Source organism: Nostoc flagelliforme FACHB-838, assembly GCF_014698065.1.
Lineage (GTDB): Bacteria > Cyanobacteriota > Cyanobacteriia > Cyanobacteriales > Nostocaceae > Nostoc > Nostoc flagelliforme_B.
In genome coordinates this window covers 1-115,343 of record NZ_JACJSI010000004.1, presented here as the reverse complement: position 1 = coordinate 115,343, position 115,343 = coordinate 1, and the positions used below count along the sequence as shown (strand labels likewise).

At 41.1% G+C, this 115,343-nt stretch carries 108 protein-coding genes and 1 tRNA gene (1 of these 109 running past the window's edge); 60 read left to right on the top strand and 49 right to left on the bottom strand.

Annotation, left to right across the window (positions count from 1 at the left end; genetic code table 11):
• The 5 genes from H6G97_RS03465 to H6G97_RS03445 form a co-directional block, all read right to left on the bottom strand.
• On the bottom strand, positions 1-81 hold the 5' portion of the coding sequence (locus H6G97_RS03465) for a hypothetical protein (protein WP_190939313.1). Its footprint begins 57 nt before the window's first position; 81 of the gene's 138 nt are visible here — the first part of the coding sequence; its start codon is at positions 79-81; its stop codon lies beyond the left edge, outside the window.
• Positions 82-398: 317 nt separating this feature from the next.
• A complete protein-coding gene (locus H6G97_RS03460) occupies positions 399-962 on the bottom strand; it encodes a 3'-5' exonuclease (protein WP_190939312.1) in 564 nt (187 codons plus the stop codon).
• A gap of 48 nt (positions 963-1,010) precedes the next feature.
• Positions 1,011-1,445: a hypothetical protein gene (locus H6G97_RS03455; protein WP_190939371.1), complete on the bottom strand. Its 435-nt coding sequence runs from the start codon at positions 1,443-1,445 to the stop codon at positions 1,011-1,013.
• 71 nt (positions 1,446-1,516) lie between these two features.
• Entirely contained in the window at positions 1,517-2,779 is a 1,263-nt protein-coding gene (locus tag H6G97_RS03450; RefSeq protein WP_190939311.1) for a sensor histidine kinase, read from the bottom strand.
• 236 nt (positions 2,780-3,015) lie between these two features.
• Entirely contained in the window at positions 3,016-4,926 is a 1,911-nt protein-coding gene (locus H6G97_RS03445) for an ATP-binding protein (protein ID WP_190939310.1), read from the bottom strand.
• Positions 4,927-5,201: 275 nt separating this feature from the next.
• Between H6G97_RS03445 and petN the strand changes: the two genes are divergently transcribed.
• The 3 genes from petN (at position 5,202) to H6G97_RS03430 (ending at position 8,734) form a co-directional block, all read left to right on the top strand.
• Positions 5,202-5,291, top strand: coding sequence for a cytochrome b6-f complex subunit PetN (gene petN, locus H6G97_RS03440; protein WP_012408302.1), 90 nt, complete (start codon positions 5,202-5,204; stop codon positions 5,289-5,291).
• 22 nt (positions 5,292-5,313) lie between these two features.
• Positions 5,314-5,460, top strand: coding sequence for a hypothetical protein (locus H6G97_RS03435; RefSeq protein ID WP_190939375.1), 147 nt, complete (start codon positions 5,314-5,316; stop codon positions 5,458-5,460).
• A 154-nt stretch (positions 5,461-5,614) separates the two neighbouring features.
• Positions 5,615-8,734 (top strand): GAF domain-containing sensor histidine kinase, encoded by a 3,120-nt coding sequence (locus tag H6G97_RS03430; RefSeq protein ID WP_190939309.1) that lies wholly within the window; start codon positions 5,615-5,617, stop codon positions 8,732-8,734.
• A 217-nt stretch (positions 8,735-8,951) separates the two neighbouring features.
• On the opposite strand, the gene H6G97_RS03425 is transcribed toward H6G97_RS03430, so the two are convergent.
• Positions 8,952-9,251, bottom strand: a complete 300-nt coding sequence (locus tag H6G97_RS03425; RefSeq protein ID WP_190939308.1) for a type II toxin-antitoxin system RelE/ParE family toxin — start codon at positions 9,249-9,251, stop codon at positions 8,952-8,954.
• Positions 9,248-9,502, bottom strand: a complete 255-nt coding sequence (locus H6G97_RS03420) for a type II toxin-antitoxin system ParD family antitoxin (protein WP_190939307.1) — start codon at positions 9,500-9,502, stop codon at positions 9,248-9,250. The genes H6G97_RS03425 and H6G97_RS03420 overlap by 4 nt, the downstream gene beginning before the upstream one ends.
• A gap of 104 nt (positions 9,503-9,606) precedes the next feature.
• Here H6G97_RS03420 and H6G97_RS03415 point away from each other — a divergent pair, with 104 nt between their 5' ends.
• The 6 genes from H6G97_RS03415 (at position 9,607) to H6G97_RS03390 (ending at position 13,001) form a co-directional block, all read left to right on the top strand.
• Entirely contained in the window at positions 9,607-9,810 is a 204-nt protein-coding gene (locus H6G97_RS03415; RefSeq protein WP_190939306.1) for a hypothetical protein, read from the top strand.
• A 153-nt stretch (positions 9,811-9,963) separates the two neighbouring features.
• A complete protein-coding gene (locus H6G97_RS03410; RefSeq protein ID WP_190939305.1) occupies positions 9,964-10,290 on the top strand; it encodes a hypothetical protein in 327 nt (108 codons plus the stop codon).
• Between the two features lie 6 nt (positions 10,291-10,296).
• Entirely contained in the window at positions 10,297-10,746 is a 450-nt protein-coding gene (locus H6G97_RS03405) for a type II toxin-antitoxin system VapC family toxin (RefSeq protein WP_190939304.1), read from the top strand.
• Complete coding sequence (locus tag H6G97_RS03400; RefSeq protein ID WP_190939303.1) at positions 10,731-10,934, top strand: hypothetical protein; 204 nt, start codon at positions 10,731-10,733, stop codon at positions 10,932-10,934. Before H6G97_RS03405 ends, H6G97_RS03400 begins: the two co-directional genes overlap by 16 nt.
• A gap of 250 nt (positions 10,935-11,184) precedes the next feature.
• Complete coding sequence (locus H6G97_RS03395) at positions 11,185-12,330, top strand: hypothetical protein (RefSeq protein WP_242054794.1); 1,146 nt, start codon at positions 11,185-11,187, stop codon at positions 12,328-12,330.
• A gap of 128 nt (positions 12,331-12,458) precedes the next feature.
• Positions 12,459-13,001, top strand: a complete 543-nt coding sequence (locus tag H6G97_RS03390; RefSeq protein ID WP_190939302.1) for a hypothetical protein — start codon at positions 12,459-12,461, stop codon at positions 12,999-13,001.
• Positions 13,002-13,120: 119 nt separating this feature from the next.
• Here the strand turns inward: H6G97_RS03390 and H6G97_RS03385 are convergent, their stop codons facing one another.
• The 3 genes from H6G97_RS03385 to H6G97_RS03375 form a co-directional block, all read right to left on the bottom strand.
• The gene (locus tag H6G97_RS03385; protein ID WP_190939301.1) at positions 13,121-14,527 is read right to left on the bottom strand and encodes an NAD(P)(+) transhydrogenase (Re/Si-specific) subunit beta; all 1,407 of its coding nucleotides are present in this window, start codon (positions 14,525-14,527) and stop codon (positions 13,121-13,123) included.
• The gene (locus H6G97_RS03380) at positions 14,524-14,817 is read right to left on the bottom strand and encodes an NAD(P) transhydrogenase subunit alpha part 2 (protein WP_069071329.1); all 294 of its coding nucleotides are present in this window, start codon (positions 14,815-14,817) and stop codon (positions 14,524-14,526) included. The genes H6G97_RS03385 and H6G97_RS03380 overlap by 4 nt, the downstream gene beginning before the upstream one ends.
• Positions 14,818-14,900: 83 nt before the next feature.
• Complete coding sequence (locus tag H6G97_RS03375; RefSeq protein WP_190939300.1) at positions 14,901-16,073, bottom strand: Re/Si-specific NAD(P)(+) transhydrogenase subunit alpha; 1,173 nt, start codon at positions 16,071-16,073, stop codon at positions 14,901-14,903.
• Positions 16,074-16,837: 764 nt separating this feature from the next.
• Between H6G97_RS03375 and H6G97_RS03370 the strand changes: the two genes are divergently transcribed.
• The 10 genes from H6G97_RS03370 to H6G97_RS03325 all read left to right on the top strand — a co-directional run bounded on the left by H6G97_RS03370 (position 16,838) and on the right by H6G97_RS03325 (position 25,601).
• The gene (locus tag H6G97_RS03370; protein ID WP_190939299.1) at positions 16,838-17,350 is read left to right on the top strand and encodes a DUF2808 domain-containing protein; all 513 of its coding nucleotides are present in this window, start codon (positions 16,838-16,840) and stop codon (positions 17,348-17,350) included.
• Positions 17,351-17,504: 154 nt separating this feature from the next.
• Entirely contained in the window at positions 17,505-17,639 is a 135-nt protein-coding gene (gene rpmH / locus H6G97_RS03365) for a 50S ribosomal protein L34 (RefSeq protein ID WP_099102484.1), read from the top strand.
• 17 nt (positions 17,640-17,656) lie between these two features.
• A complete protein-coding gene (rnpA, locus tag H6G97_RS03360) occupies positions 17,657-18,079 on the top strand; it encodes a ribonuclease P protein component (RefSeq protein ID WP_190939298.1) in 423 nt (140 codons plus the stop codon).
• A complete protein-coding gene (locus tag H6G97_RS03355) occupies positions 18,066-18,458 on the top strand; it encodes a PH domain-containing protein (protein WP_190939297.1) in 393 nt (130 codons plus the stop codon). The genes rnpA and H6G97_RS03355 overlap by 14 nt, the downstream gene beginning before the upstream one ends.
• Before the next feature lie 253 nt (positions 18,459-18,711).
• Positions 18,712-19,863 carry a membrane protein insertase YidC gene (yidC, locus tag H6G97_RS03350; RefSeq protein WP_190939296.1) on the top strand — a complete coding sequence of 384 codons (1,152 nt, stop codon included), beginning with the start codon at positions 18,712-18,714 and terminating at the stop codon, positions 19,861-19,863.
• Positions 19,860-20,387 (top strand): Jag family protein, encoded by a 528-nt coding sequence (locus tag H6G97_RS03345; RefSeq protein ID WP_190939295.1) that lies wholly within the window; start codon positions 19,860-19,862, stop codon positions 20,385-20,387. The genes yidC and H6G97_RS03345 overlap by 4 nt, the downstream gene beginning before the upstream one ends.
• Before the next feature lie 181 nt (positions 20,388-20,568).
• Positions 20,569-21,087 carry a YceD family protein gene (locus H6G97_RS03340; protein WP_190939294.1) on the top strand — a complete coding sequence of 173 codons (519 nt, stop codon included), beginning with the start codon at positions 20,569-20,571 and terminating at the stop codon, positions 21,085-21,087.
• Positions 21,088-21,400: 313 nt separating this feature from the next.
• Positions 21,401-22,912 carry an AAA family ATPase gene (locus H6G97_RS03335; protein WP_190939293.1) on the top strand — a complete coding sequence of 504 codons (1,512 nt, stop codon included), beginning with the start codon at positions 21,401-21,403 and terminating at the stop codon, positions 22,910-22,912.
• A gap of 470 nt (positions 22,913-23,382) precedes the next feature.
• Positions 23,383-23,928: an SH3 domain-containing protein gene (locus tag H6G97_RS03330; RefSeq protein WP_190939369.1), complete on the top strand. Its 546-nt coding sequence runs from the start codon at positions 23,383-23,385 to the stop codon at positions 23,926-23,928.
• Between the two features lie 260 nt (positions 23,929-24,188).
• Entirely contained in the window at positions 24,189-25,601 is a 1,413-nt protein-coding gene (locus tag H6G97_RS03325; RefSeq protein WP_190939292.1) for a peptidoglycan-binding protein, read from the top strand.
• Here the strand turns inward: H6G97_RS03325 and sbcC are convergent.
• Complete coding sequence (sbcC, locus tag H6G97_RS03320) at positions 25,598-28,624, bottom strand: exonuclease subunit SbcC (RefSeq protein WP_190939291.1); 3,027 nt, start codon at positions 28,622-28,624, stop codon at positions 25,598-25,600. The two genes, H6G97_RS03325 and sbcC, sit on opposite strands and share 4 nt — an antisense overlap.
• 355 nt (positions 28,625-28,979) lie before the next feature.
• Positions 28,980-29,174, bottom strand: a complete 195-nt coding sequence (locus H6G97_RS03315; protein ID WP_190939290.1) for a hypothetical protein — start codon at positions 29,172-29,174, stop codon at positions 28,980-28,982.
• Positions 29,175-29,336: 162 nt separating this feature from the next.
• Here H6G97_RS03315 and H6G97_RS03310 point away from each other — a divergent pair, with 162 nt between their 5' ends.
• The 3 genes from H6G97_RS03310 (at position 29,337) to H6G97_RS03300 (ending at position 34,461) form a co-directional block, all read left to right on the top strand.
• On the top strand, positions 29,337-31,616 hold the full coding sequence (locus H6G97_RS03310) for an NACHT domain-containing protein (RefSeq protein WP_190939289.1): 2,280 nt from the start codon (positions 29,337-29,339) through the stop codon (positions 31,614-31,616).
• 414 nt (positions 31,617-32,030) lie between these two features.
• A complete protein-coding gene (locus tag H6G97_RS03305) occupies positions 32,031-32,744 on the top strand; it encodes a conjugal transfer protein TrbI (RefSeq protein ID WP_190939288.1) in 714 nt (237 codons plus the stop codon).
• Positions 32,745-33,219: 475 nt separating this feature from the next.
• Complete coding sequence (locus tag H6G97_RS03300) at positions 33,220-34,461, top strand: S-layer homology domain-containing protein (RefSeq protein ID WP_190939287.1); 1,242 nt, start codon at positions 33,220-33,222, stop codon at positions 34,459-34,461.
• A gap of 47 nt (positions 34,462-34,508) precedes the next feature.
• Here H6G97_RS03300 and H6G97_RS03295 read toward each other — a convergent pair whose 3' ends face one another.
• A complete protein-coding gene (locus H6G97_RS03295; RefSeq protein ID WP_190939286.1) occupies positions 34,509-35,858 on the bottom strand; it encodes a sensor histidine kinase in 1,350 nt (449 codons plus the stop codon).
• Between the two features lie 285 nt (positions 35,859-36,143).
• Between H6G97_RS03295 and H6G97_RS03290 the strand changes: the two genes are divergently transcribed.
• Positions 36,144-36,461, top strand: a complete 318-nt coding sequence (locus H6G97_RS03290) for a DUF3155 domain-containing protein (protein WP_190939368.1) — start codon at positions 36,144-36,146, stop codon at positions 36,459-36,461.
• A gap of 450 nt (positions 36,462-36,911) precedes the next feature.
• On the opposite strand, the gene H6G97_RS03285 is transcribed toward H6G97_RS03290, so the two are convergent.
• Both H6G97_RS03285 and H6G97_RS03280 read right to left on the bottom strand, forming a co-directional pair.
• The gene (locus H6G97_RS03285) at positions 36,912-37,442 is read right to left on the bottom strand and encodes a cofactor assembly of complex C subunit B (protein ID WP_190939285.1); all 531 of its coding nucleotides are present in this window, start codon (positions 37,440-37,442) and stop codon (positions 36,912-36,914) included.
• Positions 37,443-37,494: 52 nt separating this feature from the next.
• Entirely contained in the window at positions 37,495-37,842 is a 348-nt protein-coding gene (locus H6G97_RS03280) for a PadR family transcriptional regulator (protein WP_190939284.1), read from the bottom strand.
• A gap of 801 nt (positions 37,843-38,643) precedes the next feature.
• Between H6G97_RS03280 and H6G97_RS03275 the strand changes: the two genes are divergently transcribed.
• The 5 genes from H6G97_RS03275 (at position 38,644) to rpsN (ending at position 42,953) form a co-directional block, all read left to right on the top strand.
• Complete coding sequence (locus tag H6G97_RS03275) at positions 38,644-39,219, top strand: DUF3611 family protein (protein ID WP_190939283.1); 576 nt, start codon at positions 38,644-38,646, stop codon at positions 39,217-39,219.
• A gap of 147 nt (positions 39,220-39,366) precedes the next feature.
• Positions 39,367-40,647: a serine--tRNA ligase gene (gene serS, locus H6G97_RS03270; protein ID WP_190939282.1), complete on the top strand. Its 1,281-nt coding sequence runs from the start codon at positions 39,367-39,369 to the stop codon at positions 40,645-40,647.
• A 152-nt stretch (positions 40,648-40,799) separates the two neighbouring features.
• Positions 40,800-41,900, top strand: a complete 1,101-nt coding sequence (rseP, locus tag H6G97_RS03265; RefSeq protein ID WP_190939281.1) for an RIP metalloprotease RseP — start codon at positions 40,800-40,802, stop codon at positions 41,898-41,900.
• On the top strand, positions 41,876-42,574 hold the full coding sequence (nth, locus tag H6G97_RS03260) for an endonuclease III (protein WP_190939280.1): 699 nt from the start codon (positions 41,876-41,878) through the stop codon (positions 42,572-42,574). Before rseP ends, nth begins: the two co-directional genes overlap by 25 nt.
• Positions 42,575-42,650: 76 nt before the next feature.
• Entirely contained in the window at positions 42,651-42,953 is a 303-nt protein-coding gene (gene rpsN, locus H6G97_RS03255; protein ID WP_190939279.1) for a 30S ribosomal protein S14, read from the top strand.
• 55 nt (positions 42,954-43,008) lie between these two features.
• On the opposite strand, the gene H6G97_RS03250 is transcribed toward rpsN, so the two are convergent.
• Positions 43,009-43,338: a hypothetical protein gene (locus H6G97_RS03250; protein WP_012410384.1), complete on the bottom strand. Its 330-nt coding sequence runs from the start codon at positions 43,336-43,338 to the stop codon at positions 43,009-43,011.
• 107 nt (positions 43,339-43,445) lie between these two features.
• Between H6G97_RS03250 and aat the strand changes: the two genes are divergently transcribed.
• The 11 genes from aat to psbM all read left to right on the top strand — a co-directional run bounded on the left by aat (position 43,446) and on the right by psbM (position 47,732).
• Entirely contained in the window at positions 43,446-44,021 is a 576-nt protein-coding gene (gene aat, locus H6G97_RS03245) for a leucyl/phenylalanyl-tRNA--protein transferase (RefSeq protein ID WP_190939278.1), read from the top strand.
• An 84-nt stretch (positions 44,022-44,105) separates the two neighbouring features.
• Entirely contained in the window at positions 44,106-44,279 is a 174-nt protein-coding gene (locus H6G97_RS03240) for a hypothetical protein (RefSeq protein WP_190939277.1), read from the top strand.
• Between the two features lie 36 nt (positions 44,280-44,315).
• Positions 44,316-44,540, top strand: a complete 225-nt coding sequence (locus H6G97_RS03235) for a type II toxin-antitoxin system HicA family toxin (protein ID WP_190939276.1) — start codon at positions 44,316-44,318, stop codon at positions 44,538-44,540.
• Complete coding sequence (locus H6G97_RS03230; RefSeq protein ID WP_190939275.1) at positions 44,537-44,755, top strand: type II toxin-antitoxin system HicB family antitoxin; 219 nt, start codon at positions 44,537-44,539, stop codon at positions 44,753-44,755. Before H6G97_RS03235 ends, H6G97_RS03230 begins: the two co-directional genes overlap by 4 nt.
• Positions 44,756-44,835: 80 nt before the next feature.
• Positions 44,836-45,060 (top strand): DUF433 domain-containing protein, encoded by a 225-nt coding sequence (locus H6G97_RS03225; RefSeq protein WP_190939274.1) that lies wholly within the window; start codon positions 44,836-44,838, stop codon positions 45,058-45,060.
• Entirely contained in the window at positions 45,057-45,239 is a 183-nt protein-coding gene (locus H6G97_RS52180; RefSeq protein ID WP_242054793.1) for a DUF5615 family PIN-like protein, read from the top strand. Before H6G97_RS03225 ends, H6G97_RS52180 begins: the two co-directional genes overlap by 4 nt.
• Entirely contained in the window at positions 45,226-45,396 is a 171-nt protein-coding gene (locus H6G97_RS52175) for a DUF5615 family PIN-like protein (protein ID WP_242054792.1), read from the top strand. The genes H6G97_RS52180 and H6G97_RS52175 overlap by 14 nt, the downstream gene beginning before the upstream one ends.
• Positions 45,397-45,602: 206 nt before the next feature.
• Complete coding sequence (gene tgt / locus H6G97_RS03215) at positions 45,603-46,751, top strand: tRNA guanosine(34) transglycosylase Tgt (protein ID WP_190939273.1); 1,149 nt, start codon at positions 45,603-45,605, stop codon at positions 46,749-46,751.
• 85 nt (positions 46,752-46,836) lie between these two features.
• Positions 46,837-46,974 carry a photosystem II reaction center protein K gene (locus tag H6G97_RS03210; protein WP_006195022.1) on the top strand — a complete coding sequence of 46 codons (138 nt, stop codon included), beginning with the start codon at positions 46,837-46,839 and terminating at the stop codon, positions 46,972-46,974.
• A 184-nt stretch (positions 46,975-47,158) separates the two neighbouring features.
• A complete protein-coding gene (locus tag H6G97_RS03205; RefSeq protein WP_190939272.1) occupies positions 47,159-47,455 on the top strand; it encodes a 2Fe-2S iron-sulfur cluster-binding protein in 297 nt (98 codons plus the stop codon).
• Positions 47,456-47,615: 160 nt separating this feature from the next.
• Positions 47,616-47,732, top strand: a complete 117-nt coding sequence (psbM, locus tag H6G97_RS03200; protein WP_100901506.1) for a photosystem II reaction center protein PsbM — start codon at positions 47,616-47,618, stop codon at positions 47,730-47,732.
• A gap of 80 nt (positions 47,733-47,812) precedes the next feature.
• On the opposite strand, the gene H6G97_RS03195 is transcribed toward psbM, so the two are convergent.
• The 7 genes from H6G97_RS03195 to psbZ all read right to left on the bottom strand — a co-directional run bounded on the left by H6G97_RS03195 (position 47,813) and on the right by psbZ (position 54,681).
• On the bottom strand, positions 47,813-48,664 hold the full coding sequence (locus tag H6G97_RS03195; RefSeq protein WP_190939271.1) for a universal stress protein: 852 nt from the start codon (positions 48,662-48,664) through the stop codon (positions 47,813-47,815).
• A gap of 522 nt (positions 48,665-49,186) precedes the next feature.
• A complete protein-coding gene (locus H6G97_RS03190; RefSeq protein WP_190939270.1) occupies positions 49,187-50,758 on the bottom strand; it encodes an alkaline phosphatase D family protein in 1,572 nt (523 codons plus the stop codon).
• A gap of 420 nt (positions 50,759-51,178) precedes the next feature.
• Positions 51,179-52,444 (bottom strand): glutamate-5-semialdehyde dehydrogenase, encoded by a 1,266-nt coding sequence (locus tag H6G97_RS03185; RefSeq protein ID WP_190939269.1) that lies wholly within the window; start codon positions 52,442-52,444, stop codon positions 51,179-51,181.
• 4 nt (positions 52,445-52,448) lie between these two features.
• The gene (locus tag H6G97_RS03180) at positions 52,449-52,856 is read right to left on the bottom strand and encodes a hypothetical protein (RefSeq protein ID WP_100901502.1); all 408 of its coding nucleotides are present in this window, start codon (positions 52,854-52,856) and stop codon (positions 52,449-52,451) included.
• A gap of 668 nt (positions 52,857-53,524) precedes the next feature.
• Positions 53,525-53,596: transfer RNA gene (locus tag H6G97_RS03175), tRNA-Gly, on the bottom strand.
• 129 nt (positions 53,597-53,725) lie between these two features.
• Positions 53,726-54,304 (bottom strand): 6,7-dimethyl-8-ribityllumazine synthase, encoded by a 579-nt coding sequence (gene ribH / locus H6G97_RS03170; RefSeq protein ID WP_094346524.1) that lies wholly within the window; start codon positions 54,302-54,304, stop codon positions 53,726-53,728.
• 188 nt (positions 54,305-54,492) lie between these two features.
• Complete coding sequence (gene psbZ, locus H6G97_RS03165) at positions 54,493-54,681, bottom strand: photosystem II reaction center protein PsbZ (RefSeq protein WP_190939268.1); 189 nt, start codon at positions 54,679-54,681, stop codon at positions 54,493-54,495.
• A 220-nt stretch (positions 54,682-54,901) separates the two neighbouring features.
• On the opposite strand from psbZ, the gene H6G97_RS03160 reads away from it, so the two are divergent.
• Both H6G97_RS03160 and H6G97_RS03155 read left to right on the top strand, forming a co-directional pair.
• Positions 54,902-55,126 carry a hypothetical protein gene (locus H6G97_RS03160; RefSeq protein ID WP_190939267.1) on the top strand — a complete coding sequence of 75 codons (225 nt, stop codon included), beginning with the start codon at positions 54,902-54,904 and terminating at the stop codon, positions 55,124-55,126.
• Between the two features lie 124 nt (positions 55,127-55,250).
• Positions 55,251-57,977, top strand: coding sequence for a CBS domain-containing protein (locus H6G97_RS03155; protein ID WP_190939367.1), 2,727 nt, complete (start codon positions 55,251-55,253; stop codon positions 57,975-57,977).
• Positions 57,978-57,989: 12 nt separating this feature from the next.
• Here H6G97_RS03155 and H6G97_RS03150 read toward each other — a convergent pair whose 3' ends face one another.
• Positions 57,990-58,775: a Uma2 family endonuclease gene (locus H6G97_RS03150; protein WP_190939266.1), complete on the bottom strand. Its 786-nt coding sequence runs from the start codon at positions 58,773-58,775 to the stop codon at positions 57,990-57,992.
• A gap of 493 nt (positions 58,776-59,268) precedes the next feature.
• Between H6G97_RS03150 and abc-f the strand changes: the two genes are divergently transcribed.
• From abc-f to H6G97_RS03125, 5 genes are all read left to right on the top strand, one after another.
• Positions 59,269-60,894, top strand: coding sequence for a ribosomal protection-like ABC-F family protein (gene abc-f / locus H6G97_RS03145; protein ID WP_190939265.1), 1,626 nt, complete (start codon positions 59,269-59,271; stop codon positions 60,892-60,894).
• 151 nt (positions 60,895-61,045) lie between these two features.
• On the top strand, positions 61,046-61,372 hold the full coding sequence (locus H6G97_RS03140; RefSeq protein ID WP_190939264.1) for a DUF6825 family protein: 327 nt from the start codon (positions 61,046-61,048) through the stop codon (positions 61,370-61,372).
• 150 nt (positions 61,373-61,522) lie between these two features.
• Positions 61,523-63,208: an ABC1 kinase family protein gene (locus H6G97_RS03135; protein ID WP_190939263.1), complete on the top strand. Its 1,686-nt coding sequence runs from the start codon at positions 61,523-61,525 to the stop codon at positions 63,206-63,208.
• Between the two features lie 18 nt (positions 63,209-63,226).
• On the top strand, positions 63,227-63,964 hold the full coding sequence (locus H6G97_RS03130) for a Stp1/IreP family PP2C-type Ser/Thr phosphatase (protein WP_190939262.1): 738 nt from the start codon (positions 63,227-63,229) through the stop codon (positions 63,962-63,964).
• Positions 63,965-64,599: 635 nt separating this feature from the next.
• On the top strand, positions 64,600-64,797 hold the full coding sequence (locus tag H6G97_RS03125; RefSeq protein WP_190939261.1) for an NblA/ycf18 family protein: 198 nt from the start codon (positions 64,600-64,602) through the stop codon (positions 64,795-64,797).
• Between the two features lie 474 nt (positions 64,798-65,271).
• Here the strand turns inward: H6G97_RS03125 and H6G97_RS03120 are convergent, their stop codons facing one another.
• On the bottom strand, positions 65,272-66,825 hold the full coding sequence (locus tag H6G97_RS03120) for a serine/threonine-protein kinase (protein WP_190939260.1): 1,554 nt from the start codon (positions 66,823-66,825) through the stop codon (positions 65,272-65,274).
• A gap of 1,254 nt (positions 66,826-68,079) precedes the next feature.
• On the opposite strand from H6G97_RS03120, the gene H6G97_RS03115 reads away from it, so the two are divergent.
• Entirely contained in the window at positions 68,080-69,339 is a 1,260-nt protein-coding gene (locus tag H6G97_RS03115; protein WP_190939259.1) for a glycosyltransferase, read from the top strand.
• A 48-nt stretch (positions 69,340-69,387) separates the two neighbouring features.
• On the opposite strand, the gene H6G97_RS03110 is transcribed toward H6G97_RS03115, so the two are convergent.
• The 3 genes from H6G97_RS03110 to H6G97_RS03100 form a co-directional block, all read right to left on the bottom strand.
• The gene (locus H6G97_RS03110; protein ID WP_190939258.1) at positions 69,388-70,401 is read right to left on the bottom strand and encodes a glycosyltransferase family 2 protein; all 1,014 of its coding nucleotides are present in this window, start codon (positions 70,399-70,401) and stop codon (positions 69,388-69,390) included.
• A 336-nt stretch (positions 70,402-70,737) separates the two neighbouring features.
• On the bottom strand, positions 70,738-71,178 hold the full coding sequence (locus tag H6G97_RS03105; RefSeq protein WP_190939257.1) for a hypothetical protein: 441 nt from the start codon (positions 71,176-71,178) through the stop codon (positions 70,738-70,740).
• Between the two features lie 128 nt (positions 71,179-71,306).
• Positions 71,307-72,569 (bottom strand): anhydro-N-acetylmuramic acid kinase, encoded by a 1,263-nt coding sequence (locus tag H6G97_RS03100; RefSeq protein WP_190939256.1) that lies wholly within the window; start codon positions 72,567-72,569, stop codon positions 71,307-71,309.
• A gap of 156 nt (positions 72,570-72,725) precedes the next feature.
• Between H6G97_RS03100 and H6G97_RS03095 the strand changes: the two genes are divergently transcribed.
• Positions 72,726-74,144 carry a folate/biopterin family MFS transporter gene (locus H6G97_RS03095; RefSeq protein ID WP_190939255.1) on the top strand — a complete coding sequence of 473 codons (1,419 nt, stop codon included), beginning with the start codon at positions 72,726-72,728 and terminating at the stop codon, positions 74,142-74,144.
• Between the two features lie 44 nt (positions 74,145-74,188).
• Complete coding sequence (locus H6G97_RS03090; protein WP_190939254.1) at positions 74,189-75,688, top strand: carotenoid oxygenase family protein; 1,500 nt, start codon at positions 74,189-74,191, stop codon at positions 75,686-75,688.
• 4 nt (positions 75,689-75,692) lie between these two features.
• Here H6G97_RS03090 and H6G97_RS03085 read toward each other — a convergent pair whose 3' ends face one another.
• The 4 genes from H6G97_RS03085 to kdpA all read right to left on the bottom strand — a co-directional run bounded on the left by H6G97_RS03085 (position 75,693) and on the right by kdpA (position 80,954).
• Positions 75,693-75,860, bottom strand: a complete 168-nt coding sequence (locus H6G97_RS03085) for an adenine nucleotide alpha hydrolase family protein (RefSeq protein WP_199349236.1) — start codon at positions 75,858-75,860, stop codon at positions 75,693-75,695.
• Between the two features lie 14 nt (positions 75,861-75,874).
• A complete protein-coding gene (kdpC, locus tag H6G97_RS03080) occupies positions 75,875-76,477 on the bottom strand; it encodes a K(+)-transporting ATPase subunit C (protein WP_190939253.1) in 603 nt (200 codons plus the stop codon).
• A gap of 340 nt (positions 76,478-76,817) precedes the next feature.
• Positions 76,818-78,923: a potassium-transporting ATPase subunit KdpB gene (gene kdpB / locus H6G97_RS03075; protein WP_190939252.1), complete on the bottom strand. Its 2,106-nt coding sequence runs from the start codon at positions 78,921-78,923 to the stop codon at positions 76,818-76,820.
• Between the two features lie 345 nt (positions 78,924-79,268).
• Entirely contained in the window at positions 79,269-80,954 is a 1,686-nt protein-coding gene (kdpA, locus tag H6G97_RS03070; protein ID WP_190939251.1) for a potassium-transporting ATPase subunit KdpA, read from the bottom strand.
• A 950-nt stretch (positions 80,955-81,904) separates the two neighbouring features.
• Here kdpA and H6G97_RS03065 point away from each other — a divergent pair.
• A complete protein-coding gene (locus tag H6G97_RS03065; protein ID WP_242054791.1) occupies positions 81,905-82,126 on the top strand; it encodes a hypothetical protein in 222 nt (73 codons plus the stop codon).
• An 80-nt stretch (positions 82,127-82,206) separates the two neighbouring features.
• Here H6G97_RS03065 and H6G97_RS03060 read toward each other — a convergent pair whose 3' ends face one another.
• The 5 genes from H6G97_RS03060 to lepB form a co-directional block, all read right to left on the bottom strand.
• Positions 82,207-83,535, bottom strand: a complete 1,329-nt coding sequence (locus tag H6G97_RS03060) for a hybrid sensor histidine kinase/response regulator (protein ID WP_190939250.1) — start codon at positions 83,533-83,535, stop codon at positions 82,207-82,209.
• 267 nt (positions 83,536-83,802) lie between these two features.
• Positions 83,803-85,638: a GGDEF/EAL domain-containing response regulator gene (locus H6G97_RS03055; RefSeq protein ID WP_190939249.1), complete on the bottom strand. Its 1,836-nt coding sequence runs from the start codon at positions 85,636-85,638 to the stop codon at positions 83,803-83,805.
• Entirely contained in the window at positions 85,635-89,282 is a 3,648-nt protein-coding gene (locus H6G97_RS03050) for an ATP-binding protein (RefSeq protein WP_190939248.1), read from the bottom strand. Before H6G97_RS03050 ends, H6G97_RS03055 begins: the two co-directional genes overlap by 4 nt.
• 510 nt (positions 89,283-89,792) lie before the next feature.
• Positions 89,793-90,578, bottom strand: coding sequence for an MOSC domain-containing protein (locus H6G97_RS03045; RefSeq protein ID WP_190939366.1), 786 nt, complete (start codon positions 90,576-90,578; stop codon positions 89,793-89,795).
• 189 nt (positions 90,579-90,767) lie between these two features.
• The gene (gene lepB / locus H6G97_RS03040) at positions 90,768-91,409 is read right to left on the bottom strand and encodes a signal peptidase I (protein ID WP_190939247.1); all 642 of its coding nucleotides are present in this window, start codon (positions 91,407-91,409) and stop codon (positions 90,768-90,770) included.
• A 418-nt stretch (positions 91,410-91,827) separates the two neighbouring features.
• On the opposite strand from lepB, the gene H6G97_RS03035 reads away from it, so the two are divergent.
• Both H6G97_RS03035 and H6G97_RS03030 read left to right on the top strand, forming a co-directional pair.
• Entirely contained in the window at positions 91,828-93,147 is a 1,320-nt protein-coding gene (locus tag H6G97_RS03035) for a dihydroorotase (protein ID WP_190939246.1), read from the top strand.
• 689 nt (positions 93,148-93,836) lie between these two features.
• A complete protein-coding gene (locus H6G97_RS03030; protein WP_190939245.1) occupies positions 93,837-95,012 on the top strand; it encodes a patatin-like phospholipase family protein in 1,176 nt (391 codons plus the stop codon).
• A 707-nt stretch (positions 95,013-95,719) separates the two neighbouring features.
• On the opposite strand, the gene H6G97_RS03025 is transcribed toward H6G97_RS03030, so the two are convergent.
• The 3 genes from H6G97_RS03025 to H6G97_RS03015 all read right to left on the bottom strand — a co-directional run bounded on the left by H6G97_RS03025 (position 95,720) and on the right by H6G97_RS03015 (position 97,866).
• Complete coding sequence (locus tag H6G97_RS03025) at positions 95,720-95,986, bottom strand: hypothetical protein (protein WP_190939244.1); 267 nt, start codon at positions 95,984-95,986, stop codon at positions 95,720-95,722.
• Complete coding sequence (gene tsaE / locus H6G97_RS03020; protein ID WP_190939243.1) at positions 95,973-96,428, bottom strand: tRNA (adenosine(37)-N6)-threonylcarbamoyltransferase complex ATPase subunit type 1 TsaE; 456 nt, start codon at positions 96,426-96,428, stop codon at positions 95,973-95,975. Before tsaE ends, H6G97_RS03025 begins: the two co-directional genes overlap by 14 nt.
• Positions 96,429-96,495: 67 nt before the next feature.
• Entirely contained in the window at positions 96,496-97,866 is a 1,371-nt protein-coding gene (locus H6G97_RS03015; RefSeq protein WP_190939242.1) for a gluconeogenesis factor YvcK family protein, read from the bottom strand.
• A gap of 174 nt (positions 97,867-98,040) precedes the next feature.
• On the opposite strand from H6G97_RS03015, the gene ruvC reads away from it, so the two are divergent.
• From ruvC to H6G97_RS03000, 3 genes are all read left to right on the top strand, one after another.
• The gene (gene ruvC / locus H6G97_RS03010; RefSeq protein WP_190939241.1) at positions 98,041-98,532 is read left to right on the top strand and encodes a crossover junction endodeoxyribonuclease RuvC; all 492 of its coding nucleotides are present in this window, start codon (positions 98,041-98,043) and stop codon (positions 98,530-98,532) included.
• A 322-nt stretch (positions 98,533-98,854) separates the two neighbouring features.
• Entirely contained in the window at positions 98,855-99,019 is a 165-nt protein-coding gene (locus H6G97_RS03005; RefSeq protein WP_190939240.1) for an AAA family ATPase, read from the top strand.
• 304 nt (positions 99,020-99,323) lie between these two features.
• Positions 99,324-99,701 (top strand): hypothetical protein, encoded by a 378-nt coding sequence (locus H6G97_RS03000; RefSeq protein ID WP_190939239.1) that lies wholly within the window; start codon positions 99,324-99,326, stop codon positions 99,699-99,701.
• Positions 99,702-100,064: 363 nt separating this feature from the next.
• Here the strand turns inward: H6G97_RS03000 and H6G97_RS02995 are convergent, their stop codons facing one another.
• Together H6G97_RS02995 and H6G97_RS02990 are read right to left on the bottom strand one after the other, a co-directional pair.
• Entirely contained in the window at positions 100,065-101,513 is a 1,449-nt protein-coding gene (locus H6G97_RS02995) for an AAA-like domain-containing protein (RefSeq protein WP_190939238.1), read from the bottom strand.
• 680 nt (positions 101,514-102,193) lie between these two features.
• Positions 102,194-102,589, bottom strand: coding sequence for a hypothetical protein (locus H6G97_RS02990; protein WP_190939237.1), 396 nt, complete (start codon positions 102,587-102,589; stop codon positions 102,194-102,196).
• A 434-nt stretch (positions 102,590-103,023) separates the two neighbouring features.
• Here H6G97_RS02990 and H6G97_RS02985 point away from each other — a divergent pair, with 434 nt between their 5' ends.
• Together H6G97_RS02985 and H6G97_RS02980 are read left to right on the top strand one after the other, a co-directional pair.
• Positions 103,024-103,623 (top strand): Coq4 family protein, encoded by a 600-nt coding sequence (locus H6G97_RS02985; protein ID WP_190939236.1) that lies wholly within the window; start codon positions 103,024-103,026, stop codon positions 103,621-103,623.
• Between the two features lie 500 nt (positions 103,624-104,123).
• Positions 104,124-106,910 (top strand): zinc-dependent metalloprotease, encoded by a 2,787-nt coding sequence (locus H6G97_RS02980; RefSeq protein WP_190939235.1) that lies wholly within the window; start codon positions 104,124-104,126, stop codon positions 106,908-106,910.
• A 29-nt stretch (positions 106,911-106,939) separates the two neighbouring features.
• On the opposite strand, the gene H6G97_RS02975 is transcribed toward H6G97_RS02980, so the two are convergent.
• The 3 genes from H6G97_RS02975 to H6G97_RS02965 form a co-directional block, all read right to left on the bottom strand.
• Positions 106,940-107,839, bottom strand: coding sequence for an alpha/beta fold hydrolase (locus H6G97_RS02975; protein WP_190939234.1), 900 nt, complete (start codon positions 107,837-107,839; stop codon positions 106,940-106,942).
• A 118-nt stretch (positions 107,840-107,957) separates the two neighbouring features.
• Positions 107,958-108,467, bottom strand: coding sequence for a HugZ family pyridoxamine 5'-phosphate oxidase (locus H6G97_RS02970; protein WP_190939233.1), 510 nt, complete (start codon positions 108,465-108,467; stop codon positions 107,958-107,960).
• Positions 108,468-108,717: 250 nt separating this feature from the next.
• Positions 108,718-109,374, bottom strand: a complete 657-nt coding sequence (locus H6G97_RS02965) for a DUF3386 domain-containing protein (RefSeq protein ID WP_190939232.1) — start codon at positions 109,372-109,374, stop codon at positions 108,718-108,720.
• 100 nt (positions 109,375-109,474) lie between these two features.
• Between H6G97_RS02965 and H6G97_RS02960 the strand changes: the two genes are divergently transcribed.
• Positions 109,475-110,146, top strand: coding sequence for a LuxR C-terminal-related transcriptional regulator (locus H6G97_RS02960; protein ID WP_190939231.1), 672 nt, complete (start codon positions 109,475-109,477; stop codon positions 110,144-110,146).
• Positions 110,147-110,527: 381 nt separating this feature from the next.
• Positions 110,528-111,235 carry a hypothetical protein gene (locus tag H6G97_RS02955; protein WP_190939230.1) on the top strand — a complete coding sequence of 236 codons (708 nt, stop codon included), beginning with the start codon at positions 110,528-110,530 and terminating at the stop codon, positions 111,233-111,235.
• 250 nt (positions 111,236-111,485) lie between these two features.
• Here H6G97_RS02955 and H6G97_RS02950 read toward each other — a convergent pair whose 3' ends face one another.
• Entirely contained in the window at positions 111,486-111,938 is a 453-nt protein-coding gene (locus H6G97_RS02950; protein WP_190939229.1) for a hypothetical protein, read from the bottom strand.
• A 375-nt stretch (positions 111,939-112,313) separates the two neighbouring features.
• On the opposite strand from H6G97_RS02950, the gene cobS reads away from it, so the two are divergent.
• Complete coding sequence (gene cobS, locus H6G97_RS02945; protein WP_190939228.1) at positions 112,314-113,090, top strand: adenosylcobinamide-GDP ribazoletransferase; 777 nt, start codon at positions 112,314-112,316, stop codon at positions 113,088-113,090.
• A 100-nt stretch (positions 113,091-113,190) separates the two neighbouring features.
• Here cobS and H6G97_RS02940 read toward each other — a convergent pair whose 3' ends face one another.
• The 3 genes from H6G97_RS02940 to H6G97_RS02930 all read right to left on the bottom strand — a co-directional run bounded on the left by H6G97_RS02940 (position 113,191) and on the right by H6G97_RS02930 (position 114,988).
• Positions 113,191-113,646: a PPC domain-containing protein gene (locus tag H6G97_RS02940; protein ID WP_190939227.1), complete on the bottom strand. Its 456-nt coding sequence runs from the start codon at positions 113,644-113,646 to the stop codon at positions 113,191-113,193.
• An 86-nt stretch (positions 113,647-113,732) separates the two neighbouring features.
• Entirely contained in the window at positions 113,733-114,410 is a 678-nt protein-coding gene (locus H6G97_RS02935; protein ID WP_190939226.1) for a ComF family protein, read from the bottom strand.
• Positions 114,411-114,496: 86 nt separating this feature from the next.
• Positions 114,497-114,988, bottom strand: a complete 492-nt coding sequence (locus H6G97_RS02930) for a GNAT family N-acetyltransferase (protein ID WP_190939225.1) — start codon at positions 114,986-114,988, stop codon at positions 114,497-114,499.
• Between the last annotated feature and the right edge of the window lie 355 nt (positions 114,989-115,343).

Here is a 115,343-nt window from a genome sequence, read left to right as displayed (position 1 = left end):
TGCTATTAAGAGTACTACTGATATCAAATAGGCGTTGGTCAGCATCATTAGGGCTTCATCAGAAAAAATATAGGTGGTCATTGCTTCACCTTTTGAATTTTGTGCTGCTAGTACTTTCTATTTCTCCACACCCCGACAGGTGTATTTCGTTGAAAAAGTGCTAGCCATTGCATCTTAACAAAACTTTAGCTCTTTCAGAACCCCACTCAAACTTTTTCTTTCTGAAGATACGATGAACCTTGTGAAAAAGGATATCGGGCACGGGTAATGGGGGTAGTATATCTTTCCCTTTTTTCCCCACTATCCTCTCTTCCCTTCCCCAACCCCAGTAAAAGAAACGTTGATTGGCTTGATGTGAAGTTTTTTATCAGGCTACGCGACTACAAATTTTCTATTATTCAGCTTAGTTTTTTAGTTTTAATCTGTTTGTAGATAGTGGCAATGTTACGGGCATCATCAATACCACGGTGGTGTGTACCTTTTAATTCTATTCCCAACTCCGTGAGAGCCTGTGCCATGCCAAATTTTTTAGACACGCCAAGATATTCTGAAAATTCTTCTTTGATATTTATGTGTTCTGAAATAAAAGGATAAGAAAAATTATGATACGCACAATCTTGAATAAATTGCTTTTTGTCGTAATTACCCCAAGAACAAAAAATATGATTGGGAAATGAATAAATCCATTCTTTGAAGCGAGAAATTGCCTCTAAAAATTTGGGTGCTTCGTCAACATCTTGCTGCCGAATGCTAGTTAATTCGGTGCAAAAACTTGTCAGTTGCTGATGTCTTACAGGTTGGATGAATTGCTGAAACTCTGAATCAATTTCCCACGTTTCTCGATTGAGCATGACTGCACCAATTTCAATGATTTCCATTTCATGACGCGGAATAGTCCCATTGTTACAGTACGTAGCCTCCAGATCGACTATCAGATAATAGTGGGATATTTTAGTTTCCATATTATATATTAGTAATAAATTATACTTGATCCTAAGGATATAGGGAATTTAGACGGATGAAAAAGGTTTAACCCAACGGAGTTGAATAGCAATATCAAGAGCGATCGCAGCAAACACAAACCACGACAAACTTTCTCCCGCTAATACTAAAAAAGGCCAAATTGTGCTGTGAGAATTCCACCCCAGTTCTATTTGAGTTAATCCCCGCACCAAGCCAAAAGCCAGCACACCACCAGCTTTGAGTTGGGGATTTTGATCTGAGCGGATGATATAGCGGTAGGTGACACCAAATAGGAAACCAGTAAAAGTTGCAACAGCACCACTCACCCACAAGTGCCAGTTAAGATGACTTTGCAGACTTGCGAGTGTCTGAAAATACTTTGCCAGTACGAAAGTATTCAAAAGAGCAGCGATCACAAAAGTAAAAAATAGTGAAAAACTCCCAACTATTCCAGCCTTGAGAGATTCTAGGCGCTCTGCCATTAATTGAGGATCTAAAGTTGCGTTCACTGTTTCGATAAACTTACTCAAACAATTGTAATTAAATGCTGCTCTCATGTGGGAATTTTGATTATAAACTCGGTTCCCATACCAGGTTGAGAATTCACATCTAATATACCTTTGTGTTTCTCCACAACTATTTGATATGCAATTGACAAGCCAAGCCCAGTACCTTTACCAACACTTTTTGTGGTAAACAACGGCTCAAACAAGCGTTGTTTGAGCCGTTCAGGAATACCAATCCCATTGTCAGCAATCCGAATTACAACCAATTTTTCAGAATCTATTTCTGTTGTAATTTTAATTTGAGGAATGAGATTGCTCATTTTGCCTTGCATTATAGCTTCATCAAGGGCATCAATTGCATTTGCTAGAATGTTCATAAATACTTGATTCATCTGCCCTAGATAGCAGTTTACTTCTGGTAATATTCCATAAATTTTAATAACTTCAATACCGGGAAGATCGCCATTAGCCTTGAGGCGGTGTTGCAAAATCATTAATGTACTATCTAGCCCTTGGTGCAAATCGGCAGGTATTTTTGTATCGCTATCCGAGCGAGAGAAGTTGCGGAGAGAATTAGAAAGGTTTTGAATTCGTTCACTTCCTACTTCGAGTGAATTCAAAATTTTTCCCATATCTTCGAGAACGAAATTTAGATCCAAGTTCTTAATAGCAGTAGTAATTTTGGCTGTTGGGTTTGGATATTCTTGTTCATACAGTAGGAGTAACTCGGATACTCCTGCAATGTATTCTTGCAAAGGTGGAATATTGCTGGAAATAAAATTGATGGGGTTATTGATTTCATGGCCAATACCAGCGATTAGCTCTCCGAGTGTTGATAGTTTCTCTTGTTGTACCAGTTTGACTTGAGCTTGTTGCAAAGCCTTGGTGCGATCGCTAACTTGTTGTTCTAAAGATTCAGTCAAGTGTTTGAGTTGTAAATGTACACGCACTCTAGCAATGACTTCCTCTTGTGCAAACGGTTTAGGGATATAATCTACTGCACCAAGAGAAAAACCCTTCGTTTTGCTTTCTGTATCTGCTAAAGCAGTGGTGAAAATAATCGGAATGTTTTGGGTAACAGGATTAGCTTTGAGGCGGCGACAAGTTTCAAACCCGTCAATACCGGGCATTTGTACATCCAGTAAAATCAACTCTGGTTGATTGCGTTCGGCCTGAGCGATCGCACTTTCTCCATCGACTGCAACACGGAAACGAAAACCCTCACTATTGAGCGCTTCACACAGGACAGATAAATTTGTGGGATTATCATCCACAATCAAAATAAATCCGTTATTTTGAGTTTTGCTCATGATGAATTTAAAATTGAAATTTAACTCAAATTAATTGATGGATTCTTGAATAAAAGAATTCAGGAGCTAGGAGTCAGAATGGGCTAAACGCCCTGCTACCGCTAACAGAATCGAATCAGCATAGTAAGTTAGTAACTACTTACTGAAGCTAGTCATTAGTCAATTAGGATACAAATAAAAAAACTGATACACTTTCTGCTAAATCATCAAGTATTGAAATGTTTTTGCAGGTTGTCTCATCTATTCTGACTCCTGAATTCTGACTCTTGAATACTTACAATAAAAGTTTCCAAACGTTTGAGTTGGAAATTACTAGCAAGTTGGACGATATGCTGGGTAAAAACGCTTAACTGCTCATCAGATGCAGAAAGTTCCTCAGCAAGTTCTAAAACTTTTTGAATATCGCCGTCTTGTGTCAGATCGAGTAACTCTTGTAAAACCTCTTTGGCAGGATAAATCATCTCATTTGATTGATCCAAATCACCTGTATAGGTTTTTTTGGTTGCGTCTACCTTAACGTCAAAAATCCATTCCAGTTGCAAAAATTGTCGTAGTATTTCCAGTAGCGTTTCAGCTTCTACAGGCTTTGGTAGAAATGCATCTGCACCTACATCAATACTCTTGTGCTGGTCGATTGCAAATACGCTGGCTGACGAAGCAATGACAGCAATCTCTTTAAATGGCCCAGGCTGACGCAAACGTTCGATCAACTCAAACCCATTCAATACAGGCATCACTAAGTCAGTGATAATCATGTCTGGTTTGTAGAGTAGAGCCTGTTCCCATGCTTCCTCACCCTGACTAGCTTCTACAACAGTAAACCCAACAGGCTCTAGTAAATTTACAATTACTGATCGGTTTTCCCATTTGTCATCTGCAATCAAAATTGTGCGCCTTTCTCCTTGATAACCAACGATGGTTCCCTGCTCAATCACTCTAGAAACCTTTGCCCAGTCTTTAGATTCTGGGAATTTTGCCTCAAACCAAAAAGTGCTACCTTTGCCTAAGGTACTTTGCACCTGAATTTGACTACCCATCAACAAAACAATTTGTTGGCTAATTGCTAATCCCAAGCCTGTACCTTCAGATTGTCGTTTCTGATTTCCCACTTGCTCAAAGGGCTGGAAGATTTTCTCGGCTTGTTCAGGGATTATACCCGTGCCAGTATCTATTACCTGAAAGCGAATTTTGTAGTTAGTTTTTCCGTTGGCGTTTGATTCTTGACCAATAACCTGAACTTTGAAGGTGACACTACCTTGATTTGTAAATTTGATCGCATTACTAAGCAAGTTAATCAGTACTTGCCGCAAGCGTTTTTCATCGGCATGAATGCCAGTTGGCAAATCAGGATCAAGTTCGACGTGAAATGCTATAACTTTTTGTTCTGCCCGGATGCGACAAATTTCAGTCACGCTATCTATAAAAGCAGGCAAGTAGAAATCAACAGGATATAATTCTAACTTCCGGGCTTCTATTTTGGAGAGATCCAGAACATCATTAATCAGGGTTAAAAGATGAGAACCACATTGATAAATGATGCTAACTCCTTTGCGTCCTTTCTCACTCAAAGATTCTGTGCGTTGGAGAATTTGTGTATAGCCCAGAATACCGTTGAGAGGTGTGCGTAGTTCATGACTCATATTGGCAAGAAATTCACTCTTCGCTTGGCTGGAGTTTTGAGTGACTTCTTGTGCAACACGTAGTTCTTTTTCGATGCGCTTGCGCTCTACAATTTCAGTTGAAAGCGCTCGATTGATAACTTCTAACTGGGCAGGGCTAGGTAGTGTTAGAGCTTGAGGCATAAGATAAAATAATGCAAATGCCGTATATATTGAAACAATGGCAGTTAAAGCTTTTAAAGCACCTGCAATCCAATAGTCTGGATGCCAAAGCGTCCAAATATCCATCAAGTGTCCAGTACCGCAGGCAATGATAAAAGCACCAAATAATAAAAAGACTCCATTGAAAGGAACGTCTTTACGCTTGGAAATAAAGTAAATCAGTAGGAATGGAATAGAATAATAGGCTAGAGCGATCGTGGCATCAGAAATAATGTGGAGCCAAACCAATCCAGTTTGCCAAAGATAACAATGTCCGTGGGGAATAAAACCATTGGAGTGGAAAGGATAGTTGAAAAATGTCGGCATGATATTAGGGGTTGCTGGATTTGGAATATATAGGCATAATCCTAGTATTCCCAAACTATCAAGAGGGAAAGCGCGATCGCTACTTTTTTACATTCGTCTTTATTAATACTTGATGTACTAGCGTACCAAGAAAAAATGGTGTATCCTTCGCGTGCGATGCCTACGGTGGCCTACGCCTACGCAAAACTAATGTCATTGATAAAAAAATCTCAGTCCGCCCAATCCCTGTATGATAAATATTAGAAACCTTTTGTAATTATTTGAAAAGTGGGACTATGGAGATTTTGACACTAGGTTGGGTATCGCTGTTAGTTGTGTTCACTTGGTCAATTGCAATGGTAGTGTGGGGACGTAACGGACTGTAGAGGCATTGTGGAAAGTCCATTTTTGAGTATTTTAACAATAGTAGCCGCAGTGCTACTGGTAGTAGTTACTGGTGGTATTGGTTATTTAACCGTGGCAGATTGGCGCGATCGCCGTCGCCGAGAAGAAGAAAAACGCACCACCCGCAGCGCCACTCCCAAGCGGCGATAATTAGTTTGTGGTTGAAAAATCTTTTTGTAGGGACACGATAATATCGTGTCCCTACACTGTTTTTTATGACATTCCTAGGCAATAACTGTTACCTTTGCGATCGCAAGGGGAATCATGAGATAGAAGACTTTCAATATTTAAAGTCCCACTGGGAATGGAAAACTCCTCTACTACTCAACCCATAGAACCAAATTCAAAACAGCAAGAACCTCATTCAGATGTGACATTCTCCTTGCGTCAGAATGAGCAACAAAAAGCCTTATCTGGAGTTATTGCCCGCATTCGCGAGTCTCTAGATATAGAAACCATCTTCAAAATTACAGTCACTGAAGTACGTCAGCTTCTGAAAAGCGATCGGGTTAGTGTGTTTCGTTTTTATCCCGATTTGGCATGGGAAGGGGAATTTATCTATGAAGATGTGGCAACAGAATGGGATTCGGCACTAGCAGCTAAACTGCGCGACCACTGCTTTAGTGAGGAGTTTGCAGAATTATACCAGCAAGGTCGGATTAGAGCAATAGCTGATATTTATCAAGTTAATGCTAGTGATTGCTACATCCAGATTCTAGAAAGATTTCAGGTACGTGCCAATATAACTGCCCCTTTGATAAAAGGTAAAAATTTATGGGGATTGCTGTGTATTCATCAGTGTAGTAGTCCTCGGCAATGGGAAGCATCAGAAATTGAGTTTGTGCAATTAATCGCTGAACATCTAGGAGTTGCTTTACAGCAAGCAGATTACCTGGAACAAGTAAAACTGCAATCAGCAGAACTAGCACAAGCAAAAGCCAGAGAAAAAGCAGCCCAATGGCAAAGAACAATAGCCATAACCATTGAGAAAATTCGTCAATTCTTAGACTTGGGAAGCATTTTCCGCACCAGCACCGCAGAACTTAGGCAGCTGCTAAATGCTGATCGTGTGGCTATTTACCGCTTCAATCCTGATTGGAGTGGTGAATTCGTCTTTGAATCAGTGGCAGAGGGTTGGATTTCCCTTATAGATGAACAATTGCAGCGGCCGGAAGTGAGTGAAAATGTCAGTGAATGTAGCGCCAAAGATTTAGCTAAACCTCCAGTCGCTGATACCTACTTACAAGATACAGAGGGTGGTAGCTTCAGTCGCTGTGAAGTGTACCGTGTTTGTAATGATATTTACAATTCAGGTTTTAGCAACTGCTACATTAAAATCTTAGAGATATATCAAGCAAGAGCTTATGTGATTATTGCCATTTACCACGGTCAGCAGCTTTGGGGACTGCTAGCAGTGTATCAGAACGCCAGAATCCGTGATTGGCAAAAAGATGAGGTTTACTTGCTTACCCAAGTCGGCACTCAACTAGGTGTCGCTTTACAGCAAGCGGAATTTATCCAACAAATGCAAATCCAAGCAGCAGAGATCAGCAAAGCTGCCCAGAGGCAAAGGGCATTGGCGAACACCGTAGAAAAGATTCGTCAGTCTCTTGATATTGAAACCATCTTTAAAACCACAACTCAAGAAGTCCGTCGGTTGTTGGAAGTTGAACGAGTAGCAATTTATCGCTTCTATCCTGATTGGAGTGGCGAATTTGTCGCTGATTCTATTGTTGATGGCTGGACACCAGTGATTAAACCACAGCCTGTGACGGAACGCATTCTTATCCAGGGAACAAAAGCAGGTAAGTATGCACGTAATGAAGTTTTTGTCCCAATTTCTCAGGGCGAAAAGCTGTGGGGATTGCTAGTAGCTTATCAAAATTCCCAACCCCGTTATTGGCAAGATGAGGAAATCAATTTATTGGCGCAAGTTGGCGTTCAATTGGGGGTAGCATTACAGCAAGCTGAGTCTTTGAAGCAGATGCAGGTGCAAACCCAGAAATTGGCTCAAGCTGCTGCACGAGAACGGAAAGCAGCCGAAAGGGAAAAGGCTTTAGCAGCAACGGTGAAGAAAATTCGCCAGTCCCTTGATATTGATACCATCTTTGCCACCAGTACAGAAGAAGTCCGGCGGCTATTAGAAGTTGATCGAGTAACAATCTATCGATTCAGGACTGATTGGAGTGGCGAATTTGTTGCTGAGTCTTTAGCCCAAGGTTGGACACCAATAAGGAAAATTGTACCTGTATTTGCAGATGATTACTTGCAAGAAACCCAAGGTGGAGATTTTGCTAATGATAAAAGTATTGTTGTTAAAGATATTTACAGCGCCAATTATTCTATCTGTCATATTGCCTTACTTGAGCTAATGGAGGCTAGGGCATATATAATTGTGCCGATTTTCCAGGGTGAAAAACTTTGGGGATTATTAGCAGCTTATCAAAATATCAAACCGCGTGATTGGCAAGAAGATGAGGTAGATTTGCTGATGCAGATTGGTACTCAGCTGGGAGTAGGGCTTCAGCAAGCGGAATTACTTAAACAGACTCAACGTCAAAAAGAAGAACTTACCCAGACTCTTAAAGAATTACAGTACACTCAGAGCCAGTTAATTCAAAGTGAGAAAATGGCAGGCTTAGGGCAGTTAGTTGCTGGAGTAGCACATGAAATTAACAACCCAATTAGTTTCATTTACGGCAACATTACCTATGTTACGGAACATACCGAAAATTTATTTAAATTACTGCGTCTTTATCAGAAACAGTATCCTAAGGCAACAGGAGAAATTCAAAAGCAAGTAGCAGCATTGGATTTAGATTTCATTAGTGATGACTTGCCCAAAATTCTGAATTCAATAAAAATGGGGGCAGAGCGAATCTCTCAACTCGTCTTGTCATTACGAATTTTTTCTCGACTTGACGAAGCAGGAATAAAGCCTGTTGACCTTCATGAAGGCATCGACAGTACTTTGCTAATTTTACAACATCGACTGCAACCACAAACTAATTCTTTTGCTATTGAGGTAGTTAAGCAATATGGTAAATTGCCCCCAGTAGTCTGCTATCCAGCGCAGATGAATCAGGTGTTTATGAATATTCTCAACAATGCGATCGATGCACTCGAAAACTCAGCAATTTGTGGAAAAATAATTGCCGCTCCTAAAATTTGGATTCGTACAGAAATAATCGAAGGGAATACGATTCTGATTTGGATCGCCGACAATGGTTGTGGGATTCCAGAGATGATGCGATCGCGCATTTTTGAACCTTTCTTTACCACCAAACAACCTGGACAAGGTATTGGCTTGGGGTTATCTATCAGTTACCAAATTATTGTGGAAAAACACAGCGGTAATATTAAGTGTGTTTCTGAACCTGGTAATGGTTGTGAGTTCTGGATAGAAATCCCGATAAAACGATAGTTAGTTAAGAAAGAAACTAGGCGATGCCAACTTTTAAAGACGCTACGCGTAGCAAGGGCGGGCTTCTCTACGAGACGCACTCGCGTTCGCCTACGCTCTTTTTAACGAACCACAGAGGCGCAGAGAACACAGAGAAAGAAGAGGGCGATCGCATTTCCAATGACGTAGGTTATGCGATCGCTTTTTATTGTGAAGGTGCAATTAGGCTATGGCTATTTCACTTTAATTCTAAAAATAGTGACTCCAAATCTCTATATCCATTGATGACACAGGCAATATCAATTCCATCTTCTCTGGGATAGTAGAAGATGATATATTCTTCAATGTTAAATCCTCGTATATTCGTAGATAATTGCTCATAACTCTTTCCCATGTTGGGAAATCCAGCAACTAATTTGCATTTCTGGCGAATAGCATCAAAAAGTTTACTAGCAGCGCTGGGGCTAGTCTGGGCAATATATTCACAAATAGTATTTAAATCTTTGACTGCTTCATCAGAAAAAGAATAGTTGCTCATTTTTGAGACTCAGCAATTTGATTGATTTTTTCTTGTAGTTGAGCAAATACTATCTCACCATCTATAACCTCTCCTCTAGCAATTTGTTCCTTTCCAATCACTATTTTTTGCCGAAGTTCTTCCAAACGTTGTTCTCGTGCTTGTAACAATTTGAATGCTTCGTTCATAACTTCTTCTGCATTAGCATATCTCCCAGCTTTAATTTGGGATTGAATAAACTGCTCATGCTCAGGTTTGAGGGAAATATTCATTCTAAATAACTCTATTAACTTGACTATATGCAAATTTTATCGTTAATTGACTTGACGAAGGAATACGACTCAGTTTTCAACTGAAAGATTAATGCGATCGCGAAGTGACTTCGCAGGAGTATCGCATTTGTTATAAAAGTGAAATTAGGCGATCGCATTTCAAGAAAAAGCAAGCGATCGCTATTTTTAACGAACCACAGAGACGCAGAGAACACAGAAGGCGATGCCTACGGCGGGCTTTGCCTAAGCATTTCAAGAAAAAGCAAGCGATCGCTTTTTTATCTCACGCAATAGGCACACTCGATTAGGAACCGATTCTTGATCGGTTGAATACCATGTAAGGGTCGGGACGTTCTCAGTAAACTAAAATAGCTATTCACGCTAAAATATAATATAACTACTAGTGCTAAAACTGATTAATATCTACTCGTGTTTTTAACTTATCTACTTACAAGGTATTTATGAGCAATAATCAACCGATCACAGCACAATCATCAACTACACCCCGCGCTGAACTCTTATTAGAAATTCAACAAACTCCAGAAGAATATGTACCAGAATTACTACAAATTGTCCGTCTATTTCGTCAAAGCGTGACGATGAAACAGACATTATTAAATAACTGGGAAGATGCTATTCATGAAATTAATCAGAGTGATGCCGTCAAACAACAAGAAAGGAAAACAAACATCAAAAAAATATTTGAGTCATGGAATGAGTTAGATGAACAAGAAGAACAACAACAAATTTTAGAAATTATTGAATCTATGAAAGGTATTTCTATTTAAAATAGGATGAGTAAGGTTATTATCTTAGATTCTGCACCAGTAGGATTAATTACTAATCCAAAAGCAACGCCTCTAGCTGCGCAATGTCAAGAATGGTTTTATACGCTATTTGAGAGAGGATATGAAGTAATTTTACCAGAAATTATAGATTATGAAATTAGACGGGAATTATTAAGGGCAAATAAATTATCAGGAATTAGAAAACTTAATCAACTAAAGTCAGAAATTATTTATCTTCCTATTACAACAGAAGTGATGTTGAAAGCAGCAGAGTTATGGGCACAAGTCAGAAATCAAGGTAAATCGACAGCAGATAATAAAGCTTTAGATGGTGATGTAATTTTGGCATCTCAATCTATTTTAGTTGCTAATTATGGGCATGAGGTTATTATTGCCACAAGCAATAAAAAACATCTATCTATTTTTATTGATGCTAGAGAATGGCAAGAAATTTAGAAAATGAACCAAGCGATCGCACGGTGGAGATTTTGCAGGCGATGCCTTTGGCGGGATTCTCTAAGAGACGCTACGCGAACGCCTACGCAGTGTGGAGATTTTTCAGGCGATCGCCTTGTTTAACGAATCACAGAGGCTCAGAGAATACAGAATCGGAAGAAAGTGATCGCAGTGTGGAGATTTTGTGATCGCACTTTTTAACGAACCACAGAGGCGCAGAGAACACAGAGGATGAAGAGAGCGATCACTCTTTTCTAGTCACATAAGATTTAGTATGGTTACACTCTATTATTACTAAGTAAAATTGCTGAGGCATTTTGCCCTTGTCTGACCCAAAATGGTTCATGGCTGACAATAATATCTTTATTTAGCTACTAGGTAAAGCTTCGAGATTATTTTGTCAATCAATAAAAAGCACTTATCTAACTGGAGATAGTCTTGAATACTTACACAGTAATTATGCTAGGCCCATCTGGATCTGGCAAGACAGTCTTTTTGGCAAGTATGTATAAGAAGCTATCCACGCAGGGAGAGCATGGCTTCTTTTTAGAAATTGATGGAGCAGAAAAAAGAAAGCGACTGAACAACATCTATACACAAATTGCTGTTGATGAGAAATGGCCAAAAGGGACAACATATAGCGAAATATCAGAATGGACTTTCACTTGTCGTGTTCAGACAGAAAACCTGCCAATTTACTCAGCTTGCAAATTTGCCTATTTGGATTATGCTGGTGGCAGGCTAACAGATGAAATGGAAGAAGAAGACGCTGCATTTGAGAGCAAGCTTAAAGAAGCTGAAACTATGCTGGGATTGTTAGATGGTCAAAGGCTTTCTGCATTAATGCGTAACGAAAAGCTAGGAAAACTTTGGGCTATAAACGATTTACCCAATATGCTTCATGTAATGCAGAATAATGATAAACCAATTCACTTTGTTATTAGTAAGTGGGATATTGTACAAGGAAACTTTACATTAGAGCAAATACGCGATCGCCTGCTACAAATTGAGGAATTTAGCAATCTCGTCAAAGTGCGTAACAAAAAGGGTACACCAGTGCGCTTAATTCCAGTAAGTGCAGTAGGTATGGGTTTTGCTAAATTGCAACCAGATGGCAGTATGGCAATAACTGGGGAGTTACCGCAACCATTTCATGTAGAAGTACCTTTAGCTTGTATTTTGCCAGATATGATACAAAGCCAGTTAGAGGAACTTATGAGAAAGAAGGAAGAAGAACTTAGTAAACCACTTGAAGATAAAGCAGACCTGAGTTTTTGGGATAAATTAGGTCAAGTTTTTGGTGGGGGACTAAAAATTCTACAAAACATACAGCAACTTTTGCCTAAAAAGTATCAATTTGCCGAAGACATTTTAAAAAAAATGATTGAGTATGCTGAAGAACCAGCACAGAAGAAACAAGAGGCAGCAGTCAAAAAAACTGATGAACTTCGTCGTGAACAAGCAGCATCCCTTAAGGCAGTGTCTGATGAAGAAACTGCGCTCAAGCATGTAATCAATTGCTTCTTATCTATCAGAAATAAACTCGATCATACTTTTCCAGAATCGGATATTACTTTACTATGAAAAGTATTCAAGCTTGGGGGTTCTTGGTAAGCCGTAATCAATATCTTGACTACAGGACAGTTGTAGCTCCTAACTTCATGTGTCAATCTGGTACATCTAGCGTACTTGCTAAGGCCGCAGGAGGGGATTTGACTCAAAAAGGTTCTGCCCTATATCGTAAAATTGACCACCCTAAACTTGAGAGTCTTACTCTGGTTTTTCGGGTTATCGAAGCAACTGTGCAAGATACAGGTATTGCAGGAAATGGAATTTTAAAAGATTCATTTGGAAGAGAAATACGTTTAATAGAGGGTATTGTTTTGAAAGAAATAATGCCAGATGTTGTAGTGACTGAAGATATTATAGTAACTGAGGGAAATCTTGAAGAAATTCACAAACAGCTTGTAAAGCATTACTATGATTTTTGGGACTACAGTACTCCTAACGCTGCTATTCCCTCAGAACCTTTTACTTTGCCAGAAAATACTTCAGATGACTGTTTGAATTATCAAACTCTAGAGCCATATACCGTAGGTGCTAATCAAGCACAGATAAAATCACAACTATCACTAGCTACTTCTAATAGTCAAACTATTGAGAGTGATAATAAGGTTTGTACTTCAGATTCCCGAACTAATCTGGTACAAAAATTGTACGATGAACTTCGGATCTGGTTAGATAGATCCAGTTAAATTTGAGAAAACTAGCTCCATTCATTAAAAAAACTTGCCTCAGAAGCATCACACTCCCAAGGCAAGCTAACTCTCTACATTCTTTCTTTACTTCGCGCCCTTCGCGCCTCTGCGGTTCGTTAAAGTTGCTTCACTTCTGAAACCAACTTCGCCACCATATCCTTTGCACTACCAAAAAGCATCGTAGTTTTATCCTTGTAGAACAACTCATTATCTACACCGGCAAAACCCGTACTCATCCCGCGCTTAATTACAATCGTCTGCTTCGCCCGATCTACTTCCAAAATCGGCATACCATAAATCGGGCTATTTTTATCACTCCGCGCCGCCGGATTTACTACATCATTTGCCCCAATTATTAAAGCCACATCCGCTTGATCGAACTGGGGATTAATATCATCCATGTCATACAACTGGGTATAAGGCACATTTGCCTCTGCCAGCAACACATTCATGTGCCCCGGCATTCTCCCAGCAACGGGGTGAATGGCATACTTGACATCAACGCCCATTTTTTCTAACTGATCTGACAATTCCCGGACGCTATGTTGCGCTTGGGCAACTGCCATACCATAACCTGGCACAATTACCACAGAACGGGCATAACCCAACATCATCGCTCCTTCTTCAGGATCGATGCTGCGGACACTTTGATCGGTTGCACCACCACTAGCAGCACCACCACCAGAACTAGAACCTGTACCAAAAGCGCTGAACAGCACACTAAATAAGGAGCGGTTCATCGCCTTACACATAATCTCGGTGAGGATTAAGCCAGATGCTCCTACCAAAGCACCAGCAATGATTAACATATTGTTCATCACCACGAATCCAGCCGCCGCCGCCGCCACACCTGACAACGAGTTCAACAGCGAGATTACTACTGGCATATCGCCGCCACCAATGGGGATGACGAACATCACACCCAGCACCAATGAAACGCCAACCACTCCCAAGAATATGGGTAAGCTATCTGGTGTGATGATTAAGTAAGCACTACCTACTATATAAGCACCCAAAAGCAAGAGGTTAAATGGTTGCTGGAATGGAAATGTAATCGGGGAACCGCTAATTAAACCTTGCAATTTGGCAAAGGCTAAAAAACTACCTGTGAAGGTAACACCACCGATTAACACGTCCAATAGCATGGAAATGTTCACATCTAGGGGTATCGCCTGAGAACTATCTAATAATCGCCAGAATTCGGCAACGGCTACTAATGCCGAAGCTGCACCACCCAAACCGTTGAGTAAACCCACCATTTGGGGCATTTCAGTCATTTGGACTTTGTAGGCAACGATCGCACCAATTCCCGATCCAATTGCCAAGCCTAACAATATCATCTGGTAGTTCAACACATGCTGATCGAGCATTGTCGCTGCGATCGCCAGTAGCATCCCTACAGCCGCTACAATATTACCATTTCTCGCCGTAGCAGGTGATCCCAGCTTTTTCAAGCCCAGAATGAATAATGATGCAGCGACTAAGTACGTCAGCTGAATGCCAGTTGGTAAAAAGTCGCTCACGCCTTAATCTCCTTCTTCTTGAACATTTGCAACATTCTGTCTGTCACTAAAAAACCACCCACAACGTTGATTGTCGCCAGTATTACAGCAATCAAACCGAGAATTACTGACACACTTGTGTCTTTTGCACCAGCAGCAACTATTGCTCCAAGTACTGCAATCCCAGAAATCGCGTTTGAGCCTGACATTAACGGCGTGTGTAGAGTCGGTGGGATTTTGTTGATGACTTCAAAGCCGATAAAAGATGCCAAAACAAATACAAACAAAGCAGCAAGTAATGCCTCTGTCATGAAATCAAAACTCCTTGTATAAATAGACATAGGGCATTGGGAAAACTCTTCCTTAGTCCCTAATCCCCAGTTCCCTCATCTCCCTAATTAACCGCCGATTGTTGAGTATTCAAAGCTTGTAGAGCATCCCGCACTCGTTGATTGCGAATTTCACCAGCATGGGTAACGCAAGCTGCATCAACGATGTCGTCGCTAAAGTCAACCTGCAAAGCTTTGTCTTTAATTAGCAGTTGCATCAATGACGTAACGTTCTTGGCATACAATTGGCTGGCGTGAATTGGCATCGATGATGGGAGATTGATGGGGCCGATAATTGTCACACCGTTCCATACAATATCTTTACCGGGTTCGGTGCAGGCGCAGTTACCACCTTGTTCAGCAGCCAAATCCACAATCACTGAACCTGGTTTCATTTGTGCCACCATTTCTTCTGTAACTAGCCGTGGAGCTTGTCTCCCAGGAACTTGGGCGGTGGTAATCACCACATCAGAATTTTTGACGTGTTCGGCGACAACTTCTTGAGTGCGTTGTTTGCTAGCTTCGGAAATTTCCTTGGCGTAACCACCAGCAGCGACGGTTTCTTCTTCTAATTTGACTTCAACGAATTTTGCCCCTAAACTTTGCACTTCTTCTTTGACGGCGGGACGAATATCAAAGGCTTCTACCACTGCTCCCAAACGTCTAGCGGTGGCGATCGCTTGCAATCCGGCTACACCAGCGCCCATAATAAATACTTTCGCTGGAGCGATCGTGCCTGCGGCTGTGGTTAACATCGGGAAATATTTCGGTAATGCAGCTGCGGCAATTAATACTGCTTTATAACCGGCTAATGAAGCTTGCGAGGACAAAGCATCCATACTTTGCGCCCTGGTAGTACGGGGAATCATTTCCATACTCAAGGCTGTGACTTTCCGATTTGCTAGTTGCTGTGCTACAACAGGATTTGCCAAAGGATTGAGGAAACTGACTAAAACAGCCCCTTCCTTTAACAAGTCAATTTCTGAGCGTCCATCTTCTCGTTCTTGCGGTGGACTTACTTTCAGCAGAATATCTGTTTCGCCCCATAATTTGGCAGTATCACTGATTATTGTGGCTCCTGCGCCTTGATAGTCAGAATCACTGAAAAATGATCGTTCTCCTGCACCTGTTTCTACCCAAACTTCTAAACCTTGTTTTACCAATCGAGCAACGGTGTCAGGAATTAATGCCACACGACGTTCACAAACTTCAATTTCTTTAGCAACTGCTATTCTCATGAAATCTCCTGAAGATAAATACCTAATCTCTGCCAAGTAAGCGATTGTCTAGATGAGAGTATTCCGCACTCTATAGTACTTAGGCGGCAAAATCAGCCATGACTTTTACTTGTAGATTGAACCTTGAAACTTTTCTCTCCCACTGTTAGCTGTCCACGCAAAGCCTGACTTTGCCGTTCGCAGATGTCATATTTTAAGATAGTTGCAAACAGGGTTACGTATTGCACATCCTATGTCGATTCCCAAATTTTGCATCTTTATCTTCAGCTTGTTTTCGGGATTGAGAAATTTTGGTATTCCTTTCTTATAGAGTAATATTGACCAAATTTTGAAAGCTTTATAATTTCCAAATCAAATTTTAATGATTACGACTTCGATTCCAACTTATTTTAATCAATTTAGCCCAACTTAACTGGCGATCGCTGAGGGTGCGGCTCAATTTTTATAACAAAATCATCAAATTTAGATACACTTATACATATTTGGCAATACAATCTAATCCCGACTGTGTTTCTATCTACTTCAAATTTGACCAATTTAGTACTCCAATTCAGGACTCTACAAGGGTAATCAAGTAAATTTAAGGCTACGCATTAAATTTATTACTAAGTAATCTTACTGTCAGGTAAAATTCAGGACTGATGGCACTTTTGATGGCAATTAAGCGTCCATTGTCAGGAAGTCAGTAATAAAGTTTAGTAGAGAATACTAACACACAGTTATTTTAGATAACAGATTTATATTTTGGTAGAGGAAGCCTGATTATGCGACGTTTACTTTCTGCTTTAGCCGTGACTAGCTTTTTGGTTACTGGATTACCAGCCCTGACTTGGGCACAAAGTTTACCTGGATTTACGCTGTTTAGCGGTGTCAAAGCCGAAAATCAGCTGCCCTTTAGGTTAGATTTTGGTGGACAAGCTAATGGTTGGGATCGATACATATTAAGGATTCCAGCCAAAAGAATGAAATTAGCAGTTGGTCAATTTGCCATTACCTACCCTGATTATTACAAAGGAACTTTTGACCAGAAAAACATTGAAGTCCGAGTCAAAGGCAAAGCAGTTCCGCTTTCTGAGGTGAAGTGGGACAAAGAAGGTAAGCTAATTAATATTTTTCCCGAAGAGCCAGTACCGGCAGGTAGTGCAGTTGAGGTAGTCTTATCTAACGTGAAAAACCCAGCCTTCGGCGGAGTTTACTATTTTAACTGTCAAGTGCTTTCTCCTGGCGATGTGCCACTACTGCGCTACATGGGAACATGGATTTTGAGCATTAACTAAGAGTGGGGACTGGAGACTGGGGAGGGATAATAACTAGTAACTCAACGCTCCTCCCCTCTTTCTCTATTATCAAGGCCCAATTTACAATTCCCTAATAAAGTGATACAATTGGAGATTGTGAGTTTTTATAAAAATCACCTAAGAGGAGAACAGTATGAAAAGAACACTGGGCGGTACTAGCCGTAAGAGAAAAAGAACCTCTGGTTTTCGCGCCAGAATGCGGACACCAGACGGCAGAAACGTAATTAGCGCTAGGAGAAAAAAGGGACGTCACCGTTTGAGCGTTTAGGGTAGATCAAAGCATCTGTGGCTTTGCCTAAAGCAAATCGGCTAAAATCCCGAAAGGATTTCCAGGCAGTTTTCCGGGAAGGAATTCGGCGTAATGGCTCTTATCTAACACTGAGAGCCTTAAAGCCGTTATATTCACCAAAACCTCCTTTGGACACTGCCACCCAAGCTATACAAGCAAATGACTCAGTACATCTTGCCAGCACGCGGATTGGCATTTCTATAAGTACAAAAGTCAGCAAAAGGGCAGTAGTTCGCAACCGAATCAAACGGCAAATTACTTCTGCTTTATATAATTTGCTGCCAAAATTATCACCAGGATGGCGGCTAGTATTCATTGTTAAACCTACAGCAGCAGAATCTAAGTGCGTAAGCCCACAATTTCTGCAAGAATTAGAGCAGTTGTTGGCACAAGCTGAGGTGTTCGATGGGAATTCGTGAAGATGTTTATTATGAAGGTGGCCCCCATCGTGGGGATTTAATTGTCAACCTGCTGATTGGGCTAACCGTTGTCGGCATACCGTTGACAGTTGGGGCAATTGTCAGGGCATTGTGGCTGCGTTTCCGCATCACCGATCGCCGAATTACTGTGATTGGAGGTTGGCAAGGACGCGATCGCACTGACGTAATTTACTCAGAAATTGTCAAAGTCGTCAAAGTTCCCCGTGGCATCGGCTTTTGGGGAGATATGGTACTAACCCTAAAAAACGGCAGTCGCCTTGAATTGCGTGCAATTCCCAAGTTTAGGGAAGTCTATGACTACATCAACGAAAGAATTGCTGCGAAAAATCCTGAATATAGCGCCACTGTCAATAAGTGATGGGAGCAGGGGAGCAGGGGGAGAAGAACCAATGCTCTATACCCAATACTTCTCTACGAGAGGCTGCGCCAATGGCTCCTTTCGACTTCGCTACCTCGACTTTGCTCGACACAAGTCAAGGCAAATCGCTCAGTACAAGTGCCCAATGCCTAATTTGAATGTGCGGCTATCCGTAGCGAAAGATAGTCGCCGACAAATGATGATTTAGATAAATTAGATTCAGTTTACAGTACCTCAGGTTGAATTCAGAATAATGGATTTTGGTATCGGCTTTCTCTCGAACAACGTGATGCTGCCAATCATAGATTTTTTCTATGGTATTGTGCCTAGCTACGGATTAGCGATCGTTGCTTTGACCCTGATAGTCCGCTTCGCGCTCTATCCCCTGAGTGCTGGCTCAATTCGCAATATGCGGAAAATGCGAATTGTACAACCTCTGATGCAGAAGCGGATGGCAGAAATTAAAGAGCGCTATAAGGATGAACCGCAAAAGCAGCAGGAGGAAATGGTCAATGTTCAAAAAGAATTTGGCAACCCCTTAGCAGGCTGTTTTCCATTACTAGTGCAAATGCCGGTTTTATTAGCACTGTTTGCTACTTTGCGGGGTTCGCCTTTTGCAAGTGCGAACTACAGCGTTAACCTGCAAATTCTTCCTGCAGAACAAATCGAACAAATTCAACCGCAAGCCTTTGCCACTGCTCCTCAAAATATTTATATTGCTGATGGAGAACACGTTAAAGTAGCTGCCATCCTTCCTAGTGGTAACAAACTAGCGGTGGGAGAACAAACTAAGATCCAATATCAGACCGTTCAGGGCAAACCATTTCAGGTACTCTTAGCAGAACACCCAGAAAATAAGCTAGTTCCTGAGTGGAAAGTCACCAAAGGGGAAGATCGGATAAAAATTGATGCAGATGGGAATGTAGAAGCCTTGCAACCTGGAGAAGTTAGTATTCAAGGAACAATTCCTGGACTAGCAGCAGAAAAAGGTTTTTTATTCATTGATGCTTTAGGAAGGGTTGGCGCACAAGATCCAGATGGTACAATCCACTGGGATATTGTCGCTATGATCGTCTTCTTTGGAATCAGCCTTTATGTTAGCCAACTGCTTTCTGGGCAAAATTCCAGTGGTGGCAATCCGCAGCAAGATACAGTTAACAAAATCACCCCCGTTATCTTTTCTGGGATGTTCTTGTTCTTTCCCCTACCAGCTGGGGTGCTGATGTATATGGTGATTGGTAATATTTTCCAAACCGCACAAACTTATCTTCTTTCCCGCGAACCTCTACCAGAAGAACTGCAAAAAATCGTAGCCACCCAGGAGAAAGAAGCAGCAGTCACAGAACAAAAGGCACTGCCCTTTGAACCAAAAAGTGCTAAGAAAAAAGCAGCAGGGGGATCATGAGCAACATTCTGATGCAGCGAGGTCAGGAGTGGTTAAAAACACTGCTAGAGCTCACTGGAATACCTGCTGAGATTCAGGGTAATTTAGAAACTTCTCAATCTCAAGAGGGCGATTCCCCAGAACCAGATAACTACTGGTTGACAATTGACCAAACCAATTTGACATCAGAACAAATCCAAATATTAATTGGTGCTGACGGTTCTGTATTAGATGCAATTCAGTATCTGGCAAATTCGGTTTTAAACCTAAGCCAACCACCAGAAGAACAAGCCTCTTACACTATTGAGTTAAATGGCTACCGAGTCAAAAGAGAAGCAGAAATTCGCGCATTAGCAGAAGCAGCAGCCGATGAAGTGCGCTTTTCTGGTAGAGAAGTGGAAATCAAATCTCTTAGTTCTGCTGAACGGCGTCAAGTTCATACCTTCTTGAAGGAGTTTGGAGATTTAGAAACCTTTAGTCGTGGAAAAGAACCGCATCGTCATTTGGTTGTTCGTCCAACTTCGTTGGAAGGAGTTGGGAGTTAGGAGAGAGGCGATTAATCGCGTTTGTACGTTAGGAGTTATGAGTTTGGAGTTAATTGAAAACTCATAACCATATAATTTCAAAATTTCTCTTGTTTTTAAGAGATAAAGTAAAGATGTAATATCAGTATAATTAATTGCTGATAATCAAGATAAATTTTAGTGAGGATGTCTCACAAATCCTATGGACGCAATTTATATTCCGCAGCTAATTAGAGCATCGGAGCGGACAGAGGAAGTTCAGGTTAATGAATTTCTGCCTGGTCTGGAAACGTTGACACCAGTTCGCGGTCATCTGCGCGTGCAGCATCATGGCAATTACTTGGAAGTTTCCGGTCAGGCAGAAACAATTATTACTTGTACCTGCAACCGCTGTTTGCAGCAATACAATCGACGTTTAGGGCTTGATACTAAGGAAATCATCTGGTTAGACGAAACTGCAAATCAGCAAAATGACTTGCCCTTAGAAAGGGAAGTGGTTATGGAAGAATTGCTTGAAAGCTTACCGCCCGATGGTTATTTTTATCCTAACGAATGGCTGTATGAGCAGATGTGCTTGGCAGTACCCCTGCGCCAGCTGTGCGATCGCAATTGTCCAGGTATTTCTGTAAGTAATACAGTTGATAGTTCTGATAGTCCTGCAACTCCAGTCGATCACCGTTGGGCTTCTCTGGAAGCACTGAAAAAGCAACTTCCAGGCTAGTAACGTATTTAGTACTTTACTCAGTTAATTTATGAGATTTATATAGAACCCGATTTCTTGAAGAAGTCGGGTTTCTAGTTTACAGCTATTTTCAGGTGAATAGACCACACGGTAGGAGCGCAAGACCTTGCGCTCCTACCGTGTGGTTCAAATACATGATTTCTGCTGTAAAAAAGCGCTCACCTTTAAAAAATATCTCACATAGAGCGATCGCACTCGCAACCGCTATGAACTTGGTTGATGTTGGTTTTTTAGTTGTGAGAGGTGATACAAACCTGAACAATGAGAGAAGAACTAATAACCACAGCTATATATGAACTTTCGTGAAGAGTTTAAACTGCTGCTACGTGCCCGTTACCCCTTAATTTATATTCCCACTTATGAAGAAGAACGGGTAGAAGCAGCTATCAGGGAAGAAGCAACCAACCAGGGTAATCGCCCAGTGTATACTTGGGATTTTGTCGATGGCTACCAAGGAAACCCCAATGATGTTGGGTTTGGGCGGCGTAACCCGTTGCAAGCTTTAGAATTTGTCGAAAAATTACCAGCTTCCGCACCTGCGGTCTTGATTTTACGAGATTATCATCGCTTTTTAGATGATGTAGCGATCGCTCGCAAACTCCGCAACCTTGCCCGACTTCTCAAATCGCAACCAAAAAATATTGTACTACTGTCGCCCCGCATCGCCATCCCTGACGATTTGACCGAAGTGTTGACAGTCGTGGAGTTTCCCTTACCCGCCGCTCCAGAAATTAAAACTGAGGTGGAACGCTTGCTACAAAGTACTGGTAACTCACTTTCTGGCAAAGTTTTAGATAACTTAGTGCGCTCTTGTCAAGGGCTTTCGATGGAACGGATTCGCCGGGTGTTAGCAAAGGCGATCGCTACCCACGGAGAATTGCGACCAGAAGACGTGGATCTCGTTTTGGAAGAAAAGCGCCAAACTATTCGCCAAACTCAAATCCTGGACTTCTACCCCGCCACTGAGCAAATTTCTGATATCGGCGGACTGGATAACTTGAAAGACTGGCTGATTCGTCGAGGAGGCTCATTTACTGATAAGGCGCGACAGTACGGATTACCGCACCCCCGTGGTTTAATGTTGGTGGGTATTCAGGGAACCGGTAAATCGTTAACAGCAAAAGCGATCGCTCATCACTGGCATTTACCCTTGCTACGTCTGGATGTAGGAAGGTTATTTGGTGGTTTGGTGGGTGAATCAGAATCTCGCACTCGGCAAATGATCCAAGTAGCTGAAGCCCTTGCTCCCTGTATTTTGTGGATTGATGAAATAGATAAAGCCTTTGCCGGACTTGGTAGCAAAGGTGATGCAGGAACAGCCAGCCGTGTGTTTGGCACTTTTATTAACTGGCTAGCCGAAAAAACCTCACCCGTGTTTGTCGTTGCCACCGCCAACGACATCCAAGCCTTACCGCCAGAAATGCTTCGTAAGGGGCGATTTGATGAAATTTTCTTTGTGGGTTTGCCCACCCAAGAAGAGAGAAAAGCAATTTATGATGTTCATTTATCCCGACTGCGCCCCCATAACTTGAAAAGTTATGACATCGACAGATTAGCTTATGAGACACCCGATTTTTCTGGGGCGGAGATTGAGCAAACTTTAATTGAAGCGATGCACATTGGATTTAGCCAAAATCGAGACTTTGCTAATGACGACATTTTAGAAGCAGCCAGTCAGATCATCCCCTTGGCGCGAACTGCTGTAGAGCAAATTCAGCAACTCCAAGAATGGGCTGCTGCTGGGAGAGCGCGTTTAGCATCTAAACACAGTCCTTTGAGCGATCGCCTCCGGCGCAGTACGTGAACGCATTAGACAAAGTAGAGACGTAGCAGTGCTACGTCTCTATAAGGGTTATGAATAACGCATATTTAAATTCGGTTGATGTCTATTCAGCAGTAGCTACAATAATTAGTTAGTCAAAAATCCATATTCAATAGTTAATGATGAATTATTATGGACTATTGATTTCTTATACACAATGGGTTACTTGCTTCTCTACTCGTAACCCTAGAGAGCCAGTTTAACGCTACTCCTCTCAATGGGGAAAATACGGAGATGACTGGTTCTCCTTCACCCTTAACTGTGCCAATTTTAGATTTTGGATAATAGAATTGGTTTTTTGGTTCAAACCCCTCCACTTCTGTGCGGAACAAATTTAAAATCCCCAAGCTGCAACCCAGGAGTGGGTGTAGTCGAACTAAAATACGCTCGTTCGTTGCTATCGCAAATCTAAAATCCAAAATTGTTTGACTCTTGATAATCAGGTTTTAATTATGTTGTCTGGCTTAACAAAGTTTATACTGGGGTTTTTCTTAGCGATCGCTGTGTTAATAGGTGGCGGCGCTGCAATTGCACTCTATTTCATGAATCGTACTGGCATACCCCCTGCCAAACCCATTTATTCCAATGATAGCCCCTCGGTGAAAGCTCAAGCTCCAAAAGCAACCGAGCCTGGAGGAGCTAAACCCACCCTTACACCTGGGACAAATACTAAATCTTCTCCAAGCTCAACCTCTAATCCGACAGTATCGCCTAAAGCTACCCCATCAACAAAGCCATTACCATCGGGAGCTTATCGAGGACGTGTTAATTGGGCTGAAGGCTTGAGTTTACGAGCAAAACCAAATCAAGAAGCTGAACGTATTGGTGGGGTAGGTTTTAATCAAAAAATTATTATCCTGGAAGAAAGCGAAGATAAAGCCTGGCAAAAGATTCGTTTGGAAGGTAGTGAACAAGAAGGTTGGGTAAAAGCAGGTAATACTGAAAAAGTTGATGAAAAACAACCTGAAAAACCAGAAAATACAGAACAACCACAGTAAGAACAATAACAATCGAGATGCAACGCAGGCTGCTAATAGCTAGCACCCGTTATTTTCTTGATAAAATGTCCCTAAATTTACAACTTTTATAGCCAAAAACCCATCACAGTCAAAGGTACTGGGTATTAATCTTCCCCAGTCCCCAATTCCCTTTACTATTAGGGCTAGGTCAATTACTTGTAAAGAATCATACGACAATTCTTTATCACACAGAGAAAGTGGTATACTTTCTTATAGCCATAACAACTTGAACAAAGCAAGTGAAAACAGGGGTAGATAGCTATTTAACCAAGCTCGCCTCAGTCTGCGAGACATCCGAAAGTATCAAGGTTGTTCCTACCGTAGCTGATTTCAAATTTTTGAATTGGAAAAAGTTATCTAGCGGTACGGCGATGCGTCTTCTGTCTCTGGCACTGATCACAGGGCTTCTGAGTATAGCTGGGCAAGCTTTAGCACTTCAGAAAGTAGGAAGTAATGGGCCTGAAGTTAGCAGAAACCAGAGGTGTTTAAAAAAGTTAGGCTACTTTAACGGGCCAGTGACAGGTAAGTTTGCTAGCTTGACTCAAAATGCTGTGATCAAATTCCAGCAAGCCAATAGAATAAATGCTGATGGAGTCGTAGGTGCTAGTACTCAACGAGCCTTGCAACGAACATGTCAAGGTATAACTTCTAATAGCACTGGCGCATTGCGTGGGCGCACTTCGCCGCAGGCATCGCCTGTTGGCCAATACCCTACTCTTTCTCAAGGCAAAACTGGTGCAGCCGTCACCAGATTGCAACAGCGTCTACGGCAGTTAGGCTACTTTGATACTAATCCCACTGGAAATTTTGGACGAATTACTAAAGATGCTGTAATTGCGTTCCAGCGAAATTATCGCATACCCGCTACCGGGATTGTGAATCGACAAACTTGGAATGCATTAATGGGTTCCTCTCCCACTTCAGTTAGCTCCCGTCTCTCTACTCAACAAGTGAGAGAACTACAAGTACGTTTGCGGCAGCTAGGTTATTTAAATGCTGATGCCACTGGGAATATTGGCCCAATGACTAGAGAAGCTGTAATGGCATTCCAGCGAAATTATGGCTTACCTGTTGATGGCATTGCCAATGCTCAAGTTTTGGACTCAGTGCGTAGAGCCTCCACAGGTGGTACTCAACAATCAGGCAGAGATTATCTAACTGTAGGCGATCAGGGAGAGAATGTCAGATTAGTTCAAGAGCGTTTGTGGCAATTAGGTTTCTCTAATACCAATCCTGATGGCTTTTTCAACGATTACACCACACAATCTGTAATTGCATTCCAGCAATCTTCTCGATTGAATTCTACTGGAAATGTAGATCGGCAAACTTGGGAAGCTTTAGGGTTGAATAGCTCAACTGGGGGCAATTATATTGAGAATACTCGCTATGTATTACCTCCTACAAATGATGATGTAGTACCTGTTCCCAATGGCAATACATTAGTTGCTAATAACCCTTACAGAGTAATAATTCCAATTTCCAATAATGATACTCTGAGCAGAGTGCAACAATATATACCCAACGCTATCACAGAGCAATCCAATCTAGGGGATTATGTGAATGCTGGAGCATTTAGCGATCGCGCACAAGCAGAAACACTAACGAAAAAGCTTCGCTCATTAGGTCTTGATGCACGGGTTAAATTTAATTAAATTGACAAACTCAACTGCGAACCTTCCTGAGTTTTATTCACCTCAATCCTGGCTTGGAAAGCTTCTTTGAGGTGGGGCATGTGGGTAACGGTGAGGATGCAGGCAAAATCGGAGGAGATGGCATTAATCGCGGCAATCAAGCGATCGCATCCTTCCGCATCTTGTGTACCAAAACCTTCATCCACAATCAACAATTGCAACGCCGCCCCCGCCCGTTGCGCTAATAGTTTCGCCAAAGCCAAACGGATGGCAAAGTTAATTCTAAACGCTTCCCCACCAGAGTAAGTTTCATAAGCTCGTGTTCCTCTAGAATCGGCGATTAAAATATCTAGAGTGTCTATCAGCTTGGCATTTTTCTTGGTTGATTTAGCACTGCGCCCAGCTTTTTGAGTAATAAATTGTACATGAAACTGATTACCACTCAACCGCGAAAGTAGTTGATTTGTCTCAGCTTCCAGTTGGGGCAAGACATTCTCAATCATCAGTGCTTGGATGCCATTTTTACCAAAAGCTTGCACTAATTCCTGATAAACACGATATTCTTGCTTGCAAGATTGTAATTGCTGTTGCTGTTCTTCATACTGAATTTGCAGCGTTTCTAGTTGATGCGCCAGCTGTTCTAAACGCCCTAACTTTGTAATTTGCTCATCGAGTTGCCGTCTGCGTATTGCTAGCTGCTGCTCTAAAGCTTGAATTTGGGCGGAGGGGTTAGCTGTTGCTTGTAATTGCTGAATAATACTTTCGATTTGTCCGCCAAGTTTTTGCCGCTCCGTTACTCTGGCGCTTCTAGACTCCTCTAACTCTTGCAATCTCGTCTGGAGTTGCGGATACTGCTGCTGGGCTGATAGCAGTTGTTGATACCGCAAATGCCAAGATTGAGCTTTCTTTGCAGCCATACGCAGATTGTTGTGCTGCTCGGAACTGTAGCCAATTTCGGTAATGTGACGCTCAAGAGCGGCGATTTGTTTAGCACATTCAGAATCAATCTGATCTTGCTGGATTCTCGCTTGTAATTGAGCAATTTGGGATTGTAATTCTGGTTTTCGGGCTAATAGTTGCGCTTGTCGCTTAGTTGCATCTTTAATTTGCCCTTGTTTAATTTCTGCCCATCGCCACCGCTCAACTTCGCTCCGGGCGAGGGCGTGGTCTTGTTCATTATAATTAACTTGTTGCAGATATTGGTCTAGCTGCCGGAGTTCGGCTTGTTTATCGGGAGCGTAATCACCACCTTGGAGCGATCGCTCTAAATGCTGTTTTTCGGCAGCAATTTGTTGTAACTGTTGTTGCACATCAGTTGTCGCTTCTAACTGTGCTGCCAACTGTCCCCGCTGTTCGCGTAAACCATCATAGCCTGCCAATTGTTGGGATATTTCCCGATATTCCTGTCTAAGCACCTGAATTTCTCTGTCAGACACAGCCATTTGTTCTCTGACTACCCAAAATTGCCCTTGAGTATCCTCTAACTCAGCCTGGGTTTTTTCCACCACTCGACTCCAGTGATGTTCGTCTAAAGGACGTTCACATAATGGACAAAGTGCTTCAGGATTTTGGAGCATAAGCAATTTCTGCTCTAATTCTCCCAGCAGTTTTTCATAGTCCCGTTGATGAGCTTGCAGACGTTCGATAAAGTGCCGCCTTTCTTGCCCTTTTTCTTGGACTCGTTGTAGATAAACCCGCTTTTTCTCCAGTTCCTCAATCTGAATCGCTACATCCATCACCGCTTGTTGCAGTTGCGGTTGGCGGCGATGCTGGCGTTGCAACTGGTTTTCAGTACTTTGGAGTTGTTCGAGTCGCGCTACTAAACCAGCATGAGTGCGATCGAGTTGGCTTTGTAAAGTTGCTCGTTGTTGCAACAAGGGAGTAACTTGCATTTGCAACTGATCAAGACGAGCAACATGGTGACGGGCTGCGGCTAGCTGTGACAAAGCGGCTTCTACTTCACCTGATTTAGTCAGAGTTTGCTGAATATCTCTCTCTTGCTGTTGCAAAGCTTCTAGCTGCGCTTGGGCTTGTTGCAGTTGTCGTTCGATTTCGTGGATTTGTTTGGTAAGTTGTTGTTGCTTTTGTTGACGATTCTGTTGGGCGCGGGTGTGTTCTTCAAATTTGACAGCAAAAGCTTCTTCTTGAGATTGTAGACTTTGATATTGGGCATATCCAGCTTTAATCTCATCTTCTTGGTGTAATATTTTTTCTAAATCTGATAGCTGAGAGCCAATAGCTGATTGTTCTTGTTGGAGGCGATCGCAATCTTGGGTAAGATTTTGGTATTGCTGCTTTATAAAATTGAGTTGTTGTTCCCAATTTTGGCGCTGGTGCTGGACAACTTGCAAACTTTGCAATTGAATATTATCAAAAGCTTGCACTTGTTGCAGTTGGTTGAGTTCAGCTTCTAACTCTAGTCTTTGCGCTTGGGTTGTCTCACGTTGTTGCAGCTGAATTTTGATCGACTCCAAAGAACGCTCTAACTCTACTGCTCGCGCTTTGAACTGACGAGAAGACTCCTTTGCCCGTTCTTCCAAATCATCGTACTGATTGAGTTTTAACAACTCCGCTAAAATTTCTTTGCGTTCCGTCGGGCGTTTGAGCATGAATTCATCTGCACGACCTTGACGTAAGTAGGCAGAATTAATAAATGTATCATAATCAAGCTTGATATGTTCTAAAATCAAATCCTGTGTCGCTCTTACCCCTTTGCCAGTGAGTGAGCGAAACCCAGATGGTATTTCTATTTGAAATTCAAGAACGCTAGTACCTCCCCGAATTCGGGTACGAATCACCCGATATTTTTGCTGGTTGCTTTGGAAAGTGAAATCAACTCGAACTTCTTTAGCACCAGAATAGATCACATCATCTTCAGCAGTGGCACGGCTTTCACCCCAAATAGCCCAAGTGATTGCTTCTAAAAGGGAGGATTTACCCGCACCATTGGAACCACAAATACAAGCCGTATGCAAACCGCCAAAATCTAAAGTTGCATCACGGTAACTGAGAAAGTTTTTGAGGATAAGTTGTACTGGGATCATTCAGGCTATAGCGCCACATCTACTTTTAATAATTAACAGTACAGATGCACTGTTTGTTAGTTTAGCTATCTAGATATCAGGTTTCTAGTCTTGAAGACATCAATTTTACAAAAATTAACAATATGATGAGTCAATTTTTCTTGTTCCATAAAGAACTTTTGCTATCTTCGGAGAAAAACGAAACTCATCTGGAGGCTTTTAATTATTTCTTTGTGTTAACTGAGAAGAAAACATTCTTATTTGATTTGTGGGAATTGAAAGTTACAAATCCCTGACTTATCAAATAAATCGGGGATCTTGTCTCTTAGAAGTTATTTAGGATTGTCATTGGCTAGTTGCGTAGGCGTAGTCCGTCTTAGACATCGCGATCGCTTGACCTTGACCGAGGTATCAACAATCCAATATATGTACCGACAGCAAATTTTGTTAAATCTAGAAATTGAGGGCGGCTTTTGTCGTCGATAACTGCGAGAGTGAGAGAACCAATTACCATAATTAGCGTTACAACAGCCAGCACTTCATCTCTTGAAGGAAATTTTTTGGATAACATCGATTCACTCCTAAATCATTTGAATCACTACATCCATACTTTGACAGGTGAGTGTTTGTTGTAAGGTTAAAGACAGGCTTGCGATATGAGTGACTTGTGTATGCGATGAGGATGAATTGCCAAATTCGCAGTTAGAATCAGCAAAAGTGTAATAGTTAGCTTATGTCCGGGCGATCGCTTTCTTGTTCTCCAGAAGGTATCCAAAAAGCAAAAAAAGCTTTAATTCGTTATTCCTTAATTCAAAAGGCATTAGCTGAAGAGTTAGAAGTAACTCGCCAGCCGATCGGAAAATTCTTTACAGGTAAACCTGTTGACCGCAATCTCTTTGTGCAGATTTGCGACAGGCTAGACCTAGAGTGGGAAGAAATAGTTGCTGAAGCAGCTACTGAACCAGAGGTAAGCCAAGACAACAGCATTGATATTGATGCGATCGTCCAAGAGGTACGCGAAAAGATAAAACCCATCATTCAAGAACGTTGTGGCACAGTGCGAGTGCTGGATACGCCTCAATCCATCGGCTTGAATGACATTTACACTAGCGTCAATATATTAGAGAAAATCACTGGACAGCGACGGTTAGGAATTGATGAATTATTAGAACAGTCTAGTAGCCAGGATTTTGACCTCTTTGGACTTAACAGAATTACTGAAAAACGAGTGCCAGGACTGCAAGCGGTTGAGAAGTATTCCAAGCTAATGATTTTAGGTAAACCAGGAGCAGGTAAAACCACATTTTTGAAGTATTTAGCGATTCAGTGTATTGGAGGTGAGTTTCAGGCTGAACGTGTACCGATTTTTGTCACCCTCAAAAGCTTTGCGGAAGCTGCAAACAAACCTGGATTATTGCAATACATCACTGAAGAGACGATAAATCCTATCTCTTCTATTCGAGATGTAATAACTTATGGCAAGGCATTAGTTTTACTTGATGGGTTGGATGAGGTTAGAGAAGAGGATAGCGATCGCATCTTAAAGGAAATTCGTGAGTTCTCTGACCGTTTCCCAAACAATCAGTTTGTGATGACTTGTCGTATTGCAGCACGGGAGTATACCTTTGAGAAGTTCACAGACGTAGAAGTTGCTGATTTTGATGATGACCAAATTTCCAACTTTGCCAATGACTGGTTTAAGGATAAAGCTGTAAAACCAGAGGCTTTTATCAAACGTCTCGAAGACAATAACCGAATTAAAGAACTTGCTGCAAGTCCTATGCTGCTAACGTTGCTTTGTTTAGCATTTGAAGAGTCAGGAGATTTCCCTGCAAATCGTTCTGAGTTATACAAAGAAGGACTAGATGCGTTATTGAAAAAATGGGATGCCAAGCGGGGAATTCAACGCGACCAGATTTACAAAAAGCTATCAGTCCAGCGTAAAGAAGATTTACTCAGCAAAATGGCTTTGACTACTTTTGAGGGGAGTGAATATTTTTTCAAGCAGAAAGTAGCAGAACACTACATTACAGAATACATTCGCAATTTACCCGGTGCTAATACTGACGAAGAAACATTGCAACTTGACAGTGAGCAAGTTTTGCGTTCAATTGAGCATCATCATGGGCTAGTTGTCGCAAGAGCCAAAAGGATTTACTCATTTTCTCACCTGACATTTCATGAGTATTTCACAGCTAGAGAATTTGTGGTTGTGAGACAGTCATCAGAGGAAGCGCTGCAAAATCTTGTTAGCCATATTACTAAGAAACGCTGGCGAGAGGTCTTTTTGCTGGCGGTTGGGATGTCACCAAGTGCAGACTGTTTGTTACTTTTGATAAAAGAGAAAATTGATTCGCTTTTTGCTGCTGATGAGAAATTGCAGCAATTTCTAAAGTGGGTCAACGAGAAATCTCTTTCAGTTAAGGTTCTTCACAAGCTAGAAGCAATTCAAGTCTTTTACTTTGACCTTACTCTTGCTCCTGCCTCCAAACATGCTCCTGATCTAGATTTTTATCCGATCCTTGCCTTTAATCTTGATTCTACTTTTATTTTTGAAGGAGACTTAGAACTCAACCCTGCTGACTTGACTCTCGATTTCTGTTTTGCTACCACTGTTGCTCATGCTCTAGATGACAGTATTGACTCCGATTTGATTATCCCTCTTATTGCTGGTGTTGATATTGATTCTGTTCTGCAACAATCATTACGAAAACTCGAAAAGGAAATTCCAAATTGGAAAGATGAAATCTGCTTTCATAAATGGCAAGAAGAGAAGCTTTCAGCCTGGACTGAAAATTTCCGAAGCTTGATTATTCAGTATCGCAATATTGGCCATAACTGGCAGTTCAGTAAACAGCAAAAGGAATTGCTTAAGCAGTATTACGAAGCTAATGAATTACTGGTCGAGTGTCTACATAGTGATTGTTATGTCAGCCGGGAAGTGCGACAGCAAATAGAAGATACCTTGCTATTACCGATCGCAGAGATTAAAGAGCGTCAGCAGCAATCTTAAATACATACAAAGCAGATACTAAATCATTCGTTAAGAAAGCGAAAATATTTTCCAATTTCTAGCAAATAAATTTATAATGAAAGTAATGAGTTCGCAGTCAGCCGATTCGCCTCTATTCAATGGCTGAAGATATGTGAACATAAGGAATAAAAGAACATTGGGGAACAGAATGACACTCATTTTGCGTCTTATGAGTGTTTCGCCTCTTACTTTCAGTGATGCACATTAACAGGATACAAATTCTGAGGGGCTATGTCTACGACGGACTACGCCTAAACGATCGCACACACTTCCTATCATAATAAGTACTTGTATCTTCGGAATACGCTTATAGACAAGTTCAAAAACAGTCAGAAACAAACTCAGTGAATCCTCGTCATTAAATACATCACATACATAAAGGATAACCCTCTTATGACACGCTTACATCAATGGAAATCTGGAACTGCTGCACTTATGGCAATGGCCGTTACTACAAGCGTCATTAGCCCGTTATTGGGCTTGGCTCCTGCTAATGCTCAATACAGAATTGATCAAAACAGAACTGGGCAATACGGAAACGTTACCATTCCTTCTGGGGTCGCTTTTCCTGTCACCTACGAAAAAGAGACAATTACTATTGCTCCTGGAGAAAGTAAATCTCTAACCTTGAGAATAGCCAATGACATTATCGACAGAAATAGAAATGTTTTAATTCCTGCTGGTACTAAAGTAAATGGACGGCTAGAATCTGTTGACTTAGATAGTTATTCAAGAAATACAGATGATAAGAGAAGAAAAGGCGTAAGGTTTGTCGCTCAAGAATTAGAATTTTCTAACGGTCAGCGTCAGTCGATTAATGCAACTTCTCGGACATACACCACAACTCAAAGAGTTTCACAAGGGCCCAGCACAGGTCAGGTTTTAACTGACGCAGCTATTGGTGGCGGTGCTGGTCTTTTAGGTTCACTAATTACTGGCAACAACAGAATTGACGATTTAAAACCTGTTATCGGTGCGGCTGCGGGTGCAGGAGCGAGTGTGCTGTTGCGAAAGAAAGAAGCAAATGTCTTTGTCCTCAGACCTGCACAAGATTTAAGGCTCACACTGAATTCTAACTTGAATTTAGTACCACAATCCCGCTACTAGATTTAACTCTATTCCAGTCGTGACTTTAATCACCCCTGATAGGCGATCGCCACTTTAACTATAGTGTGCGATCGTCTTCATTTTTATCCCTATAAATTTTCTTTTAAATTGTCTTTTTCTGGAACTATTACATCTCTGTATCGTCTTACTCAGTATTGATATTGATTGGAATCCTTGTTTAATTGTACTAACAGGTAATAGGGTGATTTCACTACTAATTTTTCAAGCTATTTATAAAGATTTATAGTAAGCACCAAAGTGGTTAAAAAATAAGTATTAAATTCCTTACTACAAACTTCCTTACCCATAAATTTAGACTTGACATACTACTATTTCGTTTGAAACAGACTTTTGATTATGACTGTATTACTAAAGTAATGGTTTTACTAAATGCAGAAAACTGGGGAACCTAATACTTCAGTAAATGTCTAATTAATTAACAGTAAAAAAATAATTTAACTGGAGTAAAAAAATAATGTTTAACTTAAATCGTTGGCAATCTAGAACAGCTGCACTCATGGCTTTGAGCGTCACAGTCGGTACTGTAGCGCCTTTCATTACAGCTTCGCCATCTTTTGCTCAAACTACTTTTTCTGATGTTTCATCTAACTATTGGGCAGCACAATTTATTCAACAATTGTCACAGCGAGGTGTAATTGCCGGATTTCCTGATGGTAGCTTCCGCCCTGAAGAACCGGTGACACGCGCTCAATTTGCCGCGATGGTCAACAAAGCTTTCCAAAAAGCACAGCAACGATCGCCAATCAGTTTTACTGATGTGCCTAGCAACTATTGGGCATCGGGTGCGATTCAGCAAGCTTATACCATTGGTTTCTTATCAGGATATCCCGGTAATCGCTTTGAGCCTAACCAAGCTATTCCCCGCCAACAGGTTTTAGTTTCCCTTGCCAATGGTCTGGAATATAGTCCCAGGGGCAATACCGAAAGCACTCTGCAATACTTCAACGATGCTTCTAACATCGCTAGCTATGCCCGTAGCCCGATCGCAGCAGCAACTGAAAAGCAAATTGTGGTCAACTATCCTAATGTGAAGTTCCTGAATCCAACTGCAACCGCCACCCGCGCCCAGGTAGCAGCTTTTATCTACCAAGCATTGGTTAGTTCTAATCAAGCCTCGGCAATTAACTCGCCTTATGTTGTGGCTGTTGGGTCTACTACCCCAACACCTGTAGCTGTGACAATTCCTCAAGGGACTGCTATCCCTGTGAAGTATGACAAGGCAGAAAAAATTCTGGTTACAAAGGATGAAACAGCGCCTTTGACATTGACAGTATCCCAAAATGTGGTTACGCAAGACGGATCTGTAGTGATTCCTGCTGGTAGTCAGGTTATTGGTCAACTCAAACCTGCTACAGGCGGTTCTCAATTCATTGCCGAGAAATTAGTTTTGACCGGCGGTCAAGAGTATCAACTGAATGCTAGTTCTGACGTGATTACCAAAACTGAAAGAGTCAACAAGGGTACTAGTACTGGTTCAATCATCCAAAATACTGTATTGGGTGCAGGTGCAGCCGCTGCGGTATCTGCTGTTACAGGCGATCGCGCCATTGCCACAGAAGAAGTCTTGGGTGGTGCTGGTATTGGTGCGTTGGTTGGTCTCTTCTTCGGCAGAAATAGCGTTGACTTAATCGCTATTGACCCAGATACCGATTTACAAATGACCATCAATCAAAACTTGTTGGTTTCACTAAGATAGTCATTGGTCATTGGTCATTAGTATTTACAAAGGACAAATAACAAATTCTAAACTTCTGGCAACCAAATAATAAACGTAGTTCCCGGCGCATCGGGTGAAGTTAGCTTAGAGTTAATTGCAGGGCTGAAAACCTCGATTTCGCCCTGCATTTGCTCTATTAATTGTTTAGCGATCGCTAGCCCCAAACCTGTACCGGGGATTTCTGTTTGCGCTTGTACACCCCGATAGTGCCGTTCTCCAAGATGTTCTAAATCTTGGGGTGGAATCCCAGGCCCATTATCACTGATGACAATTCCCTGAAAATTCCCTTTTTCTTGCCCCGCCTGAATCAAAATTTTGCCCCCAGTGGGAGTATATTTCAAAGCATTATCGATGATATTAGTTAAGACCTCTCGTAATGCTTTGACGTTGGCACGCACTAGGGATGAATTCTGTTGAATTTCAGTTATTAGTTTTAGCTTTCGCTCTTGGGCGATCGCTTTGGCTGATATTAATAATGGTTCTAATATATCTGCTAGAGAGCAGTCAACTGCTTTATCTCCCGTTCCTGGCAATAATAGCAGCGGTTTAGCGTCTTTTTGGATGGTTGCTTCTACAAATACTTCATCTTCCGCCAAATGTAGTGGCGCTAAATCTGCTTCAGTCAAGTCAATTACTTGCTCAAATTGTTGTAGCAATTCTTGAAGGCGATCGCTTTCCCGCACAATACTATTTGCTACATCGCGGTTAGCGTCTGCTGGCCGTAGTCGTTTTAATAGCAGTTTGCCAAAAGTCCGCAACGCCGTTAATGGGTTACGAAACTGATGCAACAGGTTATCTAGCAAATCCCGCTGTTTTTCTTGAAGAATTTGTTGCTCATGCAACTGCTGCTCAACCCATGCTCGGCGTTGATCTAAAATACAAGCGATCGCTAATGTTTGAGCTATCTGTTGAATCTGACTTTGCTCGTGTTCATTCCATGCCCGGTCTTGCCTACCTGTCACCAGCAACCCCATCATCACACCCTCATAAATCAGAGGTAAAACAACTTGGTTGCCACTAAGTAAGTATTCCTCTTTTAGATGGGGTGGAGACGAATCTGGTGTCTCAGACTCCCCTGACGAGCTTGGAGATTCTGAACCTGCTGTCAATAACCTTCTCTGATGATTGGGTAATATAAACGCATTTCCAACTTGAAGCTGCTTGTATGCTGTCCCCTCAGCATTTTCCTCTCCTGGCGATAATAATGCTGTTTCCGGGTAAATCACCACAGGAATAAGCTTTGCATCGCTTGAAGGAGTTTCTACCAATTCTTGTGTCAGGTACACAATACTTAAAGTTGCTCCCAGCCCTTGGGTTAGTAGCGCTATTTGCTCTCGACACAGAGCAAGAAAATCGGAACTGGAAGACATTAACATTTTTTAGCTCTTGCTCAAGATTATAGATTTTGAGGCATGATGTAAGAGAGGATACTTAATTTTTACCTCACTCATGTAATAAAGCTTAACTAAAATTTTCTTAGAGATGGTTTCTACTAGGGGATTATATTTTTAGGTGACTTTATTTTTTCTATGTTCAAACATATTAACTTTCTTATCTTAAAAGGTTAAAAACTATTGATATTTTGAACTAGAACCTATATAATGACGACGGATTTTGTAGCTATCACTACAATCTATAGCTTGAAAGAGGAGGACAATAGATTGGCAAGGAGACGCAAAAGGAAGAGTCGTCGTCGTCAGGAAGGACGGCGCATTTTGGAGCATGTACCTCAATATAGCATTGAGAGTGGCGAAGAAAAGCCTGTGACAGCAGCGAGAAGATTCATTCAAGCTGAAGGGATTTTGCCACCGGCTTTACTACTCGTAAAGCGAAATGAACACACCACAGATCGTTATTTCTGGGCAGAAAAGGGACTGTTTGGTGCTCAATACGTAGAGGAAAACCATTTCTTGTTTCCTAGCTTGAGGGTGTTAGAACCTTCACCAGGTCAAGAATCTCTTGCCTTAGCTAGTCGATGAACCATAAATGGTCATCTTAGGCATTGAATGTGGCTCCTGACTATTATTAACTGGCAAAATTGCTAAGTTTATGCAAAATTTAATTTTTTTTTAGTTTGTAGCTGATTTGCCAGTAAATCTAGTCCAGGTAGTTGGAAAGTAAACCTGTCTCAAACCACGCTAGATTGCATGGGTTGATACTATTTTGATGATGCAGAAGGGAATGGGTATAGAGCCAAGTGCTTCAAAAAGCGCTAGTGAAGTTGCGCTCTTATGCCGTAGATGGTTAAGCAAGCTCTGTCAATGAATTTAAGTTAATGAATTTAAATTTTTTCCCCATGACTTGTGTCGTGGGGAAAACTGACAAAGCAGCCGTCTTGATGTCCTCCTTCCTACTTTCCATTGCCTAAAGAGTAGGTCAGGTCAGAAGTTTGCATATCATAGTTAAGAGATGGTCACAAAAAGCAACAATTATTTCCCAGGCTTTAGCTGTAGAGTCCTCTGCAACTCACTGAGTTCATCTCGATGGGCAACTACGGTTATCTTACTTGAGAGGGTTTGTTCGCTCTGAGTTGTTTCTACTTTGAGCGACACCTTCTCAAGCCTTCCAGATTTTTTCCAATAAAATAGACCACTTAAAGGCGATAGCAGCACCATAGCCAGAACAAGGGTACTGAAGCTAGGAAAAAGCAGGGATACTACCAGAGATAGACAAACAATCCCGGTAGCTGCCAATAAAGTTAGAAATATAGCTAAGAACCAGCTGGGGCGAACATTACCTTCAAAAGTCACCTGGTTTTGTTCTCGGTCTACCGCTGCCACTCGGTAAGACCGCGATCGAAAATACTCTTTTAATTGAGACATTAAAGCAGCTTCGTCTTGCTCAGATATCAGTTGCGCTATTTCAGTGCGGTCTTTAGTCGAGGCACGAATAAAGAAAAACAGCCCAACCGATAACAACAAGGTTAGCAGGAACGTAGATGGCAGAATAGCAGTATCCATAACTAATTGTTAGTGTTTGACTGTAGGAGACTTATTCATTATCAATTATTTGTTACTTTGTCCTCCTGTTAATGTAGTTTTGCCAAAGAAAAGCTAGGTCATGAGCTTGAACTTGCCATTCGGGAGAAACTTGGTACATCCGCCTGGGGCGTCCCCGTCCTTCGAGTTTCTTCCAATATCCAGTGATTGCCCCTTGGTCTTCCAGAAATTTGATTGCACTATAAAGCACGGTATCTGAAAGCCGATAAATGGGATATTCAGTTTCTAATTGCTCGATCAACTCGGTTCCGTAGGATTCACCTTGTAATAAAACAGACAGTATGTAACAAACTGCTAGTTCCTGACAAAGGTAAGTTGGCGGAGGATTTTCAAAGAATTGATATATATCCTCAAGTTTCATGGTTAATGAATGGCTAAAAAAATGCCTTAGGGTAAGGTCTATAATCCTTATAGCCAGTATACAGTGCTACTGCTAAGTGAGTAATACATATAAAGCTACTTAGACTAGATATCCATTGCGTAAACACCAAATAATTATCCACGCCTGTGAAGTTGTGGGACGAGTTTGCGGGTTTTAAGGGCACACAATAATGTACTCTACTCAAGCTCGATACGGTGTAGTGAGAAGCAAAAAGACAGTGGAGAAGTCACGATCTTAGTATTAAGTGATGCCAAACTAGTTAGAACTGCTTAAGCAATAAAATGCCATCGAAGAAATTTTACAGGTAAAATGCTATTTTGTCTGTAAAAGTTAATAAACACTTTGTTTTACAGTGATTTTCCCCATGCAAATTCTCAAAGCTTACGCTAAGGGATATGTCTGGGTTAAAGCTACTACGGCAGTGAAAACACTTAAGCAGTCACCATTACTGATTTCCTCCATCAGAGAATCTCTTGTCTCTTATGGCAATTGTGATAGTAAATTTATCAAAGAAGACCTAAAGGAGGGGGAAAGAAAACCTAACTTTTCACGTTATATGGAAAAGCTAACGATTAACCTAACCCCCTAACCTCCTTTCCGTCACGGGAAAGGGGAAAATTCAAAGTCTTTCTCTTAGAAGGAGAAGAGATTTAGACAAAGGTTTTCTATATACCGTGAAAAGTTAGAAAGAAGACCGAAAGACCTCGGAAAAGAACTCTCCGTGTCTTTACGTCCTCTTCCGTGCCCCTTAATCAAGCGCCCAGCAAATTGGTGATCACTATGTCACAAACCCCCGATGCCCCATCATCTTCCTCAACTCTCCGGGCAATTGCCCAAATATTTCGTCTCTTAGGTTGGAGTAGCTTCTGGACTCAGTTAGCTTTAGGTGTAGTTTCTGGCGTAATTTTGCTGGCTAACAGCCTTTTTGGTCGGAATATTGGTAGTACTAATAATGCAGGAACAGGTTTTGGTGTCTTATTAGAAGTTTGTGGACTTTTGGCATTGGGTGGAGGCATTTATTTAGCTTACCGTTACACCAGAATTGGCAATCAACTCCAATCCTCTAATCCCAGCAACCGCCCCCGGAAAAGTGAGACTGTACAAGTGTTACGCTTAGGATTATGGGTGAATTTGGCGGGAATATTGTTAACTCTATTAGGGGCGCAAGCAATTGTAGGTAGTTTTACCCTTAGGGCTTTGTCTCAAGGTCAATTGATATTTTCTGCCCAAGCTAATCAAGCGATTATCAGTGGTTTAGATATGTTTGTGGTTTTAGCAAATATCCAGACATTACAAGCCCACTTTGCTGGACTGTTAGCATCACTTTGGCTACTCAATCGCATTAGCCGACCTTAGTTTAGGAATCAAAAGTCAAGAATTAGGAGGTTGTTCTTCTTTTCTTGTCTCCCTTATCCCCCTCTTTTGACTTGGGTACATAATTGGCTATATGCTGCTGAGATGTTGACAGGTAGATAATAATAGGCTAAAAACTGAGAAAAATTTGTGCTGGATATCAAGCAAATACGGGAAAATCCGCAATTAGTTCAAGAACGATTGAATAGTCGTAGTGGTAAATATGACATTGAACCGATATTACAGTTAGATCGGCAACAACGGGAACTTGAGGGGACGCGTAGTCAACTCCAAGCCCGTAGCAACGAAATCGGTAAAATTGTCGGGCAGAAGATTAAATCTGGGATGAATCCTCAAGACCCAGAAATTCAAGCTTTGCGGGATGAAGGTAACTCTGTCAAAGCTACGTTGAGTGAACTGGAACCCCAGGAAAAAGACCTCAAAGCTGAAATTGCCCAACTTGTGTTGGCACTTCCCAATTTGCCCAGCGACTCTACACCCCTTGGTAAAAATGAGGAAGATAACGTAGAAGTGCGGCGTTGGGGTGATGAGTACATTCCCCAAAATCCGAATATTCTTCCTCACTGGGAAATTGGCGAAAAGCTAGGTATTCTCAATGTTGAACGAGCTGTAAAAGTTGCCCAAAGTCGCTTTGTGACATTGATAGGTGCTGGTGCGGCATTGGAGAGGGCATTAATTCAATTTATGCTGTCTCTCCATACTCAAGCGGGTTATGTGGAAGTCAGTCCGCCTCTGTTAGTTAATACCGAGTCTTTGACAGCTACCGGTCAGTTACCCAAGTTTGCTGAAGAAAGCTTTAAATGTGCTGATGATGACTTGTGGCTGATTCCTACGGCAGAGGTTCCAGTTACAAATCTCTACCGGGGTGAAATTCTCGCTGCTGAAAACTTGCCTATTTACCACTGTGCTTTTACTCCCTGTTTTCGCCGCGAAGCTGGTAGCTATGGGCGCGATATGCGGGGATTAATTCGCCTGCATCAATTTAACAAGGTGGAGATGGTGAAATTTGTCGAACCCAGTAAATCTTTTGATGAACTGGAGAAATTGGTAGGGAATGCAGAAGCAATCTTACAGGCGTTGAAGTTACCTTACCGAGTAGTCAATTTAAGTACTGGAGATTTGGGATTTGCCTCTACCAAAACTTATGATTTAGAGGTTTGGTTGCCCTCTTCTGGCAAATACCGCGAAATTTCTAGCTGTTCCAATACTATAGATTTCCAGGCGCGACGGGCTGATATTCGCTTCAAAGAGGCGGGGAAGAAAGGCACTCAGTTCGTACATACCCTCAATGGTTCGGGTTTGGCTGTGGGACGGACTATGGCAGCAATTTTGGAGAATTATCAACAACCGGATGGGACAGTGAGGATACCAGAAGCCCTGCAACCTTACTTGGGGCGTGAAGTTTTATAATTTGTCATTAGTCATTTGTCCTTTGTTATTTACCAATGACTAATACCCAATACCCAATGACCAATGACCAATGACCAATGACTAATACCCAATACCCAATGCCCAATTAGAATGGAGATAACTATAGCTTAATATCTTCACTAATTTACTCTATGTCAGTTTTAGCAGCGATCGCAGTTTTGGCTGTTTTGATCTTGGTACACGAGTTGGGACATTTTGTTGCAGCCCGTTCTCAAGGCATTCTCGTTAATCGTTTTTCTTTGGGTTTTGGCCCAGTTCTTCTTAAGTATCAAGGAAAGCAGACCGAATATGCTGTCCGCGCCTTTCCTTTGGGCGGCTTTGTGGGCTTTCCCGATGATGACCCCGATAGCGATGTTCCACCCAATGACCCGAATCTGCTGCGTAACCGTCCAGTTTTAGACAGGGCGATCGTTATCAGTGCTGGAGTGATCGCAAATTTAATATTTGCCTATTTAGTGTTGGTTCTGCAATTGGGTATCGTCGGCATTCCCAAGGAATTAAACTATAAAGCTGGTGTCGCCGTACAGCCTGTTAATCAGGAATCTGTTGCCTATCAAGCAGGAATTCGGGAAGGAGATATTATTCTGGCTGTTAACGGTCAAGAACTCCCGGCTTCTGATAAGTCAACTCCTTTGCTGACAAAAGAAATTCAAACTCATCCCAATCAGCAAATCGAACTGAAAATTCTGCGTGACAACCAACAACAAACTCTGAAATTAACGCCAAAATTGGGAGCCGATGGCAAAGGTGTAGTTGGTGTGGCACTAAGCCCAAATGCTACAGCAGTTTATCGCCGTCCTAATAGTCCTTTTGAAATTTTCGGCATTGCTGCTAACAGATTTCAACAATTATTTGTTGGGACATTAAGCGGTTTTGGCCAGTTAATTACCAACTTTCAACAAACTGCTGGACAAGTTTCTGGGCCGGTTAATATTGTCAAAATAGGTGCAAAATTAGCTGAAGATAATAGCGCAAATCTGTTGTCTTTTGCCGCAATTATCAGCATTAACTTGGCTATTATCAACATTTTACCCTTACCCGCTTTGGATGGCGGACAACTTGCTTTTCTGCTGATTGAAGGTTTACGCGGTAAGCCTGTACCCGCCCGCATTCAAGAAGGTGTAATGCAAACGGGTTTGGTGTTACTCTTAGGCTTAGGAATTTTTCTAATAGTCAAAGAAACTACTCAATTAACTAGCCAATTGGAATGGGTACAAAAATTATTCCAGTGAAAATAGGGAGTGGGGAAAAGAAACTTTTAACTTTAAAGGAGCGATCGCTAGAAATTTTAGCTCGTCTGAAGCGTCTTTATCCAGATGCTACTTGCTCTTTAAATTACTCAACACCAGTACAATTGTTGGTGGCAACAATTCTCTCTGCTCAATGTACTGATGAGCGGGTGAATAAAGTCACACCAGCTTTATTCGATAGATTTCCTGATGCTGAGAGTTTAGCGATCGCTGACTTAGTAGAGTTAGAAAACTTGGTGCGTTCAACTGGATTTTATCGCAATAAAGCCAAAAACATTCAAGCCGCCTGTAGGATGATTGTGACTGAGTTTAACTCTGTTGTCCCCAACCAAATGGAACAGTTGTTAAAGCTTCCAGGTGTGGCGCGGAAAACAGCAAACGTAGTCTTGGGTCATGCTTATGGCATTAATGTTGGAGTGACGGTAGATACTCACGTTAAGCGCCTTAGCGAACGTTTGGGTTTAACTGACCATACAGACCCCGTTCGGATTGAGCAAGATTTAATGGGTTTATTGCCGCAGCCTGATTGGGAAAATTGGTCAATTCGGCTGATTTATCATGGTCGTGCTATTTGTAAAGCACGTTCTCCCGTCTGCATTGCTTGTGAACTTGCTGATTTATGTCCTGCTGCGAATAAACCAGTGGTTGTAGGGTAAGCGACACAAGTAACCCCAGAATTGATGGAGAGACTGTAGAATGGAAAACGGTGTCTTTAAATAAGTTAGAGAATATATGGCAAAAAAGAGCATGATTGAGCGCGAGAAAAAGCGCACCAAATTGATAGAAAAGTATGCTGACAAACGGGAAGCTCTTTTAGAAGAGTTCAGAAGTGCAGCATCTCCTCTAGATAAATTGGAAATCCACCGGAAGATTCAACAGCTACCCCGGAATAGTGCGCCCACTCGTCACCGCAATCGTTGCTGGTTGACTGGTCGTTCTAGAGGTGTTTACCGCGATTTTGGGTTGTCTCGGAACGTACTGCGAGAATGGGCGCATGAAGGTCTTTTGCCTGGAGTCGTTAAGTCTAGCTGGTAGTCAAGAGTCATTAGTCATTAGTCATTGGTAAATAACAAAGGACTAATGACAAAAATTATTGACCACAACACTTATCAATTCCCAGACTTTCTAAGAGTAGATCGCTGACGGCGTTGGCGATCGCAAACTCTCCATAAAAGCTATTGGAAAAATCATAGGACTGCATCTCTGTGACAATGGCAATTACCAGAGAACCAAGGTCATTTTCTCCTTCCATCCGTTGACGCACAAAAATCTGTGCAGCTCGTTGGGCAATATTTTGGTTGACTGCTTCGGGGATAAATTCTGTATCTAGCCACCGTTGTAGGCGTTCTCGTAACCATTCACCTTCGAGCAACGGATTTTCAGGTGGTGGTAGGGTAATGGGTGGAATTGGTTGAGTCATTTTTTTTATTTTAAACGCAGAGGGACGCGGAGGGAAACGCAGAGGAACGCGGAGGATGATTGATAGGATCAAATGGCGTTTCTCTGGTGTTTTTTTTATATTTATTTATGGAATATGATATCGCGGCTATTGTTGAGGGTTATGCACAAGGCTATTTTCTCATGGCTGATGAGCGCGATCGCCTGAGTTGGTACGGAAGTCGCGATCGGACTTTTATTCCTTTGGATGAACGGTTTCGCTATCCTAAGTCTTTGCAGCGTGTCCTGAATCAAGAGCGTTTTAGTGTGGCTATTAATCGGGACTTTCAAGCGGTGGTGGCTGGGTGTGCTGACAGAGAGACAACTTGGATTTCACCGGAGTTGCAAAAGATTTACTGGCTACTTTACCAGAATGGTTATGCTTTTAGTTTTGAAACTTGGCAGGGTGACGAATTAGCTGGGGGAATTTTAGGGATTGTTATTGGTGGGGCTTTCATTGGCGAGTCGATGTTTTACCGCATTCCTGAAGGCTCGAAGGTAGCGATGGTAAAGTTGGTGGAAAGATTGCGCCAGAGGAAATTTGTGTTTTTCGATGCCCAAATGATGAATCCGCATTTAGAGAGGTTTGGGGCTTATCGGGTTGAGGATGAAGAATATCAAACTTTACTTAAGCAAACGTTGCAACGTCGTTGTTTTTTGGTATAGTTCCGTAAACTTTTTAATGAAGCCTATGTGCTTAGAGAGTATTCCAGCGCTACACATATAAATATAAGTAGCTACAAGTATGGTGTGTTGCATATATTTTTTGACTTTTTATTGCTTCTCAAAGAACGTCTTTCCCGTCGTTTACCAGAATTTATTTTTAAAGGGCGAGTCAATGAAGTAAAACAAAAAATATCTTCTGGCAAGATTCCTAATACAATTGACCTGGATGAAGCGTTAGAAAGGCTTGAGATAGTTTAGTAGTGAGAAAATAAGCTAGAAAAATAGATAACATTCATGCCCAGGAAAATTCGGGAATTAAAAGCTCAGATTGCGCGTGAAGGATTCGTTTATTTGCCTAAGCGTGGCAAAGGTAGTCATGAGCGTTGGCTACATCCTTTGCTCAAAAAAACACTAACAATTCCCGGTAAGGATGGAGATGATGTGCCAATCTATCTAGAAAAACAGTTAGCAAGTTTATTGACTAAACTCCAAGAGTTAAGGGAGGACGAGGATTCATGAATCGATACAGTATGATTCTTCAATGGTCTGATGAAGATCAGCTTTTCCTAATCACTATTCCAGAGTTTGCCGATCGCGTTATTATGCCTTGTACTCATGGCAAAACTCGTGAAGAAGCTATTCGTAATGGCGAAGAAGTGATTGAAATGTACTTGGAAGCTTGGCAAGTAGAAGGTGAATCTATTCCTGAACCTAGCACGCTTCAAATTGCCTGATTACCAAGCAATTCAACGATTGCAACTAAGAAGCGCCTACTTTATATACTGGGTTAAAGACTATTTCCGAGTGAAACCTTATGTCAGACTTACTTGGAAGAATTACAGTTAATTCCAAACAATGTGGTGGTCGTCCCTGTATCCGGGGCATGAGAATTCGAGTATCAGATGTACTCGACGTGTTGGCGGCGGGACTGAGTGCCGAACAAATTTTAGAAGAAATGCCCGATTTAGAAGCGGATGATCTTAAAGCAGCACTTGTGTACGCTTCACGTAAGCTCAATCATCCCGTTTTGGTTGCATGACAATCTGGGTAGATGCACATCTGTCACCCGCAATTGCAACTTGGATCACCACCACATTCGGCATAACCGCATTAGCTTTGCGTGATGTTGGGCTTAGAGATACCGAAGATCCTGAAATTTTTGAGGCAGCAAAGGCTAAAGGAGTCATCTTCATTACCAAGGACAGTGACAAAGCTTGACTTAGTTGATCGTCTTGGAACACCGCCACAAGTTATCTGGTTGATATGTGGCAATACGTCAAATGCCCGATTGAAAGAGATTCTGAATTCAACATTGCCAGAAGCATTAGAGCTTTTGCGATCTGGTGAAGCGTTAGTCGAAATCAGAGAGGATTAACGGTGCAAGCTAACCAAAGCGATCGCAGTCTAACAAACCTACTGCACCGTAATGTAGTTTCGTACTGATTAATCTGCATATCTTAATCACTTCCGCCATTCCAGGTAATAGGGTAGGCTTTTAGTGATTCTGTCTTAATAGTTCTTTAGTTAGTGTTGAAAGTGTTAGTCCTATAGGCAGGCGCATCTTCAAAAATCCAAAATAGCATGAGTGCGAATTTTTCTTTTCAATGTCTTGCTTGCTGTAGCCAAACCAAAGCTAGAGCAGGAGTGTTTTTCACCCCTCACGGTCTTGTCGAAACCCCTAGATTTATGCCAGTAGGAACGCTGGCAAATGTCAAAACTATTACTCCCGCCCAGCTACGAGATACTGGGGCGCAAATGATCTTATCCAATACTTATCATCTTCACCTACAACCAGGGGAAGCAATCGTGGCTGGCGGTGGTGGATTGCACAAATTTATGGGTTGGAATGGACCAATGCTCACAGATTCGGGTGGGTTTCAGGTCTTCAGCTTAAGTGAGATGCGAAAAATTACTGAAGAAGGTGTAACGTTTCGCTCACCCCATGATGGACGAATTATTAATTTGACACCAGAGCGTTCCATTGAGATTCAAAATACTTTGGGGGCCGATGTAATTATGGCCTTTGATGAGTGTCCACCCTACCCAGCAACTCGCCAAGAGGTTGAAACTGCAACTGAGCGCACTTATCGCTGGTTAGAACGCTGCATAACGGCTCATCAACGCAGTGAACAGGCGTTGTTTGGAATAGTACAGGGAGGCGTATATTTGGATTTGCGCTGCCGTGCGGCGGAAGCTTTGGCTAAGTTGGATTTGCCCGGATATGCCATTGGTGGCGTAAGTGTGGGAGAACCGCCTGAAATGATGGCTGAGATTGTGAAAGTGACAGCACCGCTTCTACCGCCTGAAAAGCCGCGTTATTTGATGGGTGTCGGTACTTATCGAGAAATGGCGATCGCGATCGCATCTGGTGTAGATTTATTTGATTGCGTAATTCCCACTCGTTGGGCGAGACATGGGACGGCAATAGTCCAGGGCGGACGCTGGAATTTAAAAAATGCTAAGTTTCGTGAAGATTTTACGCCATTAGATGAAACTTGTCCTTGCTACACTTGCCAAAATTTTAGCCGGGCTTACGTATCTCATTTAGTGCGATCGCAAGAAATTTTGGCTTATACCTTGTTGAGCATTCACAACATTACCGAACTAATTCGCTTTACGCAGCAGATTAGAGAAGCAATATTAAGCGATCGCTTTGTTACAGAATTTGGTCACTGGCTAAACTCATCTGAATCAGTACCAGATGAAGAGGAAATTACAAATGACAAATAACTATTGACCAATGACCAAGACTCAAACCATGTTAAGATATTTCTCAATTATGAACGCTGTGTTGGATAGTTGGATTTAAACAAACATGGAAGCAGCACTTTTATTAGCAAAACTGCCTGAAGCATACCAAATCTTTGATCCTTTGGTGGACGTTCTCCCAGTCATTCCCGTATTCTTCTTGTTGCTTGCTTTCGTTTGGCAAGCAGCCGTGGGATTTAGGTAAGTTAATCTATTTTTCAATTTATAGGACAGGTAATATACCTGTTCTATTTTTTTGCGGGACTATATTTTATAAATTAATATTTATTAATATTTTGTAATGATTTAATATAATAAATAAGATGTGAATCAAGCCATGTCAATATAAAGCCTTGAAAGCCAAGCTTAGAGTCAAGGAGGAATCGGTTATGGGTAATATCAAATTCGTTAAAGAGAATAAAGAAGTAGTGGCGGCAGATGGTGCCAATCTCCGGCTCAAAGCGATGCAAAATGACATTGATATATATAAGTTCATTGGCAAGATGACCAATTGCGGTGGTAATGGTCAGTGTGGTACTTGCGTTGTCGAGATAGTCGAAGGACTAGAAAATCTTTCCCCCCGCACAGATGTAGAAAATCGCAAATTCAAAAAAAAGCCGGAAAATTACCGCCTTGCCTGTCAAACTTTAGTTAATGGCTCAGTCAGTGTAGTCACCAAGCCTTAAGTTGTTAAATCTGCCACTGCTTCAATTTGTATCCAGTCAGTAGTCAAAATACTTACCAAAGTAGAGTTTCCTGATTTTGAATTTTGAATTGGTATAACTCTGTCATCGATAATGCTATCCTAATCTTGTTGACTGGAAATTTAAGAGAGGTTTTCTTGCCATGCAAGTTAATGACCTGGGGTTCGTAGCGAGCATTTTGTTCGTACTAGTCCCCACTGTGTTTTTACTAATTCTTTACATCCAAACTGCTAGCCGCGAAGGTGGAAAAGATAATTAAGAGTTTGTGTATCAAATAAAGAACCCCTACACTACTGGTGCAGGGGTTTTTATTTATCAACCACTAACTCTATTTTGACTTTAAGCGATCGTCCGCGCCAACAATACCGGGCAAGTAGCATTGACTCGAACATAGTCAGACAAGGAAGAACCAATAAGTCGGTCTATATCAACAAAACTCTTAGCGATGGATGGACGACGATCTGGAGAACCAAGCAATAATAAGTCTATATTCAACTCCTCTGCCAACCGACAAATTTCTTCACCAGGTTTCCCACTACTGATATAACAACGAGATTGGATGCCCTGGTTTTTAGCTTCTGCAACTGCGGCTGCCAAAACTGGATTTTTATCTGAACTAACTTCAGTTATTTCAGATTTTTTTCCGCCTAAATTTGTGGCAACATTTGCCAAAATTAACTCACCACCCTGAATATCTCGCAGTAAAAACAGTGCCAACTTCAAGCAGTTTTTTGCTGACTCAGAGTTGTCTATTGCCACCATAATGCGCTTAATTCTTTTGACATAAATATCATCTTTTACCAGCAACATTGGGCGAGAAGATAGCTGGAAAACATACTGACTGACTGAGTTTGATAAAATGGATTGTAGCCGCTTCAGTCCGCGTGAACCCATAATAATCAAGTCAGCGTCGATTTCATCAGCTACTTGGCAAACAACATCTTTCGGGTCGCCTTCGCGCAAAATTGAAGAAACCTGGCTAGGATCTAAATTCAAAGTTTGAATGGCATTAGCTAAAATTTTACCGCCATTTTCCCATTTAGCTGTCATGGTAGCAGCAGTATTTTGTGCTTGAACAACATGCAAAATTGTTATTTTTGCAGATTGAATTGAAGGAATTTGTCTCAGGGTTTTGAGCATTTCTTCTGCATGTCCCAATCCCGATACAGCCAGCAAAATTTTTTCTATCATTTTACGTGATTGTTGTTAAATTTACTTTAGTTGTCGCTGTTATTACTTGGCTAAGGTCAGATTTCTACTGCCTTGCTCAACAACCTAGTTAGTAACTTGGCACAAATAAACTTTCTTTTTTAGTATTTAACACTCAAACAAATGACAAAGTACAAAAAGCTCAACAAATGTTTAAGTTCATTTGCACCTATTTACTTAAAAATGATCAACTAGACTTGAATTATTAAGCATAGTCTCAATTTAGCTTGGATAACTTAATCAATTATGATGTTAGTTATCATTTTTTATCTATATTCACTTTTTTTAATTAGAAGTTAGTTAAGTATTGCAAAGAAATGCCAAAATAACTCTTCAAAAAGATTTATTTACTGTAAGCCGATACGCTTGGATTAAGGAAATTTATTTGTTGAGGTACTATAAAGACCTCTCCCTGGTTTTACTATGTAAAACCGTCCCTCTCCGAGTCGGAGAGGGAGAGAATTGAACTTTAGTTGGACTCAGGGAGGGTTTATCGAACTTCCCTTAACTTAGATGCGCTCCTGGTTGTCCGTTTTGGACTACAAAAGAAGCTAGGGTTTTGATAGAGGCATTCAAGTCAATAATGCTTGATACAACACGGTAGTCAGTTTGCCAGCGTTGTGGGGTAAGGTTGCACCGGACGTATCCCCGGAAGGCTCCATCAAAAAACTTAGTATGGGGATTGTTGGGTAGGGAAGCTTGAACTGGAGCGATGAATTGTGTGGGAAAGTCAGAGGTAATTGAGGTTCCTACGAACTCAGTGCCTACCGTAGGTGAGTTTGGGTTATTAAAATCAAGCTTCAAATCATGTACCCAACTAGAATGGATGTCTCCAGTAATCACCACTGGATTAGAAGGTTGGCGCTGGTTTAGAAAACTCAAGAGCCGATTACGTTCAGCCACGTAGCCGTCCCATTGATCTAAATTGAAGACACCCGAACCTGGACTACCATTAAAATTGTACTCGGCTAGCATAGTTTGTTGAGCAATCACATTCCAGCGCGATCGCGACTGATCTAACCCTTTTCGTAACCACTGCTCTTGTTCTGAACCAGTCATGGTAGCATTTGTATCAAAAGCTTCAGGACAGCGAGGTTTAAGTCCGTCATCACAAGGTTGGTTAGTGCGGTATTGCCTCGTGTCTAGTAGATTGAACTCAGCCAAATTACCGAAAGTGAACCGTCGATAAAGCAGCATATCTGGGCCGTTAGGCAATGAAAACCGACGCAGAGGCATATGTTCGTAGTAAGCCTGGTACGCGTTAGCTCGCCGTTTCCTAAAAGCTTCTTGGGTTTGGTTATCTTCGGGGATTAAGTTGGCGTAGTTGTTATCAACTTCATGATCATCCCAAGTGACAATCCAGGGAAAAGCAGCATGAGCAGCTTGGAGATTCGGGTCAGTTTTGTATAGGGCGTGGCGATCGCGGTAGTCTGTAAGAGTGATGATTTCTGGACTATTATGCTGACGGGGCCCACCGGGTTGTGGCCCGTATTCGTAAATATAATCACCCAGATGAACCACAAGATCGAGGTCTTCCTCAGCCAAATGCCGATAAGCCGTATAGTAGCCATTTTGCCAGTCTTGACAAGAGACAAAAGCAAAATTCAGTTGTGAGATAGAACCATAAAATGCTGGTGCTGTGCGAGTTCGTCCAATGGGGCTAACTTCCCTACCTGCTTGAAATTGATACCAATACCAACGGTCAGGGTCTAGTCCACGGACATCAACGTGAACTGAGTGACCTAACTCTGGTGTCGCTAGCACTGTTCCTCGCCGCACCACCTGCCTCATGTTTTCATCAAGGGCAACTTGCCACCGCACTGGCACATTTACAAGTGGCATTCCACCTCCAGAGAGGGGATTTGGAGCCAGTCGTGTCCAGATAACAACACCATCCGGCAAAGGATCGCCAGAGGCAACACCAAGACTGAACGGATAGCCAGAAAACCTTGAATTAGCCAATACTGGATGCCATTGGCTAGCGATTGTTAACCCCGTTAAGAATCCTGCACCCAGCAAAAAATTCCGCCGTCTGCACCGATTTGCTAGCAGGCGCGTAGCATCCATAAGTTCCATATTCACCCCTACCTAGATGTAAATACAGTTGGCATTTAGGAGGGTCATTTGGAAAAAGCACAAACAGTGGCTTGATTTGACTTGTCTCCTAATTACTGCTCAACCAAACACAAGGAGCCTAGCAAACCAGGATCAAGCAGTAATTAAGATTTTGTTAAGTTTAAAATTGGATTGGGGCATTACGAATAAGGGATTAGCCCTTTCAAGGTGACTCGTAAAATATCTTATTTTTTCTCAGCGATCTCTGTGCCTCTGCGGTTTAAAAGTATTTTTTTTAACCACAGAGGCGCAGAGGACACAGAGTATAGAGCTTAAAGAGGAATCTATTTGCCAAAATTTTTACGCACCTTGAAAGGGGTAGTCCTAAACTGGTACTACCTGCATTATCAAACCCTTTTCTAATTACGAGTTACGAATTATTTAAAACCTGCCATTTCCCTGAACAATGTGCTTAACGGTAGTCAAGGTTTCCAGGCTGATAAATCCCCGGCGATGACCTTTTTGGTTAGACATGCCGAGAAACACTGAATCTCCCCGCGAGGGGTTGCGGGAAAAACGCGGAGAAGTATTGATGTAGGTAGAAGCACTGGTCACTCCTAAAGCAAACTGCCGACTTTCTTGGTAAGATTCAGTAACGATAGAGTCAGCATGACCACTGCTGTGTTCATTAATCCAGGCGATCGCAGCTTCTAAGCTATCCACCAATTTAAAAGCTACTGTCCTCGTTAAATAAGGGTTTCCCCATTCGCTCTCCTTCACGAGCTGCAACTGGGGAAAAGCTTCTACTAGTTCTGCATCCCCTTTAATTTCAAAGCCTTTTTCCATCAAGCTGTTCCACAGAACGGCTAAAGATGATGGCAAGGCTTGGCGATGAATAAGTACTTTTTCAATGGCATTAACTTGATCTGGTTCGCTCTGATGGCTATTAAGAATCATCCAGCGCACCATTTCTAAACTGCTATTTAGCGACCAGTAGAGATAACAGTTACCCATCGCTGACTTTAAGACTGGGCAAGTTGACTGTCGTACTACCTGCTGTACCAAACTAGAACGTCCGTAAGGAATCACTAGATTCACGTACTGGTCTTGGGTGATTAAATCCCGAACCGAAGCACCATGTTCTGCTGTAATCAATTCTAGACAGCCAGGAGCTAGACCAACCTGAGCGATCGCACTTTGCAGTACCTCAGCTATGACCGCGTTGGAATGGCTAGCTTCAGTACTGCCTTTGAGAATTATACTATTGCCAGTTTTGATACAAAAACCTGCTGCGATCGCTCCTAAATCTGGAAACGCCTCATAAATAAATCCAATCACTCCCAAGGGCATTAACTGGGTATAACTCTGGGAATCTTCCAGTTGATAATCAGCAGTTCTGACGCGCCGCAGTGGATCTGATAATTCCCCCAACCGTTGCAAAATGTCCACGGTCATCTCTAGCCTTGTGGGAGTCAGCTTCAGCCAGTCCAGTATCAACTCAGGCACTGCCATTTCCCGACTGGCTTCTAAATCCAAGGTATTGGCTTCTAGAATGTCGTCAAATGAGCGCTCAATGGCTTGTGCCATCGCCAGTACTGCACGACTCCGGTCTGCTCCCTTTGTGATCCCCAATTTTAGGGAAGCATGATAGGCGCGTTGGGCACTAGTAATTGGTTCGGGGTAATCATCCAAAACTTCAACAGTCATTGAGTTAACGTCTGTAGGTAAGCCAAACCATTAGTGCTGGCAGAATAGCCAATAGTACCGCCACCATTGCCCAAGCAACAATGCTGGAACTATTTGCCAATCGCAGTGCTAATGGCAGCCATATAATCACTAGCACGAAAATAATGCCAAGTGCTATAGGCAGATAGCTTTCTCCCAAGCGCGGATGGACAACATGCCAACTATTTCCCATCCAACGCCAAGCCCGTTTGTAGGGATAGGTGGTAGAAAGCTGTTCTAAGACATGACCATTATCTTCTACTACAAAGATTTGCTGACAGCGATCGCAACCAAATGCTTCTGTCAGCGTAATCGGAATTAACTGACCCCGGCGACGACAGGGACAGGGGTATTCGGTATTGAAGTCTATTTTTTCGGGTTTTTGAGATTGCACAAGCGTTCTAGTAACTTGAGCGTGTTTTACACGACCTGTGAGAATATGATTCCTTGGTAAATGCCTTAAAGGCTTCTCTTTTTATGAAAATAAACAGGCGATTCAAATATCGCCATCATTGCAAACAGTAGATGCAGCAGACTCTAAATATCCTAATTGCCATATCAGTACGAGGTTCTCTGTTTGTAATCTTTCCCCATAGCTGGCAATCTTATCTAAAAATTTCCTTCTTTTCATTTGTCGCTTTAAAGATAATGTGGTTGCGTTTTTGGGCATTTATTGCGATGACACACAAAGATTGTAGCCAAGCTAATCTATATCTACACCAGTCTAAAGCTGGGTTTTATATTTCTTAGCAAGTGGGTAACGCTTCTTTTTGTGAGCGATATTCAAATTGAGACAGTAGACGATTTGCTTGCTTGATTTGTCCACATTAGGAGTGATTCACAAGAGTGTAGTGCGAATCGCCTAAGACTTCAACAGTTATCAATTATCAGTTATCAGTTAATTTGTCCGTTGGGAGTCAGAGTTTCCCACAAATATAAGTGGCGTGCTTCAGTCGGGATCAAATCTCCGACTACTTCCAATGATTAACTGTTCACTGATTTAATGCACCCTAAAAACACTAAACCTCTTGGAGTTAAAAACTGCAAGAGGCTTTAGTTGGAAGCGGGTAACGCGATTCGAACGCGCGACATTCACCTTGGCAAGGTGACGCTCTACCACTGAGCTATACCCGCAATCAATCACTATATATTAATATCTCAGATTTATTCCTAATTGTCAACCCCTTAATTTAGTTATTTGGTCATTGGTCATTAGTCATTGGTCATTAGTGAATAACAAAGGACAAATGACTAATGACTCATTTAGCCGAGTTCTTCTGATTCCGCAGTTAAATTGCCGATGCTGGCACTTTGAAAAGAGGCTGGCAAAGACTGGCTATTACGAGAATATGGCTCTGCCAGGTTAGAACGCAGTTGCCGCATCAGGCTTGCCATTTCTAGGGCATTCAGGGCATAATCCCAGCCATGATTACCTTTGATGCCTGCCCGTTCTAAGGCTTGTTGCATAGTGTCTACTGTCAAAATGCCAAAAATTACTGGCACTCCAGTTTGAAAGCTAGCGGCGGCAATACCTTTAGAAACTTCGGCGGATACATAATCAAAATGGGGTGTTTGTCCTCGAATGACTGCACCTAGACAAATTACAGCATCATAACGATGGGAAAGTGCTAGTTGGCGAGCTACTAAAGGTACCTCAAAACTTCCCGGAACCCAAACATAGTCTACCTGATTACCTTGGGGGTTAGGATCTACACCGTGGCGTTTCAAGCAATCTTGACATCCCTCTAGCAGCTTTCCGGTAACTAGGTCATTAAATCGACCAATCACCACTGCAAACCGCAAAGGCTCCGTTTGGGTAAAAGTTCCCTCGAAAACTGCCATGACTGCCTCTTAATCAACTATAGTTCTGGCCAATATACATTTCTTATTTAAATGTAGAGGAGCAGGAAAGCACGGTTAAAAAAAGGAAATCGGAAAAAATTTCTCCTTTTCTCCTTTGGTCTTTGACCTTAGCTTTTCTGCTCCTCTAGTTCTTATATTATGTGCCTGCGCCAGAGTGAAGCCGTCGCCTACACGACAAAAAAGTTTAACAAACCAACTAAAAATACCAAACCAATCCAGGCGATGGAACCAACCCAGAGCAGTTTTTTAGATTCAACCCAATTTTGGGGAGTGGCATAAGCTACGGGAACGCCAACAACCAGGACAAAAGACAATAGAACTAGGCTTATCAAAGCGAATTGAAATATTATGGTCATTTTTGCTTCTCCCAATACAGCGAAATAGTGATATGTCTTACACTAACAGTAAGGTGTACAGTGTAGGCAACGAGCGTGACTCCTGCTATTGCATAGGACATTTCCACAAGCTTCTGGCCAGAAGCTTTGGTTTTATGTCCTCGTGATCCCCCACGGTCAACAATTTGATTTTTTCTTCCTTTCGTACCCCACAAATTTTACGACACAGGATGAATTGCTTATGACTTTTGCACTGATGTGTCAACCAATGGTAAATTTGCATTCTTTGAAAGGATGCCTACTCGTTTCCCGTTGTCCAACGTTTCACGTAGGTTTGCCAGAGGGCAGTAAGCGAGGTGTATCAATAACCGTGGTGGCGAGTAACTACTTAAATCATACAACGCCGCGATCGCGTATTTCAGAATATTTGACAATTAGGGCGCTGACTCTGAAGGTTAAAGGGTGAGGCTTCTGTCCATTTTAGCTAAATGGGAACACTGATATTTTTTTCTTATTTTTCAGTTACCAAATACAATATTTTAGTCGTTCGTCCTTTGTCTAAGAACCAATGACCAATGACTCTTAGTACTATGGATTTAATTCTTTGCCACACAACAGCAGATTTTGACGCACTAGGGGCTGCGGTAGGGTTAACGCGCCTACTACCGGGAAGTAAGATTGTGCTGAGTGGCGGTTCTCACCCTCCTGTAAGGGATTTTTTAGCATTGCATCGGGATGAATATCCGTTAATTGAACGCCGTTCGGTGAATCCAGAAAAAATTCGTTCTCTGACTGTGGTGGATACCCAACAGCGCGATCGCTTGGGTAAAGCTGCTGAGTGGTTAGATTTACCGCATATTGGAGAGATTATAATTTATGACCATCACTTAGGACAAGAATCAAATATTCCGGCTACCGAATCATATATTTCCTCAGTAGGAGCAACTACAACTTTAATCGTTGAGCAATTGCAACAACAGGAAATTTCCCTAACTCCTGCCGAAGCAACTGTGATGGCTTTGGGTATCCATGTTGACACTGGTTCTTTGACTTATGACCAGTCCACACCACGGGATGCCTTAGCTTTGGCTTGGTTGATGCAACAAGGTGCGAGTTTATCGGTAATTTCCACCTACCGTGACCCTGGTTTGTCTGTGCAATTGCAGCAGTTATTAACTGAATCGCTGGAAAATTTAGAATATTTTTCTCTACATGGATATACGGTTGCTTGGGTAACTCTGAAAACAGATGGTTTTGTGCCAGGGTTATCGAGTTTGGCATCGGAACTCGTGGAACTAACCGAAATTGATGCCCTACTGTTGGCTAATGAATATGATTTGGATGAAGGTGATTCACGGTTAACTGTAATTGGGCGATCGCAAATTCCCAAAACGAATCTTAACGTATTATTCCAACTTCTAGGTGGCGGTGGTCATTCACAAGCCGCATCACTAAATTTAAGAGGAGTTGATTCAGAGGCAATATTAAAACAACTCCTTGACGGGGTAAAAGCACAAATTCCCCATCCCCTCACCGCTAGGGACTTGATGTCCTCTCCTGTTCGCACGATTCTACCTGAAACCACAATTGCCGAAGCCCAGCGCATCTTATTACGCTATGGACACTCTGGTTTATCTGTAGTCGATGCCCAAGGGCAACTAGTTGGTATTATTTCGCGCCGGGATCTTGATGTTGCGCTGCACCACGGATTTAGTCATGCGCCAGTTAAAGGCTATATGACGACGAATCTTAAAACGATCGCACCAGATACGACATTGCCACAAATTGAAGCGCTGATGGTGACTTATGATATCGGACGCTTACCAGTATTAGAGAATGAGCAGTTAGTTGGTCTAGTTACTCGTACTGATGTCTTGCGGGAATTACATCAAGAAAGGGATGAAGATGAAGAGGGACAAAAATTCAAAATTCAAAATGACGCTAACGCTGCGCTAACAAAATTCAAAATTCCTCTCAGCACTGAGTTGCAAAATCGCCTTGCTCCCCAATTGTGGCAATTACTCACCACAGCATCACAAGAAGCTGAAAAACGCGGTTGGCATCTTTATCTTGTCGGAGGTGCAGTGCGGGATTTACTGTTAGCTGATGCAACATCAGGCACTTTGATGATTAAAGATATTGATCTTGTAGTTGATGGCTTTCACAAATCAGCAGATGTTGGTGCTGGTGTGGAATTAGCAAAAGCACTCCAACAACTTTACCCTGCTGCCCGCTTAGAAATCCACGGGGCTTTTCAAACTGCGGCTTTGTTGTGGCACAAAGACCCAGAATTAGATTCTTTATGGGTAGATATTGCCACCGCGAGGACAGAATTCTATCCATATCCAGCAGCGAATCCAGAAGTTGAGGCGAGTTCTATTCGTCAAGACTTATATCGTCGAGATTTTAGCATCAATGCCCTTGCTTTACGCCTCACTACTCCCCGTGCTGGTGAACTACTCGATTTCTTTGGCGGATTAATAGATTTACAAGCCAAGCAAATTCGGGTTTTACACCCCAACAGCTTTATCGAAGACCCCACCCGGATTTATCGTGGCGTGCGCTTTGCTGTGCGCTTCGGATTTCAAATTGAACCGCAAACTGAAGAGTTTATCCGCTATGCCATCAACAGTGGTGTTTACGATCGCACTACTCAAGAGAATAGCAAAACTCCAGCCCTGCAAACTCGCCTGAAAACAGAATTAAAACACATCCTAGAAGCCCCCTACTGGAAATCGGCTTTGCAGTTACTCGATAATTTAGGAGCGTTGCAATGTATCCATCCTACCCTCAACCTAGACGCAGAACTTTTGCGACAATTACGTTTGCTAGAACGCTGCTTGCGGCAATTTGACGCTGAACAAACTCTCATCCATTGGGAAATGCGTTTAGAAGCGTTAATCGCCCATTTAACATCACAATATCGGGCGAAAGTCGCAAAGAATCTGCAACTGCAAGAGGATACTATTAAACGCTTGCAAAACTTGGCTTCTGCCCAAACTGAGGTGATGGAGTTTTTGCCTAAGTGTCAAAGTCCCAGTCAAGTAGTGCAGTTGTTGCGACAGTACGATTTACCAATGCTGATTTTAATTGCTTTGCAAAGTCCGCGATCGCTTAGACATCAGATTTGGGAATATTTAACTGTTTTGGCTAATGTGCAGCCACTATTGAATGGCAATGATTTAAAAAAACTGGGTTACAAACCAGGGCCCCAGTATCGGCAAATATTAGATGATGTAGTTGCTGCTACCTTAGATGGAGTGATTAAAGATAGGACGGAAGCTGAGGAGTTTTTAGCACAACACTATCCTAAATGAAATAGCTCTGGTCTAAATTGTATCTGGATCGATATTTAACTCCCGTAGTTTTCCTGCTAAACGTTCAGCTTGTTGTTCGGCTTGTTCAGCTTTTTGTTCAGCTTGTTCAGCCTTTTGTTCGGCTTGTTCAGCTTTTTGTTCAGCTTGTTCAGCCTTTTGTTCAGCTTGTTCAACTTGTTGTTGTATTTGATCTGCCGTTTCTTCAGGTGTTGGTACTAGTTGACCATCTCGTGTAAAAAACCGCAATAATCCCTGATAAGCTCCCAAATATAACCCTAGTTGTTGACTCCACAAATATCCTTGTTCACTTGCTTGTAGAGGTTGATATTCTCCATCTACTAAATGAAATCCCGCAAATTCTTGTGTGTAAGGGTCAAACCAAAAATAATCGGGTGTGCGGAAGGTATCTTGATAAATTGTTTTTTTTAAACCTCTATCAGTATTAGCTGTTGAGTCAGAGAGAATTTCTACAATTACATTGGGATATTTGCCATCTTCTTCCCAGACTACCCAACTTTTTCGGGTTTTGCGTTCAGTTCCCAACACTACAAAAAAGTCTGGTCCCCGAAAGAATTCTGATTTTCGTTGGTGCGGACTGTAGTAAACAGTCAAGTTTCCCGCCGCATAAAAATCATTTCTGTCTCGCCACAGCCATTCCAGACATTGCAAAAATAGGATTATTTGCCGTAGATGCAGTTCGCTTTCCAAGGGAGGCTCATCACTATATAAATCACCAGGGGGAAATATAACATCTTGACAGATGCCTTCTTGAGAATCTAATTCTTGAGCTATGGTCATAGAATGGATACGGCATCAAGTAGTTATGGATTTATTTTAGCAGTGTTGTAGTTAGCGATCGCTTAGTTATAGGTACGAGGCATCTTTATCAAAATTCCTCCTGAACCTCTGCGTTCTCTGCGTCTCTGCGGTGGAAAATTTTTATTAACCACAGAGGCGCAGAGGGCACAGAGAAGAAAAAAGCGATCGCTAGCCTTCCGAAATACCTTCATGCTACACTGTAGCCAATATAAACCTCATCACAACTCCAACGAGATAGCACAAATGAAGTAGTACCAAACACCTGTTGCGCCAAAGCAACAAATGTCAACAAAGAATAAACGCAATTAGTTTGACAGGGTTACTTCACATAGTCATGTACTAAAAATATTGTCATCACTCCTATCTAGATTGAACCGCTTGGCAAGTGTCTGCGGCTAAGTTTTTGTGTCTAATCTACCCGTAATTCTTATGAATACACGGGTGGAACTTTGCGAATTGAGGTTTGAGAAGAATGCAGAAAAAATCAATATTATTAGCTGAGAATTTAGCCTACGAACTCAGCTTGGATAGAACTTTGTTTCAAAAAATTCAGGTGGGTATCGAAGCAGGCGATCGCATCGCTTTAGTCGGTCGCAACGGTGTAGGAAAATCAACCCTACTCAAGATAATTGCAGGTCAAACTAGCCCCAGTACAGGATCAGTTTGGCGTAATGGTGTCGTCTATTATTTGCCACCAATCAGCACTATCAGACAAGAAATAACAGCAGATACAGTACTTAATTTTTTGATTTCCACCTCTGATGAATGGTGGAAGATTGAGGATATTTTGCAAACACAATTTGATACAAATATTGATTTGTCTCTACCAATTACTAGCTTGAGTGGAGGAGAACTCACAAAACTATTTCTAGCGATCGGTTTAGCTCAAGAACCAAATTTGCTGTTGCTGGATGAGCCAACCAACCACATGGATTTGCAAGCGTTAGAAAGTTTAAGGCAATTTCTCCAAAATTTCACTGGCGCATTTGTGATTGTCTCGCACAAGCCTTTTTTCCTAGACCAAGTGACATCTGTAACTTGGGAACTTACACCTGTTGGAATAAAGGTATATGGAGGCAATTTTTCTCAGTATAAAGAACAGAAAGAAATCGAGTTAGAAGCGGCATTGCGATCGCACGAAGCCGCCAGAAAGGAACTCAAACGTACCCAAGCTACCGCTATGCAAGAGCAGCAACGCGCAGCCCAATCTAGCCGCAACGGCCGCGCCAAGTTTCTTAATGGCAGTATTGATAGAATGGCAGCAGGGCTGATTAAAACTAAAGCTGAGGTGTCTACCGGAACTGCGAAAAAGAAACATGAAGCAGCAGTAGTAAAGGCTAATCAAAAGGTTGCAGAGACGAAGGTCAAAACTACAAAAGTAACAAGTATTCTGCTAGAAGAAAAAAATCAAAAGCGCCGAAATCTCATTAATATCCAGGGTGCAAATCTTAGGGTATCAGAACGTCTATTGATTCAAAATATTCAACTGCATGTATCATCAGGCGATCGCATAGCCATTATCGGCGCAAACGGTTCTGGTAAATCGAGTCTGGTAAAAGCAATTTTAGGAATGGAAAACCAAACCGCAGTTTTAGACTCAGGTGAGGTTTTGCTTGCACCAGCGATAAAAGCTGTATATCTCGATCAAACCTACGAATTGGTAAATCGCCGATGCACACTTTTGGAAAATATGCAAGCTGCCAATCCTAATCTCAGCTATCAGCTTTTGCGTCAACAACTAGGACACTTTCTCTTTAAATATGATGACGTTCACAAAAGCGCCTCTGTGCTGAGTGGGGGTGAATTAGCAAGATTAGCGATCGCTATGATCAGTATCTCAGAAATCGATCTGCTGATTCTCGATGAGCCAACTAATAACCTGGATATTGAAACTGTTGAACAAATGGTAGTAGGTATCAATGACTATCAAGGGGCACTTTGGGTAATTTCCCACGATCTAGACTTCCTGTGCCGAACTAACATTACTCAAAGTTTTAAGTTGAGAGAGCAAGCCTTGCAAATGACAACCTATTTACCCAATACACCAGAGCAATATTATCAAGAATTACTCGACATCTCTGACCCAAGATCGTTGTAGCTCTTGCTTACGTATCCGTAAACTTTGTAAATTCTATTCACTAAGGCTGAAACTCACCCATCCTGCCACGTAAATTTCTAACTCTACAACAGAAGCCGTAAAGCATACGGGCAAGTTATAATTCTCTTGCGGTGCAACGTAACAAAAATTTATGAGTAACCCCCTTGTGCAAGCCTTTTTCGTAGGCAGAGCAGTAGCTGAAGTAGTTAATGAGCGTTTAGAGGTCGCCTTGACCGATGCTTTGAGTGATCTGGGCAAATTTGATGCGGAAGCTAAAGAGCAGTTGCGTCAGTTTACAGAAGAAGTCATAGAGCGGGCAAACCGAGCAGCAGAAGCGGCTAATAGCGGTCAAGCTACCACCGGTACTAGACAAGCCAGCCCTGATTCCGGTGACTTGCAAGCAGATGTAGATGAATTACGGGCAGAAATTGCCCTTTTACGAACAGAATTGCAACATTATCGCAGAACTTCTGCATAAATTTAGTCATAGGTCATAGGTCATTAGTCATTGGTCAAAAATTATGCACAAATGACAAATGACAAAAGACACTTAAGAAAAAACAGTTTAGGAATCAGAGTGTCTTTTCTTCCAAAAGATTCGGTCGCAAACCAACGGTACACAAAGTATATGGAACAAGGTTATTCAGATAAAGCATACCGTTGGAATCGGGAAAAATACTCTAGCAGACGGCGTTTTGTGGACATTTGGTCTTTTGTCTTGACCTTATTGTTCAAACTTTGGCTATACAACAAATCTTGGAGTTATCCAGGTGGTGTGACTGAGGTAAAGCAAGCTGCAAGACGCAAAACCCAAGCGGTGTGGATTCGCAATACCTTGCTAGATTTAGGGCCAACCTTTATTAAAGTTGGCCAACTGTTTTCCACCCGTGCTGATATATTCCCTGGTGAATATGTAGAAGAACTAGCCAAGTTACAAGATAAAGTACCCGCATTTAGCTATGAGCAAGTAGAAGCGACCATTGAAAAAGAACTAGGCAAGAAAATTCCTGAACTCTTTCATAATTTTGAACCGATTCCCTTGGCTGCTGCTAGCTTGGGGCAAGTACATAAAGCTATACTCCATACTGGAGAATCGGTTGTCGTCAAGGTGCAACGTCCTGGACTAAAGAAGTTATTTGAAATAGATTTACAAATTCTTAAGGGAATTACCCGCTACTTTCAAAACCATCCCAAATGGGGACGAGGGCGAGATTGGTTGGGTATTTACGAAGAGTGTTGTCGCATTCTTTGGGAAGAAATTGATTATCTCAACGAAGGTCGTAACGCCGATACTTTTCGCCGGAACTTTCGCGGCTACGATTGGGTAAACGTCCCCAGAATATACTGGCGTTATGCCACTTCCAGAGTACTGACTTTAGAATATCTCCCTGGAATTAAAATTAACCAATACGAAGCTTTAGAAGCGGCAGGTTTAGACCGAAAAGCGATCGCTCGTCAAGGCGCTCAAGCCTACTTATTACAATTACTCAATAGTGGCTTTTTCCACGCCGATCCTCACCCAGGCAATATTGCCGTTAGTGCAAATGGTGCCCTGATATTTTATGATTTCGGCATGATGGGGCGGATTAAGTCCAACGTCCGCGAAGGACTGATGCAAACACTGTTTGGTATCGCTCAAAAAGATGGCGATCGCGTTGTACAGTCTCTCATTGAGTTAGGCGCGATCGCACCAACGGATGATATGGGGCCAGTACGGCGCTCCGTCCAGTATATGCTCGATCATTTCATGGATAAGCCCTTTGAAAACCAATCAGTCGCGGCAATCAGTGACGACCTTTACGAAATAGCTTATAATCAGCCATTTAGATTTCCAGCAACTTTTACTTTTGTGATGCGAGCCTTTTCTACCCTAGAAGGGGTAGGCAAAGGCTTAGATCCAGAGTTTAACTTTATGGAAGTTGCTAAACCTTATGCAATGCAACTTATGACCGACATGAATGGTTCTGAGGGGAATAGCTTTCTTAACGAATTAAGTCGCCAAGCAGCTCAGGTAAGTAGTACCGCCTTTGGTCTACCACGTAGATTAGAAGATACGCTAGAGAAGCTAGAGCAGGGAGATATGCGTTTGCGCGTTCGGTCTATAGAAACTGAACGCTTGCTGCGGCGACAGAGCAGTATTCAGCTCTCAATAAGCTATTCTCTGTTAATAAGCGGTTTCACGCTTTCAGCTACTATCCTAGTGGTTAAAGATTATGTCTGGTTGGCACTGCTGCCTGGTTTAATTGCACTAGGGCTTTCAGTGATCCTGATCAGATTACTTTTACGCCTCGACCGTTACGATCGTATGTATTAATTGTTGCAAAAAAAAATTATGAAACTTAATTTCACGGGTTTTAGCGATCCGGGACTTATTCGTTCTAATAATCAGGATGCTTACTATATCGACCCAGAGGGACGATTTTTCGTTGTCGCCGATGGAATGGGTGGTCATGCGGGAGGTGAAGAAGCAAGTCGGATTGCCACTGGAGAAATCCAGGCGTATTTGCTAGCAAATTGGGAATCTCCTAAATCTTCTCAAGAATTGCTAGAGCAAGCTTTGTGGGGTGCCAATCAAGCGATTTTGCACGATCAGCAAAATCATCCCGAACGCGCCGACATGGGTACAACAGTTGTAGCAGTAATTTTTCGCGCCCCAGAATCCCCCTGGTGCGCTCATGTTGGCGATTCTCGGCTGTATCGCTTCCGAGAGTCGCACTTAGAACAAGTAACAGAAGACCACACTTGGGTAGCACGGGCAATCAAAATCGGTGACATCACCACAGATGAGGCACGGTTACATCCTTTTCGTCATGTATTATCCCGTTGTTTAGGGCGTGAAGACTTGCATCAAATTGATGTGCAACCGCTGGATGTGAAAGTTGGCGATCGCTTGCTGTTATGTAGTGATGGTCTTACGGAAGAACTTGTCGAGCAAAAGATTGCTAGCTGCCTCCAAGACACTCCTTGGGTTGATAAAGCCGCCATTTCTCTAGTTGAGGCTGCCAAAGAGCATGGAGGACACGATAACATCACGGTTGTCATCGTCTCACTCGAAGAAAATAGTCATTAGTCATTGTCAAAGAACAAAAGACAAAGGACAAATGACAAATCTGGTAAATATACTCAGTAATTTGTTCAGCGTGAGCATTTTTCCTTTTTACAATTTGATACAAATATTTTTAACCTCAAAAATGACCTAAAGAGGCTAAATTTGAATAAATTGGTAAATTTGACATCTTGCACGTAATAAGGTAGAGCGACTATAATTCACGCTTATTACCATTCATTTCCTAACTTCCTGAAAATCCTTCTGCTGCAAAGCTTCCTCCACATTGGGGAAGACAGCCTCTTAGTTTTCTATTTAATCAAAACTAGGATGGTTAAGCATAGCACCTAATCTTGTCCTAAAACGAGAGTTGTGCAAAGCAGGAAGGAGTTAGGGAGATAGTTATAACTATCTAAAGTTAAATAAAGCCTATTTTCCGGAATACGCTTTGGCTAACTTGAGTGGTATATCAGTAGGATTAGGTGCAAGAAATCAAATCAGAAAAAGTCCACATTTCGGATGTGGTCAATCATGTCAAACAGTTGTTATCTTTCTTAATACGGAGGAACAAATGTTGGACAGATAAAAGCCCAAATATTATCCCATTTGGACTTCTGTGAGCGATATAAACTTTACGCGTTGTTTTTTCGGAGTTTATTATGAATCAACCTATGAAGCTATCCTTGGAACAGCAATTCAGCATTTGCTCATTTTCTACTCAGGTACAATACATGAGCCACGACCAAGCTAAAGACTTTTTAGTCAAGCTTTATGAGCAAATGGTCGTCCGCGAGGCAACTTATCAAGAGCTTCTCAAGCACCAGTGGGGCTTAGATTCAGGTTCCACTATGGCATAGAGTCGTTCTAATGTCGCAGTGGGCGACCTCCTTCTCTTGCTTGTTTCCAAGGAGGAAAAGAGCTGGGGATGCCGGGGCGTCAACTTCGATAAGTAATCCCACAAAAGTGGTGTAAAAGTTCAGTTCACGAAATTAGCTAAGAATGACTAAACATTGTCTACGGCATATCTGTTGGAGTCTAGACTTGACTTTATATTCGTAAGCTAAACTTATTGTTTGCTTTAGCCAAACTTCTTTTTGTTTCGTCTAGTCTGAGAACCACACCTGCATAAATTTACAATCTACTTGAATATGTACACAGGGAGATTCAGAGAGAATCTACATAGCACTGCCTTAGCAGCTAGTGTTTTCACTCTTTATACATATAACTAGAACTTACATCTTTATATATATTTTGTTTATAAAACGTTACATTTGGGGAGTGACCGCCCCTTGAGTTGCATCTAAAAAATAGATAAAACTAGGAAATTATTTTTAGCTGGAAAGATCGTATGGAGAATCGGTATCAATACTTTCCAGTTTTGCCAGAATTTGAGGCTTAATCTTTTCATACTCGTTTTTGAGTAAGCTTTTACTCATTTGCGGGTCAGCAGAGGACATCAACGTGTTACTCATTGCGACCCACTCTTGTAGTCGTTGGCGCTGGGCAGAAGCAACACTGGAAAGTAAGATATGAGAACAGCGATTTGGTGTTTCTCGTGCAAAGAATAACAGGCGATAGTAACCTGTGTGCTGTAGTAATCGGGTAATTTCTTGACCAAGACTGGTTTTGAGATCAAGGTAATAAGGCAACCATTTAGCGCCATGCCTGCGGTTGTGGATAACAGTAATCCATAGCAGCATGGGATGGGGAATAGAGATAAACAGAAATTGGTTATAGCGGTTACAGAGTAAGCGCTTTTGAATTTCTTCTTGCGGTAGCATCACCCACAAAGCTGGTAACACCTGCCCATTGCTATGAATGGGTTGAGGAAAAACAATATCGGCAATTGGTTTATTTTGGGGCCAGGAAATGGCACGAGCGATTTCATCATTTGACAAGGATACCTGCAAATCGACTTTTGTCTTTTGTTCCAGCTCATTGCTCGCTGTAGTCGCAGGAACTAGGGCATGGCTGTCTTGCTTAATTTTGCGTGTATGCTCAGGTTTTTCTAGAGATGCTAAAACTTTAAGGATTTCAGTGATACTTTGCGGGCGATCGCGTGCTACTTTAGCTAGACAACTCATCACCAAATTTTCGATTTCTTTTGGTAGCTCTAATCCAGGCACAACCTCAGCAAAAGAACGTGGTTTTTGATAGTGATGTGTTTTATACCATGCTCCAAAAGAGTGAGTTGGTGCCACCAATGGCATTTTGCCTGTGAGCATCTCAAACATCATGATGCCCAAACTATAAATATCAGAACGATTGTCTAATTCCTTACCCTCCATCTGTTCAGGAGAAGAATAAGCTAATGTCCCCAAGTAGAATTTTGTATGATCGCCGTCTGACTGTAATAACTTAGCAATACCAAAATCTAGAACCTTGACCAATTCTCCAAAACTGGGATCTTGAATTACCAGCATGTTGCTTGGCTTGACATCCCGATGGATAATTGGGCAAATACTGCCTTCAACTGGGATGCCATCATGGGCGCACTGTAAACCCAGGCTGAGTTGACGCGCCATGCTGAGGAATCTTGGTAAAGGCAGTCGTTGCTTGCGAATAATATTATTCAGGCTTTGTCCTTGTAGGTATTCCATGACGTAGAACGGGGTGTTATTTTCGTCTACGCCGTAGTCCATAACTCGGACAATATGGATGCTTTTTTGCCCTAGTAAAGCACAGGTTTTTGCTTCTCGCTCAAAGCGGTCTTGCAATCGCATCTTTTCATTTTGGATTGATAAAGCGAGAAACTTCACCGCAACAGGTACACCTCCCAACAAAGTATCTTTAGCACGATAAACCCGACCCATTGCTCCAGTACCGATTAACTCCTGGAGTTGGTAGCGTTTGCTGAGTAAGCGACCAATATTGGGGTCTGACATAGAAAATTTAAATCCAAAAGCAGATTGTAAGTATTTGGGAGGAAAAGTGCATTCAAACTGATATCTGAATTATTGCGCCTATAAATGACTTTCTAGACTCGTACCGCAAGGCAGAAGTCGGAGGGCAAAAAGCTTATCGGATAAGCTTTTGTGCGATTTCCAATAATTGCTTTGTTTGGCCGGTGCTGTACTAGCGTTTTTCAGTCCTTTAAAAGAGGATTTAAACCACGATTTGCCAGTTTGTAACCAAGACGGTTATTACAACTGTTGCAACATACTAAATCAAACAAACTAGAAGGGTTATGTTTATAATGACGCTTTTGACCATTTGGCACTTTAATTGTGATGTAATTTTAGTTTGCCCAATTTTGACTAAATATATAACTCTAGGATGAGGCAAAAACTTTAATTAGGGAGTAAGATAACTTTGGCAAATTTCGGATAACTGAGTCGTGAGTACAGAGTTTTGAATATAAATAAAGCCTGATGCGGTGACATGAAACCGTGCTAGGCATATTTTATAATTTCCAAGCCCTTATGTCTCGTAAATAATGCTCTAACTTATTAGAAGTTATAACTGTTATTTTAATGGTCAATAACCCTTAACTAAAGTTTTGCTTGATCATAATTTTTTTGTTTCTTGGTTCGCTCTCCCCTGGGGTATTGATATCCGCAAAATACTCCACTATACTCTGTTCAATACTACCAATATCTGCCACTTATTTTAGCTCTCGCTGACCACGATAATTTTAAAGAGCATCAGCATATTTAGTTTCAAAATCCTGTAACATTAGCCTGACTCATGACGATTTTTTGACAACCGCATTGAAGTAATCTCATTTGTCTTCTTATTTTTCAAATGCGTTTTTTATACTGTTGTTTATGCTTATTTTTTTCATTGCTTAAGCTCACATTATACAAAATTAAATGAGCTTACTCTTAGTCTGTAACCGCATTTATAGACAATCGGCTGTTGGTTTTCTCTAACTTTCTGGAATTCCGGATGAGCGTAAAGTTTTTTGTATATAATCGAACCTTCTGCTACTTATGCTATATTTTCTTAGGTAAAAAAGTGAATAACTAAAAATAAAGTCTACTCATAAAAAATTTTTTAGATTTTTAGCAGTTAAATTGCCCTTTATCTCTGAATTTTTAGTGAATTATCTAGACTAACAAAATACATATTTACTTTCAAGTTTAGACGCTTACTCTAGAGAAAAATATTCTTTACATAGAACTATTTTAGGTGGATATATGAAAGCTTTAATTGTTACGTGTCACTTACCAACTGATAATAAAACTGATAAACATGGATGGTTTAAACGCCTAGAAATATTTATCGATGCACTCAAGGATATTGCTGAGATCCATATCCTTTACTATCTTAGTGAGGGGCAAGACGATTTAACCTTAGAAAAAACTGCTCAGATAGAAACAAATCTAAGCAGCAGAATCAATAAAAAGGTTAGTTTGTATCTTTATCCTTATAAAATAAGAGGTAATTTAGTAGAAAAGATAATAGATTTACTTTTGATTTCTTACGATAAAAAAAGGTTTTTTTCTAGCAGAAACTCATTAGAAAGTATAGTTTTAAAAGAGAAGATTAAAATAATAAAACCTGACATAATATTCTTTAGTAGATTACTGTCAATTGTCTCAGCATTAGGTACTGAATCTGAATATAAATTTCCCACTATTTTCTTTGATATTGATGATGTTTCGCACACTGATTATTATAAGAGGCTATGGAGTTCTAAGCTACGTTATTTAGGTAATTCCTGGGAAAGCATTAAATCATCTCCTTTTTTCTTTTTTCAGGTTCTTCACAAACAATTACTACTTTCTCGTGCTGTTGCAATTTCAGACTTAACATTTGTTTGTTCTGAGATCGACCGGAAATATATTTCAGAAAACTTTAATGATTCTCAGGTTAAAATAGTACCGAATGCTGTGACTATCCCGACGGAAAAAAGTTCGCTTCCTAGCAACCCAAATTTGTTATTTTTAGGAAATTATGACCGATCGCCTAATAATGTTATTGGTGCTAATTTCTTAATAGAGGAGATTTGGCCGCTTATTTATCAACAGCAGCCAGAAGCACGTTTAATTATTGCTGGCAAGAGTCCAGATAATATTCGTACTTATACTGATAATATTCCTGGAGTAGAATTTACAGGCTTTGTGACAGATATAAATGCTCTTTATGACCGAACTCGCGTGGTTTGTTGCCCAATCTTATCTGGAGGTGGTACTCGACTTAAAATCATCGAAGCAGCAGCGTATGGAAAACCAATTGTTTCAACTACTGTTGGAGCAGAAGGACTAGAAATGATAGACGGTAGAGAATATATACTTCGAGATCAGCCTGAAGATTTTGCCCAAGCTTGCCTAGAATTATTTAGAAATGATTTTCTTTGCGAACAGCTAGGAAATCAAGCTCGTGCTGCTGCTATAAAACATTACGATCGCAACTGTATAATTAATCTTATACAAAAGTATTTTCAGCAGATATAAATAAATATCGCCATAGTAGAGGAATATATTTTATTTATAGTGAATTTGCTAATTGGTTTTTCTTCGTTTTAGCTGGAGATTGTAAGACATTTCAAAAACTAATTTATTACCCATTACATAATATTGGAATCGACGTTCCATTAGAGTAGAAAGTCGAGAAATAAAATCATAAAAAAAGCCCGGATTTTTCCTTATCTCTCTTAATGCTGTTAACCATTCTCCTTTTTTTATAGGCACTAAAACTTGGGCATAAGCTAAATTTTTCTTAAATACTGCAAGATTATAAGACAAAGCACGCATTAAAGCTGGATTTTTTTCCACAGCTTTTTGTTGCATGAAAGAATAAGTAGCTAGGCAATATTGATTTAGACGTGACAATTGGCTTTGACGTACAAGAGAAATGGAGCGTGAACGGTAGAAATAATAGGGTTCTGGTACTAGGAAAAAGCGAGCGCCATTGATTAAGCATTTCATGTCAAGCCAAAAGTCCTCAGCTATGCTTACGGTTTCATCATACTCAATGCCGTACTTAACCAGAAATTCTCGTTTGAATACAGGCTTGCTTAAACCAAGATGCAACCCTGCTTGTCCATAAACATCAGTTTCTACAAAATAAACGGGATCAATTTGGATGATTTTATCTATATTTTCTCCACTTTCTTGAATTAATGTACTCCAAGGAGATGTTGCACCATCTTTGATAAAATAAATATCGTCTGCAATCATATCTGCATTTGTTTCTTCTGCCAGCAACACAAGCTTTTCTAATCTTTCATGAGCATACCAGTCATCTGAATCAAGAACAGCAATCCATTCTCCTTCGGCTGCTCTGAGAGCAATATTACGCGCAGCAGAAACCCCAAGGTTTTGTTGATTAATTATCACTTTGAGACGTTGATCGGTAAAACTATTAGCAACTTCTATAGTTTTGTCAGTTGAACCATCATCGACCACAATAACTTCAATATCAGTGAGCGTTTGCTTTAAGGCTGACTCTATTGCCTTTGCAATATAAGCTTCAGTATTGTAAGCAGGGATAATGACAGAGACTTTAGGATTCATGAAACTGAGTTCCTGACTATTGATTACACGGTTAAATGAGAATGCTAAAATCTTAATAAATTGAGAATAATTTATTTTTTACTATACCAGTACTAAATAATTTGTAAAATATTTTATTTTTATACTTCGTGCCCTTTGCGATTCATTAAATCAAATAACTTTTACAACTCATACTTAGGATTGATGCGTTGTGGTTCCTAATCTGGTAAAATTCGCTTTCGAAATTATTAACCTTGTTAAATAAGATTTGGATGTACCTCAGTTGCTTAGAAAACCTAAATATGGTAAACAGACGTTAACAAGTCCAAGTTTTCAGCAAGTAAATATAGTTCTATTTTATTGACGTTCTAGGCTAGCTTCTATTGTGTTAGTTAAAAAATGACCAGATAAGATACCACTACTGAGGTAGTATGTATCTTCAGAAATGCGGTGTAGGCTTTCAAAGCCACTACGACGCTGACGATCGCCTATTACCCAGTAACGCTGCACAATAGTATCTAAACCAATCCAGCCTTCACCTTCAACCTGCCCCAAAATATTATGTTGTAGTAAAAAAGTATACTGACGCTCTCCATCATGTAGCCGCCCCTTATATTGCAGAGAGATTTCAGAGCGATCACTACCTGGAAATATCAGTTTTGTGGCCATAGTGAACCAGTTATCTCGATTCCAAGCTACCAAGGTCATACCCTTGACGCTGATTGGCAAACCATTACGTTCCAACCAATTTCCTTGTATTGTCCAGCGTCCTGGTTCCAATAAAAAAGTATGAGCCACCTTTTATATTCCCTGTCGATCGAGTGCCGCCAAGACTACAGTTATAGCAGTGCTGAATTGTGTTAGCGATAGCGGGGCGTTTAGCCCGTGAAGAATGAAGAAACTTTTTTATTATTCCTGACTCAGAACTAAATTTGGTAAATTTCCCCCAAAAGCACTTCTTGAGATGCCCCAGTAGCAATAGGTAAGTTGCCAGGAATGCCCAAATTTCGCCAGTAGGCTAAAACGGCGAAAGCGATCGCTTCTTTAAAATCTGCACTCAAACCAACTTCATCTGTAGTCCAGACTGGTATTGATGTCAACAACAACTGTAATCGACGTTTCAAATAGAGATTGCGACTACCACCGCCACATAATAATACTCGTTGTGGCATTTCCGGCAAAAAAGTGCGGTAACTATGAACAATTGAAGCAGCTGTAAGTTCCGTGAGAGTTGCCAGTAAGTCGGCAGCGTTGAGTTGGTATGCTTGGGCATCTTTTAAACACTGATGCAGGTAAGCCACGCCAAATAACTCTCTACCAGTGGATTTCGGCGGCGGCAAATGAAAATATTCTTGGTTGAGCCATTGTTCTACTAAAGGATCGCAAGGAGTACCACTCGCTGCCCAATTGCCATCTTCATCGTAAGTTTTAGCACCAGCGCTTAAATGCTCCACCGCCAGATCCAACAGACTATTTCCTGGGCCAGTATCCCAAGCGCGAATTTTTGAAAGCCAGTCGCCATATCGAGGTGGAATATAAGCAACATTACCAATACCACCAATGTTTTGAATACAACGCCCCTCCTGAGGATGGCTAAGTAAATAGGCATCTACTCTGGGTACAAGAGGCGCACCATGACCACCAATAGCAATATCAGCAACGCGAAAGTTGCTCACAGTTGTAATACGCGTAAGATGAGTAATTAACGCACCGCGCCCTAGTTGAAGACTGTAACCTAAGGGAGTACTGTTAGCGATAGTAAAACGTTTAGCCTCTGCTGAGTAAGGGGTGAGCATTTCTGTTTCTTTCTTCCCCTGCTCCCCTGCTTCCCCTGCTTTCCCCACTCCCGCAGGTGGTCGATGATAAACCGTCTGACCGTGGGAGCCTAGGAGGGTGGCTGGCTGATGACCAATTTGAATATTTTGGGCAGCTTGGGCAAAGACAATAGCGATCGCATCATCTATTTCTGCTAATTCTGCCATTGAGATGGCAACGCCTGCACCAACTGCCAATATTCTTTCCCTGAGTTCGGCTGGATAGGGATATGTTGCCCCGGCTAACAACTCAATTTTGAGATCCAATTCTGTACCAGAAATCTCTACCAACGCAGCGTCTATGCCATCTACGGATGTGCCACTAATTAAACCGATAACGCGAGTAGGTACAGCAGCTTGTTCAGTCGGATGCATTGAGCAAGATTCTTTTGTTGATTGCAAGAGGTAGTCTAATTCATGTTACTACCCATGTCAAAAAAACTCAGGTGGCATAGTTGGCTGGAGAAACTGCCCACATCTTCAGAATCGATATGATAGAAAAGTAGATAAAACTTAAAAAATATTTATCGAATGGTGCTTCAATCATCTGGCTTGGCCAAGGTCAAAGACTCGTTAACACAAAAAATCTTCTTGGGTAATGAACCTAATGCAGAGTTAATTGCAATTCTCACCGTTTATTTTGTTCAAGGAATTTTAGGATTATCGCGTCTAGCCGTGAGCTTTTTCCTTAAAGATGAACTGCTGCTGAGTCCAGTCGAGGTGTCGGCGCTGTTGGGAATTGTCTTTCTACCTTGGATGATCAAGCCGGTGTTTGGTTTTATCTCTGATGGCCTGCCTATATTTGGCTATCGTCGGCGTCCATACTTGATTTTATCGGGGATACTGGGAACTGCTTCTTGGGTAAGTCTGGCCACAATAGTTCATACTAGCTGGGCAGCTACATTAGCGATCGCTCTGGGTTCTCTGTCTGTAGCCATGAGTGATGTCATAGTTGACTCGCTGGTTGTGGAACGAGTCAGAGGGGAATCGCAAGCAAAAGCCGGTTCACTACAATCTCTTTGCTGGGGTGCTTCTGCGATCGGAGGTTTAATAACAGCATACTTTAGTGGTCTGCTGCTCCAATACTTTACTACCCGTACCGTCTTTGCAATTACCGCCTTATTTCCTCTCATCGTCTCAGGGGTAGCTTGGTTAATTGCTGAGTCCCCCGTTAGCAAAGATGCTCAAGATAGTAATCAGACCAACTCTTTACCAATCAAACATCAACTGGGACAGCTACGCCAAGCCATTAGCCAAAAAAGAATCTGGCTACCAACGGTGTTTGTCTTCATCTGGCAAGCTACCCCAAATGCTGACTCAGCCTTTTTCTACTTCTCTACCAACGAACTACACTTTGAACCCGAATTTTTGGGGCGCGTACACTTGGTGACAAGTTTCGCTTCTTTAGCAGGTGTTTGGATTTTTCAACGTTTCCTCAAAAGCATCCCTTTTCGCGTGATTTTTGCTTGGAGTACAGTCCTTTCGTCAGCTTTAGGAATGACGATGCTGTTGTTAGTGACTCACACAAACAGGCGGTTAGGTATAGATGACCACTGGTTTAGTTTGGGTGATAGCCTGATTCTCACTGTAATGGGAAAAATTGCTTTTATGCAAGTGATGGTGCTAGCTGCAAGGCTTTGTCCCTCTGGCGTGGAAGCGACATTATTTGCCTTGTTAATGTCGGTGTTTAATTCAGCATCAACGGTTTCCCATGCATTTGGGGCATTAATCACCTATTGGCTGGGGATCACCGCAACGAACTTTGAATCACTTTGGCTATTGGTGCTAATTACTAATCTCAGCACGTTGTTACCTCTACCATTTATCAATTGGCTACCTGCTGCTGAGGAACAAACTGAGACATCCGAAGATGGGGAACAAGCGTTTTTGCCAGATTTGATGTCCGAGTTGGTACTGAGAGAACCAGAGTCGGAAAAAAATTCTTTTTAGCGGCTAAATCTTTTCGTGCAAAGTAACAATAAATAACAAAGTATATGCAGAGTTTTAAAAGTCAAGAGAGCTTAGTCGCAGAAAAATCCTACACTTGTGCAGACTGGCAAGGAGGATATCAATCTCTTACCCAAGAGTTTGATTATTGGATTGATGATATAGAAGGGCAAATTCCCACAGAGTTACAAGGTACGCTGTTTAGAAATGGCCCCGGTTTGCTGGATGTGAATGGCCAACCTTTTCATCACCCATTTGATGGGGATGGGATGATTAGCAAAATTACCTTTACCAATGGTCGTGCCCATTTTCGCAACCGCTTTGTTCGCACAACTGGCTATTTGGCAGAGCAAAAGGCGGGAAAAATTCTCTATCGCGGTACTTTTGGTACTCAAAAGCCCGGCGGTTGGCTAGCTAACATTTTTGACTTCAACCTTAAAAATATCGCCAATACAAATGTTATTTATTGGGGCGGTAAACTGCTAGCGCTGTGGGAAGCGGCTGAAGCATATCGCCTTGATCCTTATACTCTTGAAACCTTGGGGAATGAATATTTTAATGGTGCTTTGTCAGCAGGTGAAGCTTTCGCTGCACATCCCCGTGTGGAAAAGAATTGTGATCAAGATGGGGGCGCACCTTGCTTGGTAAACTTCTCAATTAAGCCAGGATTATCTACCACAATTACTATTTTTGAGCTAAACCCAGCAGGTGAAATTGTCAGACAACACGCTCATAGTGTTCCAGGTTTCTGTTTCATTCACGATTTTGTTATTACTCCCAATTACTGCATCTTCTTTCAAAATCCTGTCACCTTCAATCCCATACCTTTCGCTTTAGGAATACGTGCAGCAGGAGAATGTATTAAATTTCAGCCAAATCAGCCAACTCAAATTCTAATTATTCCCCGCTTCCCCAAAGAAGGGCAAGAAAAGATAAAAATTTTAGAAACTCAGTCTGGTTTTGTCTTCCACCATGTTAATGCTTTTGAGGTAGGAGACGAAGTTTTGGTTGACTCCATTTGTTACCAAAATTTACCAGAAGTGGAACCCAAAAGCGATTTCCGACAAGTTGATTTTGAGGCGCTTTCACCTGGAGAACTTTGGCGATTTTATCTGAATCTAAAGGATGGGACAGTCCGGCGGGAATTGATTGAGAGCCGATGTTGTGAATTTCCCAGCATACATCCGGCGAATGTGGGACACCCTTATCGATATCTATATATAGGTGCGGCTCATGCAGAGAGTGGTAATGCTCCTTTACAAGCATTGCTGAAAATTGATTTAGAGTCTGGAGAAAGACAACTTTGGAGTGCTGCACCCCGTGGTTTTGTCGGTGAACCGATTTTTGTCTTGCGTCCAGGTTCGGAAAAGGAAGATGATGGTTGGGTATTAGCTTTAGTTTATGATGCTGCCCATCACCGCTCAGATTTGGTAATTTTAGATGCTAGTGATTTCTCTAAAGGAGCGATCGCACGGCTACATCTGAAGCATCATATCCCCTATGGTCTGCATGGAAGCTTTACTTCTGAGGTTTTTGGGGAAATTTGATCTCTTATTTCGCTGAAACCATTTTTTCGCTGGCAATGATATGCAAATCAATATTTTTGAGCAAGCGCACTAATTTTTGCATCAAAGATACTTTGAGGAACATTTGCCAGCGCGTTAGCATAGCGCCTCCGAAGGAGGTTCGCTGTTCATCACAAAATGACGCTTTACCCATGTCAAATCCCCAATTTACTGATTTTGCTGGCGATTAAAATCTTGCAAGTCAAGAGCATAATTCAATCGGAGAACATTGACCCCCGGCTCACCAAAAGTCCATAAAAATCTGCCATCAGTATACTTATTAATTAAACGTAGGATCTCATCTTCTTTTACCCCCCGCGCACCAGCAACCCGCGTCAATTGTTGCCGTGCTGCTCTCAAGGAAATATGCGGGTCTAAACCAGAAGCGGAGGTATAAATTATATCGGCGATCGGTTGAAGATTTTCGTCTCGCAATTCATTTGCCTGTTCTAAAATTCGCTTTAGTAGCTCTGGATTGCTAGCAGCGAGATTGCTGGCTCCAGATATGCCAGTTGGCTTGGCTTTTTTCCCTTGGCTATATCTAACAGTGCTGATACGAGGATGGAAATATTGCTCAGATGTGAACAGCTGACCAATCAAAGCCGAACCAATTGGTTGATTATTTAGATTCAGCATGATGCTGCCATTAGCTTGATAGGGCAAAAAAACTTGACCCACTACAAGGATTATCAAAGGATAGATGATTGCAGTCAACAACCAAAGCATTAGAGTTATGAAAATTGCTCTGATGGTTTCTCGAATAATAGCCATAATAAGTTTTCCAATTGCTCCTAGAATTTAATCTTTAATTATTTAATTTTTAATTGTTTTTCCCACCCAGCACGACGTTCCAGAGCGCTGTTAGCAACAGCATAAACAACTAACTGGGGCAGTTACCACATTCAAGCACAGCAGGATAAAAATAGCGAGTGGTAGTTGTTGTTTACGCCATTGCGACCAAACAAAGGGCATTGCCGAAGCATTGCTGAGTGAAAACGATGTTTATTCATATTCTTGTTGTTACCTTTCTCAACAGGTAAAAGTAAAAATGTTGATTATTTTACTTTGGTCAAGATGCCATCGTTTCTCAGCGTCTCTACTTTTGCTGTTGTTAAGCCAAACCCACAACTGTAATCAGTACATCTATCAACTTAATGGCAATAAACGGCGCAATCACCCCACCTAAGCCATAAATTAAAATATTACGTTGGAGTAGCTGATTAGCTGTCAGCGGTCTAAACCGTACACCCTTCAATGCCAAAGGAATCAAAGCGGGAATAATCAAAGCATTATAAATCAGCGCTGATAGTACAGCAGATTTAGGGCTAGTTAAATTCATAATATTCAAGCTTTGCAGGTTAGCAGCGACAAATATCACTGGGATAATTGCAAAGTATTTAGCAATATCATTAGCGATGGAAAATGTTGTTAATGCCCCGCGAGTAATCAACAATTGTTTACCAATGCTAATGATATCGATCAGCTTTGTGGGATCGGAGTCTAAATCAACCATGTTGGCGGCTTCTTTTGCAGCTTGCGTTCCTGTATTCATCGCAACGCTGACATTCGCTTGGGCTAATGCGGGAGCATCATTAGTTCCATCTCCGGTCATGGCAACTAGTTTGCCTGCTGCTTGTTCCTTCTTAATGACGCTGATTTTATCTTCTGATGTAGCTTCGGCAATGAAGTCATCAACACCTGCTTCTTGGGCAATAACAGAAGTTGTAATTCGATTGTCTCCAGTTAGCATGATGGTACGCACTCCCATCCGTCGCAGTTGCTCAAAGCGATCGCGGATACCAGGTTTAACTATATCTTTGAGATAAACAATCCCATAGATTTCATTATCTAGGCTGACTGCTAAAGGTGTACCTCCGAGGCGAGAAACTTGTTCGTACACAGCATCCAATTCTGGCGTATCGCGTCCGTTGCGGGAACGAACAAATGCTTCAATGGCTTCTACTGCTCCCTTTCTAGCCTCATACCCACCAGGTAAGTTAGTACCACTCATCCGTGTTTTGGCAGAAAAATCAACTCCTTCTGCTTGGTTGGAGTCGAAATCAAACCTTGCGCCTAACTTTTCTGCCAATCGGATAATGGATTTACCTTCTGGTGTATTGTCAAAGACACTAGCTGCCCAGGCAACATTAGCAATTTCTGACATTGAATGGCCGTTGATGGGAATCAATTCTTCCGCCAAACGGTTGCCGAGGGTAATTGTACCTCTCTTATCGAGAACTAAAGTGTTGACATCACCACAGGCTTCGACTGCTCGTCCTGAAGTAGCAATGACGTTAAATTGGGCAACTCGATCCATACCAGCAATGCCGATGGTACTTAGTAAGCCGCCAATGGTTGTAGGAATTAATGCTACTAATAAAGCAATCAAAATTGGGATGCTGACTGGACTGTTGACATAGTAGGCAAGTGCCGGCAGAGTTACCACGACTAACAAAAACACTAAGCTGAGAACTGCCAACAATACTGTCAGGGCAATTTCATTGGGTGTTTTACTGCGTTCTGCCCCTTCTAGCAAGGCAATCATCCGGTCAATAAAGCCTTTGCCGGGGTCATTAGTGATGCGGATAATTAATTCATCTGAGATAATCCGCGTCCCACCAGTAACGGAACTAGCAACGTCGGAGCCTGATTCTTTTAATACTGGTACGGATTCACCAGTAATTGCCGATTCATCCACCGAGGCGACACCCATGATTACTTCGCCATCGGCAGGGATGATATCGCCAGCAACAACGTAGATGGTATCGCCCTGTTTGAGGCTGGTAGATGAAACTTCACTCAGTGTGCCATCGGCAGCAAGTTTTTTCGCGATCATCTCTGATTTGGTTGCTCGCAAAGCATCGGCTTGAGCTTTACCCCGTCCTTCTGCCACTGCTTCGGCAAAATTGGCAAACCAAACTGTAAAGAATAAAATCCCCGACAAAAAACCGTTGAAAAGTTGCGGGTTCTTTTGGAGAGCTGGGCCAAATAGGTTGGGATCAATTGTTAGCAATAGAACGATGATTGTTCCCACCCAAACCACAAACATCACTGGATTTTTGATTGCATACTTAGGGTTTAGCTTGACAAAAGCATCTCTAATTGCCCTTAAGTACAGCCATTTATTACTTGCCCTGGCCTTTTTACGTACTTGGCGGCGATCGCCAGAACGAAAATTTGGGCGTCTAGCTTTGGAGTTAGTTGCCACTGGATTCATAAATATAGTTAGGAATGAGAAGTTAGGAGTTAGGAATTAGAAGTTAGGAGTTAAGAGTTATTAAGCAATACGCTTGGGTTAAGAATTTTTGTTAGTGATTTTAGACCTGTAAAGATGCGTTAGCGCAACGCGGCCTTAACGTAGTGGCGCGAACTCAGCCCGGTCAAATTTTGCAGGATTTTGGGCTTAACTGGACTGTATTGAGTTATTAGGAACTTCTAATAAAAAATGTCCAAGCTGTAGGGTGTGTTAGTAACGCAACCTACAAAACCGGATAGTTTATTTATTTTTTAGTATTCTCTTAATTCCAAACTTATAACTCATAACTCATAACTCATAAATTTTCTAACTGCCAGATGTTAGCTTTAAACCCTCAGCTATGGGGCCTAAAGCCAGAACGGGAAAGAAAGTCAATACTCCCAAAAGCAGCGTCACTCCAGCCGTGATACTAGTAAATACCAGAGAATCAGTTCTCAGGGTACCAGGAGTTTCTTGTACTTTTTGTTTGCGAGACATACCGTCAGCTAACAGCAGAATGGCAACTATCGGAATGTAGCGTCCTCCGATTAAACTAACCAAAGTACTCAAGTTCCACCACAGGGTGTTATCCCTCAACCCTTCTAAGCCGGAGCCATTATTTGCTGCTGCTGAGGCGTATTCATAAACTACTTGAGAAATACCGTGATAGCCAGAGTTGCTAATTCCAGATAGGGAGATGGGATAAGCTAAGGCGATCGCACTAGGAATTAAAACTAGAATTGGGTGAATCAATAGCACCACGCTGGCAAGGACGATTTCTCGCTTTTCAATTTTGCGTCCTAAAAACTCTGGGGTGCGTCCTGCCATTAGTCCAGTTAGGAACACTGTGAGAATTAAGTAAATAAATAAGTAAGCTGTTCCAGTTCCTTGACCACCCCAGATAACCTGGATAAATAAGTTGAAGAGAGTCGAAAATATTCCTTGCGGCATCAAAGAATCGTGCATCCCGTTCACAGCACCAGACATAGTAGCAGTAGTCATCACTGCCCAAAATGCCGTTTGTGCCCAGCCAAATCGAACTTCCTTCCCCTCTAAATTGGGTTGTTCTAATCCAAAGGCGTTATTAACAAGGGGATTACCTTGCAGTTCTCCTACGGCTGTTATTCCCACCAGAACTACAAAAATCACAAACACCATCCAAAAAAGTAGCCAAGCTTGTTTGATGTTGTTGGCAAATATACCGTAGGTATAAATCAAGGCTGCTGGGATAGAAATCATGGCAATCATTTCTATCAAGTTAGAAGCGCCATTGGGATTTTCAAAGGGATGTGCTGAGTTTACGCCAAAAAAGCCACCGCCATTTTCGCCCAAAAGTTTGATCATTTCAAATGATGCCACCGGGCCTCTAGCAAGATATTGCGTCCCGCCTTCTAAGGTTCTCACATCTAGAGTCTTAGCTAATGTTTGTGGTACACCCGTTATAAGCAGAGCGATCGCGCCAATAACCGAAATCGGCAGCAATATTCGCGTAATTCCACGAACAAGGTCGACGTAAAAGTTACCTAGTCTGCTACCTGTCAAGCCGCGAATAAAGGCAATTCCCACAGATAAACCGGTGGCTGCGGAGGTGAACATTAAAAAGCCTAAAGCTGCTACCTGGCTAAAATAGCTTAAGGTTGTCTCACCAGCATAGTGTTGTTGGTCAGTATTAGTTACAAATGAAATCGTTGTGTGCAGCAATACATCCCATCTGGGCGCACCAAAGCCGTTAGGATTCCAGGGTAAGAGTCTCTGAAAATATATCAATAAATATACTGAGATACCCATGAGGATGTTGCTAAACAGTACAGATCGAATATACTGCCAACCCGTCATATCATCTTTCCTGCGAACACCTGCTAGTACGAACATACTTCGCTCTATGGGGTTCATTAAAAAATCAAGCAGTGTTCTTTCTCCCAAAAAGACACGCGCTATGTATCTTCCTAATAGTGGAGTGATTGCTATGACAATACACAGCGTTAAGCCAATTTGCAAAAAACCTTGTCCCATATATTTCGCGCTAAATTAAATTTAAGTGTTAGCAAGCCAATTCTTAGAAATAACAGATTAACTGTAGGAATATTTGATTTTGAAGGATTTACCTAAATAGAATTCAGCAGCCAGGAGTCCGACTGACGAATGAATATTCGCCGTTTTTACATCACCAGCATTTTTTTGTTTTAAGGTTAACAAGAAAGTAGCGGGTCTGAATCCTCTACTGATAGGGTAGGGGTAGCGAGTCCGCTTACCCCAACGGGGAAGCTACGCACAGCGAGCGTCTTGATTCTAAATTCTTCTTTAATACTATTTTCCAAATACTTGTTAAAGTTTTTGTTAAGAATATTTAATTTTTACTCTTAATTCATTTATCTCACTAGTTAGGATTATTTGTTTATACAATACATTTTTCAAGTTTGCTACTTTCAAAGAATATAAATATCCGACAGGGTTTGAGTAATGGGATTAGGGGTTGGAAAATATAGTGATAGAGGCCGTGCTCCTTATGGTCAACTACCCAGCCGCTAGTCGCCAGTCTCCAATTCCCTTTTCTGGATCTGGATTATCCTAATTTTAGGATTAATATCATGTTCGCTTAATTACTTATTAAATCCGGAAAACCACACACGCCAGATGCTCCATTTGGGGAGAACTCAAGACCGCACTAGCTCCCCTTAATTCCCTCTTTGCAGGCTTTTAGGGGTGCAATGGCTGTAAAAATCATATTATGCTAACTTGATATAACTCTCAAGTTGGCATTTGCAGATATAGATCATAATTGATGAATTAAATAGTTATACAGATTATTGGTAAATCATAAATGACGATCTTAAAATCGATTACTAACTATGAAAGAAGCTATAAATAAACGTGAAGACTTATGGCCTATAGTACACCCGTAAGGGCACGGCACTGCCCGTGCCCCTACACCTTGCAATATTATAATCTTATACCGCATCTGAATGGGAACCGCTATAATAGCGATCGCCTTTGCAATCGTGGTAGTGTTGGAATATTTGACACCATCTGAGTACGTATTTGGCTACCTCTACACAGGGACGACTTTGTTAGCAGATTCTCGATTGAATCGGGGAGCAGTTTTGGGGATCACTCTTGCAGCTACAGGATTAACATTATTAGACCTCTTGCAAAAGTGCTTTTTGCAAGAGGGGGGAAAAGGGTAAAGGTTAAAGGGGAAGGGGGCAATACAGAACCTTCTGCCTGCGCAGCCCCCAGACCCTCTGCCTCTTCATCCCAATTCCTTTTAAGATTTTGAAATTTGTGATGAAATATCAGGTTGCTCTATGGGAATTTCGATCGCAAACTCTGCCCCTTTGCCAACAGATGAGGTGCAGGTAATATTTCCTCGGTGCTTTTGGACGATAATTTGATAGCTAATGGATAATCCTAGCCCACTACCTTTGCCTACAGGTTTTGTGGTAAAAAATGGGTCAAATAAACGCGATCGCAATGACTCTTCAATACCAAGACCATTATCAGCGATCGCAATTTTGACCATATTCAAGTCTGTCACCTCTGTATGAATCCGAATTTGGGGGGTAGAAAGTTGAGAGTAGAGAGGAGAAGATTGATTCCCCACTCCCTCTTCTATTGCATCAATAGCATTATTCAACAAATGCATAAATACTTGGTTTAATTCACCTGCATAACAAGTTATTAGGGGCAAGTTACCATAATCTTTTACTACAACAATTTCAGGGCGATTTGCTGCTTTCCTTAGCCGATGTTGTAACATCACCAAAGTATTTTCGATGTCTTCATGGATATTTACGCGCTTCATTTGTGCTTCATCATGTCGAGAGAAGTGTTGTAGCGCCTGTACAATTTCTCGAATGCGATCAGATCCTCTATACATTGCACCTATAAGGTTTTGCAGATCCTTAATCATAAAATTCAGGTCTATATCTTTAGCTATTTCCTGAATTTTTGGTGTAGGTTTGGGATATTCTTGTTGATAGACCTCAATGATATTCACTAGGTCTTGTACATATTGACCAGCATATTGGAGATTTCCATAAATGAAACTGATAGGGTTATTAATCTCATGAGCCAGTCCAGCGACTAATTGTCCCAACGCCACCATCTTTTCGTTCTGAATCTGTTTAACTTGGGAGGCTTGCAAGTTCTCAAGAGCCTGTTGGAGTAAAAAGTTTTTTTCTTGAAGTTTAACTTGCAGCAAACGTAAATTAATCTGATTTTCAATTCGCAATACCACCTCTGCCCCATGAAAAGGTTTTGCAATATAATCTACACCACCAACATCAAAAGCTTTTACCTTATCGACAACATCATCCAGGGCACTAATAAAAATTACTGGAACTTCAGAAGTTTTATCGTCAGCTTTCAGTTGTTGACAAACTTGATAGCCATCCATCCCTGGCATATTGATATCTAGCAAAATCACATCCGGCAAAACCATTTGACACGCAGTCAGTGCCATTTTACCGTTTAAAGCTTTGCGAACTTCAAAACCTTGTGCAGTCAACATCGCCGATAAAAGCCGCAAATTATCTGGGGTATCATCGACTACCAAAATATTTTTTTTATGATGGTTAGTTTGATTAAAATACATTATTATCAAAAGCTAGGCGTATAGTTATTGAGCGTAGTAAATTATTCTTGGAAATAACTCGGAAATTTATTGGTCAATTTCACCAAAATATTTATATTTATAGTTTAACTCCCACGGTGGCTGGAGAGTTCTACAAACTATCAAAGCTATTAGTAAGTGATGAGCTTTGTGAACCTAATAGCCTGCTTCTAGGCGTATAATGCATAGTATGTTCAAATTATTCGCCGAGCATCAAAAATTTAATTTTTTCCAGGTACTACTTAATAGCTACCATTGAGGTGATGCAGCAAGCAATTCAAGCACCAACTGTTGTTCTATTGGTCGAGAAAACAAATATCCTTGAGCAAAATTACAGTTTAAACTTCTCAATTGATCTAACTGTTCTTGTGTTTCCACACCTTCTGCGATCGCACTCATCCCCATTGAATTGGCAATGCCAATCATTGCTGGTACTAACCCCATATTCTCTTTATTATCCTGCATCCGGTTGACGAAAGATTTATCTATTTTAAGTGCATCCAAAGGAAAACTATGCAGGTAACTCAAAGAGGAATATCCTGTACCAAAGTCATCCATAATCAACTTGATTTTTCGCTGCTTTAGTTGTTGAAGAGTTATTTTAATTGCATTAGTATTTTCCATAATTACACTTTCTGTAATTTCTAATTCTAAGTATTCAGGATCTATTTTATTTTCATAAATTATTCTGTCAATTTGTTCTACGAAATTCGGTTGTAAAAATAACCTTGCACTCAAATTGACACTGATTGTTAGGGGTTCTGGGGTCACTGGATGATGTTGCCAGATGCTTAATTGATGACAAGCCGACTGTAATACCCAAGTATTGATGGCGTTAATCAAACCTGTTTCTTCGGCCACAGGAATAAATTCTATAGGAAAAACCATACCACGAATCGGATGTTGCCACCTCACCAAGGCTTCAAATCCAGAAATTCTGCCTGTAGTTAAGGAAACAATTGGTTGATAGTAAACGAGGAATTCTCGCCTTTCAACAGCCCTTCGCAGATCATTTTCTAACTCTAAAAGCTGAATGGCTTCCTGATGCATCGCTGGATTAAAAACGTGATATTTAGCTCTTCCTTGAGCTTTAGCTCGATACATTGCCGTATCAGCATCCCGCAGCAAATACTCTGGGCGATCATAATCTTTATTGCCCCAACTAATACCAATACTGGCATTCATAAATACTTCATATCTTGACAGCTTAAAAGTAAGTGATAGCTGTTGTATAATCCGTTCGGCAACTTGGATTGCTATGTTGATATCTGTGATATTTTCTAGAAGAATACCAAATTCGTCCCCGCCTAATCTTGCTAAAGTATCAATAGGTATCAGACACGCTTGTAGGCGGCGACCTATGGCTATTAGTAATTCGTCTCCCACTGGATGACCAAGAGAATCATTGATAACTTTGAAGCGATCGCAGTCCAAAAAAAGTACAGCAAACTGATAACTATATTCTTGCTTTGCCCGATTGAGAGCATTTTCTAGTCGTCTAATAAACAAAACTCGGTTTGGTAATCCAGTCAGGGAATCATGAAGTGCTATATTTAGCAGTTGACTTTGCAGTTTCTGGCGGGAATTAATTTCTTCTTGGAGTTTTTGTAAAGTTTTTTCTAGCTCCCCAGTCCGCTGTTTTACCCGATGTTCTAGTTCAACATTTAGTTTTAATATTTCTAATCGCGCCGACCTCAATGCCAGTTGATTTTGCACGCGCACTAAAACTTCTTGAAACTCAAAAGGTTTGGTGATGTAGTCTACGCCACCCACCTTAAAAGCTTTAACTTTATCAATAACATCATCTAAAGCGCTAATAAAAATTACCGGAATATCGGCTGTTAAGTCCCAAGCTTTAAAAGTCTGACAAATTTCATAGCCATCCACTTCTGGCATCATAATATCGAGCAGAATCAAATCCGGTAATAGAGTTTGAGTCGCCGTCTGTGCCATTTGCCAGTTCAAGGCTTTACGAACGTTATACCCTTCCCTTGTCAATATGGAGGATAAAACCCGGAGGTTGTCTGCCATATCGTCAATGATCAAAATATCTTTTTTATTAGGGTCTAAATGATCGTAATTCATTCTACGTTTGTTATAGTCAATTCCATTATTTTCTCAAACTGGTAGTTATTTGCTAAATCCTTAAGAACTTGGAAAAGTTGATAATTATCTGATGGAATTTGCTTGAGTAACTCTAAAATCAGTTCATCGCTACAGCTGGCTGCGGCATAGTGAATCTGGTGGAGCCACTCAGGTGACATTTGTGATAAATGGCTCAGGAGTTCAGCAACACTGACAAAAATCTGTGTAGGTTGATCGATAACTGCTGTGTTTGTGGTTTCTATTTGGTTGGTATAGTTTAAACCCAGATGTTGGCTTAATTTTTCCAATAATACTTCTTGTCTGAATGGCTTGCGAATAAAATCATCACAGCCAATGGACAAAATTTTCTGGCGTTCTTCTTCAAAGGCGCTAGCTGTTAGAGCAACAATGATCGTGTGTGTATTGGAGCAATCCTGTGTTACTTCAGAAAAGTCGGAAGTGGGAGCCAAGACTTTTGGCATCCACGATCGCAAAGTTGATGCACCAGAAACATCATTTTCCATAACAGCAGTTGCTTCTTCTGTAGGAGACACTTTGCATAGAGCTTCAAGAACCTCGCAGTTGCCGGAATCGGTTACTCCTCCCGCAAAGTAGTGCCCCCCCGATGATGCCAGTTGTTTGAATTTTGGGAACCTCCGCAACGTATTGACTGCCCCATGCTCTATTTCTCTAGCTTTAATTATTCTTGTAGCTTCGTAACCGTCCATGACTGGCATTCGCATATCCATAAAAATCAAGTGTGGTTGCCAAGATTCCCAATTTGCGATCGCTTCAGTGCCATTTGTAGCTTCCATGACTTCAAAGTCTAGAGATGTAAGAATTTTAACTAGCAACAAACGGCTTTCTGTGGAGTCGTCAACTACTAAGATACGGTATGTTTTGTCAATAGGTGCTAAAGATAAAGTTTTGGATTTAATTGGATTTATCGGGATTTCTCTGGGGCAAGTTAGAGCAATCTGAACATCAAAGGTAAACGTACTACCGACACCAAGCATAGTGGTGAAACTAATATCTCCTCCCATCAGTTGCACGTATTTACGGCTAATCGCTAAACCAAGTCCCGTCCCTTGTTGGAATTTCCTGCCGATTTCGGTTTGTTCAAAAGCCTCAAACAGCAAGTTAATTTCTTCTGGGGCAATACCACAGCCAGTGTCTTCTATCTCGAAGATTAGGGATTGGAGATTGGGGATTTTGGGGATTAGGGATTGGTGATTGCTTATTAATTCTTCTCCCCCTGCTCCCCCTGCTCCCCCTGCTCCCCCTGCTCGCTGCTCCCTGCTCCCCAGTCTCACCCGTAATATCACCCTCCCGGTATCAGTAAATTTGATGGCATTTCCCAAGAGGTTGATCAAGACTTGAGACAGTTTATTTTCGTCCGTTTCTATGTACTTAGGAATGTCTTGTGCATATTCAAACACTAATTCTAAATTTTTAGATGCAGCACGCAAGTGCAACATTTCTTCTAAGTTTTTTAACAAATGAATTAAGTCAAAGCTACTGCAATTTAATCTGATTCTGCCAGCTTCGATTTTGGACATTTCTAGAATGTCGTTAATTAAATTGAGTAGATGTTCGCCTGCACGATTAATAATTGCTAAGTTTTCTTGATGTTCCGTGGATAGTGAATAATCTTGGCTCATGACTTGGGTAAAACCAAGAATGGCGTTGAGTGGGGTACGCAGTTCATGGCTCATGTTAGCAAGAAATTCGCTTTTGGCGAGGTTAGCAGCGGCGCTTCGTGCTGCTTCCCGAACGGCTACTTGTTGTTCCTGGGCAGCGATTTTTTGCGATTGAATCAGTTCTTCTTGCGTGGTTTGCAGTTGCTCGATAACTTGCTGAAATTCTTCAGTACGTTTTTTTACTTGATCTTCTAAGGTGCGATTGTATTCTGCTAACAAATTTTCTGTTTGTTTACGTTGGCTGATGTCAAAAAATGTAGCGATCGCAAAAGCCAGATTCCCCGATTCATCATAGATTGGTTTTCCTAAAACTTCAATGGGAGTAATCTTGTCATAAGAGCGAATTTCCATATCGTCAATTCTGGTGCTTTGCCCCAGTAATGCTCTTAAAATCGGCAAGCGATCGCTGGGGTAAAATTGATCTGTCCCAGCAAGATAAGCTTGATACACCTCTGACAATTGTTCGGCGCTAACTGCGATCGCTCCTTGACCAAGAATTTGCTGCCCAATTTGATTTGTATAATAAGGTTCACCTTCAGCATCGATAATAAATACACCTACTGGCATGGCTTCTAAAAATTGATTTAACCGACTTTGGCTGTGAGATAGTGCCTCATTTAAGACTTGCATCTGGGCATTCTTTGCTGACAAAGCACTAAAAGATGCTTGCAGTTGCTTTGCCATAATTTCAAATGACTTAGCTAGTTCCCCCAGTTCATCGGAACGCTGAATTTCTGGTGTTTGCTCCCATTCACCTTGAGCAATTTTCTTCGCTGATGTGTTTAATTGTAAAATCGGCTTAATAACCCAGCGAGCAGTCAAAATCCCAATTATGGTAGCGACTAAAAAAGCAACCATACACAGCAAAATAGTGATGTGGGTGTTGGCGTTTATTTGTTCCATAAATTCGCCTTCGGGAATCACCGCCACAATTAGCCAATCTAAACCCAGTTCATCATTCCAGCTTTTTACCTGCACAAAATAACGCATTCCATCGGCAGTAAAACTTAGCTGTTGCTTCTTTACAACCAGCTTAAGATTGCCAAAGCGTTTGATCAAAGATTGTGTTGTAAGTCTAATTAAAGGATTTTGACTATCTAATGCTGATAAACGTTTTCCTTTACCATTAATGATGGTATATGATGGCTCGCTAGTAGAAGAAGCCACTATTAACCCAGAACGCTCTAAAATAAAAGTTTTACCCGACTCTTTAACCTTTAAGCTGGCTAAAAATTTGCCGATTTGTGATAAAAGCAAATCAACACTAATTACCCCAACAAATTTGCGATTTTTATCGTAAATAGGATAGCTGGAAGATATGGATAAAATTTCTGGTTTATCTTCCCATTGATAAATTTGACTCCAGACGGGTTTGCCTATCTTGACTGGATCTGCATACCAAGCTTCTAGGCGGGGATCGTAATTTTTGACTTCCTGTAAATGGCGGCGATTTCCTTGGTTGTCTGTAGCATAAACATAAAGTTTACCTATACCATTCTTTTCGCTAACTTGATTAATCAACAACTTACCATTATCTAGACGTTCAACACCGATAAATTCACCTTTGGGATTGGCAAAGCTGTTGTAGCCAACATTGAAAACTTGCATTTGTTTCCAAAAGTAATTGCCGGTGGTTTTAAAATCGGAAAGGTTAAGCAAACCTAGCTCAATCGCATCTAAGTTGATTTGATTGATTTGTTTGGGGGTTGTTAAATAACGATCGAGATGCTGTTCAATGCGATCGCAGATTTCATTTTCTAATTGCGTAGCAAGTTCTCTTACCGCTTTTTGACCGTTTTGATACGAAAGATAGCCCACAAGTCCAACCGCCCCACAAATTTGCAATATAAAGGGCACAATCAGAACATACCTCAGGGGCATCTTGGCATAAACTTTGCCAACTAAGCGATTAATAGATTTGGCGGGCTGAACTTTGGATAACATTGTTGTTTAATTCTTCCCCAGCAGATTCTAGGTGCATACTAGCTAAATTAGCTACATTGAATACCAAGATAATTACGGTACTCATCATTTTATTTATGACATTTTTCGTGTTTTTGGTACTAAAAAGCGAGTTCTTCCAACGCCTAATTTTCCAAATTTACGTAGGCGTAGCCCGTTATAGACATCGCCTATAGCTTGTAAAGATCCCATCACGCCTGAATTTGTTCAGTTTTATCTGGCAATGTGTCAACAGATGTTCTTAGATAAACTGATATTTAATCGATAAGCTCCAGTATGCCATTCTAAAATTCAGGTCGCCATTAGCACCTAATCCTAAATTCAATTTATAATTGCTGATTTCTTGATTTTCTGGTATTAAAAGCTTTGGGCTTTGCACAAAAGCTTATGTTTAAGTACAACAATTTTAAAATTGTCATGCAAAGACACAGTAAAAACAAAAAAATCAAAAAAAATTTACTTAGTATTTTTTATTTTAAATAAATGTTAATTTTATTGTTGAATTATGTCAACCTCATCGCCGATTTGTAAAATTTTTTCGGCTGACGATAGGGGTAATTGCGTATTGACACTCAATCTGTAAAAGTGATTAAAAGGCGATGAAGTAACCCAATTTGGTAGAGTTGCTTTTCGCTGAGTTGTAAAGATTTTTTGGAAGTTTGGATAAGCTTCCCCTAAATAAGAATCGCGTATTGGGACTATACAACGCTGACACGGGTTAACCCCAAAAAAGTGTACATCTCCTACTCGAAAGGAGACTAAATCACCTTGTTCACTAAATAGTTGATCTTCCCAAAATGCTGGTACACCATCAATTTCGATATTGGCACGCATTCGACGGCGCATTTCATCTACATTTAAACCGGGAAACCAAGAAGCAACCTCTGCCAATGTTGCTGTACTAATTACCGTCGGGCCAAGTGAGTGTGTATCGTCCGGAAAACCCATTAGAGAGTTTTGATTTAATGTGACAGCAAACCCAAAAAAATCGCTCAAAGTTGCTTCTAATCCTTGCCGTTGCTCATCTAAATGAAAAATTTTTTGGAAGTCGCTATCTGGGATTTGCAACGAGATAGTTCTATTTAAGAGTGCAAATTGCGCCCTTAGTGAATGGATTTTAGCATGACGCTTGCCATTGACAAATCTACCCTGTTCGTCAACAATGGCAAACTCGCGGTCATGCTGTAGTGCCCCACTAGCAAGAACTCTAGCGTTCTCAACTTCAACACCATCTAGTGACTTAACTGGATACAGTAAAATTTTTGCTAGGTAAGGCATCATAGCAATTTTGGATTTTAGATTTTGCGAAAAGTCGGAGCGCCAGCTTGCAGCGATTTAGTTAGCGCAGAGCGAGCGTCACTTTTCAAGACGGATTTTGGATTAAAGATTGGTAATTTAGCAATCCCTCACTTTATTGTCTGAATTCTGGATTCTGAATCCTTCTTCAACTTGATCAATATTTTTAACTTATGGATATACTGGCGACTTATCAATTCCGCCAACATGATTTAGGGGCCAGAAGCGAACTACAGCACGTCCAATAATATTCTGGCGGGGGACGACACCCCAACAGCGGCTATCGTAACTACTGTTACGATTATCACCTAGTACTAAATATGAATCGGCTGGTATAGTTTGGGGTTTTGCTAAAAAAGGTGGCTGTGGCCCTGATTGGCAAACATCAATGACTGTACTTTGCCCAGAACCAAGGTAATTGGTTTCTGGGAGGGGTTTGTTATTGATATAAACCTTGCCATCCTTAAGTTGTATTTTTTCTCCAGGTAAAGCAATAATACGCTTAATAAAAGCGTCCTGGTATTGTTCTTTCTGTAGTTCTTTCGTAGGTGAAAATACTACAATATCTCCCCGTTGTGGGTCAGTAAATTTATACTTCAACTTATCGACAATTATTTTATCTGCCTCCCACTGGTTAGGCGTACCATGCAGAGTAGGTTCCATTGATCCAGAAGGAATCCAGCGTGCTTCAGCAACAAAGGTGCGAATTCCCAGAGCGAGAACAATGCTCAATACAATTGTTCTACCTAGCTCTGCGATCCAAGAATTATCGGGTTGTTGACTAGAGTTGTTATCAGGCACTTGATTTTGCATGAAATTACTTAATTTAACAAAAAATGTAGGTAATCAACCCACCTAGTGAGACTTTATCTGTTAATCTTAACGAGAAAATTTTAATTTCCTAGTCATGTTTGCATCTTGACTACCAATTTTAGATTATAGATTTTAGATTTTGGATTAAGATGTTTATTCTGGGTCATGACTCGCCTCTGGTGGGCGAAATCAATCTCAAATGAACAGGCTGAATCCCTTCTAAGATAAGATCAATCCCAAATCCAAGTTGTGCTAGAACTAAAATCCAAAATTGATTGACGGGGTTCTTCATAAAATAAAAATAAACTTTTTTTAAGGCACGGCAAAAAAAAATTGGTTACTCCGATCGCGAATAAGTTTAACCTAAAAGCATAGTCCCCTGTAATACATAGTCCTCTGTCAGAACTTGGTTATCCCTATGTCATCTTCAAAAACTTTACTGATTCGCCGCGCTCGTATAATCTTACCCAATGGTGAACTAATGATTGGGGATGTGTTGACGCGCGATCGCCAAATAGTCGAAGTTGCACCAGAAATATCGCAAACGGCACTAGCCACTGAAATTGACGCAGAAGGCTTGACTTTGTTGCCAGGAGTTATTGATCCGCAGGTGCATTTTCGGGAACCTGGACTAGAACACAAGGAAGATTTATTCACCGCCAGCTGTGCCTGTGCTAAAGGCGGAGTCACTTCTTTTTTAGAAATGCCCAATACACGCCCCCTGACAACGACACAGCAGGCTTTAGACGACAAGCTAGAACGTGCCTCACACAAGTCGTTGGTTAATTATGGCTTTTTTATTGGGGCAACAGCAGAGAATTTACCAGATTTGCTTTTAGCAAAGCCAACGCCGGGAATTAAGATTTTCATGGGGTCGATGCATGGTCAACTGCTGATTGATGGCGAAACAGCATTAGAGGCGATATTTGCTAAAGGCGATCGCTTGATTGCCGTTCATGCCGAAGACCAAGCTAGAATCAACCAACGCCGCCAAGAATTTGCCAATATTCACGATCCAGCCGTTCACTCGCAAATTCAAGATAATCAAGCGGCAATGCTGGCAACCCAACTGGCATTAAAACTTTCTCAAAAATATCAACGTCGTTTGCATATTTTGCACATGTCAACTGCCGAAGAAGCAGATTTGCTGCGTCAGGAGAAACCTAGTTGGGTAACAGCTGAGGTTACACCACAGCATTTATTGTTAAATACTAGTGCTTATGAAACAATTGGCACATTAGCACAGATGAATCCACCTTTGCGATCGCCCCACGATAACGAAGTTCTCTGGCAAGCTTTGCGCGATGGCGTGATTGATTTCATCGCTACAGATCACGCGCCACACACCTTAGAAGAAAAAGCTCAAGAATACCCCAATAGTCCTTCGGGAATGCCTGGGGTAGAAACTTCTCTAGCTTTGATGTTAACTGCGGCGATGCAAGGAAAGTGTACTGTAGCTGAAGTTGTGAACTGGATGTCTAAAGCTGTAGCTGTGGCTTATGGTATTCCGAATAAAGGAGCGATCGCACCTGGTTACGATGCCGATTTAGTGCTTGTAGATTTAAACACATACCGTCCAGTCCAGCGCGAAGAACTTTTAACCAAATGCCATTGGAGTCCCTTTGAAGGCTGGAACCTCACCGGTTGGGCTAAAACCACCATTGTCGGCGGTGAGATAGTTTATGACAAAGGCCAGGTAAATACGCAAGTGCGGGGTCAAGCTTTAACTTTCTTATAGCAAATATTTATTTAAGCTTACGTAGTAGACAAATAGTTATACATCAAACCAATATTTGAACTGGCAAGATTTTCATCTATCCAGAGTCAGACTAAACCAATGCAATTTGGTTAAAGCTAAAAGGCGAAAATTCTTGTTTTTCCTCTTTTAACCTTTTAACCAAATGGCACTAAAATCAGTCGAAAGTTTTGTGTTGCCTCGTTCCCAGCCTGGAGCCTGGGAACGCATTCTGGGAAGTTCCGCCTCTCGTCAAGAAAGAGGAGGCAGCAGCCCATTTGGAATACATTCCCAATCTTCCGACTGGGAACGAGGTTACATAAGCTTTTCGCGTTTTTTTAGTGCCATTCCCTTTTCAACAAAGGGTATTGACTTGTTTCTGTATCAGGAATTGCAACTTGAAACTCTGAATTTATTTGTAAATGTTTCAAGTCAAATCTTCAATAACTACTCTCTTCCCGCTATAAGATTACCTATTTATTATTTTTTCCCTGCTTGACTTCCTTCTCTAACGAGATGCTGCGCGTTGGCGGAAGCCTCTCATAGAAAAGATAGAAAAGGCGGTTCGTAAAAAAAAATTAGGTATCTTCCAGCCGGATAAGAGTAAACAAGCTAATGGAACCGTATTGCGATGCATTCCATGATGCTTGTACCCAGAAAGATAACCATAGAAATAATCAAAGAGAGTTGCTATGTCCTTCAAAATTCTAGCTTTAGATGGTGGTGGCATTCGTGGAGTCATTGCAGCGCGAATACTTCAACAAGTAGAACAAGAAATTAGAAATCAGGGGAAAGGAGAGTTTTTACACGAATACTTTGACCTAATTGCTGGCACTTCTACTGGTTCAATCCTAACAGGAGGGATTGCTGTAGGAAGTACGAGCGATCAACTAATTAAAATGTATCAAAATCGGGGTAAAGATATATTTCCGACGGCTAGAAAAGAGCGCTATAAAAACATTCCGTCCTTCATTAGACCAATTGTTGATGTCTTTTCAGCATCTAGATATTCTCATGATGGAATTATTAGTGTCCTCAAAGATGCTTATAAATCTATAAGAATAAAGGATATTGAAAAACCTATTATTTTGATTCTTGCTTACGATACGCTATATCGCAACACAACCTTTTTTACAAATTGTCATCCCGATTTAGGAGACAGATGGTACGATGACTGTTATTTATGGCAGATATGTACTGCTTCGGCTTCAGCACCTACTTTTTTTCCACCATATAAATTGGAACCTGTAGATAAAGAAAAATTTGGTGATTGGGAATTCCCTCACATTGATGGAGGAGTTTCTGCTAATAACCCATCTTTGGCAGCTTTAAGTTTAGTTATGAGGGTGAGTCAGTCTTCAATCTCTCCAACAATCAAGCAAAAATATAAACTGGATAATCTACGATTGGAAGATATTTCTATCCTTTCTATTGGCACAGGTCAAACTGGTGAACCATATAAATATGAGCAAGTAAGCAAGTGGAGAGGCTTAGACTGGGTTCAAAATCTTACTAATATTTTTATGGAACCGTCATCTGAGATTGATAGTACAATTTGCCGACAAATCATGGGCGGCTATGAGTCTAAACGTTATTTACGTCTTCAGTTTGACTTAAATGAGACATTTAAACCTAAACCAAAAGAAACTTATAAAGATCCTCGTATTGTATTACCTCCAGAAGAGCGAAAAAATAAATTTACAAATGAAAAAATCACTGAAGAAATAGATAATGCTAATTTTGAGATTGTTCAGCAGTTGATAGATACTACCTCTGCATTTATTGATCGAGGATTGACGTACTATACCAGAGACGACTCTGGTTCTCCGATAAAAAAGGCGATCGCCTCTTTTATTCGAGATAACTAATGCTATATGTCATTAGTTATGAGGCAATACGCTTGGGTTAAGGGTAAAAACTAAAAGTGGTGTAGGTTGGATTTCGCTATTGTTCAACCCAACCTAATATTTTTCACAAAGCCAAGCGTATTGCACCAGTAGTGCATCCACGTAAGCATACTAACTTCAACTTATAATAAAACGTTTCGTACTTACAAATTAAATATCGTATAAACACGAAACGTTTTTAGTTATTTTTTTTAAATATCAGTGCTAATTACAGATGTGAATCTAAAAATTTATTGCTAGTTAAAATTATTAAAACTAATTTTGCAAATTTATAAAATAGTTTATTTTTTTGTATAGATTATGAACTTAACTTGGGCATACTAAGTGTAAGGAAAGTTAAACATTATACAGAAATTGCTTATTGCTTAACTTTTTTACTAGCATTCGCTGCTAAATAATCTAGATTGCTTCTCCGAACGAGGTAGGGAACTAATCGGTTTCAATCGAAGCTGACTAAGTTCTCTCCTTATTGAACCCAACAACAGTCTATTTACACTTGCTTGATTCGTACACCAACCATCTAAATCAGTTTTTAACTGCTTATTACAGCAATAAAGCTAGTAGATGCAATATATCCTGTTTAGTTAAGAATCACTTTAGGTTCAATACTATTCGGATACGATAACCCCGCCTGGATTTAAGGGAGTGAAGAGAAAAGTAGTCTCCCTTTAAAAAAAGCCAGTGCGTTGCCAACTTTCCAAATCTCTAAGAACAGACGGCGGCTTGCTGACTGCCATTTTCGATTGAAGAAAAGCTGATTCAATATTTTTTGGTTGAGATAACAATGTTAATAACTGACAGTGGCGAACGTGGTAGTGGCAGATAGAACGAGTGTAAAGTGCTTCCTCGACTATTTGCAGTAATTTTTTAGTATTGCGATCAAAAAAGTGAAATCCCTCGTACTTCAGTCGGGAGATGAGCTTAAATTGCGGCAATGACTTTGCTAATGGCACAATTGAATGGTGTGAGTTCGACTTGACGAGTGCCTTCATGCCCATAAGTTAAACTTACACTCAGATAACTATCTGGCTTGTAGAGTAATCGTTCTGCCCATTCAACTGCCACAATTCCTGGTATGACTTCAATACCTTCCCAATAACTTTCTAAGTTTAGGGTTGCAACTTCTTGTGGTTCTAAGCGATATAAATCCAGGTGGTAAAGGGGAAAGCGCCCTTCTGTGTACTCATTAATCAGCGTGAAAGTGGGACTGACAATAGGTTCATTAATTCCTAAACCCTTGCCAATGCCTTGAACTAGGGTAGTTTTACCAGCGCCTAAATCACCTTCTAGTAAAATTACACTGCCAGGAGTTAGGGATTCACCAAGAGTAATACCTAAGCGTAGCGTCGCTTCTGTATCTGCAAGAAAAATTTTCATACTTAATTATTTAGTTATTAGTCATTAGTCTAAACAAAGGACAAGTGACAAATGACTAATGACAAATTTATCTTCCGTGGTTAACTCTACCGTACCACCGCAATAACACTTGTGCTAGTTTCTGCGGATTGTGACGAATCACACCTGTTTCATCTTCATACAAAACATTAGCTGGAACAATCCTTCGTCCTAGCTCAGTTACGGTTTCTCTATCTAAGAAAACGGGATGGGAGTTTTGTTGGGCATAGCGAATGAGTGATTGCTCTGAGGGGGATTTTTTGTGTATTAGTACAGCATCGAATAGCCGTCTTTCCCCACAAGCTGCATCAATTGCTCTGATGTGGTCTGCAACAGTGTAGCCTTCCGTTTCTCCTGGTTGAGTCATTATATTGCAGATATAAATACGGGGGACATCTGTTTGAGCGATCGCATCGGCAATTTCTGGTACTAATAAATTAGGAATCAGGCTTGTATAAAGGCTACCTGGGCCAATAATAATGTAATCGGCTTCTCTAAGTGCTTTAATAGCTGCTGGCACTGCCGGAGGATTAGCTGGAACGCAGCCAATTTTAACTATTTTACCGCCAGCTTTAGGAATGCTAGACTCACCATCAATACGGCGACCATCGGCTAATTCTGCCCAGAGGCGAACATCACTGAGAGTTGCCGGTAGTACTTGTCCCCGTACCGCTAGTACTTTAGAACTAGCTGCAACTGCTTGTTCTAAATCTCCAGTAATATCACTCATTGCCGTTAAAAACAAATTACCAAAACTGTGACCAGTTAAACCATCTCCAGCCCGAAAACGGTATTGAAACAATTCTGTTAATAACTTTTCTTCATCTGCTAGTGCAGCTAAACAATTGCGAATATCCCCTGGTGGTAGCACACCAAATTCTTGGCGCAATCGCCCAGAAGATCCACCATCATCGGCGACAGTGACAATAGCTGTAATATTAGCGCTGTAGGTTTTCAGTCCCCTCAACAACGTAGAAAGTCCTGTACCACCACCAATTACCACTATTTTCGGGCCTCGGTACAATCGACGATGAGCCATCAAGACATCAATGAGTTCCTCTCCGCCTTCTGCTCTCAGTACCTTAGTAATTGAGCCTACAGTGCGAGTTTGCCCCCAAAGCACTAATAGCAAGCCGCCAAGTAGTACCAAAGGGCCACTGATATAGTTGGGCAAGATGTTAGTGATTACTCCCAGGAAACCTCTAATCAACTCAATCATCAAAAAGATTGGGGTCAGCTTAATCCAAATAGCTAATCCCAAGCTTGCCAGCAGTACACCCCCAATACTGATCAACAACCAACGTTTTACCGATAGTCCAGGCGATAACCATTTGAACCACTGGCTAACCCGATAGGAAGTACGGGAGCGCGACTGCTTTTGCAGGGCGTTGAGGGCTTGTCTGAGAAAACCATTTGACATACCTGATTCGGAGCAGTGCTACAAACAATAATTAACAGAAAATTTACACCACTTGGTTTAAAACATTAGGCGTGAAACTATTATATTTGTCAATCCCATTAGACTAAGAGCAAGTCGTCAAGATTGCCAGCATTTCTAATTAAACAATACCCTGCCTTGGTAAAAGTGAATTTAATGGAAAAACGAATTTTAGGATTAGATCCAGGATTGGCAATTTTAGGATTTGGGGCAATTAGCTGCACACAAAACCTCAACAAGATACCAGAGACTACGGTAAATATGCTGGATTTTGGAGTAATTAAAACGTCCGCAGATGTGGAAATGGGACAACGCCTATGTACCTTGTTTGATGATTTACACACCGTGATAGAAGAATTTAAACCAGATTTGGTTGCGATCGAGAAACTATTCTTCTATCGGATGTCAAGTACAATCTTGGTTGCACAGGCGCGAGGTATAGTCATTTTAGTGTTGGGGCAGCGTCGTCTTCCTTATGTAGAGTTTACTCCTGCTCAAATTAAACAGGCTTTAACCGGGTATGGTAATGCTGATAAGTCGGAAGTACAAGAAGCTGTGGCGCGGGAGTTGGATTTAGATCAGATTCCTAAGCCGGATGACGCTGCGGATGCTTTGGCGGTGGCTTTGACGGCTTCGTATCAGTTGTAGAGATTTAGTGGTTTACTAATTATGCAAAATTCAGTAAAACATATACCTGGGTTTATTTATTAACTTGTCCAAAAATGATAACAATCTTTCACGCTAAAACCAAGCTTTTACGCCTTTTAGTGAATTCTATAGAAATATAAAATCAACTTCATATTTGGGCTAGATTCAATAAGCAAAATCCGCAATTACTTTCTCAAAATGCCATTTTACTTATTCAAACCCCAGTTTGTTTTTTTATTTGGTCATTCGCTTGAAAACTCTAAACAAGGAACAAATAACAGCTAAAAGTTAAACTACAAAAACTTTTAATCTTAAACAGCTGATGATTTGTCACTTTTTCATGGGTGTCCTCGGTAGCGGGAAAACGATCTTCGCGGTTGAGTTAGCAAAACAGGGGAATTATCGCATTGTCTCCACTGATACAATTCGCCAACAACTCTATGGCAATGCAACTATCCAGGGTGACAGGGTGAGTGAAGTCAGATAGAAGAAAAAGTAATTTCGGAGATTGTTGATGCGATCGCTTAAGGCGATTTTGTAATCTATGATGCTACCAATGCCAAACGTGTGTTTGCAAGTTTTTTAGAAGAAATTATCGGCTTCATGGGTAAATTGTGAATCACAATCTAGGCTAATAAACTGCGATCGCCTATAAAAATTTACTTTTTAACTGTCTTATCTGTCATTGCATTTTATTGACGATGGCGAGAAAATACAAACGCGACATTGAAAAATTTTTGTTAACAATGCAATCATCTCCATAGACTCTATTCTATTGAAGGAGGAAAATCATGAGTTCGCTGAATAACAAGCTAGTCCATATATTGACACAAGGTGAAGGCATTTATCTTTCTGGTAATCCCATTCAAACCGAGAAATTTTTTATTCAAAAGACACTAAGAAATGGTGGAAAAATACGTTTTAAAATTCGTTATTCCGCTGAATTAAGCGGTTTCTGCCTGCTAGAAGTTTTTCTGATGAGAGTCCAGAACGAAACGCAAACTGCTAGCATGGCTATCCCTAATAGTGGTTCAAGAGCACACGTTCAAGAACAAGAGCGAGAATTTAATATTTGGGAGCCAGGAGATTATTATTTCTTTTTTAAAATGCCTTCCAATAATGGAACATTTTATATTGAATATTATCAGCTTTATTGGTCAGCTAGTTAATTATTTTTCGTTGTAAATACCAAAATCATCAGAGCGAAACTACAGCAAAAGTGAGGCTACAGGAGTGCTTAGGTACTTCCAATTTAAAAACATTAAAAAGGGGGGGGGAAACTAAAATCAAAGTCCCCCAATTTATCGGGGGATTTGGGGGGATCTAAAACGTTTTGCTACCGCGAAGAGGAATTTTCAAATATTCTATTAGAAACGCTTTACATAGCTTGCTTCTAAGTACGCAATGACTGTAAATATTTTTGCCCAGCTACTTATTGGAGATTGGGAAAGAGTCTTTTGCGCAATTTAGTTGGGGTTTGAATCCCCATCAAAATTGTCCCAGTCTCTAATCCTTAATCCCCAATCCTCAGTTCAGGCACGTTTTTGCAATGATTGATATTCAAATTCAGCAACACTTAGTTGTTTTTTAAAGTAAGCACGGTAGAGTTCGCAACGCGGTAGGATGCGATCGCTTTCATAGGTGATTAACCCCAAGCTTTCGAGTTTATGAGCCTCAATGGGATTTAAAGAAATGTTTTGCTTGGCGGTAACAACTCCAATATAAGCTTTTACCAAACTAGGATTTTCTTGTAAGATTGCCCAGTGTCGCCATAAATGATAACGATAGATACCACCGTTAGCGATCGCATCCCGTATTAGTTCTTCTAAGGTGATTCCTTGACAGCAGAGATAATACAGAGCAATTCTAATTAATGCTGGATGTCCCCCCACAAGAGACATCAGCTGCTTAACTTCGTTATTATAAGTCCAATCTAGCCCATGCCGTCGGGCTAAATCTTCTACTTGATATTCAGTAAATTCTGGCAAACGGATCGGAAGTCCAATATTAAATGGGGAGCGGTTGATATGTAGGGAAACATATACTTCTGTGGAATAAACTACCACTAGCTTTAGTTTTTGCAAGTTGTTATCTTGTCGTGCTTCCTCATACCAAGAGCGCAATAAACCAAAGAACTCCTGAGCAATTTCCGGATATTCAAAAAAGCGATCAACCTCATTTAATACTAAAACCACTGGACTTTGACTCTGCTTGAGCAAATAAGATTGCAAATATAAACTGCAACTCAACTTAGAACCTATTTCTCCATCCCATTTCTCATCTAGCTTGGGGTCTATGCCTAATTCTGTTGCAATTTGCCAGCAAAAAGTACGCAAAAGCTTGTTTAAGTCTGTCAGACAATTAGAATCGATTTGGCTGCAATTCAAGTTCACTGAGCGATAACCTTGCATCTGAGCAAAGGCTAACAGGCGCAATACAAGAGAAGTTTTACCCATCTCTCTTGGTGCCCGAATCCTGATCACACAGCCTGGTTGAATTACTTCTCGATAAACTAGTTCCTCAATTGGGGGACGTTCGACATAAAAGGGAGAATCTAAAGGTACGGGGCCATCCGGGTATGACCAAAGATTTTCGAGTTGGTTATATTCTTGAGTAGTCAAAGAATCTAAGGATAAAGACGGGGATGGATTCTGTTCTTTTGTGCTTAAAGCTATTGATAGAGGTTGAGAGCTTTCAATATGATTCGGTTCACTCAGAACTGCATAGTCTTCTCTATATAATTCTAAATTAAAAGCGTTAAAACACATTTTCAGGGTTTTTTGATCCACGCCTGTATTCAACGACCATAATCGGTTTAGAGTTTTGGTAGAAACATTCATGCGATCGCCTAAATCTTCTAAAGTGAAGCGATGCCCGTTGTTTTGTACCTTTTCCATAGCCAAAATCGCTGCTTGTAAACGCTTCAGCCCTGTGATCGTTAAGATAAGTCCCCGCTTTCGCGTACTCTTAGATTGCTTCATATAATTAATTATTTATCTACTTTTTTTCTAACCGTCTTAGCTATCTCCTCATTGTTTCACGTTTTTAAGCAGTTATTCAACAGTTACTTACCCGTTCTTAAAGTGTTTATTAGTTAGTAAAAAAATATACACTTATCCTTGAATAGAATTAGATAGATAGGTATAAATAAACATAACTATATCAATTGCTATTTTTCCTATTTCTATGGAAAAGTGCTGATATTTCTGCGTCAAGCATTTTTGCAAATAACAAATGACAAGCCTTAATAGTTCACTTTATTTGTACCGATTTATTAAGTGTTATGGAAAGTTACACCGTAGGAGAGGAATGGAAGTCAATACTGCTCGGGTTTTGCATTTTTAACTCGGCATTGGATTTGGGGAAAGGTTAAAGTTTTTTTCTTTCCTCTTTCCCCTTTTCCCTTTAACCGACAAGTATTGGAATGGAAATGAGGTCTTTTGGATGCAGCAGTAGAGGCGCATAGCTAACTATGCGCCCCTACTAAAGACCTATATTTTAGGCAACTGAGAAACGCTACAATCTTTCATCAAAAAAAGTAAGCGTGTTACCTAAGAAGTATTTGAAGACTTTGTTGATTTAATACCAACGTCTCTATGGGTAACTAATTTATTGGCGAAAAGTTATTACTACTTGCTGCCAATAGGATATTCTGACGCATTTAGCGTGCAACTTTGTTTGAGATATTTCTGCCTGCCTGTGCCGCACTATCCCCTACATCACTAGCCGTTTCTTGAGCGCCCTCTACATACCCAGATCCAAATTCTTTAAAGGCTTCTCCTGATTGTTGTCCAATCTTCTGAAGTCGTTCGCCAGGAGAAGCCTCTGTTTCACGAGCATCTTTAAACCACTGCCCTACTGTTTTCGGTCTTTGAGCATCATTCTGCTCTACCTTTTCACGAACTCTCTCTTTTAAGCCTTTGTCATTTTGCCCATCACTAACATTCGTTGTCAGCATTAGAAAACCAACTAGGACAACAGCCAAAAAACCTTTTACCTGAAGTCCTTTAAGCAGGGAATTGATGTGACTAATCGTCCTAGAAATCAAATTTATCATGCCAATTAACTTAATTTTTTAGGGTACTAGTAAAGACTAACTATAAAAAGACAATTATCCTTCTAGCAAAAGGCATATCTTAAGTTATAAAAAAGAAAGGCTTCTTCAACCCTGGGGAAGAGAAAACTTATTTACGCTCTTTTGTGGCTTTGAAAAAATACAATATTTGTAAATTGGGTTGAACAAAGTGAAAACCAACAAAAGCAAGGATTCTTGGCGTTGGGTTACTCTGGGCGAAGCCGCTTTGTGTCTACGTTTCTTAACTAAAGCTACACCTATATTTATAAAAACTGATTACAACAAGATTTCTGGTCTATTATTTCGCCTATTCACCTAACTGTGTCCTTAACAGTTATTCGACGTTAGATAACTTTGTATCAAGGTCTACACCTGGCGCTGTCTCAACTTTGGTTAGCCCATTACGGAAAATTATTATGCTCAAAAAACTACAACAACTCAAAGCAATTCTGGCTTACAAAAACTCAGAAAATTTGGGTGATATTGCCATTCTTAAATCTGAGTTTTTTGGTACTAAAATTTCTCCAGCAATCGCTTCCAAACTACAACCAGTAGTGGGATATTATCCCGCAATTGATTTGAACCAATTAAGCCAATATCCTCAAGGCTCCTTTGGACGAGAATATGCCAATTATATGCAGGTAAATCAACTAAAACCATTAAACATCAGCCCAGAACTAGAAGACATTGCCAAACGTAATCTATTTGCTCTGCGATATTTAGTCACCCATGATATTTTTCACGTCTTGCTTGATTTTGATACCACCTACGCAGGAGAAATTGGGGTACTTGCTTTTGCTGCTACACAAAACTACAGCAAATCACTGCAAATCGGTTTGTGGTTAGCGAGATTGCTCTATCCAATTTTGGCTCCCCAACAAATCAAAGCGATTTTCGTCAATTTGGCGAAAGGGCAAGAACTAGGCAAAAAAGCTGATTTTTTGTTGGGCTACCGTTTTGAAGAACATTGGGAAGAACCAATTGACTATGTAAGGAAAAGGTTGAGATTAGCATAAACTTCCACAATTAGCCCAAAAAAAGCGTTTACCTGTTTAATAACAGCTTTTTGACAAGTCTCGCTCTTTGTTTATAAATCATGCTTAAGATTTCTTCGGCTGCCAAATGTAGCACTAAATACATTTTTAATGCTACATTTGGTTTTTAATACAGATAGATGTAAAAAAACATATATCTTTAGTTGTAAAATATATCTATCTTAAGACATATATTGTTAATAGGTAATTTCTCAAGAGTTACTAATAACAATCAAATAGTCACGCGATTTTTAGGCTAGTACACTGTAATGGAAGTTTGCCTAATTTTCACAAATTGCTCGATCAACTTGTCTGGTTAATCGAGATAGTAGCTGGATTTCCAGCATGCTGTACTAGAGGTATTGTTTATCTGACCGAGTGGATTTATATCGTAATCCCTAGATATTTGAAGGGCTTACAGACGACAAATTAATCCACATCTTTCCTTTACACGATAACTGCTTCAGGTGAAAAGCCCAAGGATGAAATACTGGATAACTAAATTAGCAATCTGTATAGTATTATTGTATAACTTGTTCCTCTCATCTGATTACGCCGGAGCAAACCAGCTTTCAAATATTTCTAATATTGATGTGCAGCAATTAAATGCACTCCCAGCAGTTGAAAATTTAGCCAGTGCTGACAAAAATTTTTCTGAGATTGAAAAGGAAGATTTTTGTCGATTTAATGGCATTCTTAATAAGATAGATAAACTAGAGGGACTCTTCACACTTTATTGCAGTGAAGATTCGGGCAAAATTTACTTAGAAATTCAACCAGAGCAGCTAAATAAAGATTACCTAGCTATAGTTACATTAGAATCGGGCGTTGGAGAAAGTGGGATTTATAGTGGATTACCTATTTCTGATTTTCTCTTCTACTTCCGACGAATAAATAACAGATTGCATTTTGTTGTACGTAATGTTAAATTCCGTACAGAAAGTGAAGCAGAACAGCGATCGCTTGCTCGTTCATTTAGCGATTCAGTTCTTTATTCACTCCAAATAGCCACTATTGATCCAAACAGTAAAAATATTCTGATCAGCCTGGATGAACTGCTCATGCAGGATTTTCCCGGATTAAGTTCCTTGTTAAAATACTCTTTACAGGCTGATTACCGCTTAGATGCACACAAGTCATATTTTAGTGATGTTAATAGCTTCCCAGAAAACGTAGAAATTGATTCGACTTACGGTTTTTCATCGTTAGAAGGAGCAGATTTAGTTACAGTACCCGATAGCAGGGCACTCACTCTAAAAGTCCATTATAGTTTTTCTCAGCTGAGAGAAAACAATGGTTATATTCCCAGACTTGCCGATGACAGAGTGGGATATTTTATTACTGCTTTTCAAAATTTCTCTAATAATAATGCTCATGAGCCATTTGTACGTTACATCAATCGCTGGCATCTAGAACCATCCGATCCTAATGCTTCCTTATCTCCACCCAAAAAGCCAATTGTGTATTGGATTGAGAATGCTGTGCCATTAGAATACCGTGATGCGATTCGTGAAGGCGTTTTGATGTGGAATAAGGCATTTGAAAAAGCCGGATTTCAAAATGCCATTGAAGTACAGCAAATGCCAGATGATGCTGATTGGAAACCAGCAGATGTACATTACAACACTATTCGCTGGTTCAATTCTTTGGATGCAGGTTTTGCCAGAGGGCCAATGCGCGTCAACCCATTCACCGGGGAAATATTGGACGCAGATATCATCGTGGATGCCAATATGGTGCTATCAATTCAGCAAGAATATCAAGCGTTGATGGAAGCAAATTCATCACTGAGTACAAACCCATGTCAAGAAAAAGCAGAAGGACAGAAGGACGCGGGAAAGTTGCTGGATAGATTCTCCGCGTCACCCAATTTCCGCGTTACCACATCATCTTCCCCTGCTCTCTTTTTCTCCTCTGAGTTTTGCTATGGTATGGAGTCTGCAAATCAAGCAGCTATAGGGGCGCTAGCGTTGTCAATTTTGCCAAATACTACACCAAGTAGTGAAACGATGAAGGAATATGTGCATCAATATTTGCGTTCTCTCATCGCTCACGAAGTCGGACACACTCTTGGTTTGCGCCACAACTTTCATGGCAGCACCATGTTAGCGCCTGAAGAATTAAATAACACTGAAATTACTCACACCAAAGGTTTAGTAAGTTCGGTGATGGACTATCTACCTGTGAATATAGCGCCACAGGGAGTACAGCAGGGTGACTATTTTCCAGGAGTTGTTGGGCCTTATGACGAATGGGCAATTGAGTATGGTTATAAAAGATCCCCACCAACAGCATTTGAGGCAATTATTCCAGAATCAGAAAAAAGTTTTTTAGACCAGATTGCCCTAGCGTCGCCTCAACCAGAATTATCTTACGCAACTGATGAAGATATCTGGGACATTAATCCTTTGGCAAATGTCTGGGATATGAGTAGTGATGTGCTACTTTATTCGCAGTGGCAGATGGATAATGCTCGTTTTATTTGGCAGCGCCTTGACAAGGGTTATCTATCGAAAGGAGAAAGCTATAGTAATCTGCGCCTGAAATTCAATAGAGTACTTAAATATTATTTTCGGAACGCCATTTTGCTTTCTAAATACATTGGTGGGCAATCGTTTCGGCGTCTCCATGCTAGTGATGATGCTGCTTGGGCATTTGTACCAGTTTCACTTTTAAAACAACGTCAAGCATTGACAAAACTGCAAAAATATGCATTTGCTGAAGATGCTTTCAATTTTTCACCAGAATTGCTCAATCAACTGGCACCATCACGTTGGGAACACTGGGGTAGTTCTGCACGGAACAACCGCCTTGATTATCCAATCCACGATCGCATCCTGAATTTTCAAAGTGCGATATTGCGATCGCTATTAGACAGCGATCGCCTGAATCGTCTACAAGATATAGAATTAAAAACTCTGCCTAGTCAAGCGCTTTCCATTCCAGAATTATTCGATACCCTGCAAACAGGCATCTGGACAGAAGTTTTGATCCCAGGAGAACCAAAGCCAATTTCAAGCATCCGCCGTTCATTGCAGCGGGAATATCTAAATATTTTGCTTGAAATGATTTTGGGTACTACTAATACACCTGAAGATGGTCGTACATTGGCTTGGTATAAATTGCGCCAACTGCAAAAAGCCATTGATGTCAGACTCAAACAACTTGGTGGGGTTCCACCGCTTGATGATATTTATACCCTAGCCCACTTAGAAGCTTCTGGCGATCGCATTACTAAAGCATTGAACGCGCATCTAATTTCTAGGTAGACATTAAGATAATTTGTAATTATTCTTCCTCATCTCCCCAATCCGCCAATATACCGCTGTAATAAACCAATGAAAACTTCCGGTATTTCCAAATGAGGCAATATTCCGGCATCTGCGATCGCATAAAAATCTCGAATTGCAGTTGGATTTAAATTTGCCAAGCGTTGCCCTAATTTGATGTTGGTAAATTGTGCCTTTTCTCCCCAAAAAATAACGGTGGGAATTATCAGTTGTTGAATATATAAACTTAGATCAAAGTAAAGATCGCCCCGCAAAAATGCCAAAGCAGCAAACTTGGCATTAGGTTGTTGTGCAGAGGTTAAATAAGCCTCCACCATCTCTTGGGATACTCTTTGTGACTTCGCAAACAGAAAACTTTGTAAAAAATTGCGGACTGCAATTTCATTTTCAGCACCAAGGATGTAAATAAAATTGTCTAACAAAGGTGCATTAATTACTGAAAGCGGAAGTCTGCGTCCAGCACCCTGTCCAAAATCATCAAATCCAGACGGGGAAACCAAAAACAATGCTTTGAATAAATTGGGTTGAACAATAGCTAGGCGGATAGCAAAAGCGGCTGTGAGAGATGAGGCTACCAGCGTCACCGGTTGGCGACAAGTTTGGATGATAAACTCTGTGATCGTACTGAGATAATCCTTAATTTGATAATCCCGGACTGGATGGGCCGATTCTCCCCAGCCGATGAGATCGGGGGCTAAAATATGGTAATTAGAGGCAAAAGCTGGGTAAACTTTAGACCATTCATACGCAGATGCCCCACCACCAAAGTTATGGAGAAACAGTAGTGGGGGTAAATCTTCAGTGTCAGCAATTGCCCAAGGTGCATTCGTTTGGGTATAGTAGACCATCGCCCCCAAGGATGTATGGATGACTTTATGTCCAAAGCCAGGAGGTTGAAACTGAAGCATAAAATTAAAAAGTTTAGTTTAAGTTTAAATAAGAGCCTGAAACTTTCTTCTCTACGAGACGCTGTGCGTAGCTAGCTTCCTTATAAGGGTACAACTTTGAATTTTAAATCTTGAATTTCTAACCTTGCTTTTTGTCACCATCTCCTGTGATTTGAACAAGTTGATCAAGGTTATCACCACTGATTTGATATATTGCCCCAAAACCAACTACAAAACGGCCTCCACTCGGAGTTAACTGGAAAATCCGAAAGTCAGACAAGCCGCGCAAAACTTCGACCATTTCACCAAAGCGCCCTTGAAATTGCTCAACAATTTGATTCCAATTGTCAGTTTCACGCTCTATCAGAGTTGCCGTACAATCAAAACTCAAACGACGACGGGCAAAAATTAGATTACTCTTAGCTTCATCCTCGATAAACAAGACACTAACATGAGGATTGGCATAAATATTTTTGGTATGAGTCGAAAGACCGCTGACGTAAATGTAAATATTCTTGGAATCATCCATTACAAAGGGAGCATAACTAGCATCGGGTATTGCCTGTGCGCTCACGGTGCTAATGATTACACTCTCAAATGCTTCAGGAAACTTTTCGTACTCAGCTTGAATGTTTTCAAGTTGACTCATAAGTAAATTACCACTTGATTAGGAACACCTAATTAAGTATCCTAACGTGATTTTAAAACTCCTTTAAAACCTCGTTTCCAGTCTCTGGCTGAAAATGCTGCTTGTAGCAGTGCCGCAAGTCTTGAGGCAGCCTCTAGGATGGCATTCCCAGCCGGAGATTGGGAACATGGTACAGATGTATGCCCCTACTAAAAGCGATCGCCCCTTTTAATTAAGAGCGATCGCTAATTTTTATATTACAGAAGAAAGTTTAAGCAGCAACAGGTTCCAACAATTTGATGTCAGAGAAAACAAATTCTTGAGTAGAAAATTTTCCTGCTATCTCGGTGCGAATCTCCCGACGATTTAGGATGAAATAGTCACCAACTTTTTCATACTCATCAACAAATTCGCTTCTACCGCCCTTTTGTTCCCCAGTTTTAGGGTCATGGTACACAGAGTCATAGCGGTGGGACAGGTAGCCTTCCCCAGTGTCATGACTGCTGAAGGTGTCAATGGTCACGTAAGTACCGTGGATTAAACGGTGAACATGACATACTTCATTATTGCGGACTTTATATTTATCGCCCTCAGCCTTACCACCCATTAAAAGCTCAACTGCACCAGTTTCGTCAGTTTTGCCATAGCTAAAGGTATTGGCACTGTGGGTGTCTTCAAAGCTGCGGCGGACGCGGTGAATTGCTATCTCCCACGCTTGACCATGAATTGCTTTCTGGGCTGACTCGTCATCTACATCCAAAACTTCGGCTTTCAGATTGGCAGTGATGATAACTTTGCCTGTAAACACTTTATCATCATGCTTATAGGTAATATTTGCGGTATAACCGGGAAAATTCTTGTCCCAAGTATAGCGGTTTTCATAAGCAGCCCGGAAAAGTTCCTGAGCAGAGAGTTGTGTAACTGTCATGTGCTTCTCCTAGTCGCTACTCTAATTAGCGTTTTAGTTTCCTTGGTATTAGCATAGAAGTAATTGTTGAGGCTTGGATAGTCCCCAACTGGGTACACTTATGACTAATTCTCTCCACGCTGTATTTCATGCCATCGCCAATGTCCAGAATGAGCAAGAATTAAGACTAGCTCTCACGGATAAAATTGGTGAGCATTTTGGCGTGCAAAATTGGGGCATTTATCTTCTAGATGAGCAGCCAAGCACTGAGATTAATGTTCCAGGCATCCCAGCAGTATGCTTAGAAAGCAATCCAGTGGGGCGCTACGTGGTTGAGCGTCATGCTCCCGCGCATGAGCAGTTATTATTATCACCAGCAGCCTGGAAGCATTTTTGTTCGCGTTCAGATCACGAACACGTAATGACTGGGCCCATTGTTTACGATGGTCGTCTTGTCGGAACGCTGAACTTGGCTCGTGACAAGGGAAATCCTGCCTTTAATGGCAACGATTTAGCTGATTTAAGCGCTTTATGCATTCATTTATCAGCGAAAATGGCAACCCTACGGACAAAACCCAAAATATCCAATTCGCTTTTAGTCAGTCCTCTAACAGCCCGTGAGTTAGAAATTGCCGAATTGGTGGCGCAGGGGTTAACGAATGCCGAAATTGGTGAAAAGCTTTGGATTACGCAAAATTCTGTCAAACAAGCTTTGAAGAGGATGTTTCGCAAGTTGAAGGTTTCGGCGCGTGCAGAAATGGTGGCCAAGCTACAAGATATACAAGTTTCATAAATACGGCAGAATTCAGGAGTCAGAATTTAGGAGGCAGGAGTCAGGAGTCAAATAGGCTTTATATCTAAATTTAGAAACTTAGCTTGTGTACTTCACCTTCCTTGAAATCTGCTGTATAGAGCAATCTTTGCAGCAGTTGCGAACAAAGAGATACCGGACTTCTTCAAGAAGTCTGGTATTTTAACCTGTCAGTATTTGCAAATCAAATAGGATTACTATAAGATAATTGGGCTGAATTAAATAAAAACTTTAGTTTTTGACAGTTTTGTTTTTTGGACAATAGTAATATAAGTCTTTAACAAAGTCTTAGGCAATTAAGACTTAGTTATACTTTGAGTAAGTTCTAGAGAACTTAGTTAGTTTTGTAACAGGAGAAGTAGGGTGCTTAACAACCTTCATCAGTTATTATCTCCCCGGCAGTGGGGAATTTCCCTCGCGGGCTTAGGCTTACTTCTCGGTTTGGGCTTTCTAGCCAAGCAGACTCAAGTAATATCAGTTAAAGATTCTCCATTATCATCGGCTCAGATTCAGAAAACTAAAACTTCCGAAAACTCTCTTTTGTCGCAACTTAGAAAAGTTCGAGAGCAGAGAAGTCAACTTAATGCGGCTTCTGGAGATAGAGGAGTTTTTTCTCATAAGAGCGGAAAAACAATATCTACAACTACAGCGCTGGTTCCAAATAGTCAGGGAGCCACAAAAAGCACAGGAGTTCTACCAAAAGCAAATTTTCCTGCAAAAGATGGGATTTACCTCTATGGTCAATCTCCTAAACCAAATGAGCTTGGTCAAGGTTATATCATATTTCAAAAGCAGCAGGCCAAGATAACGGGTGCATTGTATATGCCCCAATCAGAGTTTAATTGTTTTCAAGGTTCAATCAATCCATCAGGAGAGTTGGTGATGACGGTTAATGGTTCATCAACTCAAGCCAGCTCTGAGCAGTCGAATCAGGTAGCTACAAGTAATAGACTACCCAAGGTTAGTGAGGATGAGTTAAACTCTTATGCTTACTCACTGGCTCTCCAAGACTTTTATCGGTTAAATTCTATCACTGCTAGCGATCGCCGCACGCTGCAAATGTGTAAATAATCTTCAAAGTCTTGGTGATGAATTTTTGAGTGTTTTCATAACTTATCATCCACAAACCAGCAGTTTGCTTTTTAAGTGAGGTACAAAATGCAGAACTCACGCATTAGATATTAGAGAGTTTCTGCCTCTGGTAGTTGTGCAATCAAACCAAATAATAGCAAAACTATATAAACTAGGTGCAATTCAGGAATTGCCCCTAGTTCATCAATAAAGTACAGTCTTAGATAAATTTGGTATAGTTGTAGGTCTTTTAGAAAGAATCAGAACAGTCATCGTCGATTTCTGCATCCCACCTAGCTGAGAGTACTTGCTCCATCATCGCTTCTATAGCGCTGACATTCAAGTTTCGCTCTCGTCGCTCTTGTAGGGGGGTTGAGCGGGGAATCAACCGCAGACACACCCCTTCTTGCATCAAATCGAAGTAGGTTTCTTGTTGTGACGACTGTTTTAGTTCCAAGTAATCAAAACTACAAACATTCAAATATAGGGCATGGTTAGCCACTAAGGTAGACCTTTGCGGATTGGCAAAAACCTCCATCACATCCCCTTCACCCTCGCTCAGTACCTTATCTTCTTGGGTGTAGATGTAGTGGACTCGACCTAAATCTGTCAGCAATCGCCGTATGTCGAGCTTATTCACAATGATGCCCGTGTTAATAATGCACGGAGCTGGTATCCTGGTGTCGGGTAGATGGTGACTCATAGGAAAATAGCGATTGAGCTAAGGAGAGTGGCAACATAGCTAAACAGTCATAATTGATTAGCTTGTTTACTTCCTACATTTAAAAAATATCAATTTTGTGGAACAATCGTCTAACAATTTAGAGTAAGTTTTTAGTTAGCGAATACAAAACACAAATTTTGCTCCCTGATGGAATTTTAATTTCCTAAAATCAATGGATTTCTGTATAAAAATTGCCCACTATTATTTGCTTACCACTTAGACAAGCATAACAAAATTTTGAAGGAGAATGTTTAATAGAAGTAAATCTTATCTAAAGTTTTAAAGTCTGCTCATGTAGATTGTACCTATATCAAGACAATTATCCTGCATTTACCAAATATTAATGTAATTCAGATGACGAAACAGCAACAGTGGTGGGAAAAGCTGCTGTTAAAGCTGGCAGCTAGTATCATATTTTACACAATTATTCCACTACCGTATTTGAACGGATTAGATTTTCGGGGAGTAGCAAGCCTTGCTTCGCTTATAGGGCTGATAATTGGGGGAATTTTAGGATTAGTAGATACGGGGATGGATTATATTGGGATGCCCGTGCTAACTCGTAGTGTTTTAGTAGTAAGTATTTGGATTGCCATCACTGGAGGATTGCACTTAGATGGGGCAATGGATACTGCCGATGGTTTGGCAGTGGGCGACCCAGATCGGCGATTGGAGGTGATGGCAGATAGTGCTACAGGTGCTTTCGGAGCAATGGCTGCGATCGCCTTGGTGCTATTAAAAATAGCAGCTTTGACGGATATAGCAGAAAGCCGTTGGTTGTTGCTAATGGCTGCTTGTGGCTGGGGACGTTGGGGACAACAGCTAGCGATCGCCCGATATCCTTACCTGAAACCAACAGGCAAAGGTGCATTTCACAAACAAGCCATTCGTTCTTACAAGGATTTGTTACCGGGGCTGTTGTTGTTATTCGGTTTAAGTGGTTTACTTTGGCTGATAGATAAACAGCAACTGTTTCTCACACTGGCAATGATAGTTGTTGGCAGTGCGATCGCCACTTTAACTGGTGCATGGTTCAACCACAAATTAGGTGGGCATACAGGAGATACCTACGGCGCAGTCGTTGAGTGGACTGAAGCCTTATTTCTCTGCGTGCTGACCACCTTTCAATAAATCAGGGAGATGAGGGAGCAGAGGAGCAGGGGAGGCAGGGGAAGTAGGGGAGAATAATAATTTCTAACTCCTGACCAATGACTAATGACTAGTGACTAATTCACTTAATCGGTTGCAGCTTTGTCACCTTGAGTTTAAAAGTCCCAACCCCAGTTTCTCCAAAAGACCGGACACGAATAACATAATTCCCTGTCTCTACGATGCGAGTAAACAGTAAGGAATTGCTACTACCATCAGGGCCATCATCATTTTCTGCCAGAGTTGAACCATTAGGTGCTAATAGTGTGATGATACTATCAAAGTTTTCTGACGACAGGTCAACTGCTAAATTATCGCCCTTCTCTAACTTCACTGTGTAATCACGGGCAAACCCACCTTGACCTGTGGGTATATCTTTATCTGAGAGACTATCACTAATTTCAGTACTGTTAGATAAAGGAATTGGACTATACAACTTATTCTGAGCAAAAGCCGCACTTGTACTTATGCCTATTCCCAGCAACATGGCAGGAATAATGATGAGTTGTTTTAAACCCGCCGCAAAAACTTTATTCATGATACTTTAAGAAATTTTTCCACGAGAATAGGGTAAGTTGGTCAATTAATGCGCTTTTAAGTCAAAGATTGCCATTAATTCTTGATTTATCCGTCTTTGACGGCGGTGGCTACAGCTACTAATCCTAAGACCACAATTCCATTCTGACGAAGTGTTTGCACAGCAGACCTGGCAGTAGCACCAGTAGTATAAATGTCATCTACTAACAGCACTGGGGCATTTGGGGGACAATGACGAAATTCTTGCCCAACAGCAAAAGCTTGAGCCAAGTTTTCTTCTCGTTTCGATACCGATAATCCAAATTGCGCTTCCGTTTCTCGCACTCTTGCTAAACCGTTTAGTTTTAATTTTAATCCAGTTATTTCGCAGAAGCTTTGTGCTATCAGTGCGGCTTGATTATATTTACGTTGCTTCTGTTTGCTAGCATACAGTGGAATGGGAACCACCACAGGTTGGCTATCTCGCTTCGGTGAATTTAACAACCATGCTTCTCCTAACCATTGACCCAAAGGACGAGCTATTTGGGGTTGATTTTCGTATTTCATTGCCGCGATCGCTCGTTTAACTGGGCCACCATATTCCCCCCAGCCAAATACTGGTATAGGCTCTTGCCATAAAGAAATCGGGTCTTGGCGTTGACATTTTTGCAGTTGTCTGGTGCAGTTCTGACAGAATTCTTGGGAAGTTGCACGTTGACATAAGGGGCAATGGGATTGGAGAAAAAGATTGAGTAAGCCTGTGAGATTTTTAATCCAAGTGTGCATTTAGAATTGTCCTTCGTCATTTGTCATTCGTGATTTGTCCTTGACTAGTAACTTTCGACTAATGGCCATTGACCAATGACTAATAACTAATGACCATTGACTAATGACTTAACATACACGCGATCGCACCTTGTTGTTTCTACGCCCGTTGCTGGAGTGTAGCCGTTGCTTTCATACAGCTTGACTGCTTCTACTAAAACGCTGGAAGTTTCAATCCAAATTTGCCTAAAACCACGCTCTGCGATCGCTGCTTCTAGCTGTTGTAACAAATATTTCCCTAATCCCAAACCCCTGATGCTGGGCAAAAGATACATTTTGCGTATTTCTACAGCTTTTTCGCCTCGACTTATGGGGTAGTATGCCCCAGTACCTACTAGCTGGCTTTGGTGTTCAATTACCCAAAACTCTCCCCCAGTAGCTAAATAACATTCTTCTACTCGCAGCACATCTTGGTCAGCGCCCTTTGGTTCCCAACCCAGACCGTATTCTGATAATACATAACTGATAACCTCGGCGGCTCTCGTGCGATCGCTTTGCACCCAATCACGAATTAAAAAATCTTGATAATAGTTTTTCATTACTATTTGCTGGTCAAGTTTACACAGAAAATTTTTCCGCATCTATATCCCAATTTACCCAGCAAATAGCTTTTATGGCAGAGTCCGTTTTAGGCGGTACTCTCAAGGTGTCAATGAAAAGACTTGGGCAGGGAAATGATCTTCCCCTCCCCAAGTCTTTTTACCAAGGATAATTCAACGATATAGTAGCGATGCGTACGGCGGATCTACGCCTACGCTGACATTGATATTACAATTTGATATTAAACCTCGTCCATTTTGAAAGCTGGAGTTTTGTCACGCATGGGACTATCCTAAGTTTTAGGAGTGGTGATTGAGGTTTGTACAAGAATGTTGAAAATTGACTTTCTTCGTT

Excerpts from the sequence above, each read along its gene's own strand:
- H6G97_RS03460 (WP_190939312.1), bottom strand. The coding sequence starts at position 962 with ATGGAAACTAAAATATCCCACTATTATCTGATAGTCGATCTGGAGGCT.
- H6G97_RS03455 (WP_190939371.1), bottom strand. The coding sequence starts at position 1,445 with ATGGCAGAGCGCCTAGAATCTCTCAAGGCTGGAATAGTTGGGAGTTTT.
- H6G97_RS03450 (WP_190939311.1), bottom strand. The coding sequence starts at position 2,779 with ATGAGCAAAACTCAAAATAACGGATTTATTTTGATTGTGGATGATAAT.
- H6G97_RS03445 (WP_190939310.1), bottom strand. The coding sequence starts at position 4,926 with ATGCCGACATTTTTCAACTATCCTTTCCACTCCAATGGTTTTATTCCC.
- petN (WP_012408302.1), top strand. The coding sequence starts at position 5,202 with ATGGAGATTTTGACACTAGGTTGGGTATCGCTGTTAGTTGTGTTCACT.
- H6G97_RS03430 (WP_190939309.1), top strand. The coding sequence starts at position 5,615 with ATGGAAAACTCCTCTACTACTCAACCCATAGAACCAAATTCAAAACAG.
- H6G97_RS03425 (WP_190939308.1), bottom strand. The coding sequence starts at position 9,251 with ATGAGCAACTATTCTTTTTCTGATGAAGCAGTCAAAGATTTAAATACT.
- H6G97_RS03420 (WP_190939307.1), bottom strand. The coding sequence starts at position 9,502 with ATGAATATTTCCCTCAAACCTGAGCATGAGCAGTTTATTCAATCCCAA.
- H6G97_RS03410 (WP_190939305.1), top strand. The coding sequence starts at position 9,964 with ATGAGCAATAATCAACCGATCACAGCACAATCATCAACTACACCCCGC.
- H6G97_RS03405 (WP_190939304.1), top strand. The coding sequence starts at position 10,297 with ATGAGTAAGGTTATTATCTTAGATTCTGCACCAGTAGGATTAATTACT.
- H6G97_RS03400 (WP_190939303.1), top strand. The coding sequence starts at position 10,731 with ATGGCAAGAAATTTAGAAAATGAACCAAGCGATCGCACGGTGGAGATT.
- H6G97_RS03380 (WP_069071329.1), bottom strand. The coding sequence starts at position 14,817 with ATGACAGAGGCATTACTTGCTGCTTTGTTTGTATTTGTTTTGGCATCT.
- H6G97_RS03375 (WP_190939300.1), bottom strand. The coding sequence starts at position 16,073 with ATGAGAATAGCAGTTGCTAAAGAAATTGAAGTTTGTGAACGTCGTGTG.
- H6G97_RS03370 (WP_190939299.1), top strand. The coding sequence starts at position 16,838 with ATGCGACGTTTACTTTCTGCTTTAGCCGTGACTAGCTTTTTGGTTACT.
- rpmH (WP_099102484.1), top strand. The coding sequence starts at position 17,505 with ATGAAAAGAACACTGGGCGGTACTAGCCGTAAGAGAAAAAGAACCTCT.
- H6G97_RS03355 (WP_190939297.1), top strand. The coding sequence starts at position 18,066 with ATGGGAATTCGTGAAGATGTTTATTATGAAGGTGGCCCCCATCGTGGG.
- yidC (WP_190939296.1), top strand. The coding sequence starts at position 18,712 with ATGGATTTTGGTATCGGCTTTCTCTCGAACAACGTGATGCTGCCAATC.
- H6G97_RS03345 (WP_190939295.1), top strand. The coding sequence starts at position 19,860 with ATGAGCAACATTCTGATGCAGCGAGGTCAGGAGTGGTTAAAAACACTG.
- H6G97_RS03340 (WP_190939294.1), top strand. The coding sequence starts at position 20,569 with ATGGACGCAATTTATATTCCGCAGCTAATTAGAGCATCGGAGCGGACA.
- H6G97_RS03335 (WP_190939293.1), top strand. The coding sequence starts at position 21,401 with ATGAACTTTCGTGAAGAGTTTAAACTGCTGCTACGTGCCCGTTACCCC.
- H6G97_RS03330 (WP_190939369.1), top strand. The coding sequence starts at position 23,383 with ATGTTGTCTGGCTTAACAAAGTTTATACTGGGGTTTTTCTTAGCGATC.
- sbcC (WP_190939291.1), bottom strand. The coding sequence starts at position 28,624 with ATGATCCCAGTACAACTTATCCTCAAAAACTTTCTCAGTTACCGTGAT.
- H6G97_RS03315 (WP_190939290.1), bottom strand. The coding sequence starts at position 29,174 with ATGTTATCCAAAAAATTTCCTTCAAGAGATGAAGTGCTGGCTGTTGTA.
- H6G97_RS03310 (WP_190939289.1), top strand. The coding sequence starts at position 29,337 with ATGTCCGGGCGATCGCTTTCTTGTTCTCCAGAAGGTATCCAAAAAGCA.
- H6G97_RS03305 (WP_190939288.1), top strand. The coding sequence starts at position 32,031 with ATGACACGCTTACATCAATGGAAATCTGGAACTGCTGCACTTATGGCA.
- H6G97_RS03300 (WP_190939287.1), top strand. The coding sequence starts at position 33,220 with ATGTTTAACTTAAATCGTTGGCAATCTAGAACAGCTGCACTCATGGCT.
- H6G97_RS03295 (WP_190939286.1), bottom strand. The coding sequence starts at position 35,858 with ATGTTAATGTCTTCCAGTTCCGATTTTCTTGCTCTGTGTCGAGAGCAA.
- H6G97_RS03285 (WP_190939285.1), bottom strand. The coding sequence starts at position 37,442 with ATGGATACTGCTATTCTGCCATCTACGTTCCTGCTAACCTTGTTGTTA.
- H6G97_RS03280 (WP_190939284.1), bottom strand. The coding sequence starts at position 37,842 with ATGAAACTTGAGGATATATATCAATTCTTTGAAAATCCTCCGCCAACT.
- H6G97_RS03275 (WP_190939283.1), top strand. The coding sequence starts at position 38,644 with ATGTCACAAACCCCCGATGCCCCATCATCTTCCTCAACTCTCCGGGCA.
- rseP (WP_190939281.1), top strand. The coding sequence starts at position 40,800 with ATGTCAGTTTTAGCAGCGATCGCAGTTTTGGCTGTTTTGATCTTGGTA.
- nth (WP_190939280.1), top strand. The coding sequence starts at position 41,876 with ATGGGTACAAAAATTATTCCAGTGAAAATAGGGAGTGGGGAAAAGAAA.
- rpsN (WP_190939279.1), top strand. The coding sequence starts at position 42,651 with ATGGCAAAAAAGAGCATGATTGAGCGCGAGAAAAAGCGCACCAAATTG.
- H6G97_RS03250 (WP_012410384.1), bottom strand. The coding sequence starts at position 43,338 with ATGACTCAACCAATTCCACCCATTACCCTACCACCACCTGAAAATCCG.
- aat (WP_190939278.1), top strand. The coding sequence starts at position 43,446 with ATGGAATATGATATCGCGGCTATTGTTGAGGGTTATGCACAAGGCTAT.
- H6G97_RS03235 (WP_190939276.1), top strand. The coding sequence starts at position 44,316 with ATGCCCAGGAAAATTCGGGAATTAAAAGCTCAGATTGCGCGTGAAGGA.
- H6G97_RS03230 (WP_190939275.1), top strand. The coding sequence starts at position 44,537 with ATGAATCGATACAGTATGATTCTTCAATGGTCTGATGAAGATCAGCTT.
- H6G97_RS03225 (WP_190939274.1), top strand. The coding sequence starts at position 44,836 with ATGTCAGACTTACTTGGAAGAATTACAGTTAATTCCAAACAATGTGGT.
- H6G97_RS52180 (WP_242054793.1), top strand. The coding sequence starts at position 45,057 with ATGACAATCTGGGTAGATGCACATCTGTCACCCGCAATTGCAACTTGG.
- tgt (WP_190939273.1), top strand. The coding sequence starts at position 45,603 with ATGAGTGCGAATTTTTCTTTTCAATGTCTTGCTTGCTGTAGCCAAACC.
- H6G97_RS03210 (WP_006195022.1), top strand. The coding sequence starts at position 46,837 with ATGGAAGCAGCACTTTTATTAGCAAAACTGCCTGAAGCATACCAAATC.
- H6G97_RS03205 (WP_190939272.1), top strand. The coding sequence starts at position 47,159 with ATGGGTAATATCAAATTCGTTAAAGAGAATAAAGAAGTAGTGGCGGCA.
- psbM (WP_100901506.1), top strand. The coding sequence starts at position 47,616 with ATGCAAGTTAATGACCTGGGGTTCGTAGCGAGCATTTTGTTCGTACTA.
- H6G97_RS03195 (WP_190939271.1), bottom strand. The coding sequence starts at position 48,664 with ATGATAGAAAAAATTTTGCTGGCTGTATCGGGATTGGGACATGCAGAA.
- H6G97_RS03190 (WP_190939270.1), bottom strand. The coding sequence starts at position 50,758 with ATGGAACTTATGGATGCTACGCGCCTGCTAGCAAATCGGTGCAGACGG.
- H6G97_RS03185 (WP_190939269.1), bottom strand. The coding sequence starts at position 52,444 with ATGACTGTTGAAGTTTTGGATGATTACCCCGAACCAATTACTAGTGCC.
- ribH (WP_094346524.1), bottom strand. The coding sequence starts at position 54,304 with ATGGCAGTTTTCGAGGGAACTTTTACCCAAACGGAGCCTTTGCGGTTT.
- psbZ (WP_190939268.1), bottom strand. The coding sequence starts at position 54,681 with ATGACCATAATATTTCAATTCGCTTTGATAAGCCTAGTTCTATTGTCT.
- H6G97_RS03160 (WP_190939267.1), top strand. The coding sequence starts at position 54,902 with ATGACTTTTGCACTGATGTGTCAACCAATGGTAAATTTGCATTCTTTG.
- H6G97_RS03155 (WP_190939367.1), top strand. The coding sequence starts at position 55,251 with ATGGATTTAATTCTTTGCCACACAACAGCAGATTTTGACGCACTAGGG.
- H6G97_RS03150 (WP_190939266.1), bottom strand. The coding sequence starts at position 58,775 with ATGACCATAGCTCAAGAATTAGATTCTCAAGAAGGCATCTGTCAAGAT.
- abc-f (WP_190939265.1), top strand. The coding sequence starts at position 59,269 with ATGCAGAAAAAATCAATATTATTAGCTGAGAATTTAGCCTACGAACTC.
- H6G97_RS03140 (WP_190939264.1), top strand. The coding sequence starts at position 61,046 with ATGAGTAACCCCCTTGTGCAAGCCTTTTTCGTAGGCAGAGCAGTAGCT.
- H6G97_RS03135 (WP_190939263.1), top strand. The coding sequence starts at position 61,523 with ATGGAACAAGGTTATTCAGATAAAGCATACCGTTGGAATCGGGAAAAA.
- H6G97_RS03130 (WP_190939262.1), top strand. The coding sequence starts at position 63,227 with ATGAAACTTAATTTCACGGGTTTTAGCGATCCGGGACTTATTCGTTCT.
- H6G97_RS03125 (WP_190939261.1), top strand. The coding sequence starts at position 64,600 with ATGAATCAACCTATGAAGCTATCCTTGGAACAGCAATTCAGCATTTGC.
- H6G97_RS03120 (WP_190939260.1), bottom strand. The coding sequence starts at position 66,825 with ATGTCAGACCCCAATATTGGTCGCTTACTCAGCAAACGCTACCAACTC.
- H6G97_RS03115 (WP_190939259.1), top strand. The coding sequence starts at position 68,080 with ATGAAAGCTTTAATTGTTACGTGTCACTTACCAACTGATAATAAAACT.
- H6G97_RS03110 (WP_190939258.1), bottom strand. The coding sequence starts at position 70,401 with ATGAATCCTAAAGTCTCTGTCATTATCCCTGCTTACAATACTGAAGCT.
- H6G97_RS03100 (WP_190939256.1), bottom strand. The coding sequence starts at position 72,569 with ATGCATCCGACTGAACAAGCTGCTGTACCTACTCGCGTTATCGGTTTA.
- H6G97_RS03095 (WP_190939255.1), top strand. The coding sequence starts at position 72,726 with ATGGTGCTTCAATCATCTGGCTTGGCCAAGGTCAAAGACTCGTTAACA.
- H6G97_RS03090 (WP_190939254.1), top strand. The coding sequence starts at position 74,189 with ATGCAGAGTTTTAAAAGTCAAGAGAGCTTAGTCGCAGAAAAATCCTAC.
- H6G97_RS03085 (WP_199349236.1), bottom strand. The coding sequence starts at position 75,860 with ATGGGTAAAGCGTCATTTTGTGATGAACAGCGAACCTCCTTCGGAGGC.
- kdpC (WP_190939253.1), bottom strand. The coding sequence starts at position 76,477 with ATGGCTATTATTCGAGAAACCATCAGAGCAATTTTCATAACTCTAATG.
- kdpB (WP_190939252.1), bottom strand. The coding sequence starts at position 78,923 with ATGAATCCAGTGGCAACTAACTCCAAAGCTAGACGCCCAAATTTTCGT.
- kdpA (WP_190939251.1), bottom strand. The coding sequence starts at position 80,954 with ATGGGACAAGGTTTTTTGCAAATTGGCTTAACGCTGTGTATTGTCATA.
- H6G97_RS03065 (WP_242054791.1), top strand. The coding sequence starts at position 81,905 with ATGGGAACCGCTATAATAGCGATCGCCTTTGCAATCGTGGTAGTGTTG.
- H6G97_RS03060 (WP_190939250.1), bottom strand. The coding sequence starts at position 83,535 with ATGTATTTTAATCAAACTAACCATCATAAAAAAAATATTTTGGTAGTC.
- H6G97_RS03055 (WP_190939249.1), bottom strand. The coding sequence starts at position 85,638 with ATGAATTACGATCATTTAGACCCTAATAAAAAAGATATTTTGATCATT.
- H6G97_RS03050 (WP_190939248.1), bottom strand. The coding sequence starts at position 89,282 with ATGTTATCCAAAGTTCAGCCCGCCAAATCTATTAATCGCTTAGTTGGC.
- H6G97_RS03045 (WP_190939366.1), bottom strand. The coding sequence starts at position 90,578 with ATGCCTTACCTAGCAAAAATTTTACTGTATCCAGTTAAGTCACTAGAT.
- lepB (WP_190939247.1), bottom strand. The coding sequence starts at position 91,409 with ATGCAAAATCAAGTGCCTGATAACAACTCTAGTCAACAACCCGATAAT.
- H6G97_RS03035 (WP_190939246.1), top strand. The coding sequence starts at position 91,828 with ATGTCATCTTCAAAAACTTTACTGATTCGCCGCGCTCGTATAATCTTA.
- H6G97_RS03030 (WP_190939245.1), top strand. The coding sequence starts at position 93,837 with ATGTCCTTCAAAATTCTAGCTTTAGATGGTGGTGGCATTCGTGGAGTC.
- tsaE (WP_190939243.1), bottom strand. The coding sequence starts at position 96,428 with ATGAAAATTTTTCTTGCAGATACAGAAGCGACGCTACGCTTAGGTATT.
- H6G97_RS03015 (WP_190939242.1), bottom strand. The coding sequence starts at position 97,866 with ATGTCAAATGGTTTTCTCAGACAAGCCCTCAACGCCCTGCAAAAGCAG.
- ruvC (WP_190939241.1), top strand. The coding sequence starts at position 98,041 with ATGGAAAAACGAATTTTAGGATTAGATCCAGGATTGGCAATTTTAGGA.
- H6G97_RS03005 (WP_190939240.1), top strand. The coding sequence starts at position 98,855 with ATGATTTGTCACTTTTTCATGGGTGTCCTCGGTAGCGGGAAAACGATC.
- H6G97_RS03000 (WP_190939239.1), top strand. The coding sequence starts at position 99,324 with ATGAGTTCGCTGAATAACAAGCTAGTCCATATATTGACACAAGGTGAA.
- H6G97_RS02995 (WP_190939238.1), bottom strand. The coding sequence starts at position 101,513 with ATGAAGCAATCTAAGAGTACGCGAAAGCGGGGACTTATCTTAACGATC.
- H6G97_RS02990 (WP_190939237.1), bottom strand. The coding sequence starts at position 102,589 with ATGATAAATTTGATTTCTAGGACGATTAGTCACATCAATTCCCTGCTT.
- H6G97_RS02985 (WP_190939236.1), top strand. The coding sequence starts at position 103,024 with ATGCTCAAAAAACTACAACAACTCAAAGCAATTCTGGCTTACAAAAAC.
- H6G97_RS02980 (WP_190939235.1), top strand. The coding sequence starts at position 104,124 with ATGAAATACTGGATAACTAAATTAGCAATCTGTATAGTATTATTGTAT.
- H6G97_RS02975 (WP_190939234.1), bottom strand. The coding sequence starts at position 107,839 with ATGCTTCAGTTTCAACCTCCTGGCTTTGGACATAAAGTCATCCATACA.
- H6G97_RS02970 (WP_190939233.1), bottom strand. The coding sequence starts at position 108,467 with ATGAGTCAACTTGAAAACATTCAAGCTGAGTACGAAAAGTTTCCTGAA.
- H6G97_RS02965 (WP_190939232.1), bottom strand. The coding sequence starts at position 109,374 with ATGACAGTTACACAACTCTCTGCTCAGGAACTTTTCCGGGCTGCTTAT.
- H6G97_RS02960 (WP_190939231.1), top strand. The coding sequence starts at position 109,475 with ATGACTAATTCTCTCCACGCTGTATTTCATGCCATCGCCAATGTCCAG.
- H6G97_RS02950 (WP_190939229.1), bottom strand. The coding sequence starts at position 111,938 with ATGAGTCACCATCTACCCGACACCAGGATACCAGCTCCGTGCATTATT.
- cobS (WP_190939228.1), top strand. The coding sequence starts at position 112,314 with ATGACGAAACAGCAACAGTGGTGGGAAAAGCTGCTGTTAAAGCTGGCA.
- H6G97_RS02940 (WP_190939227.1), bottom strand. The coding sequence starts at position 113,646 with ATGAATAAAGTTTTTGCGGCGGGTTTAAAACAACTCATCATTATTCCT.
- H6G97_RS02935 (WP_190939226.1), bottom strand. The coding sequence starts at position 114,410 with ATGCACACTTGGATTAAAAATCTCACAGGCTTACTCAATCTTTTTCTC.
- H6G97_RS02930 (WP_190939225.1), bottom strand. The coding sequence starts at position 114,988 with ATGAAAAACTATTATCAAGATTTTTTAATTCGTGATTGGGTGCAAAGC.